This is a genomic window from Streptomyces sp. NPDC046308 (assembly GCF_055588065.1).
This window is the reverse complement of the sequence record NZ_JBVJFB010000005.1, coordinates 368,960-481,438: the sequence shown is the minus strand read 5'-3', so window position 1 is coordinate 481,438 and position 112,479 is coordinate 368,960. Positions and strand designations below refer to the sequence as shown.

Below are 112,479 nucleotides of genomic sequence, written 5' to 3'. Positions count from 1 at the left end.
CTCTGGTGTGGGTGGTGGACTCCCGGCGGCCACTCTCGGTCAGTGAGACCGAGTTCCTGCGCGAACACCGCAAGCGTACCGGGACGGGCGCGGCGCTGTTCGTCGTCAACGCCTTTCTGACCGAGGACACCGAGGCGGGCTGGGGGCGGTTCCTGAGTCGCGCCGACTATTTCCGCGCGCGGATCGCCGCGCTCGACGACGCGGCCGCCGAGGTCGTGTTCGTCTCGGCCCGGGCGGCATCCGGCAGTGCGGACCGCGGGCCGGACTTCGGCCTCGGCGACATACGTCACCACCTGGACGCCCTCGCTCTGCCCACACACCCGCGGGTGCGAGCGGCACGCCTGCACCGAGCCGCCCTGGTGCTCGACAGGCTCGCCGACGAGGCCGCGCAGCGGCGCACCCGGCTGCACCGGGAGATCCGGGCGAGCGAGCGCCACAGGGCCGAGCTGGAGCAGCAGGCAGCGGCGGCACGCGCCGAACGGATGCGGCATGAGACAGCGCGGCTCATCGCGCAGTGCTTCGAGCGGCGCGGGCGCGAGGTGCAGCGGTGCGGCGCCGCGGTCGCCGCCGAAATGGGCGACAGCGGCCCCCTGTCGCGCGACGGACGGTACGCCGCCTCGCTCAATCGGCGCGTCGAGAGTGTCTGCAAGGACCTCGCCGACGACCTCATGACCGCCGTCACGAAGGTGGCGCAGGAGGAGCAGCACCGCCGGCCCGGCGCCGACGTACGGGCCGCGCTCGGCCGCAAGCTCCACCCCGGCACCCTGACCCTCAACGTGCCCGACACCCCGCTCGGCGTGGCCCGCGGGGGGACAGGCGGGGCTCTCGGAGCCGCCCTCGGCACCCTGCTGCTGCCCGGGGTCGGTACGATCCTCGGCGCGCTCGCCGGCTCGTTCACCGGAGCCGTATCAGCCGCCGACGTCGCTGTGAGCCGCGACCGCGAGGGCGCGAAAGCCGACGCCCTGCGCGCAGCCGAGGATGCGGCGCGGGTCCTCGCGGCCGGAAAGCCCGCCGTGAGCCGCCTGTTCACGAAGGCTTGCACCCCGCTGCCGGTGCCCGCGCCCGTCACCGACCCCGGGCCGATGGCCGTGCTCGACGAGCTGCACGACCATCTGCGGGCTCAGACACAGCGGCTCACGGCACCCGATGCGGAGGTGCCCGCACCACGCTCCGGTGGGACGGTCAGGTCGGAGGACGGGAGATGAACGGCGTGGTCGGAGTCATCGGGGTCGACCCGCAGCATCTGCGGACCGCGGTCGTGCTCCGCGAGGGCGACGGGCCCGCTGCCCGGCTGGCCCCGGTCGGGGACGGCGTGCGCCGCTCGGTTCCCAACGCGGCCGACACGGAAGGGCGTTGGGGCAGCCTGGCAGCGGCGCACCGGCTGGTCGGTGTACGGCCCACCGATGCGGACACCGAACTGTACGGGTGGCGGTGCGATGCCTGGTCACCCGAGTTCCGGGCCGGACTCCACCGCCACCTCACCCGCTACCTCGGGGAGGTGCCACCGGTTCCGCTGCACGGCTACCGCACGTGCGTGGCGGTCCCGCCGTCCGGCCCGGGCGAGGCGGATGCGTGCTGGCCGGAGGCCGAACCGGTCGGCCCGACGGATGCGCTGCTGTGCCGCTGGCTCACCGGTGGCCCGGGTGCGCGGGCGGTCGTGGCTGTGGCCGTGGGGGATACGTGGAGCCTCACCGGCGCGTACCGCCTGAAGGACACCGCGGACGGGCCGCATATCACGCGCGTGGGCACCCTGCGACGCGCCGACGGGACCGGTACCTGGCGCAACGCACTGCTGCGGCGCGTGCTCGACCGCTGCCCCCCGGCCGTCCTAGGGCCGCTGATCCTTGCGGTGCTGGACGGCGTCGAGGAGTTCGCGACTGGGCTACGGCTCGGCGACCCTGACCGCCAGGTGAGGTGGGCGGGGCCCCTGGCCGACATCCTCTACACCCCCTTGAAGGTGACACCACGTCAATTCATGGCGGGCGCCGAGACCGGACCCGCCGTAGCAGGTCTCACCCTGGCGGTGCAGAGGGCGGTACGGGACCTCGGCGACGGCTACGCGGAGGCGCCGCTGATCGTGGTCGGCGGCCCGGGTGCCGTGTGGCCGCTTCACGCGGCGCTCTCGCCCCGCCTCGGCACCCTGTGGCAGAGCACGGATCCCGGCCTGGATCTGGCATGCGGGGCGAGCTGGTGGCCGGGCCTGCGGGAATCGTTCCGGGGCGGACCCGACGGGAGCGTGCAGGCTGTGCCGGCGGCCGGCGGGGGAGGGGCGACGAGCGGTGTCGGCGGGCTCGGCGCCCCTGGGGACCCCGGCAGGGCGGAGGGCCTCTCCGGTCGCGATGAACCGGTCGGCCCCGGCAGCCCTGCGGCCACCGCTTCCCCCGGTTCCTCCCCGTACGGCGAGGTCCCGCCCTGGCAACGCCCGTAGAGCGGGGACCGCACCCCTCGTGGATGCGCGCCCTGCCTGCCGCGGCCGCGCCGGTTCGCCGAACCGTTCTGCCCCGGACCCACGCCGCCACGAGCCGACGTGAAGCCCTCCGTACGACACCGACACGGACCCCCGCAGGCCGCGTATCCCGGTACTCACACGCCACTGCTGCCGCACGCGGCATCGCCCGGCCCGCCGCCGCGGCGCCCGCCGAACCGCCCGCCCTGCCCGCCCGTCATCCGCCGGAGGTCCCGATGACCACGCCCCCCGACCCTCCCGCCCTGCCCGCCGTCACCCCCGACGGCGCCATGACGGCCGACGCCCTCGGCCCCACCGAGGCGTTCGACGCGGCCTGGGCCGCCGAAGACCTGCCCGCACTCCTGCTCGCGCTGCTGGAACGCCGCCACCTGACCGCCTTCGAGCCCTCTCGCTGGCATGTCGCCCCCGCCCCCGACGGCGATGCCCGGCTCCTGCTGCACGAGGTGCTGGGCCTAGGCCGCCCCCGTACCCAGGTGCCGCCCGGCCCCGCCATGACCCAGGTCCTGACGGCCTGCCACACCCCGGGCCAGGCAACCGTCTCCGTCCTGTGCGGCGACGGCACAGGCCACCGCCTCTTCTTCGGCGGGCGGCGCACCGCCGGAGCGGGCGGCGGCAGCGCCACCGACTTCCTCGCCGGACAGGCAGGCGCACTGCAGGCGCACTTCCCCGGGCTGCGCCTCGGCCCGGCCCTCCCGCTGCGCGGCACCGGCAGCCCGGACGGAACCGCCCTGTCAGATGTGGCGGCCTTCCTGTACTCCGCGCCCGCGCTCGCCGTCGTCACCGGCATCCCGTCGGCCCGCACCGACGTCGCCGGACGGGCGCTGCAGAGCATGGACAGGCTGGCCGCGGCGCTCGGCGGACGCCGCTACGCCCTGGTGACCGTCGCCGAACCGCTCGGCGCCGACGTGCTCGACGAGACGCTGGACCGCACCCGCCGACTGCGCGGCGACACCCACGCCCACGTGCGACGCACCCTCTCCATCTCCCGGGCCGACGGCGTCTCGGCGTCCCACAGCGCGTCCCACACGGAAGGCGGAGCGCAGGGCGTCCTTGCGGACACGGCCGGATATCTCGCGGTGCTGGGCGCGTTCTGCACCGCGGCAGGCAGTGTCGTCAAGTCCCAGTCGCGGCGCCGCGCAACGGGCCTCGGCGGCGCCGCGATGACGGGACTCAGCCAACTGTCCGCCGTGATGGCAGGGCCGTCCCGCTCGACGACGAGCCAGACCGGTACAAGCCGCACCGTGACACGCGGCGCCACCACGGAGGTCCTCGACGCGAACGCGCAGGCCTGCGAGAACGTGCTCCAGCGCCACCTCGACCGGATGACCGGAGCCAGAGGCGACGGCTGGTGGCGGCTTTCGGTGTACGTGGCCGCCGACGGCGACACCACCCTCGCCGCGGTCACCGGCGCCCTGCGCGGCATCTGCACGGGCCCTGGTACCGAACTCGACCCGATCCGCGTCCTGCGCCCCGACCCGTGGGCCGTCCGCGCCGCCATGACCGGCGCCCGCTCCCTGCACCTGCGCTCCGCCCTGGGCGGACCCGCGCATCCGCTCGGCGCGGCCTTCGACTCCCTCGGCACCTGCGTCACCTCCGCCGAACTGTCCGTCCTGACCGGCCCGCCGCAACGCGAGATCGCCGGGGTGCCGATGCGGGAGACCGCCGAGTTCGCGCTCACCGCACCGCCCGGGCCCGACGATCCCGGCACCGCCGTCCACCTCGGACAGCTGCTCGACCCGCTCGGCCGGCCACTGCAGCCCGTCACCCTCACCGCCGAGGCCCTCAACCGGCACGTCCTCATCGCCGGAATGACCGGCTATGGCAAGACGACCACTGCCAAGAGCATCCTCACCCAGGCCCACACCCGCCTCGACGTGCCCTTCCTGGTCATCGAACCGGTCAAAGCCGAGTACCGCGCCCTGGCCGCCCACCCCGACCTCCGCGGCCGCCTGCGCGTCTACGCGATCGGCACTGACGGGGTCCTCCCGCTGCGCCTCAACCCCCTCGCCCCCGTCGACTCGGTTCCCCTGCTGCGCCACATCGACTTGCTCAAAGCGGTCTTCAACGCGGCCTTCCCGATGTTCGCCGGCATGTCCTACGTCCTGGAGGAAGCGCTCCTTGAGGTGTACGAGGAGCGCGGCTGGAACCTGCACACCTCCCTCAACGACGCCCTCGGCACCAACCCCTCGGCCGAGGACCGCGCCGCCCTCACCCCCCGCCTGCGCGACCTGCACGACAAGATCGAAGAAGTGCTGCAACGCCGCGGGTACGGCCCCGAGGTGCACCAGAACATGGGCGCCGCGCTGCGCTCCCGTATCGGCAGCCTCCTCGTCGGCGCCAAGGGCCTGGCCCTGGACACCCGGCGCAGCCTCGACCCACGCGACCTGTTCGAACGGCCCTGCGTGATCGAACTGCGCAACCTCGGCGACGACGAGGAGAAGGCCTTCGTCATGGCCCTGCTCCTCAGCCTCCTGTACGAACACGCCGAGTCCCGTCAGCATCTGCCCCGCCCCGGCGCGCCGAGCAGCCTGCGTCATCTGACCCTGATCGAGGAGGCGCACCGCCTGCTGCGGGCCGGGCGCAGCGCCGCCAGTGCCGAGTCACCCGACGCCCAGGCCAAGGCCGTCACCCTGTTCACCGACCTGCTCGCCGAGATGCGCGCCTATGGAGAGGGCTTCATCGTCGCCGACCAAATCCCGTCCAAACTCGCCCCCGAGACGCTCAAGAACTCCAACATCAAGATCCTGCACCGGCTCGCAGCCCACGACGACCGCGCGGCCGTCGCCGCCGCCACGAACCTCGACGACGCCCAGAGCCGCCACCTCGCGGCGCTTCCGCCCGGCGAGGCCGTGGTCCACGACGACCGCATGCACGCGGCAGCGCTGACCGCCATCACCGCACAGGCTCCCGGGACGGTGCCCCGCACCGCCCCCGACAGCGCCGCCGACCGCACGTACCTGCACCGCAATGCCGCCTGCGTGAAATGCCCCCGCCCATGCACCTACCGCCCGACCACCCGCCACCTCGCCCCCGCCCACCCCGCACTCCTGACCTTCTTCGAGGCGGTTCTACGGGAGACCGATCCGGAGCAGGCCTGGCGCGCCTGGAATATCTGGCGCGAAGCCTGGCAGACCAGCACCCGAATCCGGGACGAGGAAACCCGTGCGGGCCGCCTCTACTGCACCGCCACCCAGGCCGGCCAGTACTGGCTGCGCACCCGCGAGGACGACCGTGCCCGCGCCGTCGACGGCGCCGTCCGCCTCCCTGCCCCCGACCGTCTCCTCTCCGTGGACCGTGCATCCCGCGCCCTGGCCCGCCTCTGCGCCGCCTGGCTGACCGCCGACACCATCGACGAGACCGCCCGCACGCGCTTCACCGACGCCCACCGATCCCTGCGCACGCTCGTCGCCGACCACCCCGTGAATCCCCACCCCGGCTGCGCCCACTGCCCGGCCCGCTGCCTGTACGAACCCCAGGCGGCCCGGCACCTGCCGGCTTTGGCCGAGAAGCTCGCGGCCCGAGCCACCGCCCCCACCACAGCGTCCCAGCGCGCCCGCGCGTTGGAACGCGCCGTAGCCGAAGACCCGGCCCTGCACCCCGTCTGGACCGCACTCCCCGACCCCGCAGCCCGCCGCGACCTGCTCTACTGCCTGGTCACCCAGTCCGTGTCCCACGAAAACCAGCCGACCCCCGACGATGTCTTGAAAGCCCTGATCGCCGGCCCTGCCGTCCCGGACGCACGAGACTGAGCGCGGATGCGGTCCGGTGTACCGGGTCGGGGCACGTCATGACGTGCCATGGCGCGCCCCCTCGCCCAATGGGCTCACTGATCGAGTACGCGTCGGGGCCGACGGCCGAGGTTCGGTCGTCGGCCCCTGCTCACGACCGAAACGGGCCGCCGGCACGAGCACCTCGGGCTGTCGACGGCGAGCCGACGACCCATGGTCGTGCGCGGTCAGTAGCCGCTGCTGTGCTTTGCCGGGCTCCGCCGCCGCACTTGCAGTCCGCCAGGGGACCTGGGGTGCGGCCGCCTCCGCCGCGAAGAGCGTCCAGCGGTCTCGGTCGTCCCGGTCTCTGAGGGCTCTGAGGGCTCTCAGGGCGTCGGCGTGGTCGAGGACGCGCCGCCGCGCCTCTGGTTGCCGCGAGGGCCCCGGGGCGTCCGGGCGGGTGTGCCGGGCTGCTGCCGTCGGGTCCGTTGCCCAGCGCCCGCGCCGGGGATACGCCCGGCGTCCCCGGGCTCCGTGCCGGGGCGGCCCGGCAGGGCCCGCGACGGGGCTGCCGCCGGGCAGGATGTCGGTCACGTTCGAGCCGGATGCCGAGCGCGTGATCCTGGCGCCATTGCTCGGCCGATCGGACCAGCTCTCGGCCGACCCGGGCGAGGAAGCGGCCCATGTCTGCGAGGCGAGCCGAATTCTCGACCCCGCGGAGCGCGATTCGCGGGACGATGCCACGTTCCCGCAGCCGCGTCCGCAGGTGGTCGTAGTCGTGGCCCTTGTCACCGTGCGGCGTCCTCGCTGATCTATGCCTAAGGGCGAGCTCTCCTCCGAGGCTGCAGCCCGCTGTCGGTCTGTCGCGGAGGCCGGTGTGCCGGGCCCGCGCGCACCGCCGCCAGGACCGCGCGATGACCGCCCGGACCGGCGCCTCGACCAGCCCGTCCCGCGTGAACACGGCATGGGCCCGCCGCAGTTCGCGCGTACGCAGGGCCGGATCGGCGCCGCCCGGCAACGCCACCGACGGATCGCCCATGTCACCCTCCCGTCGTGCCGCGGAACCCGGAGCGCTCCATCGTCGTACCGGCTCCGGGCCCCGGCAAGCCGTACGTCGGCCACACCGCCCGGGCGGCGGGCCGGCCCCGCCGTGCCGCGCGGGAGGTCCGTGACGGAACCTCACCCGGCGGGCGGGACCTCCAGCGCCGAGGCCGGGTCCGGTGCCGACGGGCCCGCCGGCACCCACCGGTCCGCCTCGCGGCGGTACGGCCACCAGCGCCCCTCCCGGCCCAGCCGGAGCTGGCGGCCGCCACCCGCCTCCGTCCAGCGGGCACGCACCCGGCGGAGCACCGGAACCTCCTCGTCCGCCCAGGCCGCGGCCAGGGCCGCCCGGGCGCCGGCCAGCGTCTTCCGGTCCGGCGTCCAGTCGTCCTCCAGCGCCGCCAAACCAGGGGCCGCACCGAAGCCCCAGGCGAGTACGGCCAGTCGCATGTCGGCCCGGCTGCGTCCGGTAGCCGCGGCCAGACGGGAGCGGACCCGGACGTCATCGGCCTCGACCGTGAGGCGTACGGCGTCTTCGGCAAGCGTGAGCGGGGCCGGCGCGGCGCGGTCGGCGTGGTCCGGAGCCAGCGCCTCCGCCAGCAGCCGGTAGGCCTCGCTCGCGGCCGCCTGCGCCAGGAACTCCACCGCGTCCACGTCGATTCCCGGTTCGGCCTCGCCCTCGGTGTCCAGGGTCGGCGGCTGCCCCGGCGCGTCCGGCAGCCGGGGCGGCGGGGGCAGCGGCGGCAGCGGTCCGCGCGCCTCGTACGCCTGCGCCGCGGGCACCCCCGCGTCCGCGGCCGGCCCCCGCGGGGCCTGCGCACCCGCCGTGCTCCGCTCCTCCAGTTCGTCCACCAGCTCCCGCTCGTCCCGGCCGCGCAGGAGCAGCAGCACGAACGGGTCCTCGTCCAGCAGCCGGGCCACCTGGTAGCAGAGCGCGGCCGTGTGCGGGCAGTGGTCCCACTCGCCGCAGTCGCAGCGCGGATCGAGCTCCCCGATGCCGGGCAGCGGGTCCACCCCGGCGGCCGCCGCGTCCTCGGCCAGCTCCGGCGGCACCTCCCGGTCCAGCAGCGCCGCGATGTAGCCCGACTCCGCGGCCGCCAGTCCCAGCAGCCGGTCCCACTGCGCTGCCGTGAACTCCTGCACCAGCACGTCCGTGCGGTGCGCCGAGCCGTCCCGGTCGCGCACCACCGCGGTGAGCCCGCCGGGGCGCACCGTGACCGCGCCCACCGCGCTCGAGCGCGCGTACCGGCGTCCCTGGCGCAGCTGTTGCCCGTCGAGCGCGCTGTCCTCCAGGGCGCGCAGCCAGGCGTGGCCCCACCAGGTGCGGGCGAAGGCACGGCCGGGGGCGGGCGGCAGCGCCGGGAACGTCTTCTCGTGCCGCCCTTGCGGGTCGCGGGTGTTCATCGCTCACTCCCCGTGGGGCGCGCGGAGCGCCACGAGTTCGGCCAGTTCGGCATCGGTCAGTTCGGTCAGCGCGCCCTCGCCGCCCGCCAGGACGGAGTCGGCGAGCGCGCGTTTGCGCTCCAGGAGCCGGGCGATGCGGTCCTCGATGGTGCCCTCGGCGATGATCCGGTGGACCTGGACGGGCTGGGTCTGGCCGATGCGGTAGGCGCGGTCGGTGGCCTGTTCCTCCACGGCCGGGTTCCACCAGCGGTCGAAGTGGATGACGTGGCCGGCCCGGGTGAGGTTCAGGCCCGTGCCCGCCGCCTTCAGGGACAGCAGGAACACGGGGACCTCGCCCGCCTGGAAACGGTCGACGAGCTCCTCCCGGCGCGGCACCGGCGTCCCCCCGTGCAGGAGCTGCGAGGGGATCCCGCGTGCGGCGAGGTGTTTCTCGAGGATCCTGGCCATCGCCACGTACTGGGTGAAGACGAGGACCGAACCGCCCTCCGCCAGGATCGTGTCGAGGAGTTCGTCGAGCAGCTCCAGCTTGCCGGAGCGGGCGTCGGCCGCGGTGCCGGCGCCGGCGGTTCCCCGCTCCCGGTGCTCCCCGGAGCCGTGCTCGCCCAGGAAGTGGGCCGGGTGGTTGCAGATCTGTTTGAGGGAGGTCAGCAGCTTGACCACCAGACCGCGCCGCTCCATCCCGTCCGCCTCGGAGATCGCGGCGAGGGTCTCGCGCACGACGGCCTCGTAGAGCGCCGTCTGTTCGCGGCTGAGGGACACGGTGTGGTCGGTCTCGGTCTTGGGCGGCAGCTCGGGGGCGATGCCGGGGTCGGACTTCTTGCGCCGGAGCAGGAAGGGCCTTACGAGCGCGGACAGGCGGGCCGCCGCCTGCGGGTCGCGGCCGCTCTCGACGGGTTCGGCGTAGCGGGAGCGGAAGGTGCCGAGGCGTCCGAGGAGCCCCGGCGTGGTCCAGTCGAGGACGGCCCACAGCTCGGAGAGGTTGTTCTCGACGGGGGTGCCGGTCAGCGCCACGCGGGCGCGAGCCGGGAGAGTGCGCAAGGCTTTGGCCGTGGAGGAATGCGGGTTCTTCACGTGCTGGGCCTCGTCGGCCACGACCATGCCCCAGGCGGTGCCGGCGAGTACGGGGGCGTCCAGGCGCATCGTGCCGTAGGTGGTGAGCACGAAACCCCCACCGGAACCGGTGGAACCGGTGTCATCGGCGGAACCGGCGGAACCGGCGGAACCGGGGGAGCCGGTCAGGCCCGTGAGGCTGCGGCCGGGACCGTGGAAGCGGCGCACGGGGGTCCCGGGCGCGAACCTCGCGATCTCCCGCTGCCAGTTGCCCAGCAGCGAGGCCGGGCACACCACCAGGGTGGGCCCGGCGGTGGCGGGGTCCTCCCGGTTGCGGTGCAGGTGGAGCGCGATGACGGTGACGGTCTTGCCGAGGCCCATGTCGTCGGCGAGGCAGGCGCCGAGCCCGAGTGAGGTCATCCGGGCCAGCCAGCGCAGGCCGCGCAGCTGGTAGTCGCGCAGGGTGGCCCGCAGCTCGGGCGGTGCGGCGAAGTCGTCGTCGGCCGGCGGGTCGGCGGTGAGCCGCGCACGCAGCCGCTCCAGCGCACCGGTGGCCTCCACGTCGACCCGCTTGCCCCCGAACTCGGCCGACCCGGTGAGTACGGCGGCCAGCGCGTCCGCGGCCGCGACGTCGAGGTCCTGGCGGGCGCGGGCCCGGCGGGCTTCGGCCGGGTCGATCAGGACCCACTGGTCACGCAGCCGGACCAGGGGCCGCTTCGCCTCGGCGAGGTGGTCCAGCTCGGCGCGGGTGAGGTCGCCCTGGTCACCGAGGGCGTGGCGCCAGCTGAAGGAGAGCAGGGACCCGGGGGAGAGCAGGCCGGAGGGGATCCCGGGCCCCACGGGGTGAGCGGAGCCCGCGGGTTGGGGAGAACCGACGGGGTCGGGGGAGCCCACGACGGCGCGGGTGCGCAGGTCGCGGGCGAGTCCGCGCGGCCAGTGCACCTGGACGCCCTCGGCGGCCAGTGCGGCGGCGGCCTCGCCGAGCAGCTCCGTGACCTCGTCGTCGGCGAGCTCGACGGCGTCCGGCACGGCCGCGCCGAGCAGCGGGGTCAACGCGGGCCACAGCCGGGCGGCGCGGCGCAGCGCGCGGAGGGCGTCCATCCGCGCACCGGGAGGGAAGGCGGTCGCGGCGGCCCCGGATCCGGCCCAGACGTCCGTGGCGTCGGCGACCAGGGCGGAGTCGGCCGGGCCGTGCATCTGGAGGACGGCACGGAAGGAGGGCCCGCCGGCCGCGGGGGCTCCGCCGGCCCCGCTCTGGTCGCGGGCCTCGTCGGGGGTATGACCGAGGCTCTGGTCGAGCTCGATCCGCAGGGAGATCCGTACCCCGGCGTCATGGCCGGCGGCCACCTCGGCGGCCCAGTCGCGCAGCTCGGGGTGGAGGCGCGGTGGCCGGGCGGCGAAGGCCGGTCCGCCGGCGGCTTCGGCGGCGGCGGGGGAGCGCGGGAGGGTGTCGGCGACGGCGTCGAGGAAGGCGCGCAGCAGCGGCTCCGGGGTGGGCAGCCGCGGCGGCCCGTCCACGTCCAGCGGGACGCAGTGGGCGCCGGGCGGCATGGCGGCGGCCAGTTCCCGGACCTCGTCGAGGTCGGCCGCCTCCAGCGGGCCGATCCGCCAGGCGTCGTGGCCGGCGGGGCTCAGCCCGGGCAGGAGCCGGCCCCGTGCGGCGAACCGCAGGGCGAGCAGCGCGGCGGCGCCCCAGAACGCCGCGCCGGAGCTGTCGGAGCCGTCGGGGCCGGCTGCCCCCGCGGCGGCCCGGGCGCGCGTGAGCAGGGGCAGGGCCTCGGCGACGGGCAGGACGAGCGCGGTCACGCGGGTTAGGCGCAGGTCGGGGGTGACGACGGTGAGTTCCTCGACGCCGCCGGCCACGGCAGCGGCACCCGCCACGGCAGCGGCACCCGCCTCGGCACTGGCACCCGCCTCGGCTTCGGCATGGGCATCGGCCTCGGCCCCGCCGCGGGCGGCGTCGACGGACTCACCCTCCACCGGCCACAGGGCGATCCGGCCGGTGCGGGCCGGGTCGCCGGGGAGGAAGACGGCGGAGTGGTGGAAGGGGCCGGAGTTATGGGAGCGGCGCACGCATTCCTCAAAGTTGACTACCGGGGGCAAGGCGGCCGAGAGTACCCCACCGCGGCGGCCCGGCGGCGGGGACGGGCCGTGAACCGGACGACTCCGAAGACCGCCCGGGGTCGGGGAACGCGCGGTCGCGGCGGCACGTTGAGGGGGTAGTGGTCGACGGCAGAAGGAGGTGTCCGCAGATGTCCACGAGCGGAAAGGTCGCGGTTGCCGGAGTCGTGGCAGCCATCGTGTTGTTCTGGACGGTGGGGTTCTGGGCCGGTCTGCTGGTCCTGATCGGAGTGCCGGCTGCGGCCTACCTCCTGCTGGACTCCTCCCAGCGTCGTCGTGTGCGCGGTCTGTCCAGGAAGCAGATCGGCCGCTGACGGCGGCCCGGAGAGCATCGGCCCAGGTCACGCGGGCCTGACCGGGCCCCCTTGGCCTGACCGGGCACCCCGTGCCTGACCGGGTACCCCATGGAGAGGCCGGGCTCCGGGTGCGGTGCGGAGCCCGGCAGGTGCGGCCGCGGGGCGGGTCTTTCGGTGTGGCGAGGGGTCGAGGGGTTTCGGCGTGTCCCCGCCGGGCGGCGGGATCAGGCGGCGTCGCTCGCGGTGGCCGGCTCGAGGTCCGCTTCGAGCAGCATCTGGGACGCGTGGTCCACCAGGTGCCGGAGTACCTGCAAGTAGGTCCCGTCGCCGCCCAGTTCGTCCAGGATGCGGTAGGCCTCCGCGCGGAAGCCGTCGATCTCCGCCCGGTAGCGGTCGAGGGCGACGGGCGTCCGCAGGAGGCTCGCGAGTTCCGCCCTGGCCGGAATCGAGTGTGCGGCGGCGGAGCACAGCCCCAGCATGTGCTCGCGGGAAGCGGGCGAGGCGTCCTCCAGCACCGAGGCGAGCAGGTACGTCACCGTGCCGTTGAGCAGGTCCTCGTCACGACCGGACAGGATGTCTTCCTGGTCGTTGAAGATTTGCCACAGGATGCCGAAGACGTAGCCGAATTCACGCCACAGCTCCACCTTCTCCGCCGTCGTGCCCGAGAATATCGCGGCCATTGCCGTGATCATTCCGAAAGGTGCGCCGGATTTGCCGCGATACGTCTCGATCACCGATTTGCGCGAGGCGCTGCAGATGTCCCCGCACATGTCATCGATCTGACCGTCGACGCCAATGATCCACCCGTTCAGGATCTCCGTTATCAGCGCGCTGCGCGCCCCCTCCGGAAGTTCCTGTGACAGGACGATCTGAATGGGGAGCGCGTTACCCGTGATGACGGAGGCGAGCAGCGCCTCGTTCTCGGTGAGCTCGCCGCAGATCGACGTGCCGTTCGCGTCCGCCAGATCATCGAGGTAGCAGGCCGAGGTCCACCACAGGAGGTGCACGGCGGACAGCGGGATGGCCGGCCCGGGATTTCCCGTCTCTATGGCGTGCGTGAGCAGAGGCAGCACCGAGAGGGGATGTCTCAGTTTCCTTTGCTCCAAGAGCTTGGCCACCGTGTTCCGTGTGGTGCCCGCCAGCGGACCGAGCCGCTTCAGGGCGGTTTCGATCTCCGCATCGATGTCTTGTGCGACTTCCCGGTGCAGATCCAGGTACGACATGGAATTCAAGAGCGGCCTCCGTCGTGGAATGGGCTGAAGGGGTGAGGTGCGCACCCTTTGAGCCGCGTGACTGGCCGATTCGATCATTCCGGAGGAAGGGGATCCAGAGCGATTTTCAGTCCGTCTGGCCGATTCTTTTCGGTCATGGGTTGTTGCCGCCGGTGGCGCCGGCCCGCCCGGCGCCGGCGAACTGCCCGGTAATGGCCGTGGATCAAGGCCGACGCCCATGTCGTCCGCCGCGGTCCACCCCGTGGCCCGAACTCGGCCCTGTCCCCCCTCGGATCGGGGGCCGGTTCCCTCCACCTCGTCCGGTCCCACCAGGTGGACATCCGCAGCGCTTCAGGACGGTCGGACCGCGACCCGGTCCAGCGCCGTCAACAGCTCCGGCAGGCCCGGATCCCCCTCGCGGGGGACGGTGAGGACCTCGCTCGGCTCCTCGTCCAGCAGGACGAAGGCGGCGTCGCCGGTCCGTCCCACCAGCGACCAGCCCGGCCCGTCCACCCGCAGGGTGCGCGCCCCCTCGCCGGCGAAGGAGGACCGCACCCGGCCCGGCGGCGGTGGGGTCCGCGTGTACTCCAGGGCCTCCTCCAGTGCCCGGGCGAGCCCGGGGTGCGCGGCGGCCGCCGCCCCGCCGTCCGTGGCCTCGCGCTCGCGCCAGTCCGACCACTCCCGCGCGATCTGATCCGCGCCCATCCGGCGCTGCACCGGCCCCCACGCCTCCGCGGAGGGCGGCGCCAGCGGAACACGCCCCGTGCCGTCCGCACCCTGCTCCGGATCGTGCGGCTCGGGGATCCCGGCCGCCGCGACCGACAGCTCCAGCGGCCAGCCCGCCAGTGAGACCACGATCGACCGCTCGTCGGGGGACAGGTCGTACTCCATCCCGCAGTCCCAGGAGGCGATGGCCGTGGCCACGAGCGAGACGTCGTCCACGACGACCGTCCAGCGCGCGCCCTCCTCGTCCTGGCCGAGCACCAGCCCGTACCCGTCCCCGACCGGGGGCACGCCCAGCAGGGAGCAGGCCTCGGGGAAGTCGTCGCCCAGGATGCTGGGGAACTGCGCGGGCGTCAGCAGTACGGCGGTCAGCACGTACAGGGAGCCGCCACCCTCGTCGTCGGACACCTGGCCTCCTGGTAGCTCTTTCGTCGGCGCACCTTAACCAGCGGGTAACCCGTGCGTCGAGAGCTGGCGGGCGACGATTTCCAAGGCTGCTACCTGCACGTAGAGTTGGGAACCCGCCACAGAAAGGGACACCCGGTGCAGCGTTACGACCGGCTGAGGGAAATCCTCCGTCTCGACCCCGACAAGGACTTCCTCGCCATCTACCGGCTCACCGCCACCTACGAGTTCCCCTGGGACTTCACCCGGGCCCTGGAACTCGCCCTCTTCCGGACATATGCCGTGCCCAGCATCGGCGGTCTGCTGGCCGAGACCGCCGAGTTCATCGACCGGACCCAGAAGCGGTACGACGACACGGCGCTGCTCCTCGACGCGGTCGTCGAGCACGGCTTCGAGAGCGACACCGCGCGCACCGCGATCCGCCGCGTCAACCAGATGCACCGCAGCTACGACATCTCCAACGAGGACATGCGCTACGTCCTGTCCACTTTCGTGGTCATCCCGGCGCGCTGGCTCGACGCCTACGGCTGGCGCACGCTCACCCACCACGAGCGCCGGGCCTGCGCGAACTACTACGCCACCCTCGGTCGCCACCTGGGCATCACGGACATCCCGGACTCCTACGAGGAGTTCGAAGAGGCCTTGGACACCTACGAGGAGGCGCACTTCGGCTGGGACGAGGGAGCCCGCAAGGTCGCCGACTCCACGCTCGACCTGATGGCCTCCTGGTACCCGGCCCCGCTCGCCCCCGCCGTGCGCCGCGCGAGCCTCGCCCTCCTCGACGAGCCGCTGCTCGGCGCCTTCCGGTACGAGGCCCCGCGCCCCCGGATCCGGCGGCTGGTCCACGGCGCCCTGCGGCTGCGCGGGCGTGCGGTGCGCCTGCTGCCGCCGCGCCGGGAGCCGCACTACGCCCGCCAGAACCCGGAGATCAAGGGCTACCCCGACGGCTACGACGTCGGTGAGCTCGGGACGTTCCCGGTGCCGGGCTCGGGCGGCTGCCCCGTTCCCCACCCCCGCCGGCCCGCCGGAGCGGAAGCACAGCCTCCGGCCTGATCCCGGGGGCGTCCGCGGATCCCGGGCGCGGAGGCGACGTAGGAACGCATGTCACGGGTGGCGCACGGCCAGCACCAGGAAGCGGTCGTCCTCGTCGGCGTACGAGGTCATCTCCCAGCCGGAACCCGCCAGCAGCGGGCCGAGGTTGTGCTCGGCCCGCAGGTCCTCGGGGGTCAGCTCGCGGCCGTGGCGCGCGGCGAGGGCCGCTCGCCCGATCGGGTGAAAGAGGGCGAGCCGGCCGCCGGGGCGGACCACCCGGGCGAGCTCGCTCAGGTTCGCCCCGGGGTCGGGCAGGTGGGCGATGAGCCCGGCGGCGAACACCGCGTCCAGCACCCCGTCGCGCAAGGGCAGCCGGGCCACGTCGGCGAGCAGCAGGGCGCCCTCCGCACCCCGCCCGGCCCGCTGCGCGGCGGCCAGCATCTGCGGGGTGAGGTCGGCGCCGAGCACCGTTCCGCCGGGTCCCACGGCGGCCCGCAGCGCGGTCATCGCCCGGCCCGTGCCGCAGCCCGCGTCGAGCACGCGGTCGCCGGTCCGCAGCCCGAACTCGGCCACGGCGGTGGTGAAGGCGGGGCCGTCGCCGGGGAACTTGCGGTCCCAGTCGGCGGCGCGCGCCCCGAAGAACTCCTGCACGTGCGTGTGGTCTTCGCTCATGCGCCCATGATCCCGCACCGGCGTGCGCCCGCGTGCCTGCGGACCGTGCGCAAGGTGGCACGTGGTGTGATCGAAGATGAACGTAGCTCTGTCATATTCCAGCAGTTACAGCGTCTTTCGGAATGCGCCCCCTGTTCGCACTCTCACCCGGACTAGCGTCCGGTGGCCATGGGACACCTGGGACATCTGGACCACGCCGCCTACGGGTGGCTCACACCCGTGCTGTCATACGTGATGGCATCGATCGGCGCCGCCCTCGGCCTGCGCTGCACCGTCCGCGCGCTCGCCGCCACCGGCGCCTCCCGCCGCAACTGGCTCCTCACCGCGGCCTCCGCCATCGGCACCGGCATCTGGACGATGCACTTCGTCGCGATGCTCGGCTTCGAGGTCAACGGCACCGAGATCCACTACAACGTGCCGCTCACCATCCTCAGCCTGCTCGTCGCCATGCTCGTCGTCGGCGCCGGGGTCTTCGCCGTCGGCTACGGCAAGGAGCGCGGCCGCTCGCTCGTCCTGGGCGGTCTCACCACCGGACTGGGCGTCGCCAGCATGCACTACCTGGGCATGGCGGCCCTGCGGCTGCACGGCGAGGTCTCCTACGATCCGCTCACCGTGGCCCTCTCCGTGGTCATCGCCGTGATCGCGGCCACCGCAGCCCTGTGGGCCGCGCTCAACATCAAGTCACCGGTGGCCGTCGCCGTCGCCTCGCTCGTCATGGGCGCCGCGGTCAGCAGCATGCACTACACCGGGATGGCGGCCGTCGCGGTCGGCGTCACCCCCTCGGACGCGGCCCTGCCCGGCGCCACGGCCATGCAGTTCATCTTCCCGCTCGCCGTGGGCCTGGGCTCCTACCTGTTCATCACCGCCGCCTTCGTCGCGCTCTCCCCGACGGCCGACGAAAGGGCCGCGTCCGCTTCGGCCGCCCGGCATCTCGGGGAGCACCCCGTGACCGCCCACTGAGCCGGCCGGGCTCCCGCGCTCCCGCCCCCCTCGCGGCCGCGGGTCCCGGTCCGTGGGCTCCGCCGCCGCTTCACCCGCACCGAACCACCGTCGCCACCGCCACCACTGCTGCCGCCGCCACCGTCGCCGCACGCGCAGGCACCACCCGGAACGAGGAGCCCATGCGAACACCCCGCAGAAGACCGGAAGCAGCGGCGCCGCGGCTGCCCGCGCCCCCGGCACGCGGCCGCCGGGCCCACGCCGGACCGCCCGCCGAGGAAACGGCGGAACACCAGTCCCACCAGCCCCTCCCGGGTGCCCAGGCTGCCCCGCGCGCACGCGGCTTCCGGCCGCGGCTGCGCCCCGCCACCGTCCGCGCGAAGATCGTCTCGCTGCTGATGGTCCCGGTCGTCTCGCTCCTCGCGCTCTGGGCCTTCGCCACCGTCACCACCGCCCAGGACATCGCCCGCCTCAGCCGCGTCCACCAGACCGACGCGGAGATACGCACGCCCGTCGCCGCCGCCGTCACCGAACTCCAGGCCGAGCGGCGGGCCGCCGTCCGGCTCCTCGCCGACCCCGCCGCCGACCCGGGCGCGCTGGACCAGCAGGCCCGCCGCACCGACAGCGCAGTCCGGCGGCTGCGGCTCGGCGACCGCCACACCGTCGCCGACTCCGGCGACTACCGCTCCGACATCGTGGTCCGCCTGGGTGAGTTCGTCGTCGCCGCCGAGGCCCTGGGATCGGCCCGCAAGGACATCACCGACCGCCGCGCCACCCCCGAGGCGGCCTACGAGATCTACACCCGCGTGGTCGACTCCGCCTTCGCCGTGGGCGGGGCGCTGACCGGCGGCGAGGACGCCGAACTCGGCCCCGACGCCCGGGTCCTGCTCGAATTCGCCCGCGCCGGGGAACTCCTGTCGCGGGAGGACGCCCTGCTCGCCCTGCCGGGCCCGCGCAACGCCGAAACGCTTCGGCTGCTGACCGGCGCCATCGAGTCCCGCCGCAGCCTCACCGACTCCGCCGCCCGCGACCTCCCCGCCGACCAGCAGGCCGCATGGGAGGCCGTCGCCAAGAGCGCCGCCTACGCCGACCTCACCGGCGCCGAGGACCGGGCCCTGTCCGCCGGCACCTCCAAGGACAGCCGGGGGGCACCCGCCGGCTGGGAGGCCGCGCACGCCGGCATCGGTGCCTCGATGCGGGAGATCGAGGAGGCCGCGCACGCCACTGCCGCCGACCGCGCCGACCCGTTCGCCGAAGGGGCGCTCAGCCCGGCCGGCGCCGCCGTACTGCTGGGCCTGGCGGCCGTCGCCGCCTCGCTCGTCATCTCCGTACGGATCGGCCGCGCACTGGTCGTGGAACTCGTCTCGCTGCGCAACACCGCCCTGGAGATCGCCCACCGCAAACTCCCGCAGGCGATGGAACGGCTGCGCGCCGGCGAGGACATCGACGTCACCGCCGAGACCCCGCCCGGGCCGCCCGCCGACGACGAGATCACCCAGGTCGGCGAGGCGCTCGGCACCGTCCACCGGGCCGCGCTCAGCGCCGCCGTCGAGCGGGCGGAACTGGCCAGCGGAATCTCCGGCGTCTTCGTCAACCTCGCGCGCCGCAGTCAGGTCCTCGTGCACAAGCAGCTCACCCTGCTCGACTCGATGGAACGGCGCGCCGACGACCCGAACGAGCTCGGCGACCTCTTCCGCCTCGACCACCTCACGACCCGGATGCGCCGGCACGCCGAAAGCCTGATCATCCTGTCGGGCGCGGCCCCGGGCCGTGCCTGGCGGATGCCCGTCCCCCTCACGAACGTCGTACGGGCCGCGGTCTCCGAGATCGAGGAGTACCCGCGCATCGAAGTCCGCCAGCTCGCCGAGGCCGCGGTGGTCGGGGGCGCCGTCGCCGACCTCACCCACCTGCTCGCCGAACTCATCGAGAACGCCGCACAGTTCTCCCCTCCGCACACCAAGGTCCGGGTCAGCGGCGAACCCGTCGGCGCCGGCTACGTCCTGGAGGTCGAGGACCGCGGGCTCGGCATGGGCCGCGAATCCCTCGGCGACGCCAACCGGCGCATCGAGCAGTCCGAGGCGCTCGACCTCTTCGACAGCGACCGGCTCGGTCTCTTCGTGGTCAGCCGCCTCGCCGCCCGCCACGGAGTGAAGGTGCACCTGCGGACGTCGCCGTACGGCGGCACCACCGCGGTGGTGCTGCTGCCGAACTCGATGCTCCAGGGCGCCCTCACCGGCGGCGCGCCCGGCTCCGGCCCCGGCCCCGCTCCCGCTTCCGCACCTGCTCCCGGCTCCGGCCCCGGCCCCGGTCACGAACGGTCGGCCGCGGCGGCGCCGCCGCAGTCGCAGGCGCCGCCCGCCATGGCCGTCGTACGGGAGGACGCGCGCGGCTCGGCGGTACGGGAGGACGCGCGCGACATCCCGGCCCCGGAGCGGACCCCCGCACCCGAGGAGCCGCGCCCGGCCCCGGTGGCCCCGCTGCGGCCGCGCGGTCCCGGCGGCGCGGCGGCCCGTACCCAGGCGTCGACCCCCTCCGCCGCTTCCGCCTCCTCCGCGCCCTCGGGCCCGGCGGGCCCGTCGGCCCACCCCGCCCGGTCGACCTCTACGGCCCCTTGGGTCCCTTCGGCCCCTTCGGCCTCTTCGGCCCCTTCGGCCTCGGTGACGGAGCTGCCGCGGCGGGTGCGCCAGGCCAGCCTCGTCCCGCAGCTCCGTGAGGCCCCCGCCCCGAAGGCCCCGGCCGGGGGCCGCCTCCCCGAGGACCCGCCGGGCCGCAGCCCCGAGCAGGCCCGGGACCGGATGGCGGCGTACCGGGCCGGCTGGGTCCGAGGCGCCGAGGAGAACTCCCCCCACGCAGGCAGCGAAGGAGAACTGTGATGATCGAACACCAGAGGATCGGCCTCGACGGCGTGCACAGGTCCGGCGAACTGGACTGGCTGCTGGACGACATGGTGCGCCGGGTCCGAGAGGTCCGGCACGCCGTGGTCCTCTCCAACGACGGGCTGGCGGTCGGCGCCTCCAGCGCGCTCAGCCGGGAGGACGCCGAGCACCTGGCGGCGGTGGCCTCCGGCTTCCACAGCCTGGCCAAGGGCGCGGGCCGGCACTTCCACGCCGGGGGCGTGCGCCAGACGATGGTCGAGATGGACGAGGGCTTCCTCTTCGTCGCGGCCGCCGGGGACGGCTCCTGCCTCGCCGTGCTCAGCGCCGCCAGTGCCGACATCGGTCTCATCGCCTACGAGATGGCCCGGCTGGTGAAGCGGGTCGGCGAGCACCTCTACACGCCGCCCCGGTTCGCGGCGCGGCCGCCGGCCGCCGGCTGAGGGCGGCGGTCCGGGACATGAACGGCCAGTGGTACGACGCCGAAGCGGGCCCGCTCGTCCGCCCGTACGCCATGACCGGCGGGCGTACGAAGCCGGGACCCCACGGGGTGCGCTTCGACCTGATCGCCCTGGTCGTGGTGGACCCGGAGGGCACGGACGAGGCGGCCGAATCGTTGCTCGGCCCCGAGCACCGGGCGTTGCTCGGACTCTGCCGGTCCGAGACCCAGTCGGTGGCGGAGCTCGCCGCCGACGCCGACCTGCCCGTGGGGGTGGTCCGGGTCCTCCTCGGGGACCTGCTGGAGGGCGGTCACGTCAAGGTGAGCCGGCCGGTACCGCCCGCGCAGCTGCCGGACGAGCGGATTCTGCGTGAAGTCATCGAGGGATTGCGAGCGCTTTGATGGGACAGCAAGACAACGGACCTGCCGGAACGGGCCCGCGCCCGGACGTCGATGTGGACGTGGACGTGGACCTGGATCCCGACCCCGGGGATGACGACGAACTGGCTTCGCTCGCACTGAAGATCCTCGTGGCGGGCGGCTTCGGCGTCGGCAAGACCACGCTGGTGGGTGCGGTGAGCGAGATCCGGCCGCTGCGGACGGAGGAGCTGCTGAGCGAGGCGGGCGAACTGGTCGACGACACCGACGGCGTGGCCCAGAAGACGACGACGACCGTGGCCATGGACTTCGGGCGGATCACCATCCGGTCCGGGCTGTCGCTGTACCTGTTCGGCACCCCCGGGCAGGACCGGTTCTGGTTCCTGTGGGACGAGTTGTCGCAGGGCGCGCTCGGCGCGGTGGTGCTCGCCGACACGCGGCGGCTGGAGGACTGCTTCCCGGCGGTGGACTACTTCGAGCACCGGCGCATCCCCTTCGTGGTGGCCGTCAACTGCTTCACGGACGCACGGCGGTACGGGGCGCACGACGTGTCGCGGGCGCTGGACCTCGACCAGGGGACGCCGGTGGTGCTGTGTGACGCGCGGGACAAGGACTCGGGGAAGGAAGTGCTGATCAGGCTGGTCGAGTACGCCGGGCGGGTGCACACCGCCCGGCTGCTCGACTCGGTGGAGCCGCAGGCCGATTCCGTGTGAGGGGCCCGCGGCCGCGGCTCCGCCGACCGGTCAGTCCGCGATGCCGGCGAGGGCGATCACCTTGTCGATCGGGACCCGCACGAGGAGCTCGCTCGGGACGGCATTGCGGCGACCGAAGGCCTCGGCGCGCTCCTCGCCCATGTAGCGGGCGCCGATGCGCGTCGCCCAGCCGAGCAACTCGTCGGCGTCGTCGGCGTATCCGGTGATCTCGGCGCGGCCCTGGAGCACGACGTACGAGAAGGGCGGCTGGTCGTCGTCCACGCAGAGCGCGACCCGGCCGTCACGGGCCAGGTTGCGCCCCTTGACGGTGTCCTTGCCGGTGTTGAACACGAAGGAATCTCCGTCGAGCACGAACCAGATGGGAGCGATGTGGGGGCTCCCGTCCTCGCGGACGGTGGAGAGCTTTCCGGTGCGGGTGGAGTGGGAGACGAATGCCCGCCATTCCTCTTGAGTCATCTTCTTCGCCATGGAGACATCCTCCTTGCCCGAAAGGCGCTGGTGGGGAAGGCTTGCGACACGAGTTACGAGGGGTGGGGGCGCGGCCGGGTCGGCCACGTCGACGGGGAGGGGCTGGGAATGGCACTGGACAAGCAACTGGACTGGCTGCTGGACGACCTGACGCGCAGGGTCCAGCAGGTGCGGCACGCGGTGGTGCTGTCCAACGACGGCCTGGTGACCGGGGCGAGTGCGGGACTGGCGCGGGAGGACGCCGAGCACCTGGCGGCCGTCGCGGCCGGTCTGCAGAGCCTGGCGAAGGGGTCCGGGCGGCACTTCAGGGCCGGCGAGGTCCGCCAGACGATGATCGAGTACGACGAGGGGGTCCTCTTCGTCATGGCGGCGGGGGCCGGCAGCTGCCTGTGCGTGCTGAGCGCGGCCGAGGCGGACATCGGTCAGGTCGCGTACGAGATGACGCTGCTGGTCAACCGGGTGGGCGAGCACCTGGGCGTCGCGGAACGGCGCATCACCGGCGGCTGATCCGGCGGCTGATTCCGGCGGCTGATTCCGGCGGGGGGTGCGGGCGCTCCGGAGAGTTATCCACAGGCGGCGCGGATGTCGTTGCGCTGGGTTACGGTCTTCACACAGAGTAATCGCTGCTCGTGGGGGAGGACCGTGATGATGCAGATGGGGACCGTGCTGCGGGACGTCGAAGTGGCCGTGCGCGCGGGGCGGGAGGCGGCTGCCGAAGGCGCCGACGGTGACGCCGGAGTACTGGTGGGCGGCGTGCAGGCCGCAGGGGAACTGGGTCTGACCCGAGGCGAGTTCGCCCGGGCGGTCCAGCTGGGGATGGTGCGGTCGGCGCGGCCGACCGCGGGCGGGGCCGCGCGATACGCACGGGCGGAGCTGGACCTGGCCAGGTCGGCCGCGGGCGGAGCGGACGCACTGCGCGAGCGGGTCGAGGCCGTCGCCGGAGCGGAGGCCGGGGCCGGGGTGCTCGGGATCGGCCCGAGCCGGTTCACCCGCCTCGCGCGCTGCGGGCACGTCACCCCGGTGGGCTACCGGATCAACCGGTACCGGGCCGTGGTGTGGCTCTATCTGGCCGCGGAACTAAGGGCGTTCGCGTCGCGTGAGCCCGGGATGCTGCGAGGGACCGCGCCGGAGGCCGACCGGGAGCTGATGGCGGCCAAGGAGGACCTGCGCCCGCGCAGGTGGCGGGGGCGGCACGTCGGGCTGCTGCTGAGACGTACCGCCGACCCCTGGGAGCGCGCCGCCGTACTGGCCTCCGTGCTGCCGGAGGAGGAGCTGCGGGCCGCCGTGCCCGACCCGGGGGAGCGGATCGTCCTGGCCGCGCTCGCACCGCCCCCGCCCTACGGGCATCCGCAGGTGCCGGCGTCCGCCGCGGTGGCGCTGCGGCTGCTGAAGGCGGGGCCGCCGGAGGAGGTCCACTGGTATCGCAGCAGTCTGGACTTCGCCCTGACGGGGGCGCGGGGTCAGTCGAAGTCGACGGGGGAGAGCGGGCCGACGTAGACCCACGCTCCCGCCTCGCGCGAGAAGCTGCTGTGCTCGTGCAGCGAGCCGGTGTGCCGGCCCTCGCGGTAGTGGGCGCGGAACTCCACCGAGCCCTCCGTCTCGAACATCCCGCCGCGCTCGGTGGCGAGGATCTCCAGCCGCTCCCAGCGCTGCCCCGGGTCCAGGTCGAGATGGGCGGGACGGGTCGAGGGGTGCCAGGAGCGCAGCAGGTAGGCGGTGTCGCCGACGGCGAAGGCGCTGAACCGGGAGCGCATCAGGCGCTCGGCGGTGGGTGCCTGCTGGGCACCGGAGTGGAAGCGGCCGCAGCACTCCGGGTACGCGGCGGGCAGCCCGCAGGGGCAGGGAACGGCGGGGGTGGGCATGGGCGTGCTCAGTTCTTCGGGGCGGGCTCGGACGGCCGGGCGGGATCGGCCGGCTTGGCGGGGTACGGACGGAAGAGGCCCTCCTGGACCACGGAGACCAGCAGCCTGCCCTCCACGTCGTAGATGCGGCCCCGGGCGAGACCGCGACCGCCGTGCGCGATGGGCGACTCCTGGTCGTACAGGAACCACTCGTCCGCCCGGAACGGCCGGTGGAACCACATGGCGTGGTCGAGCGAGGCCATGTCGAAACCGCGCATCCCCCAGAGGGGTTCCACGGGGATGCGCACGGCATCGAGGAGGGTCATGTCACTGGCGTAGGTGAGGGCGCAGGTGTGCACGAGCGGGTCGTCGCCCAGCGGGCCGACCGCGCGCATCCACACCGCGCTGCGGGGGTCGGCGCCCTTGAGCTCCTCGGGAGTCCAGCGGAGCCGGTTCACGTACCGGATGTCGAAGGGCTGGCGGCGGGCCATCCGCTCCAGGGCCTCCGGCAGCGCCCCGAGGTGCTCGCGGATCTCGTCCGCGACCTTGGGGAGCGTGTCCGGGTGGGGGACGTGGTGAGGAGGCAGCTGGTGCTCGATGCTGCCCTCCTCCGGATGATGGAAGGAGGCGGTGAGATTGAAGATCGTCTTGCCCTGCTGGACCGCGGTGACCCGGCGCGTGGTGAAGGAACGCCCGTCGCGCACCCGCTCCACCTGGTACACGATCGGCACCCCGGGGATCCCGGGGCGCAAGAAGTACGCGTGCAGCGAGTGGACCGGGCGGTCGCTCTCGACGGTGCGGCCCGCCGCCACCAGCGCCTGGCCGGCGACCTGGCCGCCGAACACGCGCTGGAGGGACTCCTGGGGGCTTGCGCCGCGGAAGATGTTGACCTCGATCTGCTCCAGATCGAGCAGATCGACCAGTCTCTCGGCGGGGTTCGTCATCAGAGGATCTCCACAGTCGGGTCCGGGCGGGTGTCCGGGCGGGCCGGCGGAAGGCCGGAGCGGGTCAGCGGGCGCCGAGCTCGCCGACCGAGGTGACCCGGATGACGGCCCGGCCCTCCTCGTCGGAGGCCGCGAGGTCGACCTCGGCACTGATGCCCCAGCCATGGTCGCCGTTGGGGTCGGCGAAGGTCTGGCGGACGCGCCACAAGCCGTGCGCCGCGTCCTCCTCGATCTGCAGCAGCCTGGGGCCGCGCGCGTCGGGGCCGGTGCCCAGGTCGTCGTACTCGTCCCAGTACCCGTCCATGGCCTCGCCCCAGGCGTCGGCGTCCCAGCCGGACTCGGCGTCCAGCTCGCCCAGCACGTTGACGTGGTCGAGGGCGGCCAGCTCCACCCGGCGGAACATCGCGTTGCGGACCAGGACGCGGAAGGCGCGCGCGTTCGCGGTGACCGGCTTGACCTGGTCGGCCTTCTCCTGGGCCTGCTCCGCCGTCTCCACCTCGGGGTTCGCCAGCTGCTCCCACTCGTCGAGCAGGCTGGAGTCGACCTGGCGGACCAGTTCGCCGAGCCATTCGATCAGGTCCTGGAGGTCCTCGGACTTGAGGTCGTCCGGGATGGTGTGGTCGAGCGCCTTGAAGGCGCTCGCCAGGTAGCGCAGCACGATGCCCTCGGTGCGGGCCAGCTCGTAGAAGGAGGTGAACTCGGTGAAGGTCATCGCGCGTTCGTACATGTCGCGGATGATCGACTTCGGGGAGACGGGGTGGTCGCGCACCCACGGGTGGCTCTTGGCGTACACGTCGTAGGCGTGGAGGAGCAGCTCTTCGAGCGGCTTGGGATAGGTGACCTCCTGGAGCCGCTCCATCCGCTCCTCGTACTCGATGCCGTCGGCCTTCATCTGGCCCACCTGGATACCGCGCTCCTTGTTCTGCTGCGCGGCCAGGATCTGGCGCGGGTCGTCCAGCGTGGACTCCACCACGGACACCATGTCCAGCGCGTAGGAGGGGGACTCGGGGTCCAGCAGGTCGAAGGAGGCCAGCGCGAAGGTGGACAGCGGCTGGTTGAGCGCGAAGTCCTGCTGGAGGTCGACGGTGAGCCGGATGGTGCGGCCCTCGGCGTCCGGGGTGTCGAGCTTCTCGACGACACCGCCGTCCAGCAGCGAGCGGTAGATCGCGATGGCCCGGCGGATGTGCCGGATCTGCGCCTTGCGGGGCTCGTGGTTGTCCTCGAGGAGGTGCCGCATCGCCTTGAAGGCATCGCCCGGCCGGGCGATGACCGAGAGCAGCATGATGTTGGTGACCTTGAAGCGCGAGGTCAGCGGCTCCGGGTCGGCGGCGATGAGCTTCTCGAAGGTGGTGTCCGACCAGGCGACGAAGCCCTCCGGGGCCTTCTTGCGCACCACCTTGCGGCGCTTCTTCGGGTCGTCGCCCGCCTTCGCGAGGGCCTTCTCGTTCTCGATGACGTGCTCGGGCGCCTGCGCGACCACGTAGCCCGCCGTGTCGAAGCCGGCCCGGCCGGCGCGGCCGGCGATCTGGTGGAACTCACGGGCGCGCAGCGTCCGGACCCGGTTGCCGTCGTACTTGGTGAGCGCGGTGAACAGCACCGTACGGATCGGGACGTTGACGCCGACCCCGAGGGTGTCCGTACCGCAGATGACCTTCAGCAGACCGGCCTGGGCGAGCTTCTCCACCAGGCGGCGGTACTTGGGCAGCATGCCGGCGTGGTGCACGCCGATCCCGTGCCGGACGTAGCGGGAGAGGTTCTGGCCGAACTTGGTGGTGAAGCGGAAGTTGCCGATCAGGTCCTGGATCCTGTCCTTCTCCTCGCGGGTGCACATGTTGATGCTCATGAGCGACTGCGCCCGCTCGACCGCCTGGGCCTGGGTGAAGTGCACGATGTAGACCGGAGCCTGCCGGGTCTCCAGCAGCTCGGTGATCGTGTCGGTGATCGGCGTGGTGACGTACTCGTAGGACAGCGGGACGGGCCGGGTCGCGGAGCGCACCACGGTGGTGGGCCGTCCGGTGCGCCGGGTCAGGTCCTCCTCGAACCGCTTCATGTCGCCGAGGGTCGCCGACATCAGGACGAACTGCGCCTGCGGCAGCTCCAGCAGCGGGATCTGCCAGGCCCAGCCGCGGTCCGGCTCGGCATAGAAGTGGAACTCGTCCATCACGACCTGGCCGATGTCGGCGTGCTTGCCGTCGCGCAGGGCGATGGAGGCCAGCACCTCGGCGGTGCAGCAGATCACCGGGGCGTCCGCGTTCACGGAGGCGTCGCCGGTCAGCATGCCGACGTTCTCGGTTCCGAAGAGCTTGCACAGGTCGAAGAACTTCTCCGACACCAGCGCCTTGATCGGGGCGGTGTAGAAGGTGACCTTGTCCTGGGCCAGGGCCGTGAAGTGCGCGCCGGCCGCGACGAGGCTCTTGCCGGAGCCGGTCGGGGTGGACAGGATCACGTTCGCCCCGGAGACGACCTCGATCAGCGCCTCCTCCTGAGCCGGGTACAGGGTGATGCCCTGGTCCTCCGCCCACGAGGAGAAAGCCTCGAAGAGGGCGTCGGGGTCGGCGTTCGGCGGGAGCTGATCAATGAGGGTCACACCCCCCATCTTGCCTGGCTTCCCCCCGGATCAGGGAACCGGCGGACGGGAGGAAGATCACCGACGGTACGCTGTGCCGTCGATGAGGCCCGAACGAAACAGTCGACGGGGCCCGACCACAACACCAGCGGGGCGGGAAACGACCATGATGGGTCCGGCGCACTCACTGTCCGGTGCAGCGGCCTGGCTGGGGGTGGGCGCGGCGACCGCGGCAGCCGGACACCCCATGCCGTGGCCGGTCCTCGTCGTCGGCGCGCTCATCTGCGCCGGGGCGGCCCTGGCCCCCGACCTCGACCACAAGTCGGCGACGATCTCGCGCGCCTTCGGCCCCCTCTCCAAGGGGCTGTGCGAGGTGGTCGACAAGATCTCCTACGCCGTCTACAAGTCCACCCGCTCCAAGAAGGACGCCCGCCGCACCGGCGGCCACCGCACACTGACGCACACGTGGCTCTGGGCCGTCCTGATCGGCGGCGGCGCCTCCGTGCTCGCCGTCACCGCCGACCGCTGGGGCGTGCTGGCCCTGCTCTTCGTGCACCTGGTGCTGGCGGTCGAAGGCCTGCTGTGGCGGGCGGCCCGGATGTCCAGCGACGTCCTGGTCTGGCTGCTCGGCGCGACCAGCGCGTGGATCCTGGCCGGAGTGCTCGACCAGCCCGGCAACGGAGCGAACTGGCTGTTCACCGGACCGGGCCAGGAGTACCTCTGGCTCGGCCTGCCGATCGTGCTCGGCGCCCTGGTCCACGACATCGGCGACGCGCTGACCGTCTCCGGCTGCCCGGTCCTGTGGCCCCTTCCGATCGCCGGCAAGCGCTGGTATCCGGTCGGCCCGCCGAAGATGATGCGCTTCCGCGCCGGCAGCTGGGTGGAGCTCAAGGTCCTCATGCCCGTCTTCGTCCTGCTGGGCGGCTTCGGCGGCGCCTCGGCCCTCGGGTTCATCTAGTCCCCGGTCGGCGCCGGCAACTCCCTAAATCGCTGGCGCGCCTCGGGCGGCGACGGGATGATCCGAAGCGTTCGCGCCGCCCAGTGAGGGAGCTGTGATGACCGTTGTCGCGTCCGAGGCCGCCGGATCCGGGCCGAAGGTCCGCGTGCCGGGCGGAGCGCTGCGCGGCACCCGCGAGGAGGGGGTGGCGGTCTTCCGCGGCATTCCCTTCGCCGAGCCGCCCGTCGGCCCGCTCCGGTTCGCCGCACCGCGGCCCGTACGGGGATGGGACGGCGTACGGCCGGCCGTGTCGTACGGGCCGCCGCCACCGCAGGGCGGCCACTTCGGCATGGACGCGCTGGCCCGGGACGCGGCGGGCGACGACTGGCTCACGGTCAACGTGTGGTCGCCCGAGCCGGACCCGGGCGCGGGGCTGCCGGTGATGGTGTGGATCCAGGGCGGGGCGTACTCGATCGGCACGTCGGGCCTTCCCGAGTACGACGGGGGCCGCCTGGCGCGCGACGGCGGTGTCGTCGTGGTGACGTTCAACTACCGTGTCGGCCTCGAGGGGTTCGGGCAGATCGAAGGGGCGCCCGCCAACCGGGGCCTGCTGGACCAGGTCGCCGCCCTGGAATGGGTGCGCGACAATATCCGCGCCTTCGGCGGTGACCCGGACCGCGTCACGGTCTTCGGCCAGTCGGCGGGCGCCGGATCGGTCGCCGCGCTGTCGGCCATGCCGCGCGCGGCCGGCCTCTTCCGCCGAGCCGTCGCGCAGAGCGTGCAGGGCACCTTCTTCTCGCCGGAGCTCGCCGCCGACATCGCCGCCGCCTGCGCCGCCGAGCTGGGACTGCGCCCCACGCTCATCGACCTGTCCGCGGTGGACCCCGCCCGGCTGTCCGCCGCCGGTGACGCGGTCGGCGCCAAGATGCACCAGTGGGCCCACCGCTGGGGCCCGGTCGCGCACCGGGCGATCCCGTTCTCGCCGGTCGTCGGAGACGAGACCCTGCCGGTCACGCCGTGGCAGGCCCTGGCCCAGGGCGCCGGCCGGGACATCGATCTCCTCGTCGGCCACACCCGCGACGAGACACGCTTGCTCACCGCCCTCGACGGACTGCTCGGCCAGGTCACCGCGGAGCAGGCGGAGACCGCCCTGCACGTCTTCGGCCCCGGCCCGGACGCCGCACGCCGCTACCGCGAGGCCTTTCCGGCCGCCGACCCCGACGCGCTGTACGAGCTCGTCGGATCCGACTGGCTGTTCCGCATGCCGTCCCTCCACCTCGCCCAGGCCCAGACCGCCGCCGGCGGCCGGGCCCACGTCTACGAGCTGACCTGGTCGGCCCCGGGCATGGGCGGCGCCCTCGGCGCCTGCCACGGCCTCGACGTGCCGCTGGTCTTCGGCAACCTGGACCGCGGCCAGCCCGCGGCGCTGATCGGCGAAAGCCCCTTCCCGGAGGCGCAGGAGCTGTCCGCGCGCATGCGGGCCGCCTGGACGGCGTTCGCCGCCCACGGCGACCCCGGCTGGCCCGCGTACGACACCGGGCAGCGCCTCGTGCGGATCTTCGGCACCGGGCCGGACCTCGCCGCCTACCCGGAGGAGGCCTCCCGCCGGATCTGGCAGGACCACACCTTCCCCGCCCTGCCGCTGCTCGGCCCCTAGTCCGCCAGGCCGCCTGGCCGCCGGCCCGCCACGCCACGACCGTTCCTGCTGGTCAGCGGCGTTCCTTGGTCTTTCAGCTGATCGAATGCAGCGCCCATGGTCGGGAAAGCGCATGGTGCGCAAGGGCGTTGGCGGGTTGGGTGGACAGGGTCGGGACGGCGGGGGAAGGAAGCGCATGACACGGATGCTCGAGGGCTGCACACCCTGGCCCGAGGAGTTCGTCGACCGCTATTGGAGGGCCGGGCACTGGCGTGGCAACACGCTCGACAACCTGCTGCGCGACTGGGCCCTGCAGCACGGACCGCGGACCGCCCTCGTGCACCGAGCCACCCGCGTCACCTACGCGAACCTGAACCGGCGCGTGGACCGGATGGCCGCCGGATTCCGGCTGCGCGGCCTGCGCCCCGGGCAGCGGGTCATCGTCCAGCTGCCGAACGTCCCCGAGTTCGTCGTCACCGTCTTCGCGCTGATGCGCGCCGGCGTCCTCCCCGTCCTGTGCCCGGTAGAGCACCGCGCGTCCGAGGTGTCCCCGGTCGCGTGGGTCACCCAGGCCGTCGGCTACGTCGGCCCCTCGACCCACCAGGGCTTCGACCACACGGCGATGGCCGCCGACATCGCGGCCGCAGGCCCCTTCCTGCGGCGGGTGTTCCCCCTGGAGGCGCCGGGCGACTCGTCCCCGTACGGGGGCTTCATGACCGACCCGTCGGGCTGCCACTACTTCCCGCTGGCTTCCCTCGACTCCCCGCCCGACCGGCCGCTCGCGCAGCGCGCCGACCAGGTGGCCTTGTTCATGCTCTCCGGCGGTACCGCCGAGGCGCCCGAGATCGTCGCGCGCACCCACGACGACTACGTCTACCAGGCGCGGGCCGCCGCCGAACTGGTGTCGCTTACCGAGGACGACGTGTACCTCGCCGCGCTGCCCGCCGCGTCCCCCTTCGCCTTCGGCAGCCCCGGCATCGTCGGGACCCTCTCCGTCGGCGGCACCGTCGTGCTGGCCGAGGACGCGGGACCGGCGGAAAGCCTTCCGCTCATCGAACGGGAGCGGGTCACCCTCACCTCGCTGGCGCCCGCCGACGCCCGGCTCTGGCTCGCCGCGCTGCCCACCGCCCGGGCCGACGTGAGCAGTCTGCGTCTCGTGCAGATCGTCGACGGGCCCCTGGACCGGGCCACCGCCGAGCGGCTGGGCCCCGAACTCGGCTGTCGTCTCCAGCAGGTCTTCGGCAAGGCCGAGGGGCCGCTCACCCTCACCCGGCCCGACGATCCGGAGGAGACCGTGCTCACCACGCAGGGCCGCCCGCTCTCGCCCGACGACGAGATCCGCCTCGTCGACGCCGAAGGCGAGGACGTGCCCGACGGTGAGCCCGGCGAACTCCTCGCCCGGGGCCCCTACACCCCGCGGGGCTACTACCGGGCGCCCGGCCGCAACGCACGCTCCTTCACCGCCGACGGCTACCTCCGCACCGGCCACCTCGCGCGGCGCACCCCCGACGGCAGCCTCGTGGTGAGCGGCCGCCTCCAGGACGTCCGGCCGCGGGCCGACCACGCGGAGCCGTCGGACCACGAGGAGCCGTCGGACCACGAGGAGCCGTCCGGCCCGTGACGGGCCGGACGGCCGCGCAGCCGCCGGCCCGGGTCACCCGTGCCAGGACCGCCACAGCGCCGCGTACGCCCCGTCGGCCGCGACCAGCTCGTCGTGCGAGCCGAGTTCGCTGATCCGGCCGGCCTCGACCACCGCGATCACGTCCGCGTCGTGCGCGGTGTGCAGCCGGTGGGCGATGGCGATGACCGTGCGCCCGTCCAGCACCCGCGCGAGCGAGCGCTCCAGGTGCCGCGCCGCCCGCGGGTCCAGCAGGGACGTGGCCTCGTCCAGCACCAGCGTGTGCGGGTCCGCCAGCACCAGCCGGGCCAGTGCGATCTGCTGTGCCTGGGCCGGGGTCAGCGCCGTACCGCCGGAACCGACCTCGGTGTCCAGGCCGGCCTCCAGGGCCCGCGCCCAGCCGTCCGCGTCGACCGCGCCCAGCGCCGCCCACAGTTCGGTGTCCCCGGCGCCCGTCCGCGCGAGGCGGAGGTTGTCGCGCAGCGAGCCCACGAACACGTGGTGCTCCTGGTTGACCAGTGCCACGTGCTCGCGCACCCGCTCGGCGGGCATCCCCGACAGCCGCGCCCCGCCGAGGGTGACCTCGCCGGTCCGGGGCGCGTAGATGCCCGCGAGCAGCCGCCCCAGGGTGGACTTGCCCGCGCCCGAGGGCCCGACGAGCGCCATCCGGGTGCCCGGCGGCACGGACATCGACACCTGGTGCAGGACGTCCACGCCCTCCCGGTAGCCGAAGTGGACCTCCTCGGCCCGGACGTCCCGGCCCTCGGGCGCCACCTTCGCGTCCCCCGCGTCCTGCTCGATCTGCCGTACGCCCACCAGCCGGCCCAGCGAGACCTGGGCGACCTGCAGCTCGTCGTACCAGCGCAGGATCAGGCCGATCGGGTCGACGAGCATCTGCGCCAGCAGTGCCCCCGTGGTCAGCTGCCCCACCGACATCCAGCCCCGCAGCACGCAGTAGCCGCCGATCATCAGCACCGAGCCGAGGATCGTCACGAAGGTGACGTTGATGACGGGGAAGAGCACCGTCCGCAGGAAGAGCGTGTACCGCTCCCACGCCACCCACTGCGAGATCCGCCGCTCCGACAGCGCGATCCGGTCCGGTCCGAGGCGGTGCGCCTCGACCGTGCGGCCCGCGTCCACCGTCTCGGTGAGCACGGCCGCGACCGCCGCGTAGCCGGCCGCTTCCGAGCGGTACGCCGACGGCGCGCGCCGGAAGTACCAGCGGCAGCCGATCACCAGCACCGGCAGCGCCACCAGCGCGGCCAGCGCCAGCGGCGGCGCGGTCACCGCGAGCGCGCCGAACAGCAGCCCGGCCCACACCACGCCGATGGCCAGCTGAGGGACGGCCTCGCGCATGGCGTTCGCCAGCCGGTCGATGTCGGTGGTGATCCGCGACAGCAGGTCACCGGTACCGGCCCGCTCCAGCACACCGGGCGGCAGCCCCACCGACCGGACGAGGAAGTCCTCGCGCAGATCGGCCAGCATCTCCTCGCCCAGCATCGCCCCGCGCAGCCGGACCAGCCGGACGAAGAACGTCTGGACGGCGAGCGCCAGCGCGAACAGCAGCGCCACGCGCCCCAGATGGAGCTCGCGCGCCCCCTGCGCGAGATCGTCCACGACCCGGCCCAGCAGGTACGGGCCGATCATGGAGGCGATCACCGCGACCGCGTTGACCGTCACCAGCAGCACGAAGGCCCGCCGGTGGCGGCGGAACAGGCCGCGCACATAGCCCCGTACGGTCGCCGAACTGCCCACGGGCAGGGTCGTGGCCGACTGGGGGGCCGCCGGATCGTACTCCGGCGGCGCCACGCCGATCATGCGGATTCCTCGATCTCTGTGAGTGCTTCTTCCAGCTCGGTCAGTTCCAGCCGAGCGAGGGGCCGCTGCTGCTCCTCGTCCGTCTCACGGGTGACGACGGCCCGGTACAGCGGCTCGCGGTGCAGCAGTTCGCGGTGCGTGCCGACCGCCGCCACCGTGCCCCCGTCGATGAGCACGACCCGGTCCGCCCGGTCCAGCAGCAGCGGCGAGGACGCCAGTACCACCGTGGTGCGGCCGGTGCGCAGGGTCGCGACCCCGTCCGCGATCCGCGCCTCGGTGTGCGAGTCGACCGCGGAGGTCGGCTCGTCCAGCACCAGTACCTCCGGGTCGGTGACCAGGGACCGCGCCAGCGCGAGACGCTGACGCTGTCCGCCGGACAGTGAGCGGCCGCGCTCGGTGATCCGCGCGTCCATCGGATCGTCGACCCCGTCCGGCGCCGACTGCAGAAGTGCGTCCAGGACGTCCCCGCACTGGGCGGCCGCCAGCGCCGCTCCGGAGTCGACCGCGCCGGAGGCCGGTACGTCGAACAGCTCCCGCAGGGTCCCGGACAGCAGCACCGGATCCTTGTCCTGCACGAGGACCAGCGTGCGCGCGGTGTCCAGCGCGAGCTCGTCCAGCGCGACGCCGCCGAGGAGCACCGACGGACCGTCGCCCGTCGCGTCGTCCTTCCCGTCGCCGTCCATGGGGTGGCCCCCGAGGCGCTCGGCGAGCCGGCCCGCCAGGTCCGGGTCCCCGCACACGACGGCGGTGAACCGGCCCGCGGGGGCCAGCAGCCCGGTCTGCGGGTCGTACAGGTCCCCGCCCGCGGCCGGTGCCTCCACGTCCCCAGTCACGGCCCCGTCCTCGGCGGCGTCCGTACGCGTCAGCGACAGCACCCGGGCGGCCCGCTTGGCGGAAGGGCGCGAGAAGGAGTAGGACATGGCGATCTCCTCGAAGTGCCGCAGGGGGTAGAGCAGCGTCGCCACCGCGCTGAACGCCGCGACGAGTTCACCCACCGCGATGCGCCCGTCCACGACGAGCGTGGCGCCGTACCAGACCACCGTGATCAGCAGCGCGCCCGGGAGCAGCACCTGGATCGCGGAGATCAGCGCCCACATCCGGGCACTGCGCACGGCGGCCTTGCGGACTTCCTGAGAGGCCTCGCGGTACCGGCCGAGGAACAGCTCCTCACCACCGATGCCGCGCAGCACGCGCAGCCCCGCCACGGTGTCGGACGCCAGCTCGGTGGCCTTGCCCGCCTTCTCCCGCTGGACGTCGGCCCGCTTGGTGGCGCGCGGCAGCAGCGGCAGCGAGGCCAGGGCGATCACCGGTACGCCGATGGCCACGACCACGCCCAGCTCGGGTGCGTAGAACAGCAGGCCGACGCAGACGAGGACGACGGCGAAGACGGCCGCGAGGAAGCGGGAGACCGCCTCGACGAACCAGCCGATCTTCTCGACGTCGCCCGTGGACACCGCGACCACCTCGCCCGCCGCGACCCGGCGGGTCAGGGCCGAGCCCAGTTCGGCCGTCTTGCGCGCGAGCAGCTGCTGCACGCGTGCGGCCGCGGTGATCCAGTTGGTGACGGCGGTGCGGTGCAGCATCGCGTCGCCGACCGAGATGGCCACGCCGATCAGCAGGAGCAGCGCGCCGACGAGCAGCAGCCGGTCGGTGTCACGTTCGACGACGGCGTCGACGCCCAGTCCCACGGCGTACGGCAGCCCCGCGATGCCGGAGAAGTGCAGGATTCCCCAGCACAGGCTCTTGAGCTGTCCGCCGAGCTGACCGCGCCCCAGCCACAGGAGGAAACGGGGGCCTGAGCGAGCGTCGGGTACCCCTGGATCCGGATACGGAAGATCGCTGATCTGCATGACGCCCCATGACTGGTCGAGTGGTCCAAACCGTGCAAGGTTCGCCTTCCGGACCGGTCCGGGGCAATCGATTTTCCGTCGGCGGGGGCCTCCCGCGATGAGGTCTGCGGACCCCCGGGCGGCGTCGTGCCTGTCCAGAGGGGTCGCACGCGCCGGCGTTCACGGGCGGGTGGCGTGCTCCAGTTCGATCAGCGCCGAATGGTAACTCCGCCCGGTCGCCCGGTCCATGCCCACCTCGCACATCCGGTTCGCCGACAGGTGTGCGTCGAAGTCCCGCGCCGTCACCTCCGCCGCCTCCCGCGCCGTGGCCGAGGCCGTCAGCTCCGGGTGCAGCATCCCCCGGTCGCCCGCGAAGGCGCAGCAGCCCGCGTCGTCCGGGACCACCACCTCCTCGGCGCAGGCCGCTGCCACCGCCCGCAGGTGCGCCTCGTCGCCCAAGTGCCGCATCGAGCAGGTGGGATGGACCACGGCCGAGGCGACCGTGCGCCGGACCTCCAGGTGCGGCAGCAGTTCCTCCGCGGCCCACACGACCGAGTCGAGGACCCGCAGCTCCGCGTGGAGTGACCGGTTGTCCCGCGTCAGGTACGGGACCACGTCGTGCGCGATGCCCAGCGTGCAGGAGGAGGCGTCGACGACCAGCGGCAGCCGCCCGCCGGCCGTCCAGCCCCAGGCCGCCTCGACGATCCGGTTGGCCATCTCGCGGTTCCCGGCGGCGTAGCCCTTGGAGTGCCAGATGGTCGCGCAGCAGGTCCCCTTCACGTCGCGGGGGATCCAGACGGGTTTGCCGGCGCGCTCCGACACGGCCACCACGGCCTCCGGCAGGGAGGGACCGGGACGGCCGCGGGGGCCGCCGAGGATCCGGTTGACGCAGGCCGGGTAGTACACCGCCGCGGCGCCCACCCGGCGGGTCGCGGGCAGGTTCCGCGGGGCGACGGCGGGGATCTGCGGCAGCCACCGCGGCAGAAGGTCCGGTCGTACGGCCTTCCGCGCGGCCTCCGTGACCGCCTCCAGCGCCCGGTCCCCGATCCGGCGGGAGAGACGGTCGGCGGCGGCCGCCGTCAGCCGGGCGGCGGCCTCGACGGCCCGGAACCGCCGGGCGGCCAGCGCGGCGGCGGCCTCCTCGCGCGCGCTGTGCCGGCGGTGGCGGAATTCCCTCATCAGCGCCCCGGTGTCGATGCCGACCGGGCAGGCCAGTCGGCAGGTGGAGTCGGCCGCGCAGGTGTCCACCGCGTCGTGGCCGTAGGAGCCGAGGAGTACGTCCAGCACGGGGGAGCCGGGCTCCTGGCGCACCATCTCCCGGCGCAGCACGATCCGCTCGCGCGGAGTGGTCGTCAGGTCCCCGCTGGGGCACGTCGGTTCGCAGAAGCCGCACTCGATGCAGGGGTCGGCCACCGCCTCCACCCGCGGAATGGTCTTGAGTCCGCGCAGGTGGGCCCGCGGGTCGCGGTCGAGGAGGACGCGCGGGGCGAGCACCCCGTGCGGGTCGACTACCCGTTTGGTGCGCCACATCAGCCCGGCCGCCCGGGGGCCCCATTCGAGTTCCAGGAAGGGGGCCATGTTGCGCCCGGTGGAGTGCTCGGCCTTCAGGGACCCGTCGAAGCGCTCGACGGTGAGCCGGCAGAAGGCCTCCATGAAGGCCCCGTACCGCTCGACGTCGGCCGGGTCGGCGGCGTCGAAGGCGAGCAGGAAGTGCAGGTTGCCGTGGGCGGCGTGGCCGGCGACGGCGGCGTCGAAGCCGTGCTCCGCCTGGAGGGCGAGGAGTGCCTCGCAGGCTTCGGCCAGCCGGGAGGGCGGAACCGCGAAGTCCTCGGTGATCAGGGTGGTGCCGGGGGCGCGGGCTCCGCCGACGGCGGTGACGAAGGCCTTGCGGACCTTCCAGTAGCCGCCGATGGTCTTCGGGTCGCTCGTGAAGGCGTTGGTGACCGAGGCCACCGGGGCGATCAGGTCGAGTCCGGCGAGGGCGCGCGTGGCCCGGCGTTCGCAGGCTGCCCGGCCGGACTCGTCGGGGGCGCGGAACTCCACGAGCAGGGCGGTCGTGTCCCGGGGCAGGTCCGCCCAGTCGGCGGGAACGCCCGCGACGCTGACCGAGGCGCGCAGGGTGTTGCCGTCCATCAGCTCCACGGCGACGGCGCCCGCCTCGTTGAAGAGGGGCACGGCCGCGGCGGCGGCGGGCAGCGAGGGGAAGAACAGCAGGGCCGAGCAGACCTCGCGGTCGAGGGGGAGGGTGTCGAAGACGACCTCGGAGATGAAGCCGAGGGTGCCCTCCGAGCCGACCATCAGTCCCCGGAGGATCTCGACGGGGGTGTTGCCGTCGAGGTAGGCGTCGAGGCGGTAGCCGGTGGTGTTCTTGATCTCGTACTTGGCGCGGATCCGGGCGAGCAGCGCGGGATCGGCCTCGATCTCCTCCTTGATCTCCATCAGGCCACGGCACAGGGCCGGTTCGGCGCGCGCCAGCTCCTCGTCGGCCAGCGGGTCGGCCGTGTCCACGACGGTGCCGCCGGGCAGCACGACGGTGAGGGAGGAGAGCGTGCGGTAGGAGTTCCGCGTGGTGCCGGCGGTCATGCCGGAGGCGTTGTTGGCGACGACCCCGCCGAGGGTGCAGGCGAGGGCGCTGGCCGGGTCGGGGCCGAGGATCCGGCCGTGCCGGGCGAGGGCGGCGTTGGCCCGCGCCACGGTGGTGCCGGGCCGGATCCGGGCCCGCCGGCCCTCCTCCAGCACCTGGGTCCCGGCCCAGTGGCGGCGTACGTCGACGAGGATGTCCTCGCCCTGGGCCTGGCCGTTGAGCGAGGTCCCGGCGGCCCGGAAGACGACCTCGCGCCCGCGGCCGCGGGCGTACGAGAGCACCGCGGAGACGTCGTCGACGTCCTCCGCGATCACCACGACCCGGGGCACGAACCGGTAGGGGGAGGCGTCGGAGGCGTAGCGGACCAGGTCGGAGATCTTCCACAGGACCTTCCCGGCGCCCAGCAGTGCGGTCAGCTCGCCGCGCAGGGGCTCGGGGGTGCCTGCGGCCCGGTGCGCGGGGACCCGGTCGGGGGAGGGGCCGCTGATGCCGCGCGGGCGCGGGGTGCCCGGTTTCGGTTCCGGCAGCGGCATGTGGGCCCCCTCGCCTCGTCCGGGCCCACGTGTGGCCCATTCAGCAGGTGCGCTCCGCCGGCGCGTCCGACAGGGCGTTCAGCAGACCGCCGAGCACTTCGCGCTGGTCGGCGGTCAACGGAGCCAGGATCTCCTCTGCCGCGTCGGTTCGCGCGTTGCGCAGACGGCGCAGCGTGGCGCGACCGGTGTCGGTGAGCTCGATCCGGATGACGCGCCGGTTGGCGGGGTCGGGCGCACGGCGCACGCACCCGGCCGCCTCCAGGCCGTCGACGAGGGTGGTCACGGCGCGGGGGACGACTTCCAGGCGCGTGGCGAGGTCCGCCATCCGGGGCGGCTGCTCGCCCTCGTAGTGCGAGACGAGGCGCAGCAGCCGACTCTGGGCGGGAGTGATCCCGAGCGGCTCCATGTGGCGCTTCTGGATCCGGTGGAGCCTGCGCGTCAGGCGCAGCAGCTGTTCGGCGAGGAGGCGATCGGTGTCGGAGGCGGAGCTCATGCGGGAACAATATCAGGACCCCGTTCATTGTGAGTATAGGTAACAATGACCTATGCTCCCATGGTGGCGACTGGTGCCGGACCCGGCGCCGAACCGACTCCCCGGAGACCTCGACCGCCGACTCGACCCCTGACTCCCGACCCCCGAGAGGGCGCCCATGCCGCACGACGAACCCAAGTGGATTCCATCGAAAGACCCCCTCGATCCGGCCCGCGCCGCCCCCGCGGAACAGCCGCGGGAGCTGCGCCGCATCGTGGCGCTCTTCCGGCCCTACCGGGGCCGGCTCGCCGTCGTCGGCCTGCTCGTCGGTGCCTCCTCGCTGGTCGGCGTCGCCTCGCCGTTCCTGCTCCGGGAGATCCTCGACGTCGCGATCCCGCAGGGCCGCACCGGGCTGCTCAGCCTGCTCGCCCTCGGCATGATCCTCACCGCCGTCGTCACCAGCGTCTTCGGCGTGCTCCAGACGCTGATCTCCACCACGGTCGGCCAGCGCGTCATGCACGACCTGCGCACCGCCGTCTACGCGCAGCTCCAGCGGATGCCGCTGGCCTTCTTCACCCGGACCCGCACCGGTGAGGTGCAGTCCCGCATCGCCAACGACATCGGCGGCATGCAGGCCACCGTCACCTCCACCGCGACCTCGCTCGTCTCGAACCTGACGGCCGTCATCGCCTCCGTCGTCGCCATGCTGGCGCTCGACTGGCGGCTCACCCTCGTCTCGCTGCTCCTGCTCCCCGTCTTCGTGTGGATCAGCCGGCGGGTCGGCCGCGAGCGCAAGAGGATCACCACGAAGCGGCAGAAGCAGATGGCCGCCATGGCCGCGACGGTCACCGAGTCGCTCTCGGTGAGCGGCATCCTGCTGGGTCGCACCATGGGCCGGTCCGAGTCGCTCACCTCGGCCTTCGCCGAGGAGTCCGAGAAGCTCGTCGGCCTCGAGGTGCGGTCCAGCATGGCCGGCCGCTGGCGGATGTCCACGATCGGCATCGTCATGGCCGCGATGCCCGCACTCATCTACTGGGCCGCCGGCCTGGCCCTCCAGACGGGCGCGCCCTCGCTCTCCGTCGGCACCCTCGTCGCCTTCGTCACCCTCCAGCAGGGCCTCTTCCGGCCCGCCGTGAGCCTGCTGTCGACCGGTGTGCAGATACAGACCTCGCTCGCGCTGTTCGCCCGCATCTTCGAGTACCTCGACCTGCCGGTGGACATCACCGAGCGTGCCGAGCCGGTGCGTCTCGACCGCGCCAAGGGTGAGGTCGTGCTGGAGGACGTGCACTTCGCGTACGACGCCACGAGCGGACCGACCCTCACGGGGATCGACATCACGGTCCCGGCCGGCGGCTCCCTCGCCGTGGTCGGCCCGACGGGATCCGGCAAGAGCACGCTCAGCTACCTCGTCCCCCGGCTCTACGACGTGACCGGCGGACGGGTCACCCTGGACGGCGTGGACGTGCGCGACCTCGACTTCGACTCGCTGGCCCGTTCCATCGGCGTGGTCTCCCAGGAGACCTACCTCTTCCACGCATCGGTCGCGGACAACCTGCGCTTCGCCAAGCCGGACGCCACCGACGAGGAGATCACGGAAGCGGCCCGCGCGGCGCAGATCCACGACCACATCTCGTCGCTGCCCGACGGGTACGACACCCTGGTCGGCGAGCGCGGATACCGGTTCTCCGGAGGCGAGAAGCAGCGGCTGGCCATCGCCCGCACCATCCTGCGCGACCCGCCCGTGCTGATCCTCGACGAGGCCACCAGCGCCCTGGACACCCGTACCGAGCACGCCGTCCAGCAGGCCATCGACCACCTCTCGGCCGGCCGCACCACCATCACCATCGCGCACCGCCTCTCCACCGTGCGCGACGCCGACCAGATCGTGGTCCTGGACGCGGGCCGCATCGCCGAGCGCGGTACGCACGAGGAGCTGCTGAAAGCGGACGGCCGGTACGCCGCCCTGGTCCGCCGGGACCGGGACGCCGCGCTGGCGCCCGAGCCGCCCGAGGGCCTTCAGCTGGCTCCGGTGAAAGTGTGACCGTATGACCGGAACCTGGGCGGGATGCCGGAAATGTAAAGATTTGCGGGTTAGCGTTGCCGCATGCGTCATGAGTATCTGTCGCCGCAGCACCGATCCCGGCTCACCCGCCGGGGCCGGCTGGCGCTCTTCCTCGGCACGCTGCTTGCCGTCGGTGCGGCAGCCCTGATCCTGCTCCTCGGGGAGGGGGAAGCGCCGGAGGAGCCACGCCGGTTGGTGATTCCCGAAGGGTGGCGCGCCGCGCAGGTGTACGCAGCCATCGAGCGCGAGCTGAAGCTACCGCCGGGCTCCGCGAAGTCGGCGGTCGCCACCGCCGGACTGGCCCTGCCCGCGGAGGCGAAGGGCAACCCGGAGGGCTACCTCTTCCCGGCGACCTACCCGGTGACCTCGAAGTCCACCCCGGCCACGCTCCTCGCGCACATGGTGCGAACGGCGAACGAGAAACTCGCCACCAGGGCCGTCGCGGACGGTGGCAAGGTCCACGGCCTGACCCCGTACCAGACGGCCACCCTGGCCAGCATCATCGAGGCCGAGGCGGAGGGCCGGGCCGACATGGGCAGGGTCGCACGGGTGGTGCACAACCGGCTGGCGAAGTCGATGCCGCTGCAGATGGACTCCACCATCAACTACGCGCTGAACCGCAGCACGGTGGACACCAAGCTGAGCGACACCCGCATCGACAGCCCCTTCAACACCTACGAGCGCCAGGGTCTGCCGCCCACGCCGATCGACAGCCCGGGCCTGGAGGCCATGGCGGCCGCGGTCGCGCCGACGCCCGGCGACTGGCTCTTCTTCGTCACCGTGAAGCCGGGGGACACCCGTTTCTCGGCGACCTACGACGAGCACAGGAAGCACGTCGCGGAGTTCAACCGGATCCGCGCCCACGCGGGTCCCCGCGCAGGTCAGGGCACTGCCCCCGGGAAATGATCGCCGTCGCCCCTCCCGGGAGCGGACGCGGGCGGCCGGGTCAGACCGCGGGCGAGCCCACCCGTTCGCGGGTCAGCAGCCGGCGGATCTCGCGGACCGCGGCCCCGCCCGCACGGTTGGCGCCGATGGTCGATGCCGAAGGGCCGTAGCCGACCAGGTGGATCCGCTCGTCGCGCACGGCCCTGGTCCCCTCGACCCGGATGCCGCCGCCCGGCTCGCGCAGGCGCAGCGGGGCCAGGTGGTCGACGGCCGCGCGGAATCCGGTGGCCCACGGGATGACGTCCGCCTCGACGCGGCTCCCGTCCGCCCACACCGCGCCGGTGGTGGTGATGCGCTCGAAGACGGGCCGGCGGTCCAGGACACCCGAGGCCAGTCCGGCGCGGACGGCCTCGTTCAGCGGGAGCCCGGTCACGCTGACCACGCTCCGCGGCGGCAGCCCCCGGCGCACCCGTTCGTCCACCAGGGCCACCGCGGCCCGGCCCTCGGCCTCGCCGAAGCCGCCGTCGCGGAAGACCGGGGGCCGCCGGGTCACCCAGGTGGTCTCCGCCGCCACCTCGGCGATCTCCAGCAGGTGCTGCACGGCCGAGGTGCCGCCGCCCACGACGATCACCCGCGCCCCCGCGAACTCCTGCGGCCCCGGGTAGTTCGCCGTGTGGAGCTGGCGCCCCCGGAAGGTCTCCTGGCCGGGGTAGCGCGGCCAGAACGGCCGGTCCCAGGTCCCGGTGGCGTTGATCAGGGCCCGGGCCGACCAGACGCCGGCCGAGGTCTCGACGCGCAGCCGGCCGCCGTCCCCCTCGCGTACGGCCGAGACGTCCACGGGACGGCGTACGCGCAGGCCGAAACGGTCCTCGTAGGCGGCGAAGTACTCCCCGATCACCTCGGACGAGGGCCGCAGCGGGTCGGCGCCGGCCAGCTCCATGCCGGGCAGGGCGTGCATCCCGTGCACCCTGCCGTAGGTGAGCGAGGGCCAGCGGAACTGCCAGGCCCCGCCGGGGCGCGGCGCGTGGTCCAGGACCACGTGGTCGAGCCCCGCCCGCGTCAGGTGGTAGGCGCTGGACAGGCCCGCCTGCCCGGCGCCGACGACCACCACGTCCGCCACGTTGACCGTGTCCACCGTGTCCGCGTCCCGCATCGCATAGTTCACGGTTCTACCAACCGGCGGGGGCTGCGGGATCTTCCCCGGCCGGCCGGCCGGCCGTCGCCGACCGCCGCCGCCCCGCACTACGGCGCCAGCAGCCCGCGCGCGGCCAGTTCCGGGGTCACCCCCTCGCCGAACCAGTAGGCCTCCTCCAGGTGCGGATAGCCCGACAGGACGAAGTTCTCGATCCCGAGCGCGTGGTACTCCTCGATCCGGTCCGCCACGTCGCCGTGGCTGCCGACCAGCGCCGTGCCGGCCCCGCCGCGGACCAGCCCGACCCCCGCCCACAGGTTCGGCGAGATCTCCAGCCCGTCCCGCGAACCGCCGTGCAGGGCGAGCATCCGCTGCTGGCCCACCGACTCGCTCGCGCCCAGCAGCGACTGCGCCCTGGAGATGTCCGCATCGTCCAGATCGGCCAGCAGCCGGTCCGCCGCGCCCCAGGCCTCCTTCGCGGAATCCCGCGAAATCGTGTGCAGCCGGATGCCGAAGCGGACCGTCCGCCCCCGCTCCTCGGCCAGCGAGCGGATCCAGTCGATCTTCTCCTTCACCTGCTGCGGAGGCTCCCCCCAGGTCAGGTACACGTCGGCGTGCTCGGCGGCGACGGGCCCCGCCGCCGCCGAGGAACCGCCGAAGAAGATCTCCGGCAGCGGGTCCGGGGGCAGCGCCGTCAGCCCGCCGTCGATCCGGTAGTGCTCGCCGTGGAAGTCGTACGGCTCCCCGCGCCAGGCCCCCCGTACGACGGACAGGAACTCGGCGGTCCGCTCGTACCGGCGGTCGTGGTCGAGGTGGTCCCCGAAACGCCGCTGCTCCGCCGAGTCGCCGCCCGTCACCACATTGAGCAGGAGCCGGCCCCGGGTGATCCGCTGGTAGGTCGCGGCCATCTGCGCGGCGAGCGTCGGCGAGATCACGCCGGGCCGGAAGGCCACCAGGAACTTCAGCCGCTCGGTGTGCTGCGAGAGCGCCACGGTGGTCAGCCAGGCGTCCTCGCACCAGGTCCCGGTGGGGGTCAGCACCGCCTCGAAGCCGAGCCGTTCCGCCGCCTTGGCGATCTGCGCGAGGTACTCGATGTCCGGCTCGCGCACCCCGGGCGCGGCCGTGTTGTGGGCGTAGGCGTGCCGGTCGACCAGGGTGCGGCCGTCGCCGCCGGTCGGCAGGAACCAGTGCAGACGGACCGCCATCAGGAGGCCTTCCCGTACGAACGCGGGGCGGTGGTGGAGGGCGGCAGGGTGCCGTTGAAACGGGTGTCGACGAAGTCCTTGAAGACGACCTTGCCGGGGATCAGCTTCAGCTCGGTGAAGGTGTCGGCAATCTTCTGCTCGGAGACCACGGCCGCGTCGTCCACGGCCACCGGGACCCGGGTCCCGTTGCTGCGCTTGACCGCGTCGAAGGCCACCTCGTACGGCAGGCCGGTCTCCTTCGCCCAGACCTTCGCCCACTCCTCCGGGTGCTCGTACACCCAGTTCTGGGCGCGCTGGAGCCGGGACAGGTAGTCGCCGATGGCCTTGCTCTTCGCCGGGTCCTCCAGGGCGGCGGGCGCCGCCACCTGGAACCCGAGGCCGTTGACCGTGCCCTCGCCCGAGACCAGGACGCGGGCACCGGTGCGCAGCACCTGGGAGGTGTACGGGTCCCAGACCGCCCAGGCGTCGACCGCGCCGCTGTTGAAGGCGGCCAGTGCGTCGGCGGGCTGGAGGAAGTTGACGGTGACGTCGGAGGGCTTCAGGCCCGCCTGTTCGAGGGCCGCGATCAGCTGGAAGTGCGCCGAACTGCCCTGCGCGACCGCGATCTTCCTCCCCCGCAGCTCGGCGGGGTTCTGGAGGGCCGAGCCCTTCGGGACGAGGATCGCCTCGCCCGCGGAGGAGCCGTGCGTGGCCGCCACCACGGTGATCTTCGACTTGGCGGCCGCCGCGAAGACGGGCGGGGTGTTGCCCACGCCGCCGATGTCCACGGCCTTGGCGTTGACGGCCTCCAGCAGCGGCGGCCCGGAGGTGAAGGTCGACCACTTGATCGTGTAGTCGAGCTTGTCCAGCTCGCCGGCGGCCCGCAGCAGCGACTCGTTGCCGCCCTTCTGGTCGCCGACGTTGAGCGTGACCGCGGTGCCCTTGCCGTCCTTCCCCTCCTGGCCGGCCGCGCCCGTGTCGGCCGCGGAGTTCCCGCCGCAGGCGGAGAGGACGAGGGACAGCGGAACGAGGGCGGCGAGCAGCGGCAGGGTATGGCGTCTCATGGGGATCTCTTCGTTCTGTTGAGGTTGAAGGGGAGGAAAGGTGGTCAGCCGACGCCGAGTTCGGCGAGCAGTCGGGTGCGCAGCGCCGCGAATCCCGGGTCTCCGACCACGCGCGGCCGCTCCAGCGGGACACGGGTGTCGTGGGAGATCCGGCCCTCGCTCATCACGAGGATCCGATCGGCCAGCAGCACGGCCTCGTCCACGTCGTGCGTGACCAGCAGCACCGCGCAGCCGCGCCGCTGCCACAGCCGGGCCACCAGCTGCTGGGCCTTGATCCGGGTCAGGGCGTCGAGGGCACCGAACGGCTCGTCCAGCAGCAGCAGATCGGGCTCGCGCACCAGCGCCCGGGCGAGCGAGGCCCGCTGCGCCTCGCCGCCCGACAGGGTCTTGGGCCAGGCGTCCGTACGGTGTTCCAGCCCGACCTCGGCCAGGGCCCGTTCGGCGCGCTCGCGGTCCGGCCGCCCGGGCAGGCCGAGCAGGACGTTGCGCCAGACCCGCTTCCAGGGCATCAGGCGGGGCGCCTGGAAGGCCACGGCCCGCCGCTCCGGCACCAGCACCTCGCCCTCGATCTCCCGGTCCAGGCCCGCCAGTACGCGCAGGAGCGTGGACTTGCCGCAGCCGCTGCGGCCGAGCAGTGCGGTGAACTCCCCGGCCCGCAGGGTGAGATCGAGCCCGTCGATGACGGCCCGGCCGTCGAAGGAACGGGTCAGTCCGGCGACCCGGACGGCCGTACCGGGCTCGGCGGCTACTGCCCCGTGAAGGTCGGTCGCCATTGCAGCAGCAGCCTTTCGAGAGTGCGGACGACGAGGTCGGCGGTCAGGCCGAGGAAGGCGTAGACGACGAGGCAGACGACGATCACGTCGGTACGGAAGAACTCGCGCGCCTGGTTCATCAGGAAGCCGATCCCGGCATCGGCGTTGATGGACTCGCCGAAGACCAGGGCCAGCCAGGCGGTGGCGAGCGAGTAGCGCAGCCCGGTCATGAAACCGGGCAGTGCCCCCGGCAGCACCACGTGCCGCACCAGTCCCCATCGGCCGAGCCCCAAGGCGCCGCCCGCCTCGATGAGTTGCTCGTCGACTCCGCGGATCCCCGCGTACACGTTCAGGTAGAGGTGGAAGGCCGTACCGAGGGCGATCAGCGCGATCTTGGGGGCCTCCCCGATGCCCATCCAGATGATGAACAGCGGGATGAGGCCGACCCACGGAACCGTGCGCAGCATCTGCACGCTCGCGTCGATCAGGTCCTCGCCGAGCCGCGAGAGCCCCGACAGCAGCGCGAGGACCGTTCCCGCCGTACCGCCGATCAGCAGCCCGATCGCGACGCGCTGCAGGGACACGGCCATGGCGCCGGGCAGCGTCCCGTCCGCGATCAGGTCCGTTCCGGCGGAGGCGATGGTCGACGGCGGCGCGAGGGTGTCGGCCGGAAGCCAGCCGAGGCTGCTGGCCACTTGCCACAGGGTCAGCAACAGCAGGGGGCCGGCGGTGCGGCGGATCCAGCGCGGCACGGGCCGCCGCCGCGCCGAGGTCGGGACGACGGCGACCAGAGCGGAGGGTGATGCAGATGGTGATTCAGGGGATATGTCGGGCGCGGGCGGCGCATGGCTGATGCTGATGGTCATGGGGGCTCCACGGACGGGGAGGCAAGGAGGCGGGGCGCACGCGGCGGGGCCGTAGCCGCATCCGTGCGCACCGGTACGGGTGCGGCGGGACGGGTCCGGCTACGGAACCGGGAGGATCATCGGCGCCGGCGGGTTCGCGGCATGCGGGAGAAGAGCGCGGAGCGCTCGTGACACTGCGGGGAAAAGGGCGTCAGCAGCCGCGGCGACACGCGGCGGAGGCCACCCGCAGCAGGTCGATGTGACCGCGCGTGGTGAGCATGGCTGAACGCAACATGCGGCGAAACGTAGCCACCCGGCAGGGCGGGGGTCAATGGCGTCTCGCGGGCTGGACTCGCCGTCTCCGATATCGGGACACCGGTGAGCGGTCCCGTCAGTTTCCGCCCGCCCCCGGGCCGGTCCCGCGCAGCGTCGCCAGGACCGGTCCGACCGGCTGCAGGGTGAGGCCGGGGAACACTCCGGTCCGCCGGCTCCCGCTGTCCAGGTGGAACCGCTGCCCCAGCACGGCCAGCACGAGGGCGGCCTCCACCAGCGCGAACCGCGCCCCCAGGCAGGCCCGCGGGCCCCCGCCGAAGGGGAACCAGGCGTGCTCGGGCACCGGATGGGGGGCGTCCGCGTCCCACCGCTCGGGGCGGAAGGCCTCCGGGTCCGGGAACCACCGCGCGTCCCGGTGCACCGACCACGGGCTGGTCCACACCGCGGTTCCCACCGGCACCGCCCGCCCGCCGATGCTCGCGCCCTCCCCGGCCACCGCAGAGATCAGCCAGATCGGCGGATAGATGCGCAGCGCCTCCTTGACCACCTGCCGCGTCCAGGGCAACCGCGCGTAGTCGTCGTACGTCGGCAGCCGCCCGCCGAGCACCCGGTCCAGCTCCTCCGTCAGCCGGGCCCGCGCGTCGGGGGCGCCCGACAACAGCTGCCAGGCCCAGGTCAAGGTGGTCGACGTGGTCTCGTGGCCGCCGATGTAGAGGGTGATCGCCTCGTCCCGCAGCTCCTTGCGGGAGAGCGGGCCGCCCTCCTCGTCGCGGGCCGCGAGCAGTCGGCTCAGCAGGTCGTCCCGCTCCGCGCCGGCGGCCGACGCCGCCTCGTGTTCCCGTATGACGTGCTCGATCTCCCGGTCGAGGACCGCCACGGCCTCCCGCATCCGGCGCCGCCCGGGAGTGCGCACCCACGGCGGCAGGAACAGCGTCAGCCCCCGGAACTCCGCCCCCAGCTCCCGCTGCGCCGTGGCCATCGCCGCGCTGATGGGCGCCTCCCGGCCGGCCGCGTCGCTCCCGAACAGCGTGCGCACCGCGATCCGCTGGGTGAGCCCGGCCATCTCCCGGTGCACGTCGATCCGTTCGCCCTCGCGCCAGCCGCCGGCCAGCGCGTCCGCCCACTCCACCATCGTGGCGGCGTACGAGCGCACCTGGCGCGGCCGCACGGCGGGCTGGACCAGTGCCCGCTTGCGCCGCCAGTCGTCCCCGGTGGCGACGACCACCCCGTCGCCCAGCAACTGGCGGAAGGCCCAGCCCAGTTCCGTCGGCTTGAAGGTGGACTCGACGGCGCCGAGCAGTTCACCGGCGTGCTCGGGCCGGGAGACCAGCACGTTGCGCTGCGGGCCGAGGGCCCAGGGCACCCAGTCTCCGTAGTCGTCGCGCAGGGACTCGAAGAAGGCCAGTGGATCGCGGGCGAAGGCGGGCAGGTTCCCGAGCAGGGGCCACCGGCGGGGGCCGCTGTTGCGGGTGCCCGGGGGCAGGGTCGCGGTCACGCAGGCATGGTGACAGCAGCCTCCGCAGGGCACCAGAGGCGGGACCGCGCCGTTCGCCGGCCCTCGGCGCGCTCGACCGAACCCTCAGGCCGTCGGGCGCGCCGTCAGCCAGTCGTGCGCCGCGTCCGCGGTGAACTGCGCCTGCCCGCCCCGGAAGAGGAGTCCCGCCGAGGCGAAGGACGGGTCGTCCGCGATGTCCGTCGCGTACGGGACCACGACGCAGCCCATGCCCGCGGCGTGGGCGGCCAGCGCCCCCGGCGCCGCGTCCTCGACGACCACGCAGTCGGCGGGCCGCGCGCCCAGCCGGCGGGCCGCCTCCAGGAACACGTCCGGAGCGGGCTTGCCGTGCGCGACCTCCTCGGCGGAGACGACCGTGGTCAGCAGCGCGTCCAGCCCGGTGCCGGCCAGGACGGCGTCGATCGCCTCGAGCGAGGAACCGGAGGCCACCGCCATCGGCACCCCTTCGGCGTACAGCCGCTCGACGAACTTCCGCATCTGCGGGAAGACCTCGGTCCGGGTGCGGGCGAGCTCCAGATAGGCCGCGTTCTGCTCGGCGAGCAGCTGCTCGACCGGTGCCGGGATCCCGTACCGCTCCTTGAGGATCTCCAGCGTCTCCAGGGTGCCGATGCCGATGAAACGGGAGTGCTGTTCCCACGTGAAATCGGGGATTCCGTGCCGCTCCAAGGTGCGGCGCCCGGACTCGTAGTAGTTCGGTTCGCTGTCCACGAGGGTGCCGTCGAGATCGAATATGACGGAAATCATCCGGTATGCCCGTCCTGCCGCTTATGTCCTGTCGTAGTCATCCTGTCAGGTCTTGCGGGCGTTCCTCCCCACCGATTCGACCAGCGGCAGCAGCCGGTGCGGGACCCGCTCGCGCAGGGCCACCTCCGTCCGCGTGCGGACCACACCGGGCAGCTGGATCAGCCGCTGGATCACGTCCTCCAGGTGCGCGTTGTCGCGGGCCGCCACCCGGGTCAACAGGTCCCCGCCGCCGGTGATCGAGAAGGCCTCGATGATCTCCGGTACGGCGGCGAGCGCGTCCCCCACGTCGTCCAGATGTCCCTGGGTGACCTCGATGTGGACGAAGGCCAGCACCGGGTGGCCCAGCGCGGCGGGGGAGAGCACCGGCCCGGTCCCCGTGATCACGCCCGTGCGCTCCAGCCGGTCCAGCCGGGCCTGCAGGGTCCCGCGCGCGACGCCGAGGATCCGGGCGTACTCGCGAACGCTGGTGCGCGGCTGCTCGATCAGCAGACGCAGGATTCGGGTGTCGAGCTCGTCCACCGCCATGCCGCGACTGTACCAATGGCCCAGTTCAGCGCGATCGTTACCGGCCGGCGGCGGGCCCGGTGTGCAGCGGGGGCTGCCCCCGGTAGGCCAGGCCGATCACCAGCACCGCGGCGGCGGTCGGCAGCAGGAGCCAGCCCACCGTGCAGCCGGCCCGGATGACCAGCGCCCCGAGGACCCCGCCGGTGAACATGGCGAGGACGGACAGGCCGCGCAGTTTCCAGCCCGCCGTCCCGAATCCGTAGACGGCGTCGCGGCCCATGGCGGAGCCGCCGAGGAAAGCGGTCATGGACCGGGTGACCAGCGTCGTCGGCACTCCCGGCACGTTCGCCCGCATGATCGTGGTGTTGCGCAGGCCCATCGCCAGCGCCAGGACCGCCGTCACCGCCAGGTGCCGCGGGGTCGGCGATCCGTACCGGGGCACCAGCCCCCAGGCGGCGGCCGCGGCGGCCAGGATCAGTGCGGCCTCGACGATGAGGCCCAGGACGAACCAGCGCCGCCCGCGGGCCTCCGTCACCGCCTCCAGGTGGGAGCCGCAGATCACCCCGAGGACGAACGCGGCCAGCGAGATCCCGGCGGGCAGGGTCGGCAGATCGGGCGCCTGCGCGACGCCGAAGGCCAGGAACAGCACGTTGCCGGTCTGCATCGCCGTGAAGGCCGGCCCGAGCGCGAGCAGGCTCACCGCCTCGACCACCCCGGTCACCGCGGTCAGGGCGACCATCAGCGCCGGCATGCGCGGCGGGAGCTGCGAACCGGCCGTCCGCGCGGCCTTCCGCTTCTCGTCCATGACGCCCGACAGTGACACGCCCGCCCGGATCCGTCGGCGTCGACATGCCGGAAGGCATAGGGTCCGAGGCGTGAGCGACCTGTTGCTGGTGAGGCACGGAGAAACATCCTGGAGCGCCGACGGACGGCACACCGGACGCACCGACGTGCCGCTGAACGCGGGCGGCGTCGAGGAGGCCATCTCACTGGCCCCCTACTTCCGGGACCGGCACCCGGCCCTGGTGCTGACCAGCCCGCTGCACCGGGCCGTCGCCACCGCCGAACTCGCCGGACTCACCGACGCGGCCACCGACCCCGACCTGTACGAGTGGGACTACGGCGGCTACGAGGGCATCACCACCCGGGAGATCCGGCGGACCACCCCGGACTGGTCCCTGTGGACCGACGGCGTCCCGCCCGGCGACGCGGCGCACCCCGGCGAGAGCCCCGCCCAGGTGGGCGCCCGCGCGGACCGCGCCCTCGCCCGGGTCGCCCCCGTACTCGGCGCGGACGGCGGCGACGTCGTGTTGGTCGCGCACGGCCACTTCCTGCGCGTCCTCACCGCCCGCTACCTGGGCCTGGAACCGGCGGCCGGCCGGCTCTTCCTGCTGCGCACCGGCACGGTCAGCGTGCTCTCCACGGAACACGGGCTCCCGGTGATCGCGGGCTGGAACGTCCGCCCCTGACCGGCCCGTCCCGCCTCGCGCGGTCGCGGCGGGTGCGTGACCATTCGTACATGGGTCAGGACCGAACGGACGTCGAACACGAGCCGGAGCACGGGGAAGAGGGACTCAAGGCCAACGCGATCGGCTTCCTCGACGCGCTCGTCATCGGCCTCAACTCCACCTCGCCCGCCTACTCCCTGGCCGCCGTGCTCGGGCCGATCGTGGCCCTGGTCGGGATCTACGCGCCGGGCGTGATGCTGGCCTCCTTCGTGCCGATGCTGCTCATCGCCGCCGCCTTCTACTACCTGAACAAGGTGGACCAGGACTGCGGGACGACCTTCTCGTGGGTCACCCGGGCCATGGGCCCCTGGGCCGGCTGGCTCGGCGGCTGGGCGATCGCCATGACGGGCGTGCTGGTCATCGGCTCGCTGGCGGACGTCGCCGTCAACTTCGGCCTGCTCGCCCTCGGCCTCGACGACTGGGCCGCCAACCCCTGGATCCGGCAGTCCCTCACCGTCGCCGTGATCCTGGCCATGACCGCCGTCTGCGTCATCGGCACCGAGCTCTCGGCCCACCTCCAGGACGTCCTCATCCTCGCCCAGGTCTTCTTCCTGCTGGCCTTCGCGGTCGTCGCCCTCTACCGCATCTACGCCGGCACCAGCACCCTCGAGGAGATCGAGCCGTCCCTCGGCTGGCTCAACCCCTTCGGCGCGGGCGGCGCCGCCCTCACCGGCGGACTGCTGCTCGGCGTGTTCATGTACTGGGGCTGGGAGTCCGCGGTCAACCTCACCGAGGAGGTCGAGAACTCCGCCACCGCCCCCGGCAAGGCCGGAATCTGGTCGACGGTCATCCTCCTGGTCACCTACCTGTCCGTCTGCTTCGCGGTCGTCGGCTACGCGGGCACCACCTTCCTCGCCGAGAACGCGGCCGAGGAGGAGGCCATCTTCGCCGTGCTCGCCCACGAGGTCATGGGCGGCTGGGACTGGGTGGTGCTCCTCGCCGTCTGCACCTCCGCGCTCGCCTCCACACAGACCACGATCATCCCGGCCTCCCGCACCGCCCTGTCCATGGCCCGCCGGCACGCGCTGCCGCACCCGCTCGCGCACATCCACCACCGGTTCCGGACCCCGGACGTGAGCACCTGGTGGGTGGCCGGCATCGCCATCGGCTGGTACCTCGTCGTCAACCAGATCAGCGAGAACGCGCTCCTGGACTCCCTCACCGCACTGTCCCTGCTGATCGCCTTCTACTACGCGCTCACCGGCCTCGCCTGCGCCATCTACTACCGTCGCCACCTCACCGAGAACGCACACAACCTCCTGCTCATCGGCGTCGGCCCGGTGGTCGGCGCCGGCCTCCTGTTCTGGCTGCTGGTGGAGTCCATCGGAGACATGTCCGACCCGGAGAACTCGGCGAGCGGCGTCTCCTGGTTCGGCCTCGGCCCGCCGCTGGTCATCGGGATCGCGATCGCCGTCGCCGGCGTGCTCGTCATGTGCTTCTGGCGGGTACGGGACGGCCGGTTCTGGCAGGAGCGGCGGGGCGTGGTCGACCCGGCGCTCGTCCACACCGGGAAGCGCTGAGGAGTCCCGATGTCCGTGGTCCTTGGTTACGACGAGTCGCCCGGCGCCGAACGGGCCCTGCACGTGGCGCTGGAGGTGGCCACCGCCTTCGGCGAGCCGCTCGTCCTCGTCTACGGCGCGGCCGCGCCGGGCTCCACCGGCGAGGAGTACCGCGCCCACCGGGAGGCCGTCCGCCAAGTGGGCCGCAGCGCCCTCGCCCGCGCCGTCGAGGAGGCCGACGCCGCCGGGGTCCCCTCGACGGTCGAGGTCGTCGACGAGAAGCCGGCCCAGGCCCTCCTGGACGCCGCCGAACGCCACCACGCCCGCGTCATCATCGTCGGCAGCTGGGGCGACAGCCCGATCCGCGGCGCCCTGCTCGGTTCCACCCCGCACAAGCTCCTGCACCTGTCACCGGTGCCCGTCCTGTGCGTGCCGACCGAAGGCGGCCTGGCGCAGTGAGCCCGGGCGGGTCCCCACCGCACGGGAAAGCCAGTCCGTTGGCCTCCTGATGGCCGACGATCCCCGCCGGTAACTGTGCCAATGGTCCAGGCTCCGGGGCCCCGCTTGAGCCATTGCCCCTGCGGATGCTTATCTGTGTCGTATCCATGTACTTGCGGCGCTGCGCAGCGCCGGACGGCAACGAGGCCGGTTCCGGAGCGCGGCGCCTTCGCCGTGCCCGTCCACCGCCCACCACCCCCGGGCGGCTCCGGGCCGGCGCGCACCACTCGAGGGGGGCGGCACACCGCCGTGAAGAGGATGTTCGTGGCTCCGGATCCGGGGCGTCTGAGACTCAGGAACGCGGCCCGCGCGGTGATCGGCGTCGCCGCCGCCGTCGCCCTCGCCGAACTGTGCGGTCTCTCCCTGAGCGCCTCCATCACCGGGGGACTGGCGGCCCTGCTCGCCCTCTTCACCGTCACCGACGCGACCGTGCGCCGCCAGGCCGTCACCACCGCCCTGCTGCCCGCCGCCGGATTCCCGGTCCTCGCCCTCGCCACCGCCCTGCACGGGCTGACACCCGCCCGCGACGCGGCCTTCGTGCTCGTCGTCTTCTGCGGGGTCTACGCCCGCCGCTGGGGCCCGCGCGGACACGCCCTCGGGATCTTCGCGTTCATGAACTTCTTCATCACGCAGTTCCTGCACGCCGTCCCCGCCCAGCTCCCGGAACTGTTCGCCGCCGTGGGCCTCGCCCTGGTCGCCGCCGGCGCCGTACGGTTCCTGCTCTGGCCCATCGAGCGGCGCACCCCGCCGCCCGCCGCCCCCGCACCGCTGCCCGGCCGCGGCCTCGCCCGGCCCACCACCCGCCAGGCCTTCCAGGCCACCGCCGCGTGCGCCGTCGCCCTCGCCATCGGCCAGGTGCTCTCCGAGGACCGCTGGTACTGGGCCGTCGGCACCGCCTGGTGGATCTTCGTCAACACCGCCTCGCGCGGCGAGACCCTCGTGCGGGGCTTCCGCCGGGTGCTCGGCACCGTCATCGGCGTGGCCGCCGGCGTACTGATCGCCATCCCGCTGAACGGCGCGCCCGCGCCCACCGCCCTCCTGGTCGCCGCCTGCGTCTTCGCGATCTTCTACACGGCCGCCGTCTCCTACAGCTGGATGATCCTCGCGGTCACCCTCATGGCGGGACTGCTGTACGGCCTGCTGGGCGTGCTGGACCCCGGCCTGCTCGTGCTGCGCCTGGAGGAGACGGCCGTCGGCGCGGTGTGCGCGGCGCTGGCCGTGGTCCTCGTGCTGCCGGTCACCACCCACGCCACGAACGACGCCTGGATCCAGCGCGCCCTGCACTGCGTACACGCGGCCACCGCCCAAGCCGCCGCCCGCCTGGCCGGCTCCCCGACGGCGGACCCGGCGCCCCACGCCGCCGAGCTGGAGACCCTGCTGGCGAGGGTCCGGATGGCGCTCGCTCCGCTGGTCCACCCGCTCAGCCCGTTCCGCGCGCGCAAGGCCCGCGCCGGCCAGGTCATCGCGCTCCTGGACGACTGCGCGCGCGAGGTGCGCGGCCTGGTCGCCGTCGCCGCCGACCCGGACGCGAGCCACGACGCCCGCCTCGCCACGGCCTGCTGGCGCGTCGAGGCCGCCGTGGAGGCGCTGACCGCCGGGGAGCGGGGCGCGAGCGGGCCTGCCCCGGCCCGCGAGAGCGTGGCGCACACCACCGCCTCCGGGCCCGCGCTCGCCCACCTGCACGGCCTGGAGCGGGCTCTCGCCGAACTCGCCGCCCCGCTGGGCAGCGACCCGCGGGCGCCGTTCGTCGTCAGCGCCTGACCAGGCCCTGCGCCGAGAGCGCCAGCCCCGCCGGCAGCCGGCCGGCGGAGTGCACCACGCCGAGGGTCTGGGTGGCCCGGGTCAGCGCCACGTACAGGTCGCTGGGCTGGAAGTCGGCCGGCTCCACCACGACCACCGTGTCGAACTCCAGCCCCTTGGCCTGGCGCGGATCCAGCAGGACGACCTCCCGGGTCAGATCCGGCTCCGCGCCCTCCCGCACCCCCGGCAGTACGGCGGCCAGCGCGGCGTGCAGCGCCCGCGGGGCGATCACCGCGAGCCGCCCCTGCGCCGGCCGCTCCCGCTCCACGGCCTCCGCGACCGCCCGCGCCGGGTCCCCGGCCTCCCGCGCCCACGGCCGCACCCCCGTCGTGCGTACCGAGCGCGGCGGTTCGAAGCCGGGATCGCGCTCCCGCAGCACGGCCGCCGCCACCTCCATGATCTCGGCCGGGGTGCGGTAGTTCACCCCCAGCCGGACCAGCTCCCAGCGCTCGCCCACGTACGGGGAGAGGATCCGCTCCCAGGAGCCGCAGCCCGCCTCGTCGGCGGTCTGCGCGGGATCGCCGACCAGCGTCATCGACCGGGTGGGGCAGCGCCGCATCAACAGCCGCCACGCCATCTCCGACAGCTCCTGCGCCTCGTCCACGATCACATGGCCGAAGGCCCACGTGCGGTCGGCGGCCGCCCGCTCGGCGGCGCTGCGGTGGTCGGCCTCCTCCTGGCGCTCGGCCATCCGCTCGGCGTCGATGATGTCGTGGGCCGCGAGGTACTCGTTCTCCTCGTCCTCGAACTCGTACGACTGGGAACCCTCGGACAGGTCCAGCACCCCCTGCGCGTACGCGATGCGCTGCTGCCGTTCCCGTTCCTCGGCGGCGCGCCGGGCGCTGTCGTCCTCCCCCAGCAGCTCGGCCGCCTCGTCCAGCAGTGGTACGTCGGCCGGGGTCCAGTCCGGGCGTGCCGAGGGCGCGCGCCGGATCAGCCCGGCCTCGTGCGCGGACACGTGCGTGGGATCCGCCAGGAAGTCGGCGACCAGCTGCTCGGGGGTGAGGGAGGGCCACAGCGAGTCGATCGCCGCGTGCACGGCGGGGCTCATCGCGATCTCCTTGCCGAGCTGGGCCACGTCGTCCGGGCCGAGCAGGTTCGGCCCGCCGTACGGATCGGCGCCCAGCCGGTCGGCGAGCTGCGCGGTGAGCGCGTCGATGATCCGGAAGGCGAAGGCGGGGCGCGCCTGGTTGTGCGGCAGCCCGGTGGCCCGGGCCCGGTCCCGTGCCTCGTACGCCATGGTGCGGTCCAGCAGCAGGGTCCCGTAGTCGTCGTGGTCGATCTCCAGCGCGGGCTCGGGGACCGTGGCGTACTCCTCCCCGGTGCCCGCCGGCACGGTCTCCGGCAGGCCCTGCCGATCGGCCACGACCAGGGCGAGGACCTCCGCCATCGCGGCCCGGCCCTTCACCGCGGCGGCCCCGGGGCGGTCGGTGCCGGTGGCGTGCACGCCCGGGAAGAGCTCTCCCGGAGTGGCGAGCAGCACCCCCGTCTCGCCGAGGGCCGGGAGCACCTCGCCGATGTACCCGAGGAAGGCCGGCCCCGGTCCGACGATCAGCACCCCGCGCTTGGCGAGCAGTTCCCGGTGGGCGTACAGCAGGTACGCGGCGCGGTGCAGCGCGACCGCGGTCTTCCCGGTGCCGGGGCCGCCCTCCACGACGAGCACCCCGCGGTGCGGGGAACGGATGATCCGGTCCTGCTCGGCCTGGATCGTGCGCACGATGTCGTGCATGCGGCCGGTCCGGGCGGCGTCGAGCGCGGCGAGCAGCACGGCGTCCGCGTCCGCGCCCTCGTGGCCGGTGCGTTCCGCGTCGGTGAGGTCGAGGATCTCGTCGTGCAGGGCGGTGATCTCGCGCCCCCGGCTGCTGATGTGCCGGCGCCGGCGTAGCCCCATGGGGGTGTGGCCGGTGGCGAGGTAGAAGGGGCGGGCCACCTCCGCGCGCCAGTCCAGCACCAGCGGCGTGCGGTCCGCGTCGTCCGCGCGGATCCCGATCCGGCCGATGTGGTGGTCCCTGCCGTCGGAGAACTCCAGACGGCCGAAACACAGGCCGTTCTCACCCGCATTCAGCGCGGAAAGCAGGCCGGACTGCTCGGCGACGAGGACATCGCGCTCGAGGCGCGCCTGAAACCCGTTCCCCACGTCGTGCAATGCCCCTTCGACCGCACGTTCGGCCTGGTCGCGCAGGTCGTCGAGGCGCCGATAGAGATCGGTGACGAATTGCTGCTCTTTTCGGAATTCCTCGGTTGACAATTGCACTCCCACCGCGATACAGTGTCCTCGTAAGGTTCTTTGTGGCTTCTCTTTCCGTGAAGTCACGAACCAATCAATATACTCTCTCGCATCCCTCGGCAGCGAATTCGGCCGGGGGATTTTTTGCGTACGGTGGACCCCATGACCACCGCACACGGCTCCGCCGACGGAATCGTCTACCGCCTCGCCCGCCCCGAGGACGCGGGTGCCATCGAGGCCCTGGACAGCTCTTTCACCACCGCCACGGTCTTCGAGGTGGCCGCCGCCGAGGACGGCTTCGGCTTCCGGCTCCGCGAGGTTCCGGTGGACCCGCCCGTGCACAAGGTGTTCCCGCCCGAGGAGCACGACGAGCAGGGCTTCGGCGGCGCCGCGGGCCGGGACGCGGACGCGCGCACCTACGTGGCCCTCGAGGGCGGCGAGGTGTGCGGCTTCGCGGCCGTCGGCTACGCCGCGTGGAACCGGCGCCTCACGATCGAGGACATCGAGGTCGCGCCCGGCCGCCGGGGCCGCGGCATCGGCCGCGCGCTCATGGAGTGCGCGGCGGACTACGCCCGTGAACGGGGCGCTGAGCACCTGTGGTTGGAGGTCAGTTCGGTCAACGCCCCCGCCGTGCACGCCTACCGGCGGATGGGCTTCGGATTCTGCGGCCTCGACACCACGCTCTACGACGGCACCCCGGCCGTCGGCGAGCGGGCGCTCTACATGAGCCGGCCCTGCCGCTGAACCCGCGCGTGCGCCGGATCGTACGCCCCAACCCGCCCCGTCCGCAGGCCGATCGGTGAAGATCACTCAGAGGAGTGTTCCGGTCGCTCTGGCCGCACACCGCTGACCTGCGGCATGTACAACGGGTAATTGTTTACTGCACATTCATCCGGCACGTACAGGGTGGATCTGGTCGGACAGGGGGTAACGGCCCGGAATGGAAATTCTTCAACAGCGCTCCACCACCGCTCAGGTGTGGGAAGCGGCCGAGGAGTTCATCCGACTCTTCCACCGGGAGACCAAGGGCGCGGGCGATCCGCGCGCCCGGCTCGCCGCCGTCAGGGCCGAACTGGCCGCGACCGGCACCTACGTGCACACCCCCGAGGAGCTGGCCCACGGGGCGCGCGTGGCCTGGCGCAACAGCAACCGCTGCATAGGCAGGCTCTACTGGAACTCGCTTCGGGTCCGCGACCGCCGCGGGCTCACCGCCTCCGACGACATCGCCGCCGAGTGCTTCGACCACCTGCGCGAGGCGACCAACGGCGGCAGGATCAGACCCACCATCACGGTCTTCGCCCCGGACGCCCCCGGCCGGCCCGGCCCGCTGATCTGGAGCGAGCAGCTCATTCGCTACGCCGGGTACGGCGACCACCCCTCCATAACCGTCGGGGACGCCCGCAACGCCCCGCTCACCGAGGCCCTGCTCCAGCTCGGCTGGGCCGGCGGCTCCGGCAGCCCCTTCGACCTCCTTCCGCTGGTGGTCCAGGGCGTCGACGACAAACCCCGCTGGTTCGACACCCCCGCGGACGCCGTCCTCGAGGTGCCGATCGAGCACCCCGACGGCGACTTCTGGGCGGACTGGGGGCTGCGCTGGCACGCCGTACCCGCCATCTCGAACATGTGCCTGGAGATCGGCGGCATCCACTACCCGGCCGCGCCCTTCAACGGCTGGTACATGGGCACCGAGATCGGCGCGCGCAACCTCGCCGACACCGACCGGTACAACCTCCTGCCGGCCGTTGCCCGCCGCCTCGGACTGGACACCTCCAGCGAGCGCTCCCTCTGGAAGGACCGCGCGCTCGTCGAGCTCAACCGGGCGGTCCTGCACTCCTTCGACCGCGCGGGCGTCGCCATCGCCGACCACCACTCCGAGTCCCGGCGGTTCCTGTCCCACATGGAGCGGGAGGAGCGCAAGGGGCGCGAGGTGGGCGCGGACTGGTCCTGGATCGTGCCGCCGATCTCGGGCTCCGCCACCCCGGTCTTCCACCGCACCTACGAGGACAGCCCGAGCAGCACCGCGTACGTGCACCACCCCGGCGCGCGAGAACGGGCCCAGGGGCGGGATTTGGTCTAGACCTTCTGTTACCGTCGGCTCCGAACGGATCCGAGAGCGGTGAGAGGGGCCTCGTGTGGGCGGCGCTGACAGTATCGACCATCGCGGCGAACACCGGGCCTACATCGGCTCGTTCACCTCGGGGGGCGGCCGCGGTGTCACCACCGCGGCCGTGGATCCGGTGACCGGAGCGCTGGCCACGCTCTCGGTCGCCGCCACCGACGACCCCTCGTACCTCGCGCTCGCCCGGGACACCGGTGTGCTCTACGCGGTGAACGAGACCGACGAGGGCGCGGTGACCGCCTTCCGGACGACCGCCGACGGCCTCGCCCCGCTCGGCGCCGCCTTCCGCGTCGGCGGCTCCGGTCCCACCCACCTCAGCGTCGGCGGGGGCCGGCTGCACATCGCCAACTACACGTCCGGCAGCGTCAGCAGCCTCCCGCTCGCCGCCGACGGCAGTCCTGCCGGGCCCGCCCACGTCCTGCCGCACGAGGGGAGCGGCCCCGACGCCGACCGCCAGGAGCGGCCGCACGCCCACCAGGTGCTGCCCGACCCGAGCGGCCGCTGGGTGCTCAGCGTGGACCTCGGCACCGACTCGGTGCGCATCTGCGCGCCGGATGCGGCCACCGGCGAGCTGCGCCTCCACGCCGAGACCGCGCTGCGCGCCGGGACCGGCCCCCGCCACCTCGTCTTCCACCCGGAGGGCGCCGTGGTCTACGTCCTGCACGAGCTGGAGCCGCAGGTGACCGTCTGCCGCTGGAACGGGGCGTCCGGGCAACTGGAACCGGTCCGGGAGGTTCCGGTCGCCCCCACGGGCCCCTCAGGGGCCGTGCGGGCCTATCCCTCGGCGATCGTCGCCTCGCCCGACGGGCGGTTCGTCTGGGTGGCCGTCCGCGGTGCCGACGTCATCGCCACCTTCTCCCTGGCCGACGGCCCCGAGGAGCCGCGGCCCACCGGCGCCGTGGACTGCGGCGGCGACTGGCCGCGCGATCTCGCCGTCGACCCCTCGGGGCGCCGGCTCTACGCGGCCAACGAGCGCTCGGGCGACGTCACGTGGTTCGACGTGGACCCGCTGACCGGCCTGCCGCACCGCGCCGGCTCACTGGCCGTACCCGCGGCCACTTGCGTGGTCCTCGGCGGACCGGCGTACGGGTCCCCGTAGGGGCCTTCGGACAGGGCGGCCGCACGGACCGTCCGTACGGGGCCACGGGAAAGGCCCCCGGCGAGCCCTGGAGGCCAGGGTCGGCGGGGGCCTTCTCCGTCACGGACGGACGGGTCAGTGGGCAGCGGCGCCCTGGGCGATCCCGAGGGCCGCGGAGTACTGGGCGACGGCCAGCTTGCCGAGCGCCGGGTAGGCCCCGAGCACCTCGGCGGTGGCGCAGTCGGCCTCCTTGCAGGCGGTGTCCAGCAGTCCGTCGGCCGCCTCCGGGCCGATCAGGTACGGGGCGAGCGCGAGCTGTGTGGAGCCCTCGCCGCGCAGCTGCTCGGCGACGGCGGCCACCGAGCCCTCCTGGTCCAGCGCGGCCGCCTTCACGGGCACGGCGAGCCGGGCGGCGAGCAGCATGCCCGTGATCCCGGCGGCCTGCACGGCCTCCTCGCCACCGGTGGTGGCCAGGACGATGCCGTCGGCGGCGGTGGTCACGGTGAAGAGCCGGGCGCGGTCGGCACGGGCCAGGCCGGCCTCGGACAGCCGCACGTGCAGGCCCTCGGCGAGCAGCGGGTGCGGGCCGAGCACGTCGGCCAGCTCGGCGGCGGCCGAGGAGTCCATCAGTGCCTGGCGGATCCGGCGGAGCAGGTCCGCGTCCGGGCCGGCGAGCAGCGGTACGACCACGGCGTCCGGGCCGGTCGGCGCGGGCACCTCGTGGCCGGCGGCGCGGGCGAACTCCGCGCGCGCGGCACGCTCGGTCGCGACGGCGGTCAGCACGCCGGACAGGGACGGGAACTCGGAGGCGTCGTCACCGTCGAGGAAGCCGATGCGGGCGTCGAGGCCCGGCAGCTCGGAGCGGCCGATGCTGATGATCTCTTCCGCCAGCTGCCGCGAGGCGGCCGAGGGAGCACCGGGCACGGCGAGCACCAGCGCGGGCGCGCCCTCGGGCGCCGCCGCGGGCTCGGGCCGGCGGTGCCGTCCGGTCTGGCGGGGTCGCGGCATTCGTACGGGCAGGCCATTTGCGGGCCCAGTGGGGGAGCTCATGGCGCCGCATGCTACTGGCTTATCGGAACAAGGTGTTCGGGCAGGGCCTTCTCGGGAGGCATCTGTCCGCATTTATCCGATGAAGGGCAGATACCGTCAACTGACCGACGGGAGGCGCCCGGCCACCCCATTGGACCAGTAGAGTGACACAGCGTGGCACCACGACCTTTGAATGAACTCGTCGAAGCAGGCTGGGCGAAGGCCCTGGAGCCCGTGTCCGGACGCATCGCGGCCATGGGGAACTTCCTCCGCGGCGAGATCGCCGCGGGCCGGACCTACCTGCCGGCCGGCGCGAACGTACTGCGCGCCTTCCAGCAGCCCTTCGACGACGTCCGCGTCCTGATCGTCGGACAGGACCCCTACCCCACGCCGGGGATGGCCATCGGCCTGAGCTTCGCCGTCGCGCCGGACGTGCGCCGGCTGCCGGGCAGCCTGGAGAACATCTTCCGCGAGATGAACTCCGACCTGGGGCTTCCCCGGCCGTCCAACGGGGACCTCACCCCGTGGACCCGCCAGGGCGTGCTGCTGCTGAACCGGGCCCTGACGACGGCGCCCGGAAAGCCGGCCGCGCACCGCGGCAAGGGCTGGGAGGAAGTGACCGAGCAGGCGATCCGGGCCCTCGCCGCCCGGGGCACGCCCCTCGTGTCGATCCTGTGGGGCCGCGACGCGCGCAACCTGCGGCCGCTGCTCGGGGACCTGCCCGCCGTCGAGTCGGCGCACCCCTCGCCGATGTCGGCGGACCGCGGTTTCTTCGGCTCGCGCCCCTTCAGCCGGGCGAACGACCTGCTCGCGCGCCAGGGCACGCAGCCCGTCGACTGGCGGCTGCCCTAGGGGGTTTTGCGTCCGGCCCGCTCCATTCGGCGCTGCCCGGCCCCGTCCGCATCCGTTCCGGGCGTGAACGGGGAAGGATGGGCGAAGGGGACCGTCCGGCTCCCGCCGGCCGCGGTCCCGGCACGGAACGATCGGAGCACAGCCCGTGAGCACGCATCCCCGGAACCCGAGCCCCACCCCGGCCACCGCCCCGGTCCCGGCCACCGGACTGCGGTGCCTGGTCACCGGCGCGGGCGGCTACATCGGCGGCCGGCTCGTCCCCGAGCTGCTCGACGCCGGACACCGCGTGCGCTGCCTGGCCCGCACCCCGGCCCACCTCAGGGACCACCCGTGGGCCGGCCGGGCCGAGGTGGTCCGCGGTGACGTCACCGACGCGGAGAGCCTGCGTCCCGCCCTGCGCGACGTGGACGTCGCCTACTACCTGGTGCACTCCCTGGGGGCCGGGCACGACTTCGAGGAGACCGACCGGCGCGCGGCCACGACCTTCGCCACCGAGGCCCGCGCCGCCGGGGTCGGTCGCATCGTCTACCTCGGCGGCCTCACCCCGCGTGGCGTGCCCGAAGCGGAACTCTCCCCGCACCTGCGCTCCCGCGCCGAGGTCGGCCGGATCCTGCTCGACTCCGGCGTGCCCACGACCGTACTGCGCGCGGCCGTCGTCATCGGCTCCGGATCGGCCTCGTTCGAGATGCTCCGCTACCTCACCGAACGGCTCCCCGTGATGGTGACGCCGAGCTGGGTCGGCACCCGGGTCCAGCCCATCGCCGTACGGGACGTGCTGCGCTACCTCGTCGGCAGCGCCCGGATGCCGCGGGACGTCAGCCGGGCCTTCGACATCGGCGGCCCCGACCTGCTCACCTACCGGGACATGATGATGCGCTACGCGGCCGTCGCCGGACTGCCCCGACGGCTCATCCTGCCCGTCCCCATGCTCACCCCACGCCTGTCCAGCCACTGGATCGGCCTGGTCACGCCCGTACCGGCGGCCCTCGCGCGGCCGCTCGCCGAATCGCTGAAGTACGAGGTCGTCTGCGCGGAGGACGACATCCGGCAGTACGTGCCCGACGCGCCGGGAACGCCCGTCCCCTTCGACCGCGCCCTCACGCTCGCCCTGGAACGGGTCAAGGAGGCACGCGTCACGACCCGCTGGTCCAACGCCTCGCTCCCCGGTGCCCCGAGCGACCCACTGCCCACCGACCCCGACTGGGCGGGCGGCAGCCTCTACACCGACGAGCGCGAGCAGTCCGTCCCGGCGACCCCGCACCAGCTGTGGCGGGTCATCGAGGGAGTGGGCGGGACGAACGGCTGGTACTCCTTCCCGCTCGCCTGGGCGGTGCGGGGCCAGCTCGACCGGCTCGTCGGCGGGGTGGGGCTGCGCCGGGGCCGGCGCGACGCCGACCGGCTCAGGGTCGGCGACACGCTCGACTTCTGGCGGGTCGAGGAGATCGAGCGGGGGCGCCTGCTGCGGCTGCGCGCGGAGATGCGGCTCCCCGGACTCGCCTGGCTGGAGATGCGCGTCGACCGCGACGCCGAGGGCGGCACGCTCTACCGCCAGCGGGCCCTCTTCCACCCGCGCGGCCTGGCGGGACAGCTGTACTGGTGGAGCGTGGCGCCGTTCCACGCAGTCGTCTTCGGCGGAATGGCCCGAAACATCGCGCGCACCGCCGAGAAGACGGCGGACGCACCCGCACGGGAGAGCGCCGTGAGCACAGTGGGGCCCGTGGTGCATCCGGGAGGCGACGACGGCCGGAAGTGAAGGCGGCAAGTCCGCACGCAGCCCACCCGCCGTCGCCGCGCGCGCCCGCAGGGTGGCCGATCGCCGGGAGTGGCGTCATGAACTCCGTCGTCCTTTTCACCTCCGACCTCCGCCTGCACGACCACCCGACCCTGTGCGCCGCCCTGGCCGCCGGGCACGACGTGGTGCCGTTGTTCGTCCGGGACCCGGCCGTGGACCGCTCGGGCTTCGCGGCGCCCAACCGGCTCGCCTTCCTCGCCGACTGCCTGGCCGACCTCGACGCCGGCCTGCGCGACCGCGGCGGCCGGCTCGTCGTACGCACCGGGGACACGGTCGCCGAGCTGCACGCCGTGGCGCGGCAGGCCGATGCGGACGAGGTGCACATGGCGGCCGGGTGCTCCCGCTTCGCGCGCGATCGCGAGGCACGGCTGAGGCGCGCCCTGGAGTCCGACGGGCGCCGCCTCTACGTCCACGACGGGGTGACCACGGCCGTGCCGCCCGGCGCCGTCACCCCGCAGGGATCCGACCACTTCGCCGTCTTCACCCCGTACTTCAGGCGCTGGGCCGCCGAGCCGCTGCGTACGCCCCTCGCCGCCCCCCGGGCCGTCCCGGTGGTCCGCGGGGTGCGCTCCGAGGCGCTGCCGTCACGGGCCTCCGTGACGGACGTGTCCGAGGGGCTCCCCGCAGGTGGGGAGCGGGAGGGCCGCCGCCGGCTCGGCAGCTGGCTGTCCCGGCTCGCCGACACCTACGAGGAACGCCATGACGACCTCGCGGGTGACGCTACCTCCCACCTGTCCGCGTACCTCCACTTCGGCGCCGTGTCGGCCACCGAGGCCGTCCACCGGGCTCGCGCCCGCGGCGGCACGGGCGCGAGCGCCTTCGTACGGCAGCTGTGCTGGCGGGACTTCCACCACCAGGTGCTAGCCGCCCGGCCGGAGACGGCCACCGCGGACTACCGGCCGCGGCAGGACCACTGGCGGCGGGGCGCCGAGGCGGAGGCGGACCTCAGGGCCTGGCGGGAGGGGCGGACCGGCTACCCGGTGGTCGACGCCGCCATGCGGCAGCTGGCCCACGAGGGCTGGATGCACAACCGGGGACGCCTGATCGCGGCCTCCTTCCTCACCAAGACGCTGTACGTCGACTGGCGCGAGGGCGCCCGCCACTTCCTGGACCTCCTCGTGGACGGCGACGTGGCGAACAACCAGCTCAACTGGCAGTGGGTGGCCGGGACGGGGACCGACACCCGGCCCAATCGGGTCCTCAACCCCGTCCTCCAGGGCCGGAAGTACGACCCCCACGGGGCCTACGTCCGCCGCTGGGTCCCCGAACTCGCGGGCGTGCCCGCCGGGACGATCCACGAGCCGTGGAAACTCATCGGCCTGGAACGGGCCGCCTGCGACTACCCCGACCCGATCGTGTCCCTCGCCGACGGTCTGGCCCGCTTCCGCCACGCCCGGGGCCGGGACTGACCCACCGGGCCGTCGTCCTGCGCCCGAAGCGCAGGACGATGCAAGAACGATGCGAGTTGAGGCGCCTGCCTCCCGCGTCGGAGCCTGAGGAGCGGGAGCGGCCCGGCTCCCGGCAACGGCGAGGAGGCGGAGTCGTCATGGGCGCAGCAGCCGGCACGATGGAGGTCCTCCCGGGCCCGCTCCGGGGCGTGGTCTCGGCCGGGGGCTCGACCGGGGGCTCGGGCCCGCTCCGGGGCCTGCTCTCGCACGAGGAGGCCGGACTCTCGGACGAGGAGGTCGGCCGCGGGATCGGGCGGGGCGACGCGGACTGCTTCGCCCTGGCCCACCGGCGGTGGGCCCGCCTCGTGCACCACCTGGCCGCCCGCACCCTCGGCGACGCCAGGGAGGCCGAGGACGTCACCCAGCAGGTCTTCCTCGCGGCGTGGTCCGGCCGCGCCGGCTACCGCCCCGAGCGCGGGCCCGTCCCCGCCTGGCTGGTCGGCATCGCCCGCCGGAAGATCGCCGACGCGCTCACCGCCCGGACCCGCCGGCTCGCCCTGGCCACCGCGGCCGGGGAGGCCCAGGCACCGGCCGCCCCGGCGCCCGACGGGTGCGAGCGGGCGCTCGACCGCCTCCTCGTCACCCGTGAACTCGCGCGGCTGCCGCGGGTCCAGCGCGAGGTCCTGGCCCTCGCCTTCTACGCCGACCTGACCCAGGTCCAGATCGCCCACCGCACCGGCCTGCCCCTGGGCACGGTCAAGAGCCATGCCCGGCGCGGGCTCCAGCGGCTGCGCCGGGCCCTAGAAGGTGTCGTAGAGCCGGGAGACCAGGTCAAGCGCCTCCCGCAGACCACCGGGGCGCAGGGTGCCGGGTCCGGGGGCGCGACCCGCCCAGCCCGGGCCGGCGAGCACCATCACGGGGTGCGTCCGCGCCCCCTTGACCCCGAAGGCGCTCGCGGCGACGTACCGGGCCAGCGCGTGGTCGGCGGTGGAGCGGGCCTGGGACCAGAGCACCACGGCGGCCGGTCCCGTGCGCCGCACGGCCGCGTCCAGCGTCTCGGCGGGGACGGCCGCGCCGAACATCCGGGCGGGCAGGCCGCGTTCGGCGAGCCCCGCCGCCAGCGCCTCCAGGGGCAGGGTGTGCTGTTCGGCCGGAACGCAGGCCAGTAGCACCGGGGGAGCGCCGGTCCGCCGTACGGGGGCGGGCGCCACGCGCCGCAGGGCGGTGGAGACGTGCCAGGACAGCAGGTGCTCCACCTCGACGTAACGGTCGCCGGAGGACTGCCACTTGCGTCCCACGGCGTGCAGGGTCGGCACCATCACCTCCTCCCAGACGGTGACGAGCCCGTGGCCCGCCATGAGGTCGCCCAGCAGCGAGTCCAGGGCCGGGCCGTCGAGGCGTACGGCGGCGCGGGCCAGCCCGCGGCTCTCCCGGACCACGTCCCGCTCGTCCGGCCCGCCCCGCACGGCGCCGGAACGCACGAGCCCGTGGGCCGCCCCCGGCGGGAGTGGCGGCCCGGTCCGGCCGGCCGGACGCGCCCCCGGCCCCAGGTCCGCGACCGCGCCGGAGCGCCCGCCCCGGGCAGCCCTGGCCGCCCGCGCCGCCTCGGCGGGCGGCACCCCGGAGGCGGTGAGCCGGCACATCTCCTCCAGCATCGCGATGTCCCCGGGGGTCCAGCGGCGGTGCCGCCCGTCCTGGCGCGCCGCGGGGCCGATGCCGTACCGCTGGTCCCAGGACCGCAGCGTGGTCGGCGACACGCCCAGGTGGCGTGCCACCGCGCCCGTGGTGATGCCAAGCGTCGTCTCGGACATGCGTCCACCATACGACGCACGAACGATGCGGGGAGCCTGTCACCCGCCGATGGTCGCCGCCCGCACGCACAGCACGTCCGGCAGGTGCTCGGCCAGCAGCTGCCAGCTGTCGCCGTCGTCGTGGCTGGCGTACAGCTCGCCGTTGCGGTTGCCGAAGTAGATGCCCGCGGGGTCCGCGTCGTCCGTGCACAGGGCGTCCCGCAGGACCGTGCCGTAGTGGTCCCCGGAGGGCAGCCCCTTCGAGAGCGGCTCCCAGCTCTCGCCCGCGTCCCGGGTGCGGAAGACCCGGCACCGGTGCTCGGCCGGGACCCGGTCGGAGTCGGCGTTGAGCGGGAAGACGTAGGCGGTGTCCGGCCGGTGCGGATGGGCGGCCACCGCGAAGCCGAAGTCGGAGGGGAGCCCGCCGCCGATGTCGGTCCACCGGGCCCCGGCGTCGTCGCTGCGGTAGACGCCCCAGTGGTTCTGCAGGTAGAGCCGGTCCGTGTCCCCGGCGTCCCGGGCAATCTTGTGCACGCACTGGCCGTACTCGGGGTGCGGATCCGGCAGGAACACCGCGGAGACCCCGTCGTTGGAGGGGGTCCAGCTGGCCCCGCCGTCCTTCGTCCGGAACACGCCGGCGGTGGAGACGGCCACCGTCACCGCGTCCGGGTCGCGGGGATGGGTGATCACCGTGTGCAGGCCCTCGCCGCCGCCGCCGGGGACCCAGTCGCCACGGCTCGGGTGCTCCCACAGCGGGCGGACGAGCTCGAAGGACTCGCCCCGGTCCGTCGAGCGGAACAGCGCGGCCGGCTCCGTCCCCGCGTACACCACGTCCGGTGCCTCGGGCCCCGCCGGCTGGAGCTGCCAGACCCGCTCCAGCGAGGCGCCCGTGTCCTTGGGGAACTTCACGGCGGCCGTGGCGGGTTCGCGCCAGGTGGCCCCGAGGTCGTCGGAGCTGAAGACGGACGGCCCCCAGTGCGTGCTGTCCCCGGCGACCAGCAGCCGGGGCGCCGGCCCCCGCCGGTCGACGGCGACCGCGTAGACGGCCTGGGCGTTGAAGTGCGGCCCGCCGAACTCCCACGGCCCCTCCCCTCGCCGGCGACCGATGAAGAGTCCCTTCCGGGTTCCCACGAGCAGCAGCACATCGGGCATGGCCGGTACCTCCGGACCTCGTCGTCCTTGCGGGGCGTTTCCTCATGAAGCGTCTTTCCGGCCAGTCTGCACCCACCCTCTGACAGCGGCCCGGCAGACGACACTGACCCCCTCCATAACTGATTGATACCGATCATTTACTCTCCGGAAATCGTTGCTACTTGAACGTCGGCGTTTGGAATGGGTTGACTTCAGGTCACTGCACTGCTGCTGTCGCCGCACGCGAGAGGACCCACGTGGCCACCGAGCACCTGTCACCGCTCGACCTCGCCTTCTGGCGGATCGAATCCGCCGCCCACCCCATGCACCTCGGCGCCCTCGCCGTCTTCTCGGCCGCAGGGCCCGGCGGCGGCGAAGACGGCGGCCCCGGAGCCGCCGAGCGTGCCGCCGTACTGCTCGCCGCCCGCTGCGCCACCGTGCCGGGCCTGCGCCGCCGGATCCGCGACGTGCTGCTGCCGGTCGGCGCGGCCGCCTGGTCGCCGGACCCCGGCTTCGACCCGGCGCGGCACGTCTTCCTCGTCCGCACCGACGAGGCGGACCCGCACGCCGCCGCCGGCCCGCTGATGGCCCGGCCGCTGGACCGGGAGTTGCCGCCCTGGGAGGCCCACGTGCTGTCGGGACCGGACCCGGCCTCCTTCGCGGTGCTCTTCAAGTTCCACCACGCCCTCGCCGACGGCCTGGGCGCGCTGGCCCTGGCGGCCGCGCTCTTCGACGAGGGCCCGGCCCCGGCCCCGGCCCCGCGGCCCCCCGCGCGCCCGGTCCCCGAGCAGCGGGCCGGCTCGGCCCTGCGCCGGCTCCCCGGGACCCTGGCCGCCCGGGTCCAGGACGTCGGTCAGGCCCTGGAGATCGGGGCCGCCGTGGCCCGCGCCGGGCTGCCGCTCGGCGTCCCCGCCGCCCTCACCGCGGACCCGGCCGGTCCGGGGAACCGGGCCGTCGCGGGCCTCGCCCTCGACCTGGACGAGGTCAACCTGGTCCGCAAGGCCGCCGGCGGCACCGTCAACGACGTGCTGATCTCCGTGGTCGCCGGGGCGCTGCGGCGCTGGCTGGAGGAGCGGGGCGATCCCGCGCCGACCGGGCCCGGCCCGCGCGCGCTGATTCCCGTGTCCCGCCGGGGCCGGCCCGGTGCCGGCGGCGGGAACCGGCTCTCCGGCTACCTGCTGCGGCTACCGCTGGCCGAGCGCGACCCGCTGCTGCGCCTGGACCGGGTGCGTGCGGCGATGGACCGCAACAAGGACGCCGGGCCCGCGCGCGGCGCCGGGGCCGTCGCCCTGCTCGCCGACCACGTCCACCCGCTGGGCCACCGGCTCGGCGGCCCGCTGGTGGCGCAGGCCGCCCGGCTGCTCTTCGACATCCTGGTCACCAGCGTCCCGCTGCCCGGATTCACCTTCAGCCTCGGCGGCAGCCGGGTCCGCGAGGTCTACCCGCTCGCCCCGCTGGCCTGCGGCCAGTCGCTGGCCGTCGCGGTGTCGACGTACAAGGGGACCGTCCACTACGGCCTGGTCGCCGACGCGGCGGCCGTCCCGGACCTGGGCGCCCTGGCGGGGGCCCTGCGCGCGGAGCTCGACGCGCTTGTACGAGAGGTCTCGTAGTACGAGATATTTCGTAGTACGGTGAGTCTCGAACTCAGCCGCCGATCCCCGGCGCGCCCGGTGACCTCTGGAGCCCTGATGAGTGCTGCCCCCGCCGCCCCTGCCGCTTTCACCGCCCTGTTCACCCCGTACGACCTTCGCTCGGTCACCGTCCCGAACCGCGTGTGGATGGCGGCGATGTGCCAGTACAGCGCCGAGGTGTCCGGCCCGAACGCGGGCGTGGCGAACGACTGGCACTTCGCGCACTACGCCGCCCGCGCCGTCGGCGGCACCGGCCTGATCATCCAGGAGGCCACCGCAGTCTCCCCGGAAGGCCGGATCACCCCCTACGACCTCGGCATCTGGAACGACACCCAGGTCGAGGCGCTGCGCCGGATCACCTCCTTCCTCAAGGCCCAGGGCGCCGTCCCCGGCATCCAGATCGCTCATGCTGGCCGCAAGGCCTCCACCGACCGCACCTGGAAGGGCGGCGGCGCGGTCGGGCCCGAGGCGCACGGCTGGCAGCCCGTCGCCCCGAGCGCCGTCCCCTTCGGCGAGGGCAGCCCCGTGCCGCACGAGCTGACGGTCGACGAGATCGCCGGGATCACCGCCCAGTTCGCGGCCGCCACCGAGCGCGCGCTCGCGGCGGGCTACGAGGTCGTCGAGATCCACGGCGCCCACGGCTACCTCATCGGGGAGTTCCTCTCCCCGCACAGCAACAAGCGCACCGACGCCTACGGCGGCTCCTTCGAGAACCGGACCCGCTTCGCCCTCGAAGTCGTGGACGCCGTACGGGCCGTGTGGCCCGAGGAGCTCCCGCTGCTCTTCCGGATCTCCGCCACCGACTGGCTGGAGGAGGACGGCTGGACCGCCGACGAGACGGTAAGGCTGGCCCGGCTGCTCCAGGAGCACGGCGTGGACCTCCTCGACGTCTCCACCGGCGGCCTCGCCCCCGGCGTGTCGATCCCGGTCGGCCCGGGCTACCAGGTGCCCTTCGCCGCCCGGGTCAAGGAGGAGACGACCCTCCCCGTCGCCGCCGTCGGCCTGATCACCGAACCGGAGCAGGCCGAGAAGATCCTGGCCAACGGCGAGGCCGACGCGGTCCTGCTGGCCCGGGAGCTGCTGCGCGACCCGTACTGGGCCCGCCGCGCGGCCGCCGAGCTCGGCGCGGAGATCCGTACGCCCGAGCCGTACCACCGCTCCTGGTGACGGCGGTGCGGCTCCGGCGCCCGGCCACGGCGGAGCCGCACCCCCGTACCCGCCGATTTCCGCGAGTGCCCCGACTCCTTCGACGACTCTCGTACGATGGGGGCCCGCAGCAAGCCGAGTGAGTGGAGCAGGGACATGACGGAACGGGACGCCGGCCGCATCCTCGCCCACCCCGAAACGGCCGAGATCCGGCTGGAGGGCGTGCTGCACGCGCTCTCCGACCCCGTGCGGCTCTCCATCGTCCTGGACCTGGCCGCCTCGGCTGCGGACCTGGCCTGCTCGTACTTCGACCTGCCGGTCACCAAGTCCACGACCACCCACCACTTCCGCGTCCTGCGGGAGAGCGGCGTTGTGCGCCAGACCTACCGCGGCACCACCAAGCTCAACGCCCTGCGCCGCGACGACCTGGAGGCCCTCTTCCCCGGCCTCCTGGACAGCGTCCTCACGGCGGCCGAGGCCGAGTCGGCACGGCTCACCGGCTAGGTGGTGTTCTCGGCGGTCGTCGTCCGGACCACATACCTAGACCGAGGCGTCCCAGCGGTGGAGCAGCGCGCCGTCCGGGCCGAAGACGTCCATGCGGTAGCCGTGCGGCAGCGTGACGCCCTCGCTGAGCGTCAGGTACGCGGTGATGGACGCCGCCTGCCGCTTGAACCGGGCCTCGTCCGTGTCCGGGCTGTGGGTGTGGACGACGAGCAGGGGCGATGACCCGTCCGGCCCGGGCACCCGCTCGATGCCGTACACGTCGGCGTCGCCGCCCGCCCGCCGGTAGCGCTCGGCGAGGGCCGCGGCGTCCGGGGGAGCGGCCGTACTCGTCACGGTGGGGCCCGGTGCGGGTGCGCCCACCGGGTCGGCGCCCTCGTCCGAACACCCCGACAGGACGGCGCAGGCCGCCAAGGTCACCGCAACCACGAGTCTTCTTCCGCGCATCACCGCAGCACTCTAGTGCGCGCCGCCCCTACACCGACCCCGCGGCGCCCAACAGTCCCGCCCAGTCGGGGATCTTGACGGAGCGCCTGCCCAGGGAACGGCCCAGATCGGACTCGGCCGTCTCGATGGCCTGCCAGCCCGGCCACTCCACCGGGTGCAGACCCGCCACCCGCAGGGCGTCCAGCGGGTCCCCGGGCAGCTCCCGCCGGGCCAGCACCGCCGCGTCCTGGAGCAGCGAGGACACGGTCTCCTTCGCGCACGGCCGGTTCGTGCCGATCACCCCGGTCGGGCCGCGTTTGATCCAGCCCGCCACGTACTCGCCGACCGAGGCCCGGCCCCCGCGGAGCACCCGGCCCGCCGCGTGCGGGACCGTCCCCTTGGCGGGGTCGAACGGCAACCCGGCCAGCGGGACGCCCTTGTACCCCACCGAACGCAGCACCAACTGCGCCTCGATGTCCTCGTGGACGCCCGTCCCGGTCACCCCGCCGAGCCCGTCGGGGGCGGTCCGCTCGAAGCGCATGCCGGTGACCCGCCCGTCGGGCCCGCCGAGGATCGCCACCGGACGCAGGTAGAACCGCAGCGCGATGCGGCGCGGTTCCCCGCCCGGATCCGCCTGCGCCCAGCCGCGCAGCACCTCCAGGTTCCGCCGCGCCACCGCCGGCAGCGCCGCGGCCGCGGCCGGATCGGTGTACACGGGGTCGAGCGCCAGCTCGGCGGGGTCCGCCCGGGCGTCCACCCCCGGCAGGGTGCCCAGCTCGCGCAGCTCCTTGGTGGTGAACTTGCCCTGCGAGGGCCCGCGCCGGGCCACCATCGACACCCTGCGCACCCCGCTGTCCGCGAGCGCGCCGAGCGCCGGCTGCGGCATGTCCGTCGGCGCCAGTTCCGCCGTGCCGCGGGCCAGGATCCGGGTCACGTCCACCGCGACGTTGCCCGCCCCGACCACCACCGCCGAATCCACGCCGGGCAGGTCGAAGACCTCGTCGACGGCGTCGGGGTGGCCGCTGTACCAGGCCACGAAGGCGGTCGCGGAGTGCACCCCCGCCAGCTCCTCGCCGGGGATCCCCAGCAGCCGGTCCCGCGCCGCGCCCACGCAGTACACCACCGCGTGGTACAGCTCCAGAAGCCGCTCCGTGGACAGCTCCGCCCCGCCGACCTCGACGTTCCCGAGGAAGCGGATCCGCTCGTCCTCGAGCACGGTGCGCAGGCTGCCCTGCAGCGACTTGATCTTCTCGTGGTCCGGGGCGACCCCGTACCGTACGAGCCCGTACGGGGCGGGCAGCCGGTCCAGTACGTCGACCCGCACCCCGGGCACCTCGCGCTGCTGGACCAGCGTCTGGGCCGCGTAGACCCCGCTGGGGCCCGATCCGACGACGGCGACACGAAGCACGGCGGAGCTCCTCCCGCAGGTGGTCCCAGCATGACACCGGCCTCCTGCGCCGTCAGCCCATCGCGCGCATCCGGTGGATCTCGGCGCTCTGCGTGGCCACCACCTCGGTGGCCATCTCCTCGACCGCCACGTTGTTGCCGGCGGTCAGCACCTCGCCGGCCATCTTCAGGGCGCCCTCGTGGTGGGCGGTCATCAGCGTCAGGAAGAGCCGGTCGAAAGCGGCGCCCCGCGCCCCGGTCAGCTCCTTCAGCTGTTGCTCCGTCGCCATGCCCGGCATGGCGGCGTGGTCGTGGTCGTGGCCGCCGGAGCCCCCGGGCGGGGCCGGATGGACGGTCAGCCACTTCTCCATCGCCCCGATTTCGGGCCCCTGGGCGGCCGAGATCCGTTCCGCCAGCCGTCTGACCCCGTCCGCCGCGGCCCGCTCCGGGGCGAGTGCGCTCATCGTCAGCGCCTGCCGGTGGTGTTCGATCATCCGCTGCACGTAGGCGCGGTCGGCGGCGTTGGGGCTGTCGTCGGGCTTCGCCTTCGCGGCCTGCTCGGGGGTGAGCGTGCGCGCCTTCTCGCCGGGCCGGCCCGGGGCGACGACCACGGCTCCCGCGTCCGCGGCCCGGTCCGCTCTCTCGTCCTCGCTCTGGCAGCCGGTGAGCGTCAGCAAGAGGCCGGCGGTCGCCACCGCCGCGGTGGAGCGGCGGATCAGCGTGGTCAGCGCCTCGCGGCCCCGGGGGGCTTTTGCCATGTCCATGAAGGGAAGATACTGCCGGGGTCCTGGTTCCGTTCCCCCGTGGGCGGGACCGATCGGACTCCCATGGGAGGGCACAGTGACCTCACTGCACACCAGGAGCGTGCGAAACAGGAGGGTGGGGGTGGCCGCCGCGGCGGCCGGGCTCCTCACCACGCTCCTGGCGGCCGGACCGGCGTCGGCCACCCCGGACCCGGGCGACCTGACCCCCGGCAGCGGCAGCCGGCAGAGCGCGAACTCCGTCGAAGGCAGGGAACCGGCTCCGGGCGACATCCCCGGCCAGGACGAGATCGTGCACAGCCGCAACGTCAAGCACCTGGCCAACATCCCCAGCACCGACCCCGCGAACATCAACTCCGACCTGGCCTTCCAGGGCAGGTACGCCTACGCGGGCAGCTACAGCGGCTTCACCATCTACGACATAGCCGATCCGAAGGCACCGAAGACCGTCACCCAGGTGCTCTGCCCGGGTGGCCAGAACGACGTCTCCGTCCTCGGGGACCTGCTCTTCCTCTCCACCGACTCCTCGCGCAGCGACGACTCCTGCAACAGCGTCTCGCAGCCCGCGACGGAGAAGTCCTCGTGGGAGGGCATCAAGATCTTCGACATCAAGGACAAGAAGAACCCCAAGTACATCAAGTCCGTCGAGACCGCCTGCGGTTCCCACACCCACACCCTGGTGCCGGGTGACAAGGACATCTACCTCTACGTCGCCTCCTACTCCCCGAACGACGCCTTCCCCGACTGCCGGCCGCCGCACGACGGCATCTCCGTGGTGAAGGTCCCGAAGAAGGCGCCGACGGAGGCCGCGGTCGTCGCCTTCCCGATCCTCTTCCCCGACGGCGGCAACCCGGGCGGCCCCACCAACCCGGGCGTCTCCAAGACCACCGGCTGCCACGACATCACCGTCCTGCCCTCGAAGAAGCTCGCCGCCGGTGCCTGCATGGGCGACGGCATCCTCTTCGACATCAGCAGGCCCGAGCAGCCGAAGGTCATCGACCGGGTGCAGGACAACGTGAACTTCGCGTTCTGGCACTCGGCGACCTTCAACGAGAGGGCCGACAAGGTGGTGTTCACCGACGAGCTGGGCGGAGGTGGCGGGGCCACCTGCAACGAGGCCACCGGACCGAACCGCGGGGCCGACGGCATCTACGACATCACCGGCCGCGGCGACCAGCGCAAGCTCGTCTTCCGCGGCTACTTCAAGATCCCGCGCCACCAGGCCGACACCGAGAACTGCGTGGCGCACAACGGCTCGCTGGTCCCGGTCGGCGGCGGCCGCGACATCATGGTGCAGGCCTGGTACCAGGGCGGCGTGTCCGTATGGGAGTTCACCGACTCCGCCCGGCCCAGGGAGATCGCCTACTTCGAACGCGGACCGCTGACGACGGACCGGCTCGGAGTGGGCGGGTCCTGGTCGGCGTACTACTACAACGGGCACATCTACTCGAACGACATCGCCAAGGGCCTCGACGTGCTGCGGCTCGACGACTGGCGCACCGACAGCGCCAAGTGGGTCCGGATGGACCGGCTCAACGTGCAGAGCCAGCCCGAATACCACTGACGCACCACCGACGCCCAGATCGTCAGGGGTGTGAGGGAGACGTTCCGCCGGGCGGCCCGCCGTCCGGCGGAACGCCGAGCTCCCAGTCCAGCCCGTAGCGCTGGAACAGCTCGGCCCGCAGCCGGGCCTGCGGCATCGGCGCGCCCGGCAGCAGGATCGCCACGACCGCCCCCATCAGCAGGGCCCGCAGCAGCGGGTAGTCCGTGTCCACGTCCGTCGAGCCGTAACGGGCGACGGTGTCCCGCAGCAGCTCCGCCAGCCGCTGCTGCTCCGGACACTGCACGAAGCCCTCGGCGGCGAGGATCCCCGCCATGTGGGTCCGCATCAGCAGCGGCTCGTCGCGGGCCAGCCCGAGGATCGCGTCGATGGCGCGCGCGAGCCGCTCCCGCCCGTCGTCGCTCCGGGGCTCCCGCTCCAGCGCCGCGTGCAGGGTGCGGTGCATCAGCCGGTGCACCGCGGACTGGAGCAACTGCCGTTTGCCGGGGAAGTAGTACGAGACCAGGCCACGGGCGGCGCCCGCCCGGTCGGCGATGGCGCCGAGGGTCGTCGCCTCGTAGCCGCGCTCGGCGACGAGCTCGACCGTGGACTGGAGCAGCCGCTCCCGGGAACGTCTGCGCAATTCTTCATTGACCGATGCGCTGCGCGGGACCATGCTTACTCCTGCGTTGACTGGCTCAGAGCCAATATACTCAGCGCACGGGGTCGCCTGCTCTGGGTGAAACGGGGGATCGCCCAGGGCAGGTACCCCGCACCCGTCACCGGTCCACCGCGCCGTACCCGCGCCGGCGGCCGGACCCGGTCGTGGCGAGGGCCACCACGACCACGCCGAGCAGCCACCCCGCCAGCACGTCGGACGGCCAGTGCACCCCGAGATGGACGCGGGTGAAGCCGACCCCGAGCACCGAGACCGCGGCCACCGCCCAGGCGGCGGCCGGCGCCCACACCGGGATCGGACGGGCGAGAGGCGGGCGCGGCGGGCGGGAGCCCGGCCGGGGGAGCAGCCACAGGAGCATCCCGCACACCACCGTCGCCGTCATGGCGTGCCCGGACGGGTAGGCGGAGTAGTGCGCCGAGTCCACCGGATCAGGCCACACCGGGCGCTCCCGGCCCACCAGCGCCTTCAGCCCCTGCTGCATCGCCGCGGCCACCACGACGGCCAGCGCCACCCGAAGGGCCCGTTCCCGGTCGCCGCGCCACCACAGCAGGGCACAGGCGACGGCGGCGAGTGCCCGCATGGTCCAGGGGTCCCACACCCAGTCGGAGAGCACCCGCATGACGTGCGTGACCCCGGGGTGGGCGACGGCGTGGGCGTGCAGGTCCCCGGAGACCCGGCCGTCGAAGGAGCACAGCGGCCGCCACCGCGCCACCACCAGCACCGTCAGGACCGACGCGAGCAGCGCGGCGACGACGCCCGCCCACCGTAGGGGGTTGTTCCGCATGAGGGGATCCTCGCACCGGCGCACGGACCGACGGGCCGCGGCACGGGCGCACCACGCGGCCACACCGAGCAGCCGCACCACACGGGCGCGCTACGCCAGCGCGCTCAGCCCCGGCACGAAGGCCACCAGCAGGGGGATCGCCGGGACCAGCGTGGCCAGCGCCGTCAGGCGCAGCCGGCGGCCCGCCGACAGCCGGGGCGTGGCCGCGAGCAACCGCCGCACCCGCTGCGGGACGTGCGCCTCCTGGGTGGCGGCCCCGAACACCCCCCGGTCCTCGTTGAGTCCGACCAGCGCCAGCGCGATCGTCAGCCGGCCGAACCGCCGCGAGGCCACGTCGTCGGCGGCCATCTCCACCAGCCGGTGCATCTCCGCCTCGAACGCCGCGAAGACCGGCACCTGCGGGAAGCCCCGGGCCAGCGCCCGCGAACAGTGCAGCAGCCAGTCGTGCCGGGCCGCCGCGTGCCCCTGCTCGTGCGCCATGACGGCGTCCAGCTGGCTGCCCTTCAGCCGGCCCAGCGCCGCCGTGGTCACCACCAGCTGCGGGGCCGCTCCCGGCAGCCACCAGGCGTCCGGCCGCGAGCCCTCCAGGACGACGAGCCGCGCACCCGAGGGGTCCTCCCCGGGCAGCAGCGGAGCCCGCACGAGCAGTTCGCTGCCCTGCGCGCGCCGCCGGGCCCGCGCCCGCAGCACCTCACCGGTCAGCATCGCCCCGGTCCACAGCGCACCGCCCGCCAGCGCGAGCGCGGTGACCGCGGCCCAGGGCCCGCCGGACGCGCCCAGGGCGTACGCGTCGACCACCCCGTGCGGGGCGGCGGCGAACAGCCGGCCCCGGACCGCCTGCCAGGCGGCCGCCGCGCTCAGCAGCATCGACAGTCCGAAGCACAGCAGCACCGCACCGACCACGCACTGCCATGCCCACAGCGCCACGACGGGTTCTCGCTCGGGCCAGCGGGCCCGGGCCAGCAGACGGGGGGCGAGCACCGCGGTCAGGGCGCCGAGCACCAGGAGAACGGCGGGGACCATCATGTCCGCCAGCCTATGAGCGCGGGAGTACCCGCGGGTACGGCCGCGGGGGATTGGTGACGCAGGACACGTCCGCGAACCCCGTCACATCGTCAGCAGCATCGCCAACATGCCGATGCCCATGGCCAGTCGGCAGGCGCGGATCAGCTCGCCCGGTCCGGCCCGGCCCACGGCGACCTGCTGCCCGGCCGGTGCGCCCGCGGTGAGCAGCCGGGCGCCGCCGAGCACCACGTACCCGCAGTAGTAGAGGAGGAGCGCCCCGGTCAGCAGTGGCAGCCCGGCCCCCTGCCCGTGCCCGTGGCCGCCCCCGGAGCCCGCCGTCAGGGTCATGTAGACCATCGTCAGGGAGCCCACCAGGTGGTGCGTGTGGTGCGCCCCGCCCCGCAGCAGCCACAGGGCGTGCAGGGCCGCGCCGCAGAACACCACCGCCAGGAGGGGAGCCCGCCACCCGTCGCCGTGCGCGAGGGGCACCGCCATCAGCGCCATGCCGAACCCCATCACCGCCTCAGCGGCGGCCGCGCCGCCCGAAGCGCGCACCCGCCCGAGGCAGTACGCACCGCTCACCGCGCACAACAGGACGAGCAGCCAGGCGGAGACGGACACGGACACGGAAACCGACACGGAGTCGGAAACGGAGGTGGCGGAACCGTGCACGGCGGAACCTCCCGGTTCGTCGGCGTCACGGGGAGAGATGCCCCTCTCACACGGCGCTCACGCGGACCCGGGTTACGCTCTCCCTGCCGCACCAGGCATGTCATATGCCACCGCATCGAACGGAGCGCCCGATGTCGACCGCCCAGTCCGCCGCCCTCAGCTTCCGAAGCGCCGTGGAGGCGGACATCCCGGAACTGGTGGTGCTCGTCGAGTCCGCGTACCGCGGAGACGCCAGCAGGGCCGGCTGGACCACCGAGGCCGACTACCTCGACGGCCAGCGCACCGACCCCGACGGGGTCCGCGCGGTCATCGAAAGCCCCGACAGCGTCCTGCTCGTCGTCGAGCGCACGGGCGAGCTCGTCGCCTGCTGCCAGCTCGAACACCGCGGCGACCACGCCTACTTCGGCATGTTCGCCGTCCGCCCCGGGCTCCAGGGCGCCGGCCTCGGCAAGGAGATCCTGGCCGAGGCCGAGCGCCGCGCCCGCGAGACGTGGGGGGCGAAGGAGATGCGGATGACGGTGGTGAACGTACGGGAGGAGCTCATCGCCTACTACGTGCGCCGCGGCTACCTGCGCACCGGCGAGCTGAGCCCCTTCCCCTACGGTGACGAGCGCTTCGGCGTCCCGCGCCGGGACGACCTCGCCTTCGAGCTGCTGGTCAAGGCGCTCTGACGCCTCCTCGGGGAGGCCGGACGTCAGGCGGTGAACCGGCCCGTGCTGCGGATCTCCGGGAGGTCCGTGGCCGCGCCGTTCAGCCCGAGCGCCCGCGCCAGCCGCAGCTGATCCAGGGTGTTGACCGCCCGGGCGGTCACCCGCAGCCCGGCCGCGTGCGCCGACTCCACCGTCTCCAGGGACAGCACGTGGATGTCCGCGGCGATCGCCGTGGCTCCCGCGGCCAGCGCCCGGTCCACGATCCCCCCGGTGCCGCCGCCGGCGGCCGCGTACAGCGTGGCCCGTACGCCGGGCACGAGCCGGGTCACCTCGGCGAGCACCGCCTCGTCTGCCGAGGCCACCTCCACCCGGCCGGTCAGGTCGCGGCGCAGGATCAGCTCCGCCAGCACGCCGGCCGTGGCCCGGTCCCGTACGGACACCTGCAGCGGCACCCGGACCGCGTCCAGGACCTCCTCCAGGACCGGCACGCGCTCGCCCTGACCGGCGTCCAGTTCGCGCAGCTCGGCCAGGGTCAGATCGGCGACGGCCCCGGAGCCGTCGGTGGTCCGGTCCACGTCGGGGTCGTGCACGGCGACGAGGGCGCCGTCCTTGCTCAGCCGGAGGTCCAGGGCGATGACGTCCATGCCGGAACGTTCCGCTCGAACGAACGACCGCAAGGTGTTCTCCGGTTCGACACCCATGACCCCGCGGTGACCGATGGTGAGGAAAGTCAAGGTTCTCTCGCTTCCGTCGACGGCGGCTCCCCGCGCGGTCGCGGTGTCCGTACCGGCCGCGCGCGATGAGGTCGCATGCTAGTGCGCCGAGGGTGCGAAGGGACCGTGCGTGCACGGCTCCGAAAGGGCGTTCAGGCCGCTTCCCGCCAGGGTTGTGCGCCCCCCCGGCGGCCGGTTCCGGGCCCACCGCGTCACCCGGGCGTGGGCGCGTCCCCGTCACCTTGACGACCTGCGGCATCGGCCTCCGGGACGGGCCCGGGGTCTGACCGTACGCCGCCTGCCGCCCCGGCCTCCGAGAGCCCCGCCAGGTCGCCGAGCAACGCCTCGGCCAGCTCCAGTTCGGCGAGGTGCTGCCGCTCGCTCCAGCGCAGCGCGAGGGCGGGGAAGGCCCACTCCGGTACGCCGCTCGCCTCCTCCATGGCCTCCCGTACGGCGGCCAGCTCCTCCCGGGTGCGCTCCATGTGCTTGCCGACCATCGCGCGCAGTCGCTCCGGTTCGGCCAGGTGGCCGAGCCAGACCCGCAGCAGCAGCCCGTGCTTGAGCACCGGCGGTCCCGCCTCGGCGGTGTCGGCGGCCCAGCCCGCCAGCGCCGCGCGGCCCGCTTCGGTGATGGCGTACCGCCGCTTGGCCCGTGCCTCCTCGGGCCCCGAGCCGGCGGAGGCCGCGTAGCCCAGTTCCTCCAGACGGCGCAGTTCCGCGTAGATCTGGCTGATGGCCGGCGACCAGTAGAAGAAGCGCAGGGAGGAGTCCGCCCACTTCTTCACTTCGTAGCCGGTCCGCTCGCCGGGGAAGGAGAGCAGGCCGAGCACGGCCCACGCGGTCGGCGGAAGCTCCTGCCGCTTGGCTTCCTGCCTATTAGTCATATTCCTCATTGAAGTGAGACCGGGCACGCGACGCAAGCCTGGGGGCACACAGTGAGATTCTCCGTGATCTTCGAAGCGCGGCTTGGCCCTGCGGCAGTGGGGCGAAAAGGGCATTCCGCATGTCCGAGGTGTGTGACGTCGCCCTCCCTGGCGCGCCCCGGCTTCGCCGTCCTCCGATCGGCCGGAGGGTGAAAACAGGCCGGGAGGCCTTGGTGCGACTGGGCGGAGTGGTCGATTCCGTCGCGACGAACGGGAAGACTTCCGGTGAAGGAGGGGGTCTCGCAGGATAATTTCCCGAACCGCCTCTTGAACGGAAGAGCCTCGCACGCATACGCTGCCTTGACGTGAGGTTCTCCTGTGGAGGAAGTGACATGACGGAAACTCTTGTGCCGGGTACCGGCGGCGCCGTGATAACCGCCGAGACGCGGGTGGTCGACCACCCGGCGTGGCCCGAGCTCAAGGCCGCCGTGGAGGAGATCCGCCCGTGGCAGGCCAAGGACGGGTCCATCGACTTCGAGGCCGAGGGCGCCCCCGCCCGGCACACCGCCGAGGCCGCGGTCGGGCGCGTGATCCGCGCCGTCGAGACGCTCTCCCCGCTCCTGCCGCACGCCACCGCGTACCACGAGGCGCTCGTCGCCGACCTGCGCAAGTGGGCCGCCTCCGACTTCCAGGTGCCCGACTTCCTCGACTCGCTGCTGGCCTTCCACCCGGCCGCCGAGCGCGCCGACGGGCTCCAGCACCTCGTCGTCTTCCCGATGTACACGCAGAACGGCAACCCGGACCGCAATCTGGAGGCCGTCGCGCTGAAGATGGTGTGGCCCGAGTGGCTCGCCGAGCTGGAGCGCACCCGGTACGACAACCCGCTCTTCCTCGGCATCACCTTCGAGGACTTCACCGCGGGCTACGACACCCACTCCGCCGTGCTCTTCCCGGAGACCATCGCCGTGCGCGAGGCCCCCGAGCGCTTCACCTGGGGCGGCATCTTCTGTGACCGCGAGGCCGCGCGCTTCCGCAAGGTCACCTCGGCCGCCGTCGACATCCTCGGCGTCGAGCTGCCCGCCGACATCGCCGCCATGGTCACCGACCAGGAGCGCTGCGAGAAGGCCTTCGTCCTGTGGGACATGGTCCACGACCGCACCCACAGCCACGGCGACCTGCCGTTCGACCCCTTCATGATCAAGCAGCGCCAGCCGTTCTGGATGTACGGCCTGGAAGAGCTGCGCTGCGATCTCACCGCCTTCAAGGAGGCCGTGAAGCTGGAGTCCGAGGGCAACGAGCACGGCCGTGACGTGCAGTACGCCGTCCTCTTCGACCGGATGTTCCGCTTCCCGGTCTCCGGCGACCGCAACCGCAACTACGACGGTCTCGGCGGCCAGCTGCTCTTCGCGTACCTCCACAAGCACGACGTCGTGCGCTGGACGGACAACAAGCTGAAGATCGACTGGATGCGTGCCCCGCAGGTCACCAACCAGCTGTGCGCCGAGATCGAGGACCTCTACCGGGCCGGCATCGACCGCCCGAAGCTGGTGCACTGGTTCAAGGCGTACGAGCTGGTCTCCACCTACCTCGCCCCGCACCCGGGCTCCAAGTGGGCCAAGGGCCCCGACGCGCTCGACATGACGCAGCCGCCGCGCAAGCTCGTCGACGACGTGCTTCCGGACGAGTTTCCGCTCAGCATGTTCTTCGAGGCACTTGCCAAGAAGCTCAAGGGCACCATCGCCTCGACCAAGGGCATCACCGCTCTGAACTCAGAGAACGCCGAGCGGGTCAACGCGTGAGCACTCGCCCACAGGAGGCTGCACAGATGAACGGCTCCGGGAACGGCAACGGAAAGCTGAACGGAGCGGTGGTGGCGGTGGCCGGGGCCGGCGGGCCCGCCGGCCGCGCCACCCTGCTCCGCCTCGCCGAGGCGGGTGCCGTGGTCGTCGCGTCCGACGCCGACCCGGCGCGGCTCGCGGAGGCCGTGGACGCGGCACGCTACGCCCACGGCGGTGCCACCATCACCGGTGACACCGTGGACCTGCTCGACCTGGCCGCCACCCGGGCCTGGGCCGAGCAGATCGAGAAGGAGTTCGGCCGGGTCGACGGGCTGGTCCACCTCGTCGGTGGCTGGCGCGGCAGCAAGACCTTCACCGACGTGGACCTCGCGGACTGGGCCTTCCTGGAGAAGCTCCTCATCCGCACCGTCCAGCACACCTCGCTGGCCTTCCACGACGGCCTGCTGCGCAGCGACCGCGGCCGCTACGTCCTGGTCAGCCAGTCCGGCGCGCACAAGCCGGTCGCCAACAACGCCGCGTACAACGCGGGCAAGGCGGCGGCCGAGGCCTGGACCCTGGCCATGGCGGACTCCTTCCGCAAGGTGGGGGGTGACGACGGTCCGGGCGCGGCAGCTGCGATCCTGGTCATCAAGGCACTGGTGCACGACGCGATGCGCGCCGAGCGTCCCAATGCGAAGTTCGCGGGCTTCACCGACGTGAAGGAGCTGGCCGAGGCCATCGCCGGCGTCTGGGAGCGGCCCGCCACCGATGTGAACGGACAGCGTCTGTGGCTCACTCCGCAACCGTGAGAACCGATGCCGGCAAGACCGACGCCCGGCGCCACCACGATCCGGCGGTCCGCGGTTTCGCGAGCGACAACTACGCGGGGGTGCACCCCGAGGTGCTCGCCGCCGTCGCCCTGGCGAACGGCGGCCACCAGGTCTCGTACGGCGAGGACGAGTACACCGAACACCTGCAGAAGATCTTCCGCAGCCACTTCGGTCCGTACGCGGAGGCCTTCCCGGTCTTCAACGGCACGGGGGCCAACGTCGTCGCCCTGCAGGCCATGACGGACCGGTGGGGCGCGGTGATCTGCGCCAAGACCGCCCACATCAACGTGGACGAGGGCGGCGCGCCGGAGCGGATGGCGGGCATCAAGCTGCTCGCCGTCCCTACTCCGGACGGCAAGCTCACCCCCGAGCTGATCGACCAGGAGGCCTGGGGCTTCGAGGACGAGCACCGGGCGATGCCGCAGGTCGTCTCCATCACGCAGAACACCGAGCTCGGCACCGTCTACACGCCGGACGAGATCCGTGCCATCTGCGAGCACGCGCACGGCCTGGGCATGAAGGTGCACCTCGACGGTGCCCGGATAGCCAACGCCGCGGCCTCGCTGGACGTGCCGATGCGCACCTTCACGAACACCGTCGGCGTGGACGTGCTGTCGTACGGCGGCACCAAGAACGGCATGATGTTCGGCGAGGCCGTGGTCGTGCTCAACCCGGACGCGGTCCGGCAGATGAAGCACATCCGCAAGATGTCGATGCAGCTCGCGTCCAAGATGCGGTTCGTGTCGGTCCAGCTGGAGGCGCTGCTCGCCAAGGACCTGTGGCTGCGCAACGCCCGGCACGCCAACGCGATGGCGCAGCGGCTGGCCGCCGGCGTGCGCGAGACGGACGGCGTGGAGATCCTCTACCCCGTGCAGGCGAACGCGGTGTTCGCGCGGCTGCCGCACGAGGTGTCGCGGCGGCTGCAGAAGCGTTACCGCTTCTACTTCTGGGACGAGGCCGCGGGTGACGTCCGCTGGATGTGCGGTTTCGACACCCAGGAAGAGGACGTGGACGGCTTCCTGCAGGCCCTGAAGGAAGAGATGGCGCGCTAGCAGGCGCCGAGCGTGCGCCTGTCGCGAACTGCATAGATATGCCCCCGACCGTAAATCTATTGATCTACGGTCGGGGGTCTGCCTATGCTCCGGGGCATGCGGCTGATCCAGCAGAACCCTGACATTCACGCCTACTTGGCGTCCGACGAAGCAGTCGACCATTGGCACCCCCTCGTGCAGGAGACCGCCGAGGCCCTCTGGTCCGCCACCGGCGACGCATACTCATACGCCAAGGCGGCCTTCGAGTTCGTCCGTGACGAGATCCCCCACTCGGCCGACTCCGGGGACCTGCGGGTGTCCTGGCGCGCCTCCGACGTCCTCGCCACGCGCAACGGCATCTGCTTCGCGAAGTCCCATGCCCTCGCCGCCCTGCTGCGCGCGCAGGGCATCCCGGCGGCCCTCTGCTACCAGCGGTTGACCGAGGACGACGGATCGCACCCGGTCGTCCACGGCCTGGTGGCCGTCCGCCTGCCGGGCGGCACCCGGTGGTCGCGGCTGGACCCGCGCGGCAACAAGCCGGGCGTGGACGCGCGGTTCAGCCTGGAGAGCGAGCGGCTGGCCTTCCCCGTCCGGCCGGAGCTCGGCGAGATCGACTACCCAGGGCTGTACGCCGCCCCGCACCCGGCGGCGCTGGGCGCCCTCCAGGGGTCCGCCGACCGGCCGGAGTTGTGGACGGCTCTTTGACGGGCGGTCAACAGGAAACGCGGTACGGCGACGGCCTCCGCGACCCGGCCGGGGTCCCGGAGGCCGTCGCCGTACGGGGAGTGCGCCCGGGGGTCAGCCCGCTTCGCGGACCTGGGCCGGGGTCGGGGCGGTGCCGCCCAGGTGGGCCGGCAGCCACCAGGAGTCCTCGGGGCCGCTGGGCTTGGCCGGGTAGGCGCGCTGGGCGGCGTCCAGCAGCTCCTGGACGCGCTCGCGCAGCCGACGCGTGATGGCGCCGGCGTACTGGTCGGCGGGGGCCTCCATCGGCTCGCCCACGCGCATCGTCACCGGGATGTGGCTGCGCTTGAGGTTCTTCGGGCGGCCCTTGGTCCACAGCCGCTGGGTGCCCCAGAGCGCCACCGGGATCAGCGGGACCCCGGCCTCCTGCGCCATCCGCGCCGCGCCCGACTTGAAGCTCTTGAGCGTGAACGACTGGGAGATCGTGGCCTCCGGGAAGACCCCGATGATCTCGCCGGACCGCAGCGAGTCAAGGGCGTGTTCGTAGGCGGTCTCACCCTGCTTGCGGTCGACGGGGATGTGCTTCATCGCGCGCATCAGCGGGCCGGACACCTTGTGCCGGAACACCGACTCCTTCGCCATGAAGCGCACCAGGCGCTTCTGCGGCCGCGCCGTCAGGCCGGCGAAGATGAAGTCGAGGTATCCGATGTGGTTCGACACCAGGACCGCGCCGCCCTCGCGGGGGATGTTCTCGGTGCCCTTCATGTCGATCCGGATGTCGAGGGCACGGAAGAGTCCGTGCGCGGCGCCGATCACGGGAGGGTAGACGAGCTCAGCCATGGTGGGGGGAGACCCCGCTTTCTGCCTGGGGAGGTGCTCCCGGCCGGAAGTTACGGAAGCGTAGGTACGCGACCATGGGATCGTGCCCCATACGAGGGCTGCTGGCCAGCCCAGAGGCCCGTGCCCGGGGAGATTCTCATCACGCCGGGAATTCCGTACGTCTCCGGGATGCTCCGATCCACGTACGAGCGTACGAGCATTGTGTACGCGGACGAAGACGGCGACGGGAGCGCGGGTGCTCGGGCGGGAAGACGGACCGGACCTCGGACCGGGCGGTGCGCGGGTCCGGCTGGGGGCCGCGGAGCTGGGCGCGGAGCCGGGGGAGCGGGCCAGCCTGGTGCAGTTCTCCAGCGCGTTCTGTCAGCCCTGCCGGGCCACGCGGCGGATCCTCGCCGAGGTCGCGGCGATGGTCGACGGGGTCGCGCACATCGAGATCGACGCCGAGGAGCGGCTGGACCTGGTGCGTGCCCTCGGGATCGAGAAGACCCCGACGGTGCTGGTCCTGGACGCGGCGGGCCGGATCGTCCGGCGGGCGGCCGGGATGCCGCGCAAGGTGGACGTGATCGCGGCGCTGGGGGCCGCCGTATGACGGGCGGTGTGCGGCCCGGCCCGGCGGCCGGACCGGGTGCCGCGGCACCGGGCGCGCCGGTGCGCGCGCCCGCACGCAGCGTGACGCGCCTGACATCTGCCCGATCCCGCTTGACTGTGTCCACGGGAGATCGCCAGGCTGGCGGCATGCGGTATGAACTCCTGCTCTACGGACGGGTCCACGTGGACCTCGTCCGCCACGCGAGCGCGCGCTGTCGGAAGAGCTGAACGCCCCCGGCCCCCGATCTCCGACAGCGCCCGCGTGTCCCGCGGCAGAAGGCAGAACCCTGATGACTGCTCCGACGGTCCCGACGGTCCAGACCGCTCCGTCCCCCCGCACTCCCCGCTCCACCGGTTCCCCCGGTACCCCTCGTTCCGCCGGTTCCCCGGATTCCTCGCGTCCGTCCCGTTCCGGTGACGGCCGTCCCGGCTCGCCCGACCTCCTGCGCTCGGTCTTCCGGCAGCACGCCGCCGGAGTCGCCGTGATCACCGCCCGGGACGGCGCGCGGCCGGTGGGCTTCACCGCGACCTCGCTCAACTCGGTCTCCGCCGACCCGCCGCTGCTGTCCTTCACGATCGGCACGGGGGCCTCCAGCTGGCCCGGGGTGCGCGACAGCGAGTACCTCGGCGTCCACATACTCGGCGAGCACCAACGGGAGCTGGCCGGGCTGTTCGCCCGGAGCGGAGCCGACCGTTTCGGCGAGGCCACCGGCTGGGAGCCGGGGCCGCACGGGGTCCCGGTGCTCGACGGCGTACTGGCCTGGCTGGTCTGCCGGGTGGTGGCACGGGTGCCCGCGGGCGAACATCGTGTGATCATCGCTGAGGCGGTCGTGGGGGACCCCGCGGGCGAGGGCCGCCCGCTGCTGTACCACCAGGGGCGCTTCAACGCGTTGCGCGACTGAATCGTCCCTGCTTGGGCGGGTCGGGCGGCGTTGGGCAGATCACAGTTCACCAACCTTGCGACTTGGCGACACCCACTGTGTACTGACGAGTAACATTCCCTTCGGAGCGCGGGCCGCCCCGACCGGGATCCGCCCGACAAGGCGCCTATGCTGCCTGCATAAGGCGGTACCAGAAAAGACGATGCGGTAGGAGAGCCGGCGTGAGCCTGAGGATCGTTGTCTGTGTGAAGTACGTGCCCGACGCCACTGGCGACCGGCAGTTCACCGAGGACTTGACCGTCAACCGTGACGACGTCGACGGCCTGCTGTCGGAGCTCGACGAGTACGCCGTCGAGCAGGCGCTGCAGATCGCCGAAGAGGCCGACGACGCCGAGATCACCGTTCTGACGGTGGGCCCCGAGGACGCCAAGGACGCGCTGCGCAAGGCGCTGTCGATGGGCGCCGACAAGGCCATCCACGTCGAGGACGACGACCTGCACGGCTCCGACGTCATGGGCACCTCGCTGGTGCTCGCCAAGGCCATCGAGAAGGCCGGCTACGACCTGGTCATCACCGGCATGGCGTCGACCGACGGCACCATGGGCGTGCTCCCGGCGATCCTGGCCGAGCGCCTGGGCGTCCCGCAGGTCACCCTGCTCTCCGAGGTCAAGGTCGAGGACGGCACCGTGACCGGCCGCCGCGACGGCGACACCGCGAGCGAGCAGCTGGAGGCCTCCCTCCCCGCGCTCGTCTCGGTGACGGACCAGTCGGGCGAGGCCCGCTACCCCTCCTTCAAGGGCATCATGGCCGCCAAGAAGAAGCCGGTGGAGTCCTGGGACCTGGAGGAGCTGGAGATCGAGGCCGACGAGGTCGGTCTGGAAGGCTCCTGGACCGTGGTCGACGCCGCGGCGCAGCGCCCGGCCCGCACCGCCGGCACGATCGTCAAGGACGAGGGCGAGGGCGGCAAGCAGCTGGCCGAGTTCCTGGCCGGCCAGAAGTTCATCTAAGAGCTTCGGCCAACCCCTCCATAGCCCCCAGACACTTCGCAATCGCAGGAGAGCAGTCCCATGGCTGAAGTTCTCGTCTACGTCGACCACGTGGACGGCGCCGTCCGCAAGCCCACCCTCGAGCTGCTGACGCTGGCCCGCCGCATCGGCGAGCCCGTCGCCGTCGCCCTGGGCGCCGGTGCCGACGCCACCGCCGCGGTGCTCGCCGAGCACGGCGCGGTCAAGGTCCTCACCGCCGACGCCCCCGAGTTCACCGAGTACCTCGTCGTACCGAAGGTGGACGCGCTCCAGGCCGCCTACGAGGCCGTCTCCCCGGCCGCCGTGCTCGTCCCGTCCTCCGCCGAGGGCAAGGAGATCGCCGCGCGTCTCGCCGTCCGCATCGGCTCCGGCATCATCACCGACGCCATCGACCTGGAGGCGGGTGACGAGGGTCCGGTCGCGACGCAGTCCGCCTTCGCCGCGTCGTTCACCACCAAGTCCCGCGTCTCCAAGGGCACCCCGGTCATCACCGTGAAGCCGAACTCGGCCCCGGTCGAGGCCGCCCCGGCCGCCGGCGCCGTCGAGGCGCTCGCCGTCACCTTCGGCGCCCTGGCCACCGGCACCAAGGTCACCGCCCGCACCGCACGCGAGTCGACCGGCCGCCCCGAGCTGACCGAGGCCGCGATCGTCGTCTCCGGCGGCCGTGGCGTCAACGGCGCCGAGAACTTCCACATCATCGAGGAGCTCGCGGACTCCCTCGGCGCGGCCGTCGGCGCCTCGCGTGCCGCCGTCGACGCCGGCTGGTACCCGCACTCCAACCAGGTCGGCCAGACCGGCAAGTCGGTCTCCCCGCAGCTGTACATCGCCTCCGGCATCTCGGGCGCGATCCAGCACCGGGCCGGCATGCAGACCTCGAAGACCATCGTCGCCATCAACAAGGACGCCGAGGCCCCGATCTTCGACCTCGTCGACTACGGCGTGGTCGGCGACCTCTTCGCGGTCGTCCCGCAGCTGACCGGCGAGATCCAGGCGCGCAAGGGCTGACCTGCGCTTCTCTTCGTAGCTTCGCTTCTTCGGGGCCGTGTGGTGTTTCTCACCGCACGGCCCCGAGTCGTTCGTCCCACGCGTCGGAGGGACCATTGACGGAGCGGAACCGCGTGACTAAATTCTGCTATGCGGATCTAAGCTTCCGTGAAGCGGAAAAGAGGAGAGTGCACGATGGGTCAGCAGGAGAAGGTGGCGACGAGCCTCGCAGGCGCGGTCAGCGAGGGCATCAGCGCCTCCCTCGCGCCGGTGGACGCGGAACTCGCGCGCCACTACCCGGGCGACCCCGGCACCCGTCAGCCCATCCACACGGTCTACGTCCCCGGTGACGTCTTCGCCGCGGACACCATCCGCTCCTGGGGCGACCAGGCCCTCGCCGCGCTCGACGAGCACGCCCCGGACGCCGCCACCTTCGCCAAGGTACTCGGCATCTCCGACGAACTGGCCGTACCGGTCTACGACCGCGTCCGCGCCAAGCTGGCCCGCGAGCCCATCGAGGACCTCCGCGTCGACTTCGAGGACGGCTTCGGCGTCCGCTCCGACGAGGAGGAGGACCAGGCCGCGGCCCGCGCCGCCCGCCTGATCTCCGAGGCGTACTCCAACGGCACCAACGCCCCGTACATGGGCATCCGCATGAAGTGCATGGAGTCCAACGTCCGCGACCGCGGCATCCGCACCACCGACATCTTCCTGTCCGGCCTGCTCGCCCACGGCGGCCTCCCGGACAACCTGGTCCTGACCCTGCCCAAGGTCACGTACGCCGAGCAGGTCACCGCCTTCGTCAAGCTGCTGGAGGCCTTCGAGACCGCCCGCGGCCTGCGCCCGGGCCGGATCGGCTTCGAGATCCAGATCGAGACCAGCCAGTCGATCCTGGCCTCCGACGGCACCGCCACCGTCGCCCGCATGATCGAGGCCTCCAAGGGCCGCGCCACCGGCCTGCACTACGGCACCTTCGACTACAGCGCCTGCGTCGGCGTCTCCGCCGCCTACCAGGCCAGCGACCACCCCGCCGCCGACCACGCGAAGGCGATCATGCAGGTCGCCGCGGCCGGCACCGGCGTACGCGTCTCCGACGGATCGACGAACGTGCTGCCCATCGGCACCACCGACAAGGTCCACGAGGGCTGGAAGCTGCACTACGGCCTGACCCGGCGCGCCCTGGCCCGCGCCTACTACCAGGGCTGGGACATGCACCCGGCGCACCTGCCGACCCGCTACGCGGCCGTCTTCACCTTCTACCGCGAGGGCCTGGAGACTGCCGCCGCGCGCCTGAAGGCGTACGTCGCCAAGATCGAGGGCGACGTGATGGACGAGCCCGCCACGGCCAAGGCCCTCGCCGGCTACCTGGTCCGCGGCCTCGACTGCGGCGCGGTCGGCGCCGAGGAGGTCACCGCCCTCACCGGCCTCACCCGCGCGGAACTGGACGCCTTCGCGATCCCCCGCCGCTCCGCCACCCTGACGGCCACCGCCTGACCACCCCGCCAACCCCCACGGCCCGGCCCCGGCTTCACCGGGCCCGGGCCGCCGGTGCGTAGGGGTCGGGCAGCACCCACCGGCGCACGGTGCCGTCGTCGCCGGCGGTGGCGAGCACACTCCCGTCAGGGGAGAAGGCCACTCCCAGGACGGCGCCGGAGCGTCCCGTCAGGGGCAGCCCCACCGCGGACTCGGCGGTGTGGGCGTCCCACAGTTGCGCGGTACCGTCCGACGCCGCTCCGGCGAGGAGCCTGCCGTCGGGGGAGAAGGCCATGGCGTGTCGAGGCCCAGCAGCCGCTTGCCCCGGAACGCATCGCTCTGCGTGGCCACGGGCGGCCGCAGTGCGGTCCGGGACTTCGGCGCACGGGCCTCCAGCTTCCGGTAGGAGGGATTGCCGCGTTCGATGCGGAGCTGACGCAAGTCACCCGCGAGGCGGCGCAGTTCCTCCTCGAAGTTTCCGTCCGAACCCACCTGTGCCCCCTGACCGTGCGGGAACGGTCCCGCCCGTCCGCTGGAATCGGGCCATGAGCAGACCGCAGAACCCGACGGACCCCGAGCCGTTCCTGTCCCTGCACACCGCCGTCGTGCTGATCGCCGCGACCTAATCGGCCTCACCGCCGGCGGCCTGACCTTCCTGGGCGGCTCCGGCGCCGCGCTACCGCCACCGGTGGGGCCGTTCCCGTGCTGCGGAGCCTCATCCGGTGAAGGGCGGGAGTTCGCCCGAGCCGCGGGGGATGAGGTGGGTGGGGAGTTCGGTGCGGGTCGTGGGGAGGGTGGCTCCGGACAGGCGCTGGAAGAGGCGGTCCGTGGCCACGCGGCCGAGCGTGGCCGGGTCCTGGGCCACGACCGTGATGCCGGGGCGGAGGAGGTCGGCCAGTTCGAAGTCGTCGAAGCCGACCAGGGCCACCGGGTGTTCGCGGGCCGCGAGGACGCGTACCACCGTGACCGTCACGCGGTTGTTGCCCGCGAAGACGGCGGTCACCGGGTCCTGGCCCGCGAGCATCGACCTCGTCGCCGCCGTCACCCGGTCCGGGTTCGTCGAGCCGAGGGAGACCCAGGAATCGGCCACGGGCAGGCCGGCGTCGGCCATGGCGGCGCGATAGCCGCGCAGGCGTTCCGCCGCCGTGTGGATGCGGGGGTGGTCGCCGATGAAGCCGATCCGGCGGTGGCCGCCCGCGATCAGGTGGGCGACGCCGTCGCGGGCGCCGCCGAAGCTGTCCGACAGGACGACGTCCGCGTCGATCCGCCCGGCCGGGCGGTCCACGAACACCGTGGCCACACCGGCCCGCATCTCCGGCTCCAGGTAGCGGTGGTCGTCGCCGGCCGGGATCACGATCAGGCCGTCCACCCGCCGGGCGCACAGGGCGAGCGCCAACTCCCGCTCCCGGTCCGGGTCCTCGGCGCTGGAGCCGTTGATGAGCAGTGCGCCGTGCGCGCGGGCCACCTCCTCCACGGCCCGGTTCAGCGGACCGTAGAAGGGGTCGGCGAGGTCCTCCAGGATCAGGCCCACGGTGGCGGTACGCCCCTTGCGCAGGACGCGCGCGCTGTCGTTGCGGCGGAACCCCAGCGCGTCGATGGCCTCTTGGACCCGCTTCTCCGTCTCGGGGGTGACGCCCGGCTCGCCGTTGACCACCCGCGACACCGTCTTCAGGCCGACGCCCGCCTGGGCCGCCACGTTCTTCATGGTCGGCCGGTTGCCGTAGCGGGGATCGAACGGGCGGCGGTTGTGGGGCACGGTCGTGAATCCTCCGGAGTCTCGGGCGGGGGCTGTGACCTTGAGGATAAGCACTCGGCCGATAGTGAGGTTTCCGTGGCAGGGTGGTGCGGGCAAGCCACTGGGGGCTCCGGACGAGCCATGGGGAGAGGGGTAGACGTGATTGTCTGGATCAACGGCACATTCAGCGCGGGAAAGACCAGCACGGCCCGCGAACTGGCCGCAATCCTGCCGGACAGCACCCTGTTCGACCCGGAGTTCATCGGCGACGCGCTGCGCGTGCTGCTGCCGGCCAAACGGCTGGCCGAGGTCACCGACTACCAGGACCTGCCCAGTTGGCGGCGGCTGGTGGTGGACACGGCGGCGGCGATGCTCGCGGAGCTGGGCGGGGTGCTCGTCGTACCGATGACACTGCTGCGCCAGGAGTACCGGGACGAGATCTTCGGCGGGCTGGCGGCGCGCCGAATACCGGTACGGCACGTGCTGCTCGCCCCTGCGGAAACGATCCTTCGCGAGCGGATCGCGACCCGGGAGGAGCCGGGCGACCCCGACCAGGTCGACCTCCGCGTCCGCCAGTGGGCCTACGACCACATCCCCGTCTACCAGCAGGCCCTCGACTGGCTCACCGGCGACGCGCACGTCATCGACAACAGCAGCCTGACCCCGCGCGAGACGGCGCAGCGGATCGCCGAGGCCGTCCGCTCGGAGACCGCCCCGGTCTGCGACATCGTGCAGACCCCGGAACCCACGCGGGAGACCGTGGCGGCCGGGGTGCTGCTCTTCGACGAGCAGGACCGGGTCCTGCTGGTGGATCCGACGTACAAGGCCGGCTGGGAGTTCCCGGGCGGCGTCGTCGAAGCGGGCGAGGCCCCTGCCCGCGCCGGCGTACGGGAGGTCGCGGAGGAACTGGGCCTCGTACTGGACCGGGCGCCCGGCCTGCTCGTGGTCGACTGGGAGGCCCCCCAGCCGCCCGGGTACGGGGGGCTGCGCCTGCTCTTCGACGGCGGCCGCCTCTCGCCGGAGGCGACGGCGAGGCTCCGGCTGCCCGGCCCCGAACTGCGGGCCTGGCGCTTCGTCACGGAGGCCGAGGCCGCCGACCTCCTCCCGCAGCACCGCCACGAACGCCTGCGCTGGGCCCTGCGCGCCCGGGAACGCGGCCGCCCCCTCTACCTGGAGGCCGGCACTCCGGTCGGCTGAGCCCGGTGTCCGGCCGTCCGGTGCCGGGCGGACGGTGCCTCCGTACGGTGCCGGGCGGACGGCGCCCGTCCACCCGGCGCCCGTGCACCCGGCGAAACCGAGCCGTCAGGCGGGAGTTCCGGCGGCCGCCTTGATCAGCGCGGCCGCCGTGTCCGCCGTCAGCGGATCGCCGTGGCCGAAGCAGGCGATCGACGGCGAGAGCCCGGCCAGACGGTGGAAGGAGTCGATCGCCCGGGCCCGGTCCACGTTGAAGACGCCCAGCATCAGCGGGCCGACGGCGGCGACGCAGTCACCGGTGAACAGCACCCCGTGCTGCGGGAGGTGGATGCCGATGCTGCCGTCCGTGTGCCCCGGGGCGTGGACGACGTACGCCCCGTCCCCGAAGCCCAGCGCGTCCCCGTCCTCCACCTCGTGGTCGACCCGGGTGGGCGGGGCCTCGGGCACGGTCAGCCCGTGCGCGTACAGCGGTATCTCCCAGTCCAGCAGCACCGGTTCGGGAACCGGCTGCTCGCCCCGGATCACCGGCGCGTCCAGGCGGTGTGCGAGCACCCGCGCGCCCCAGCGGGCGGCTAGCTCACCGGCCGCGCCGACGTGGTCCCGGTGGCAGTGGGTGAGGACGATCCGCTCCAGCCGCTCCGGGAGCAGGCCGAGGGAACGTATCGCCCCCTCGATCTCGCCGGCCGAGCCGGCGTGGCCCGCGTCGATCAGGGTGAGGGCTTCGCCGTCCTGCCAGAGGTACGCCTGGCCGATGGGGAAGCGCAGCATGTGGAGCCGGTCCGGAACTACCTCTACAAGATCCATGAGGCGACCGTACGCACGGCCGCCCGGCCCCGACAGGCGACTTCACCGGGAGCGAAGTACGCCCAGAGCGCACTGCGCCCCGGGCGTACACGCACTCGTACGGGGTCAGACGCGCTTGGACTCCGCGTAGTTGACGAGGAAGAGGGCCTCCGCCACCGACAGGCGCTCCAGCTCCTCCGGCGACACGCTCTCGTTGACCGCGTGGATCTGCGCCTCCGGCTCGCTCAGCCCGATCAGCAGCATCTCCGCCCCCGGGTACAGGGACGTCAGCGTGTTGCACAGCGGGATCGACCCGCCCATGCCGCTGATCTGCATCTCCTGGCCGGGGTACGCCGCCTCCAGCGCGGACCGCATCGACGCGTACGCCGGGCTGTCGGTGTCGGCCTGGAACGGCTGGCCCTGGCCGACCACCTCGAGTTCGAGACGCGCCTTCCACGGCGTGTGCGCCTCCAGGTGGGCCTGAAGCAGCTTGATGGCCTCCGCGGTGTCCACGCCCGGCGGCACGCGCAGGCTGATCAGGGCGCCGGCGCTCGCGTGCACCGAAGGCGTCGCCCCGACCACCGGCGGGCAGTCGATGCCGAGCACGGTCACGGCCGGGCGGGCCCACAGCCGGTCCGCGACCGAGCCCTCGCCGATCAGCTCGACCCCGTCGAGGACCTTCGCGTCGGCACGGAAGTCCGCCTCCGGGTACTGCAGGCCGTCCCACACCGCGTCCGAGGCGAGCCCGTCCACGGTCGTCGAACCGTCCGCCGCGCGCAGCGAGTCCAGTACGCGGATCAGCGCGGCCAGCGCGTCCGGGGCGGCACCGCCGAACATGCCGGAGTGCAGGTTGCCGCCCAGCGTGTCGATCTTCACCTTGAGCAGGCACATGCCGCGCAGCGTGGCCGTCACCGTCGGCAGGCCGAGCCGGAAGTTGCCCGCGTCGCCGATGACGATGGTGTCGGCGGTCAGCAGCTCCGGGTGCGCCTCGGCGTACTGCTGGAGGCCGCCGGTGCCCTGCTCCTCGGAGCCCTCGACGATCACCTTCACGGACACCGGGACACCGCCGTTGGCCTTCAGCGCGCGCAGCGCCAGCAGGTGCATGATGAACCCGCCCTTGCAGTCGGCCGAACCGCGGCCGTACCAGCGTCCGTCGCGCTCGGTCAGCTCGAAGGCGGGGGAGATCCAGGCCGCGTCGTCCAGCGGCGGCTGGACGTCGTAGTGCGCGTACAGCAGCACGGTCGGCGCGCCCTCGGGGCCGGGCAGGTAGCCGTAGACGGACTGGGTGCCGTCGGGGGTGTCGAGCAGCGCCACGTCCTGGAAGCCCTCGACGCGCAGGGCGTCGGCCACCCAGTTCGCGGCGGCCTCGCTCTCGCTCTTGGGGAACTGTGCCCAGTCCGCGACCGACTGGAAGGCCACCAGCTCGGTCAGCTCCTGCTTGGCGCGGGGCATCAACGAGGCGATGGTCTCGGCGATCGGATTCTGGGACATGGGCACGCTCCTTTTGGGTGCGACGTTGTTCTCCGTGTACGCCGCCCGCAGCCGCGGGGTGTGCGTATGCCGGGTACGGCGAAAAAGACAGTTCCGATCCTCGCACAGCGGGGCGGCGCGTCGTCTCGCCGTAGGATTTCCCCGGCATCGGAGCAACCGGGTGATCAGGAGCAGCAACACATCGTGAGCAGCGACGACGACGTACGCGACGCAGGGCCCGGCGCAGGCGAGGGCGCGGGCCGGGGTGAAGCCCGGGGCGAGGGCCGGGGCGAGGGTGCAGACGCAGGAGTGGACGCGGGGGAGGCCGGCCAGGGGGCGGTCGACGAGGCCGTCGGTGAGGCGGCGGGGGAGAGCGGCGGGACCGGCGAAGTGTGGGACGTGGTCGTGGTCGGGGCCGGACCGGCCGGGTCCTCGGCGGCGTACGCGGCGGCCACGGCCGGGCGGCGCGTCCTGCTGCTGGAGAAGGCCGAACTGCCCCGCTACAAGACCTGTGGTGGCGGCATCATCGGCCCCTCGCGCGACGCCCTGCCCCCGGGCTTCGTCCTGCCCCTCAAGGACCGCATCCACGCCGTCACCTTTTCGATGGACGGGAAGCTGACCCGCACCCGGCGCTCGAAGCAGATGCTGTTCGGGCTCGTCAACCGGCCCGAGTTCGACGCCGGCCTGGTCGCCGCCGCCGAGAAGGCCGGCGCCACCGTCCGTACGGGCACTGCCGTGGCCCGCGTCGAGCAGCACGGGACCGCCGTGCCCGACCGGCGCACCGTCGCCGTGGTGCTCGCCGACGGGGAGACCGTCCTGGCCCGCGCGGTGGTCGGCGCCGACGGCAGCGCGAGCCGGATCGGCGCGCACGTCGGCGTCGAGCTGGATCAGGTGGACCTCGGCCTGGAGGCGGAGATCCCGGTGCCCGCGACGGTCGCGGAGGACTGGAAGGGACGGGTGCTGATCGACTGGGGTCCGCTGCCCGGCAGTTACGGCTGGGTCTTCCCCAAGGGCGACACCCTCACCGTCGGGGTGATCTCGGCCAAGGGCGAGGGCGCCGCGACCAAGCGCTACCTCGACGACTTCATCGCCCGGCTCGGGCTCGCCGGCTTCGAACCGGCCGTCTCCTCCGGGCACCTCACGCGGTGCCGCAAGCCCGATTCGCCGCTCTCGCGCGGCCGGGTCCTGGTGGCGGGCGACGCGGCGGGGCTGCTGGAGCCGTGGACCCGGGAGGGCATCTCCTTCGCGCTGCGCTCGGGGCGGCTGGCGGGGGAGTGGGCGGTGAAGATCTCCGAGGCGCAGGACGCGGTGGACGCGCGCCGGCAGGCCCTCAACTACGCCTTCGCGGTGAAGGCCGGGCTGGGCGTGGAGATGGGAGTCGGCAAGCGGATGCTGACCGTCTTCGAGGCCCGGCCGCGGATGCTGCACGCGGCGATCACCGGCTTCCGTCCGGCGTGGCGGGCCTTCGCCCGCATCACCCGGGGTTCGACGACCCTCGCCGACCTGGTGCGTACGTACCCGCTGGCCCGCAGGGCGCTGCACATGCTGGACGCGAGGCAGGCTGCGGCTGCGGCTGCGGCGAAGGCGGCGGCTGTCGGCAACGGCGGCCGGGGCCCGGACGAGGCCTGAGGCCAGGGGCCGGGGCGTGAGGCCAGGGGCCGGGGCGTGGCCATGGGTGCGGGCGGTGTCAGGGCGGTGCGGGGCCGCTGGGCCCGCGCTGGTGGGGCGGCGTGGACCTGACCGGTCGAGCGGCCGGAACAGTTCCTCGCGGCCCTCGAACGCGGCGAGAGGTGGGTCGGTGTGGCGGTGATCGCGCCGACGCTCGACCACCCCGGCCCCGCGGCCGTGCTGCCCGTGGCCGCCCGGGCGCTGGAGTCGGCGGGCCGGGAGGCCCGGCGGCAGGGAGCGGTCGCCGTGGCGCACGCCGGGCGGCTCCACCGCACGGGACCGGCGCTGTCTCGAACTGCTGCGCCGCGCCGTAGCCCTCGCGGCGATGAGGCCGACGACGACCCGGGCCGCACCGAGAGCTGCCGCTCCGGCTGTGGCGGAACCGCCGGAGAAAACGGCTGGTCGAGCGGCCGCGCCGGCCGTTCGGCTGAGCGGGCACGGCCGTCGCCCCCCGTACGAGGCGGCCGTCGCCGTGGCCGCGCGCGTCGCTGTGGCCGGGCGCGGGGTGCGGTGGTCGTGACGGGCGCGGCGGCCGGCCGGGTCCGCCGGGGCCGCCGGCGGCCGGGGCCGCCCGGTCCGCCCCGTCAGTGTGACACCGTGATCCGGAAGACCGGGTGGTCGGCGGCGGCCGCCTGGAGTTCCGCGTCGGAGGACTTCGCGGAGACGCCCTGGAAGAACCGGTCGACCTCCCAGCCCCACTTCTCCAGGTAGGTGCGCAGGACGGCGGCCTGCTGGACCGGGTCGGTCAGCTCGGTGGCGGTGAACGTACGCACCTTGCGCCCCACGCGCAGCTCGCCGCCGCCCGCGACCCGCATGTTGCGGACCCACTGGGAGTGGCCGCGCGCCGAGACCAGGTACTGGGCGCCCTCGTACATGTGCGGGTTGACCGGGATCCGCTGCATCTTGCCGGACTTGCGCCCGCGCACCGACATCTCGGCGCTGCCGGCCAGGCTGATGCCGAAGCGGGCCAGCTTGCCGAGGAAGGAGTTGAAGCGGGTGGCGAGCGGGCCGGCCTGGACGTAGTACGGCGTGGACGCGTTCATGGTGACCTCCGGGGTCGGTTCCGCGGTTGAGAGAGCACTGCTCTCTCTTGGGCTCAGTGTGCACGGATCGGTGCACCAAAGCAAGAGCAGTGCTCTCGAAATGGAGCGGTGGCCCACTTTCTGGGCAGTGCTCCGGACGCGTGGCAGACTGGCCCGCATGAACACCGTGCGAGGGGCCAGGGAACGGGCCCGCATCGAGGTCACCGCCGCCATCAAGGACGAGGCGCGCCGCATGCTCGCGGCCGACGGCGCCGCCAAGCTCTCCCTGCGCGCCGTGGCCCGCGAGCTGGGCATGGTCTCGTCCGCCCTCTACCGCTACTTCCCGAGCCGTGACGAGCTGCTCACCGCGCTGATCATCGACGCGTACGACAGCATCGGCGCCGCCGCCGAGGAGGCCGACGCCCACGCCCTCGCCGCCGGCTCACCGCCCCGGGCCCGCTGGAGCGCCGTCTGCGGGGCGGTCCGCTCCTGGGCGCTGGAGCACCCGCACGAGTACGCGCTCATCTACGGTTCCCCGGTCCCCGGCTACAGCGCCCCCATGGACACCGTCGGTCCCGCCTCCCGGGTCGGCAACGCCTTCATCGGCATCCTGCGCGCCGCCCACGAAGGACGCGGCCTCGCCCTCCCGCCACTACCGGCCGCCCTGCGCCCCGAGGCGGACCGGATGACCGCCGACTTCGCCGAGGGCCTGCCCCCGCAGGTCACGGCCGCCCTGGTCGCCGCCTGGGCCCAACTGGTCGGCCTCGTCTCCTTCGAGCTGTTCGGCCAGTTCAACCGCGTCGTCGAGGACCGCGCCGCCTTCTTCGCGCACGCCGCCGACCAACTGGCGCACGGGGTCGGCCTGCCCGCCGTGTGACAGGAGGGGGACAGGGGGAGGCCGGTGATGCCGGGGCGGACGGCGAGGGTGGGGAGCGGGGCACGGCCCGTTCCGGAGATTCACATGATGAGGCGATGACTCGCTCTTCTGTTCCTCACACCAATGCGGGCGGTTCAGCCTTGAACGATGGGCCGCCCGTCTAGTGTTCCTGAGGTCGCCCCCCTGCCGCCGCCGGAGGAACGTTCATGCCTCGCGCCGTCAAGGCCTTGTATGCCGTCCTGGCCACGCTCTTACTGGCCGCGCCGGCGCCGGCCGTCACCGCGTCGGCGCGCGACGCGCCCGTGGTCACGGCCGACTCCCCGACGCCCACCCCGCCCCCCATGCCCCGGATGCCCGGCGTACGGGGCCTGGACATCGGCGTTCCCGCGTACGTCTCGGCGAACGACCGCATGCTGACCGACCTCACCGCCACCGCTCCGGCCGCCTCGGTGGTCGTGCTGAACCCGGGCAACGGCGACGCCCCGTTCGACGCCCCCTGGCGGGCCCGCGCCGACGCCCTGCGCAACCGCACCACCTCCACCGGCGAGAAGACCAAGGTGCTCGGCTACGTCCACACCGACCACGGCAAGCGCGACATCGCCGCCGTCAAGGCCTCCGTCGACAACTACCTCCGGACCTCCGACCGCCGCCTCCACGTCGACGGCATCTTCTTCGACGTGGTCAGCCGCGACTGCGGCCCCGCCAACGCCACCCGCGACCACTACGCGGAACTGCGCCGGTACGTCCAGGACACCATGAGCGCCGTCGACCCGGCCGTACCCGACCTCGTCGTCAACAACCCCGGCACCGCCATAGCCGACTGCTACCTGGAACCGGGCCGCCGCACCGCGGACGTCTTCGTCACGTTCGAGGACACGTACGCCGCGTACACCGGCGCCGGCTGGCTCGGCGGCAACGTCTTCGACCCGCTCGCCGGCTACCGCCCCGGGGCCGAACTCGACCCGAGCGGAACGGCGTTCTGGCACCTGGTCCACGACGTCCCCGACACCGAAGCCATGCGCGCCACCCTGCGCACCGCCTTCGACCGCGGCGCGGGCTACGCCTACGCCACCAGCACGCTCATGCCCAACCCCTGGAACACGGGCCCGACATGGAAGTACCGCGCCCAGACCACCTACGCCGCCACCCTCGGCTAAGAGCTGTCCCGTAACTGGACGGCGTCCCCTGTCCGACCCGGATCGGACCGTGTCAGTGGCTGGTGACAGGATCGAGGGGTGCTGATCAAGGGATACGACGTCGGCCCGTTGGTGCCGGGCGAGTCACTGCTGCTCCACTCGGGCTTCTGGTCGAACTACCTCTTGGCGATGTGCAGCGACGGGGGGTGTGCCGAGCGCCCGGTTCCGGAGTGGTTCGGTGAGGACGGCGCCGATGTCGATGCCCTGTCCGAGGTCCTCTTCGATCCCGAACACTGGCCCGTGTTCAGGATGCCAGCACAAGACGGACCCGGAGCCGTGGTGATCTACCGAAACCTGGACGGCGACTACGGCACCGACTACCTCCTCACCCATCCAGACAGAAGCTACGCCGAGCAGATCGCCAGCTGGGACGGAGATTTCTCGGGCACTGGGCTGACGTGGCATGAAGTGATCCGGATCGCTGACAACCCGTTCCTTGCGGACGAAGGCGTCCAGGACGAGGCCACCCGCTTCCTGCTTCTGCTTCCCCTCCTCACCGACCCGGACGTGCCGGAAACAGCATCGGCAAGGCTTATCGCGGCCCTGACCGCAGTCGGCGCGCCGCAAGAGACGGCCTCCCTCACGGCGGAGCACCTGCTGGCGCACCTTACGAGGAGATCCCGACATGACCCTGCGTGGGCGTCTCCGTTGAGCGGCGGCTGAGAGGTGGACCAAAACCGCTGATCACACCATGGAAGATCTTGGTATGGCTGGTGTGATCACGGCGTCGGAATCTTCCTGGATAGCCCCGTTCTCCGGGCTGAGTCCTCGCACCTTCGGGAAGCTGGTAACCGTTCTGCGACGCCAGGGTGCGGCCGCCATTCGGAAAGGCCGGCCGTGGAGCCTTCCGCTGGAGGACCGCGCACTGCTGGTCGCGGCCTACTGGCGCACGAACCTGACCATGCGACAGCTCGCTCCGCTGTTCGGGGTGTCCAAGTCGGCAGCGGACCGCATCATCGACCACCTCGGGCCGCTGCTCGCACTCCAACCCCGCAAACGGTTCGCCAAGGACACCGTGCTGATCGTGGACGGCACCCTGGTCCCCACCCGGGACCACACCATCGCCGAGCGGTCGAAGAACTACCGATACTCCACGAACCACCAGGTCGTCATCGACGCCGACACCCGCCTGGTCGTCGTGGTCGGCCGGCCGCTTGCCGGGAACCGCAACGACTGCAAGGCCTGGGAGGAATCCGGCGCCAAGGCCGCCGTCGGCAAGACCCTCACGATCGCCGACGGCGGCTACCCGGGCACCGGGCTCGTCATCCCGCACCGCCGACAGCGCGGTCAGACCGAACTCCCGGACTGGAAAGAAGACCACAACAGGTCCCACAAACAGGTCCGGGCCCGCGTCGAGCACGTCTTCGCCCGCATGAAGACCTGGAAGATCCTCCGCGACTGCCGCCTCAGGGGCGACGGCGTCCACCACGCCATGCTCGGCATCGCCCGGATGCACAACCTTGCCCTCGCCGGATAGACCAGCGGGCCACACCGCAACCAAACGATGCCCGGGACGACTTGGAGATCATTTACGGGACAGCCCTTAGCACGGACGCGGTAACAGGCCGGACCTCGGAGAAGGTAAGCGCCTCTTATGCGGGCCCAGTCCATGATGCCCATGGCGTGAGCACTCGGATCAAGTACGACCCTAACCTCAACCCGCCCTTCGTCATCCTCACGTCGATGCCGGAATAATGGAGCGAATGATGCACGACCTCACTGCGGAAGGCTGGGCAGACGGACTCGGGCTGTACGAGGACCGCTGGGCCTTTGCGACCGTTGCTCCCCGCGATCACGCGGAGTGGTGGTTCGACGTTGCAGCGATAATGCGCGGTGAAACCGCTGATCCCCGGGGGTGGGCGTCACTCGATCCCTACGAGGAGGAGGTCGACCGCGAGGTCGAGACGTTCGCCTGGATCGAGCCCCCCACCCATCCGGCCGACGTGGCTCGGTTCCGGCATTCCGTCGATGAGCTGCCACGCTCCTCGGCCACGTCACTGCTGGTCCTTCTTGCCATCGTCGGCATGGACGCGGCGAAGACATGGGATTTCAACGAGCGGCGACCGGAAATGGAACGCCGTGCTCAGTTGCTGCTCTCTCGGTTTCCTGTCGGCACCCGTTTCTACTCCAACATCGGCTGGGACGGCGAGGCACCGAATTTTTACGAGCAGCCGGTCAACGCGACCAGTCCATTCAGCCGGAGCCGCTGGGACGCTGGGCTGCTCGCGGTCAACGACACCGAAGTCGCCCTGATCTGGACGTTCGAATCATTCTGACCTTCCCGACCCAACGGCCGGCCCTGCCGCTCGTGGCTTCGCGGGCGCCCTCGACGCCCGGCCGGCAGGAGAATGCGTCGAAGGCGGGTCTTCCGTGGGTTCGCGCATTCTGAAGGGTGGTCGCGGCCAACGCATGGTGTCAGCAGTGCAGTTTGCCGGAACGCAGGCGGTGGGGTCAGAGCTTGTAGGCTGCGGCGAGTCCTGGAGAGGGCGGTCGAGAGCCGTAGAAGTCTGCCGTCGGGAGAGGGCCAGCCTGCGTCGCCCCAGGTCGATCTCAGTGACGACGACCGTCATTGTCGCCTACTCGGACGACCGTCTCTGAAACCTCGACAGGCGTCCAGGTGAGCTCTTGCCGATGGGCCAGTCCCGCGATGTCGGGGGTGACCTGGACGAAGACGCCGAACGGGACCAGCTTGGTGACCCGCCCCTGACGGCCGCCGTGGGCTACTTCTGCCGCGACCTCCCCGGGGAGACGAGCGAGTCCAGGCGAAACGCACTGAGTGGCGGGCGCGAAGAAAGCCGGCCCCGGACAGCGGGTACAAGCCGGTGATGATTGCAGACCCCACCACCGGCCGGACCGGCTCTCTGACAGACCGAAACTCCGGTGAGCTCCTTTGGTACGAGCTGGAGGAGCACTTCGGTCTGGATCCCGTCGGCCATCGGACCGACGCGATGGCGGACCGGCTGGTCGCCTGGTGGGCCGCGGTGGGTCCGGCCGCCCGGTGAGCTGGTGGCCCCGGGGTCAGCGGCCGTCGTTCTCCGGGCGGCGGGCGAAGCGCCACAGGACGTGGGTGATCCGGAGGACGAAGACCGTGCCCGCCGCGATTTTGCCGGCCACCGCCAAGGCGTGGCCGGCCGCGGGGGAGAGGGAGAACGCCGGCGCGGGCCCGTACACCGCGCCGAAGGTGAGGGCGGCCGCGAAGCAGGCGCTGACGAGGGCGTAGCCGATCTCGATCGTGATCGCGTCCCGGTCCGCCTGCGTACGGTGCTCCATGCGTGCAGTGTCACAGTGCGTACGGCCCGTCACAAGGGGGCCCGCGCCGGGCCGCTCCCGCCGCCCGGTTCAGATTCCGGCCGTCTCGCTCCACAGCCGGGCCAGCGCCACGTCGCCCGTCACGCCCGGACCCGCCAGCGGGAGCCGGTTCCACAGGGCCGCGTAAAGCCAGGCCGCCTCCTCCGTCAGTTCGCAGTCGGCCGCCTCGCCCGTGTCACCCGGCACCGTCCGGGCCGGCTCCGGCGACAGGTGCACGGTCCACACCGCACCCGTGTCGGCGGCCCGGACCCGCACCACCCGGGGCTCCGGGGTGCGGACCCGGCTGCGCGGCCGGGCGTGGAAGCCGGTCAGCAGCTCGTCCACCCCGTCCTCCGCGAACTCCGGCTCCACCGCCGAGAACGCCACACCCCGCGCGGCCTCCGCGTCCATCCGGTGCACGGTCGTCTCGTGGGCCTGCCGCCGCGCCCAGAACGCCAGCGGCGACGGCGGGGCCGTCGGGAGGAAGGTCCAGCACTGCACGTCGGCCGGAGCCTCGGTCAGGGTGCGCACCAGGTCCGCGTGGCCCTCCCGGAACCACGCCAGCAGCTCCCCGTCGACCAGTTCCGGCGCGTCGGGGAAGCCCACCGGCTCCCGCCGCCGCTCCGCCACGTACCCGGCGGCCCAGCGGTGCACCGACCCGGTGTGGCGCAGCAGATCGGTGACGCGCCATCCCGGACAGGTGGGGACCGGGGCGTCCGTACCGGCCTGTTCGGCCACGTCGGCGAGCAGCTCGCCCTCTCGTGCGAGGGTCTTCACAAGTTCGGTGATCTCCATACCGGGAGTCTTATCAGCCCGCCCGCGACAATGGGGACATGGATGGGGAACTCTTCCCGCGCGAGCGGACCCTGATCGCCCCCGGCGCCGTGCACGTGCCCGACTGGCTCGGGGCCGGGCAGCAGGGCGAGTTGCTGGCGGCCTGCCGCGCCTGGGCCCGTCCGCCGGCCGGCCTGCGCACCGTACGGACCCCCGGCGGCGGGGTGATGACCGCCCGGCAGGTGTGCCTCGGGCTGCACTGGTACCCGTACGGGTACGCCCGCACCGTCGTCGACGGGGACGGGGCGCCGGTCAAGCCGATGCCGGGGTGGCTGGCCGAGCTGGGGCGGCAGGCGGTGGCCGCCGCGTACGCAGACGCGTCGGATCCGCCCGACCCCGCCGAGGCCTACGACATCGCGCTGATCAACTTCTACGACGGCGACTCCCGCATGGGCATGCACCGCGACGCCGAGGAGAAGTCCGCGGCTCCGGTGGTCTCGCTCAGCCTCGGCGACACCTGCGTCTTCCGCTTCGGGAACACCGCCTCGCGCGGGCGACCGTACCGGGACGTGGAGCTGCGCAGCGGGGACCTCTTCGTCTTCGGCGGCGCGAGCCGGCTGGCCTACCACGGAGTGCCGAAGGTCCTGCCGGGCACCGGCCCGCGGGACCTCGGGCTGACCGGGCGGCTGAACATCACACTGCGGGTCGGCGGGCTGGGCTGAGCGGCGGCGTCCGGCACCCCCCGATCATGCGAGGATCGATGCCATGAACGGCAACGGGGCCCCGCGGCGGGTGGGGGATGTGACCACGCCATCCGCGTCCACGAGCGCCACGCGGACCAGACTGGAACGCGGTCGCGGCGCGCTCGGGCCGGCGCTGGAGCTCGTCCACACCGGCCGCGCCCCGACCCGCGCGGTCCTGACGGCCGAGCTCGGGGTCACCCGCGCCACCGCCGGAGCCGTCGCCGCCGAGTTGGAGGCGCTCGGGCTGATCCGGGTGGACTCCCGCCCCGGCGGGGCCGGCGGAGCCCAGGGCCGCCCCTCACACCGCCTCTCCGTGGCCGAGGACGGCCCGGTGGCGCTCGCGGCCCAGGTGCACTCGGACGGCTTCCGGGCGGCCCTCGTCGGCCTGGGCGGCCGCATCGTGGCCACCGCCCCCGGCAAGGTCACCGTCTCCGCCGACCCGGCCCAGGTGCTCGGCGCGGTCGTGGAGGCCGGGGCCGAACTGCTCGCGGAAAGCGGCCGCCGGTGCGTCGGCGCGGGGCTCGCGGTCCCCTCGGCCGTCGCGGAGCCGGAGGGCACCGCGCTGAACCCGCTGCACCTGGCCTGGCCGGCCGGTTCTCCCGTACGGGCCATCTTCGCGGAGTGCGTGAAGGCGGCCGGCATCGACGGCCCGGCCCTGACCGGGAACGACGTCAACCTCGCGGCCCTGGCCGAGCACCGGCACGGCGCGGGCCGCAGCGCCCAGCACCTGCTGTGCGTGGCCACCGGGCACCGGGGCGTCGGCGGCGCGCTGGTGCTGGACGGTCGCCTGCACAGCGGCAGTTCGGGCCTGGCCCTGGAGGTCGGTCACCTCACCGTGAACCCCGAGGGACGGGCCTGCCACTGCGGCGGCCGCGGCTGCCTGGACGTCGAGGCGGATCCGCTGGCCTTCCTCACCGCGGCGGGCCGCAGCCCCGGCCCCGAGGTGTCGCTGCTCCAGCAGGCCCGCGACCTGCTGCGCGACGAACCCGCGGAGCCGGCGGTACGGGCCGCCACGGAGGAACTGATCGACCGGCTCGGGCTCGGTCTCGCCGGCCTGGTGAACATCCTGAACCCGGACCGGATCATCCTGGGCGGCCTGCACCGGGAACTGCTGCACGCCGACCCGGAGCGGCTGCGCGCCGTGGTCGCCGACCGCAGCCTGTGGGGGCGCAGCGGCGGCGTACCGATCCTGCCGTGCACCCTGGACCACAACAGCCTGGTCGGCGCTGCGGAGCTGGCGTGGCAGCCGGTACTCGACGACCCGCTGGGCGCCCTGGCCTAGGCCGATCTGGCCGATCAAGCCGGCGGAGGGCGGGCTGGGGCGGTGCGGGCGTCGCGGGCCGGGCTAGCCCGGCCCGGCGCCCACCGGCGATGCCACCGGCACGCCCGTGCCGACCGCGCTCGGGTCGAGGACTCCCGGGTCGACGGAGACGAGCACCGTCCGCGCGGGTTCCCGTACGGGCCTGGTCTCGATCCGTACCGGCTGCGGGGGCGCCGCCGGGGCGGGGGCCGCCGCCAGCGAGAACCACACGACCTTGCCCGGCCCGTCGGGCTGGTGCCGTGCGCCCCAGGACTCGCTGAGCGCCGCCACCAGGGCGAGGCCGCGACCGCAGGTCTCCAGCGCCCCGGCCGGCGTCTCGTGGAGCACCGGGAGCCGCGGATCGCTGTCGATCACCGAGACGGTGAGGCGCCCGAGGCGGAGTTCGATCTCGACGACGCAGGTCTTGTCCGGCTGCGCGTGGCGGTGGACGTTCGTGAGCAGTTCCGTCACGCCGAGCGCAGCCCGGTCTATGAGCGGATCGAGCTGCCAGTGGCGCAGCTGTGCAGAAACGATTCTGCGGATTTGGCCGATCCGCGACGGCAAGGCCTGCAGTTCGACGACGCAGTGCCTGCGGGAATGACTGATCACGGCTGCGACTCCCCGACATGAGTGTTACGGGTGCTGCACCCTCGGTAATGCTCCACCAGGGTCACCCACGGTGCCGCGCAGTGCAACCGAACGCGATCGAAAGCAATCTGCATGGAACCCCAAAGCGAACGTTTGTGCAGGTGAGCGAGGTACATTGCGAAAGCAGGGGGCGAAGTACACCCATGAAGGAGCGCGGCGCATGAGCACCACCGGCACCACCGGCACCACCGGCAGCACCGGTACGACGGCGACCACCATCGACGTCGACCGCAGCGACGCGGACTACCGCGCCTGGCTGAAGGAAGCCGTCCGAAAGGTCCAGGCCGACGCGAACCGCTCCGCGGACACCCACCTCCTGCGCTTCCCGCTCCCCGAGGAGTGGGGCATCGACCTCTACCTCAAGGACGAGTCCACGCACCCGACGGGCTCCCTCAAGCACCGCCTCGCGCGCTCGCTGTTCCTGTACGCGCTCTGCAACGGCTGGATCCGCCCCGGACGCCCGGTGATCGAGGCCTCGTCCGGCTCCACCGCCGTCTCCGAGGCGTACTTCGCCAAGCTGATCGGCGTGCCGTTCATCGCCGTCATGCCGCGCACCACCAGCGCGGAGAAGTGCAGGCTCATCGAATTCCACGGCGGTGCCTGCCACTTCGTGGACGACTCGATGAAAATGTACGAGGAGTCGGCGCGGCTCGCGGCCCGTACGGGCGGCCACTACATGGACCAGTTCACGTACGCCGAGCGGGCCACCGACTGGCGCGGCAACAACAACATCGCGGAGTCGATGTACCAGCAGCTCAAGCTGGAACGTTTCCCCGAGCCCGCCTGGATCGTGGCGACCGCCGGCACCGGCGGCACGTCGGCGACCATCGCGCGCTACGTGCACTACATGCAGCACGACACCCGCGTCTGCGTCCCGGACCCGGAGAACTCCTGCTTCTTCGACGGCTGGACCGACAACGACCCGAACGCGAGCAGTGATTGCGGCTCCCGCATCGAGGGCATCGGTCGGCCGCGGATGGAACCGAGCTTCGTGCCCGGCGCCATCGACCGCATGATGAAGGTCCCGGACGCGGCGAGCGTCGCCGCCTGCCGCGCGCTGGAGACGGCCATAGGGCGCAAGGCGGGCGGCTCGACCGGCACCGGCGTGTGGAGCGCCCTGAAGATCATCTCGGAGATGGTGGCGGAGGGCCGTACCGGCAGCGTCGTCACCCTCCTGTGCGACCCGGGCGACCGCTACCTGGACAAGTACTACTCCGACGAGTGGCTGGCGGCCCAGGGGCTCGACATCGCCCCGTACGCGAAGACCATCGACACCCTGCTGACGACCGGGGTCTGGCGCGAGCCGGCGGCCTGACCCGTCGGGCGCCGGTCCCGCCGGTCCCGCCTGTGGCGCGACGGTGACCGAGGTGCGGGCCGTCCCCGCCAGCTCGAGCGGGCACAGCGGGTGCCGGGAGGAAGCCAGCGGCGACCGGGGCGTCGGCACCCTCGAGGTCGTCCCAAGGCCGGCCGAGGCGCCGGCCGTCGTCCCGCCGCCGCCCGTGACCGCGGGGCGGACGGCGTCGGGCGTGCTGCTGGTCCTGGTGTCGATCGGTACGTTCATCGGCGGCGCGCTGGGCGGGCACTGGTTCGCCGACGCGCCCGCGGCCGAAGCGGACCACGGGTCGATGACGCTCCCGGGCGGTGCCACGTGGGCGGCCACCGCGCCCGCGCCCGAGGCCGAGCTGCTGTTCCTGGGCTGGGTCTCGGTGTTCGCCCTGCTCGGGGCGGCCCTGCTGATCGCCTCGTTCGTGCGGACCCAACGGGCGTTCCGGGCCCGGATCTCGGCCGGCCGGGACGCCGCCGAGGAGGTCTGGTCCCGCGGCTGGTGCTGCGCGCGGTGCGCGGTGGTCCATCTCGGCGCGGGGCAGACGATGACCCTGCAGGAGTTCCGCAGGGCCGTCTGGGGTGCGGGGGGCTACGGAGAGCCGGCCGAAGTGCACCGCGCGAGCGGCCCGCGGGCGGATTCGGCGGCTACTGATCCGCCGCGCGCCGGGCGGTGAGCCGCGCGTCCAGAGTGCGGACGGCCGTGCGGAATGAGTGGCCCAGGCCCGGCCGGGCGGCGGTCAGGCCGAGTCGGAACGGAGCCGGGCCGTCCGCGGCGAAGGTCCAGCGGACGTGCGTGCCCGAGCCGGCCGGTGTCAGCCGCCACTCCTCCAACAGGGCCTGAACGCCGGGGGCGTTGGTCGTGTCGACCCGGTACGCGTAGCGCTGCCCGGGATCCGCGGCCATGATCGTCTCCTGGAAGCGCACGCCGCCCATCAGCCTGACCTCGCGGCCCGCGCCGCCGTGCGTGGGCCGGGCCAGGGTGACCGCCTTGAACCAGCGCGGCCAGCCCGCCACTTCCTCGGCGAGCGCCTGGTACACGGCCTCGGGCGGCGCCGCCGCCTCGGTGGCGAAGACCAGCCGGATCGGTGCCTCTTCGATGAAGTCCAGCCCCACCGGACGGAGTCGGCGAGCCATGGCGGTACCCCCTGGGACGAGGTTCGGGATCTGCGTGGGCGTCACCATAGCGGGGCGGTCCGGAGATGTCCGCTGCCGATCTCGAACGGATTCCCGGCGGGGCCGGATTCCCGGCGGGCCCGGACTCCCGGCCGGGCCGGACTCCCCGCCGGACTCCCACTCCGGTTCCCGGCCCCGGCCTCGCCCCAGGCCCGCCCCGGCCTCGTGCCGGCTCCGCCTCGGCTCTGCCCCGGCCTCGTGCCGGTCCCGCCCCGGCCTCGTGCCGACCCCCCGGCCTCGTGCCGGCCCCGCCCGCCCCGGCCTCGCCCCGGCCCCGTGCCGGCCCCGTGCCGGCCTCGCCCCGGCCCCGCCCGGCCTCGCCCCGGCCTCGTGCCGGCTCCGCCCCGGCCCTGCCCCGGCCTCGTGCCGGTCCCGCCCCGGCCCCGCCCGACCCCACCCGCCCGGCCCCGCCCCCGCCTCGTGCCGGTCCTCCCGGCCCCGCCCCGGCCCGCCCCGGCCTCGCCCCCGCCTCGTGCCGGCCCCCCGGCCCCGTGCCGATCCCAATGCATTCGCCCGCGTGGGGTTCCCCCGTGCGGGGCCTGTGCACGGGCGGCGGCGCGCGGGATGCTGGACCCGCGCCGATCCCGCCCCGCGAGCGGAGGCTCCTGTGCCCGACCGTCCCATCCCGGACCCTCCCCTCGCCCTCGAACTCCTCGTCCACGGAGTCGCCGGCGCCGCCCCCGGCGAGCTGCTCGGCGACCCGCGCACCGTCCGCGTCACCGGCGACTCCACCGCCGCCGTCTTCCGCCGCACCGAGGACGCCGACGCCGAAGCGCACCCCGAGCGGTACGCCGGACGGCCCGTCCCCGAGGCCTACTGCTGGTCCCGGCTCACCTCGGGCAACGGCGCCCGCGCCCTGTGGCTGCTGCTCCTGCCGTTCATGGTGGCCAACCTCGCCCACTGGGCCCGGCCGGCCACGCCCGCCGCCGACCCCGCGCCGCGCGCCGTGCGCACGTACGGGGTGCTCGTACGGATCCTCGCGCTCAGCCTGACCGTGCTGCTGATCGCCGCCGCCTGCGAGATGGCGCTCGACCTCTTCGCCTGGCAGTGCGCGGGCTCCGGCACCTGTACCGCATCCCGTTCCCGGCTCGCCTTCCTCGCGCCCGGAGGCGGCTGGTGGGCGCAGCCGGGGCGCCGCCTCGCCCTCGGAGCGCTGGTCCCCGCCGCGCTGACCGGGCTGCTCTGGTTCCTCTCGAACCGCACCTGGAGCGCCTACGAGTCCCAGCCGCCGCCCGCCGGCTCCGCCGACCCGGACGCCGCCTCCGGGACGGCGCCCGCGCTCGGCCGCCCGGGATTCTGGTACGGCCGCCGGATCGTGGCCCGGCTGCGCGCCGCGCACACCGCCGCCGGGCTGCTCACCGTGGCGGTGGCCGTCGCCGTCCCCACCGCCCGCTACGACCGGCGGGCCGCCGCCCCCGTACTCGAAGCGCTCGGCTGGGTCATCCTGGCGCTGCTCGCCACCGGGGCCGTCACCGTGGCCTGGGTCGTCTGCCGGCGCGGCCGCTCCGAGGACCGGGCCGACCACCGGCTCGACCGGGCCGCCGTCACGCTGCTGCCCCGCGCCGCCCTCGCCCTCCTCGCCGCCGTCCTCCTCCACGCCTGCTGGTCGCGCCCCGGCTGGGCCTCCACCGGGCGGCTCCCCGGGGACTTCGCCTTCGGGGTGCTCATGCTGGGGCAGGGCTGCTGCGTGCTCGCCCTCGCCGCCGTCGCCCGGTCCCTGCACCGGCGGGCCCCCGACCCGGCGGCCGCCCTGCACGGTCTCGGCGGACCCGCAGTCGCCATGCTCGGCTGCGCGCTCGGCGGGGTCATGTCCGGCGGGGTCGCCCAGCGCGTCGCCGACTGGCTGGACGGCGGGGGCACGCCCGGGATGGCGGGCGGCCCGCTGCCCGGGCCGCCGGTGCTGCTGTCGTGGCAGGCCGCCGTGTTACCGCCCATGCTCCTCGTCCTGGCCCTGCTCGGCGTCTGGTGCGCGGTGCGCGGAGCCCGTGCCCGGGTCCGGCTCGCCGCGACCGTGGCCGCCGAATACCC

At 73.4% G+C, this 112,479-nt stretch carries 103 protein-coding genes and 1 pseudogene (2 of these 104 only partly in view); 57 read left to right on the top strand and 47 right to left on the bottom strand.

The window, feature by feature from the left end:
• The 4 genes from ACZ6JT_RS22925 to ACZ6JT_RS22910 all read left to right on the top strand — a co-directional run.
• Positions 1–1,205 carry the 3' portion of a dynamin family protein gene (locus ACZ6JT_RS22925; protein WP_469212353.1) on the top strand. It extends 532 nt beyond the left edge of the window, so 1,205 of the gene's 1,737 nt are visible here — the last part of the coding sequence; its start codon lies beyond the left edge, outside the window; its stop codon occupies positions 1,203–1,205.
• Positions 1,202–2,428, top strand: coding sequence for a hypothetical protein (locus ACZ6JT_RS22920; protein ID WP_469212351.1), 1,227 nt, complete (start codon positions 1,202–1,204; stop codon positions 2,426–2,428). Before ACZ6JT_RS22925 ends, ACZ6JT_RS22920 begins: the two co-directional genes overlap by 4 nt.
• 254 nt (positions 2,429–2,682) lie before the next feature.
• Positions 2,683–6,216: a helicase HerA domain-containing protein gene (locus ACZ6JT_RS22915; RefSeq protein ID WP_469212349.1), complete on the top strand. Its 3,534-nt coding sequence runs from the start codon at positions 2,683–2,685 to the stop codon at positions 6,214–6,216.
• A 541-nt stretch (positions 6,217–6,757) separates the two neighbouring features.
• Positions 6,758–6,985 (top strand): hypothetical protein, encoded by a 228-nt coding sequence (locus ACZ6JT_RS22910; protein WP_469212348.1) that lies wholly within the window; start codon positions 6,758–6,760, stop codon positions 6,983–6,985.
• A 368-nt stretch (positions 6,986–7,353) separates the two neighbouring features.
• Here the strand turns inward: ACZ6JT_RS22910 and ACZ6JT_RS22905 are convergent, their stop codons facing one another.
• Positions 7,354–8,619: an SWIM zinc finger family protein gene (locus tag ACZ6JT_RS22905; RefSeq protein ID WP_469212345.1), complete on the bottom strand. Its 1,266-nt coding sequence runs from the start codon at positions 8,617–8,619 to the stop codon at positions 7,354–7,356.
• Positions 8,620–8,622: 3 nt separating this feature from the next.
• A complete protein-coding gene (locus tag ACZ6JT_RS22900; protein ID WP_469212343.1) occupies positions 8,623–11,742 on the bottom strand; it encodes a DEAD/DEAH box helicase in 3,120 nt (1,039 codons plus the stop codon).
• Positions 11,743–11,921: 179 nt separating this feature from the next.
• On the opposite strand from ACZ6JT_RS22900, the gene ACZ6JT_RS22895 reads away from it, so the two are divergent.
• Complete coding sequence (locus ACZ6JT_RS22895; RefSeq protein ID WP_469212342.1) at positions 11,922–12,104, top strand: hypothetical protein; 183 nt, start codon at positions 11,922–11,924, stop codon at positions 12,102–12,104.
• Between the two features lie 206 nt (positions 12,105–12,310).
• Here ACZ6JT_RS22895 and ACZ6JT_RS22890 read toward each other — a convergent pair whose 3' ends face one another.
• Together ACZ6JT_RS22890 and ACZ6JT_RS22885 are read right to left on the bottom strand one after the other, a co-directional pair.
• Positions 12,311–13,309, bottom strand: coding sequence for a polyprenyl synthetase family protein (locus tag ACZ6JT_RS22890; RefSeq protein ID WP_469212340.1), 999 nt, complete (start codon positions 13,307–13,309; stop codon positions 12,311–12,313).
• 339 nt (positions 13,310–13,648) lie between these two features.
• A complete protein-coding gene (locus tag ACZ6JT_RS22885; RefSeq protein WP_469212338.1) occupies positions 13,649–14,428 on the bottom strand; it encodes a hypothetical protein in 780 nt (259 codons plus the stop codon).
• 135 nt (positions 14,429–14,563) lie between these two features.
• Between ACZ6JT_RS22885 and ACZ6JT_RS22880 the strand changes: the two genes are divergently transcribed.
• On the top strand, positions 14,564–15,478 hold the full coding sequence (locus ACZ6JT_RS22880) for an oxygenase MpaB family protein (protein ID WP_469212336.1): 915 nt from the start codon (positions 14,564–14,566) through the stop codon (positions 15,476–15,478).
• Between the two features lie 51 nt (positions 15,479–15,529).
• Here the strand turns inward: ACZ6JT_RS22880 and ACZ6JT_RS22875 are convergent, their stop codons facing one another.
• On the bottom strand, positions 15,530–16,129 hold the full coding sequence (locus ACZ6JT_RS22875) for a class I SAM-dependent methyltransferase (RefSeq protein WP_469212334.1): 600 nt from the start codon (positions 16,127–16,129) through the stop codon (positions 15,530–15,532).
• A 177-nt stretch (positions 16,130–16,306) separates the two neighbouring features.
• Here ACZ6JT_RS22875 and ACZ6JT_RS22870 point away from each other — a divergent pair, with 177 nt between their 5' ends.
• The 5 genes from ACZ6JT_RS22870 to ACZ6JT_RS22850 all read left to right on the top strand — a co-directional run bounded on the left by ACZ6JT_RS22870 (position 16,307) and on the right by ACZ6JT_RS22850 (position 21,471).
• Positions 16,307–17,089, top strand: a complete 783-nt coding sequence (locus ACZ6JT_RS22870; protein ID WP_469212573.1) for an MHYT domain-containing protein — start codon at positions 16,307–16,309, stop codon at positions 17,087–17,089.
• 161 nt (positions 17,090–17,250) lie between these two features.
• Complete coding sequence (locus ACZ6JT_RS22865; protein WP_469212332.1) at positions 17,251–19,941, top strand: sensor histidine kinase; 2,691 nt, start codon at positions 17,251–17,253, stop codon at positions 19,939–19,941.
• Positions 19,941–20,384 carry a roadblock/LC7 domain-containing protein gene (locus ACZ6JT_RS22860; RefSeq protein WP_469212331.1) on the top strand — a complete coding sequence of 148 codons (444 nt, stop codon included), beginning with the start codon at positions 19,941–19,943 and terminating at the stop codon, positions 20,382–20,384. The genes ACZ6JT_RS22865 and ACZ6JT_RS22860 overlap by 1 nt, the downstream gene beginning before the upstream one ends.
• 17 nt (positions 20,385–20,401) lie before the next feature.
• Complete coding sequence (locus ACZ6JT_RS22855; RefSeq protein ID WP_365481238.1) at positions 20,402–20,782, top strand: DUF742 domain-containing protein; 381 nt, start codon at positions 20,402–20,404, stop codon at positions 20,780–20,782.
• On the top strand, positions 20,782–21,471 hold the full coding sequence (locus ACZ6JT_RS22850; RefSeq protein WP_469212329.1) for a GTP-binding protein: 690 nt from the start codon (positions 20,782–20,784) through the stop codon (positions 21,469–21,471). Before ACZ6JT_RS22855 ends, ACZ6JT_RS22850 begins: the two co-directional genes overlap by 1 nt.
• A 30-nt stretch (positions 21,472–21,501) precedes the next feature.
• Here ACZ6JT_RS22850 and ACZ6JT_RS22845 read toward each other — a convergent pair whose 3' ends face one another.
• Complete coding sequence (locus ACZ6JT_RS22845; protein ID WP_469212327.1) at positions 21,502–21,939, bottom strand: PPOX class F420-dependent oxidoreductase; 438 nt, start codon at positions 21,937–21,939, stop codon at positions 21,502–21,504.
• 108 nt (positions 21,940–22,047) lie between these two features.
• Here ACZ6JT_RS22845 and ACZ6JT_RS22840 point away from each other — a divergent pair, with 108 nt between their 5' ends.
• Positions 22,048–22,446, top strand: a complete 399-nt coding sequence (locus ACZ6JT_RS22840; protein WP_030709095.1) for a roadblock/LC7 domain-containing protein — start codon at positions 22,048–22,050, stop codon at positions 22,444–22,446.
• 138 nt (positions 22,447–22,584) lie between these two features.
• Positions 22,585–23,436 carry a DUF6397 family protein gene (locus ACZ6JT_RS22835; protein ID WP_469212326.1) on the top strand — a complete coding sequence of 284 codons (852 nt, stop codon included), beginning with the start codon at positions 22,585–22,587 and terminating at the stop codon, positions 23,434–23,436.
• Here the strand turns inward: ACZ6JT_RS22835 and ACZ6JT_RS22830 are convergent.
• The 3 genes from ACZ6JT_RS22830 to ACZ6JT_RS22820 form a co-directional block, all read right to left on the bottom strand.
• The gene (locus ACZ6JT_RS22830) at positions 23,400–23,801 is read right to left on the bottom strand and encodes a YchJ family protein (protein WP_365481232.1); all 402 of its coding nucleotides are present in this window, start codon (positions 23,799–23,801) and stop codon (positions 23,400–23,402) included. The two genes, ACZ6JT_RS22835 and ACZ6JT_RS22830, sit on opposite strands and share 37 nt — an antisense overlap.
• Before the next feature lie 8 nt (positions 23,802–23,809).
• Positions 23,810–24,724, bottom strand: coding sequence for an acyl-CoA thioesterase (locus ACZ6JT_RS22825; RefSeq protein ID WP_469212324.1), 915 nt, complete (start codon positions 24,722–24,724; stop codon positions 23,810–23,812).
• 64 nt (positions 24,725–24,788) lie between these two features.
• Positions 24,789–27,311 (bottom strand): DEAD/DEAH box helicase, encoded by a 2,523-nt coding sequence (locus tag ACZ6JT_RS22820; protein WP_469212323.1) that lies wholly within the window; start codon positions 27,309–27,311, stop codon positions 24,789–24,791.
• Between the two features lie 145 nt (positions 27,312–27,456).
• Between ACZ6JT_RS22820 and ACZ6JT_RS22815 the strand changes: the two genes are divergently transcribed.
• The 3 genes from ACZ6JT_RS22815 (at position 27,457) to ACZ6JT_RS22805 (ending at position 31,484) form a co-directional block, all read left to right on the top strand.
• Positions 27,457–28,248, top strand: a complete 792-nt coding sequence (locus tag ACZ6JT_RS22815) for a metal-dependent hydrolase (protein WP_469212321.1) — start codon at positions 27,457–27,459, stop codon at positions 28,246–28,248.
• A gap of 97 nt (positions 28,249–28,345) precedes the next feature.
• Positions 28,346–29,884 (top strand): carboxylesterase/lipase family protein, encoded by a 1,539-nt coding sequence (locus ACZ6JT_RS22810; RefSeq protein WP_469212319.1) that lies wholly within the window; start codon positions 28,346–28,348, stop codon positions 29,882–29,884.
• 175 nt (positions 29,885–30,059) lie between these two features.
• Entirely contained in the window at positions 30,060–31,484 is a 1,425-nt protein-coding gene (locus ACZ6JT_RS22805; RefSeq protein ID WP_469212317.1) for a (2,3-dihydroxybenzoyl)adenylate synthase, read from the top strand.
• 33 nt (positions 31,485–31,517) lie between these two features.
• Here the strand turns inward: ACZ6JT_RS22805 and ACZ6JT_RS22800 are convergent, their stop codons facing one another.
• From ACZ6JT_RS22800 to ACZ6JT_RS22785, 4 genes are all read right to left on the bottom strand, one after another.
• A complete protein-coding gene (locus ACZ6JT_RS22800) occupies positions 31,518–33,299 on the bottom strand; it encodes an ABC transporter ATP-binding protein (RefSeq protein ID WP_469212315.1) in 1,782 nt (593 codons plus the stop codon).
• Positions 33,296–35,149 carry an ABC transporter ATP-binding protein gene (locus ACZ6JT_RS22795; RefSeq protein WP_469212313.1) on the bottom strand — a complete coding sequence of 618 codons (1,854 nt, stop codon included), beginning with the start codon at positions 35,147–35,149 and terminating at the stop codon, positions 33,296–33,298. The genes ACZ6JT_RS22800 and ACZ6JT_RS22795 overlap by 4 nt, the downstream gene beginning before the upstream one ends.
• 159 nt (positions 35,150–35,308) lie before the next feature.
• Positions 35,309–38,245, bottom strand: a complete 2,937-nt coding sequence (locus ACZ6JT_RS22790; RefSeq protein ID WP_469212312.1) for an FAD-binding and (Fe-S)-binding domain-containing protein — start codon at positions 38,243–38,245, stop codon at positions 35,309–35,311.
• Between the two features lie 40 nt (positions 38,246–38,285).
• Positions 38,286–38,738: a MarR family winged helix-turn-helix transcriptional regulator gene (locus ACZ6JT_RS22785; RefSeq protein ID WP_469212310.1), complete on the bottom strand. Its 453-nt coding sequence runs from the start codon at positions 38,736–38,738 to the stop codon at positions 38,286–38,288.
• Positions 38,739–38,895: 157 nt separating this feature from the next.
• On the opposite strand from ACZ6JT_RS22785, the gene ACZ6JT_RS22780 reads away from it, so the two are divergent.
• Positions 38,896–40,758, top strand: a complete 1,863-nt coding sequence (locus ACZ6JT_RS22780) for an ABC transporter ATP-binding protein (protein ID WP_469212308.1) — start codon at positions 38,896–38,898, stop codon at positions 40,756–40,758.
• Positions 40,759–40,821: 63 nt separating this feature from the next.
• Positions 40,822–41,685: an endolytic transglycosylase MltG gene (mltG, locus tag ACZ6JT_RS22775; protein ID WP_469212307.1), complete on the top strand. Its 864-nt coding sequence runs from the start codon at positions 40,822–40,824 to the stop codon at positions 41,683–41,685.
• A 40-nt stretch (positions 41,686–41,725) separates the two neighbouring features.
• On the opposite strand, the gene ACZ6JT_RS22770 is transcribed toward mltG, so the two are convergent.
• The 10 genes from ACZ6JT_RS22770 to ACZ6JT_RS22725 all read right to left on the bottom strand — a co-directional run bounded on the left by ACZ6JT_RS22770 (position 41,726) and on the right by ACZ6JT_RS22725 (position 50,480).
• Entirely contained in the window at positions 41,726–42,817 is a 1,092-nt protein-coding gene (locus ACZ6JT_RS22770; RefSeq protein WP_469212572.1) for an FAD-dependent oxidoreductase, read from the bottom strand.
• An 89-nt stretch (positions 42,818–42,906) separates the two neighbouring features.
• Positions 42,907–44,001, bottom strand: coding sequence for an LLM class flavin-dependent oxidoreductase (locus ACZ6JT_RS22765; RefSeq protein WP_469212305.1), 1,095 nt, complete (start codon positions 43,999–44,001; stop codon positions 42,907–42,909).
• The gene (locus tag ACZ6JT_RS22760) at positions 44,001–45,044 is read right to left on the bottom strand and encodes an ABC transporter substrate-binding protein (RefSeq protein ID WP_469212303.1); all 1,044 of its coding nucleotides are present in this window, start codon (positions 45,042–45,044) and stop codon (positions 44,001–44,003) included. The genes ACZ6JT_RS22765 and ACZ6JT_RS22760 overlap by 1 nt, the downstream gene beginning before the upstream one ends.
• A gap of 44 nt (positions 45,045–45,088) precedes the next feature.
• Positions 45,089–45,817: an ABC transporter ATP-binding protein gene (locus tag ACZ6JT_RS22755; protein WP_469212301.1), complete on the bottom strand. Its 729-nt coding sequence runs from the start codon at positions 45,815–45,817 to the stop codon at positions 45,089–45,091.
• Entirely contained in the window at positions 45,790–46,656 is an 867-nt protein-coding gene (locus ACZ6JT_RS22750; RefSeq protein WP_469212570.1) for an ABC transporter permease, read from the bottom strand. The genes ACZ6JT_RS22755 and ACZ6JT_RS22750 overlap by 28 nt, the downstream gene beginning before the upstream one ends.
• Before the next feature lie 196 nt (positions 46,657–46,852).
• A complete protein-coding gene (locus ACZ6JT_RS22745; protein WP_351286961.1) occupies positions 46,853–46,921 on the bottom strand; it encodes a putative leader peptide in 69 nt (22 codons plus the stop codon).
• A gap of 111 nt (positions 46,922–47,032) precedes the next feature.
• Entirely contained in the window at positions 47,033–48,409 is a 1,377-nt protein-coding gene (locus tag ACZ6JT_RS22740) for a cytochrome P450 (RefSeq protein ID WP_469212299.1), read from the bottom strand.
• 84 nt (positions 48,410–48,493) lie between these two features.
• The gene (locus ACZ6JT_RS22735; RefSeq protein ID WP_469212297.1) at positions 48,494–49,171 is read right to left on the bottom strand and encodes an HAD family hydrolase; all 678 of its coding nucleotides are present in this window, start codon (positions 49,169–49,171) and stop codon (positions 48,494–48,496) included.
• Positions 49,172–49,216: 45 nt separating this feature from the next.
• Positions 49,217–49,696: an Lrp/AsnC family transcriptional regulator gene (locus tag ACZ6JT_RS22730; RefSeq protein WP_030709058.1), complete on the bottom strand. Its 480-nt coding sequence runs from the start codon at positions 49,694–49,696 to the stop codon at positions 49,217–49,219.
• A gap of 37 nt (positions 49,697–49,733) precedes the next feature.
• Complete coding sequence (locus tag ACZ6JT_RS22725; RefSeq protein WP_469212295.1) at positions 49,734–50,480, bottom strand: YoaK family protein; 747 nt, start codon at positions 50,478–50,480, stop codon at positions 49,734–49,736.
• A 70-nt stretch (positions 50,481–50,550) separates the two neighbouring features.
• Between ACZ6JT_RS22725 and ACZ6JT_RS22720 the strand changes: the two genes are divergently transcribed.
• The 4 genes from ACZ6JT_RS22720 (at position 50,551) to ACZ6JT_RS22705 (ending at position 54,941) form a co-directional block, all read left to right on the top strand.
• Positions 50,551–51,144: a histidine phosphatase family protein gene (locus ACZ6JT_RS22720; protein ID WP_469212293.1), complete on the top strand. Its 594-nt coding sequence runs from the start codon at positions 50,551–50,553 to the stop codon at positions 51,142–51,144.
• A gap of 50 nt (positions 51,145–51,194) precedes the next feature.
• Positions 51,195–52,703, top strand: coding sequence for an APC family permease (locus tag ACZ6JT_RS22715; RefSeq protein ID WP_469212292.1), 1,509 nt, complete (start codon positions 51,195–51,197; stop codon positions 52,701–52,703).
• A gap of 9 nt (positions 52,704–52,712) precedes the next feature.
• A complete protein-coding gene (locus tag ACZ6JT_RS22710; RefSeq protein WP_469212291.1) occupies positions 52,713–53,141 on the top strand; it encodes a universal stress protein in 429 nt (142 codons plus the stop codon).
• 297 nt (positions 53,142–53,438) lie between these two features.
• A complete protein-coding gene (locus tag ACZ6JT_RS22705; protein ID WP_469212568.1) occupies positions 53,439–54,941 on the top strand; it encodes an FUSC family protein in 1,503 nt (500 codons plus the stop codon).
• On the opposite strand, the gene ACZ6JT_RS22700 is transcribed toward ACZ6JT_RS22705, so the two are convergent.
• The gene (locus ACZ6JT_RS22700; protein ID WP_469212288.1) at positions 54,931–57,228 is read right to left on the bottom strand and encodes a HelD family protein; all 2,298 of its coding nucleotides are present in this window, start codon (positions 57,226–57,228) and stop codon (positions 54,931–54,933) included. The two genes, ACZ6JT_RS22705 and ACZ6JT_RS22700, sit on opposite strands and share 11 nt — an antisense overlap.
• A 141-nt stretch (positions 57,229–57,369) precedes the next feature.
• Here ACZ6JT_RS22700 and ACZ6JT_RS22695 point away from each other — a divergent pair, with 141 nt between their 5' ends.
• The 3 genes from ACZ6JT_RS22695 (at position 57,370) to ACZ6JT_RS22685 (ending at position 60,425) form a co-directional block, all read left to right on the top strand.
• Positions 57,370–57,951: a GNAT family N-acetyltransferase gene (locus ACZ6JT_RS22695; RefSeq protein WP_469212286.1), complete on the top strand. Its 582-nt coding sequence runs from the start codon at positions 57,370–57,372 to the stop codon at positions 57,949–57,951.
• Positions 57,952–58,147: 196 nt separating this feature from the next.
• Complete coding sequence (locus tag ACZ6JT_RS22690; protein WP_469212284.1) at positions 58,148–59,284, top strand: nitric oxide synthase oxygenase; 1,137 nt, start codon at positions 58,148–58,150, stop codon at positions 59,282–59,284.
• A 55-nt stretch (positions 59,285–59,339) separates the two neighbouring features.
• The gene (locus ACZ6JT_RS22685; RefSeq protein WP_469212283.1) at positions 59,340–60,425 is read left to right on the top strand and encodes a lactonase family protein; all 1,086 of its coding nucleotides are present in this window, start codon (positions 59,340–59,342) and stop codon (positions 60,423–60,425) included.
• A gap of 114 nt (positions 60,426–60,539) precedes the next feature.
• Here the strand turns inward: ACZ6JT_RS22685 and ACZ6JT_RS22680 are convergent, their stop codons facing one another.
• Complete coding sequence (locus ACZ6JT_RS22680; protein ID WP_365473342.1) at positions 60,540–61,454, bottom strand: sirohydrochlorin chelatase; 915 nt, start codon at positions 61,452–61,454, stop codon at positions 60,540–60,542.
• Positions 61,455–61,607: 153 nt separating this feature from the next.
• Between ACZ6JT_RS22680 and ACZ6JT_RS22675 the strand changes: the two genes are divergently transcribed.
• The 4 genes and pseudogenes from ACZ6JT_RS22675 to ACZ6JT_RS22660 form a co-directional block, all read left to right on the top strand.
• The gene (locus ACZ6JT_RS22675) at positions 61,608–62,285 is read left to right on the top strand and encodes a uracil-DNA glycosylase (protein WP_469212280.1); all 678 of its coding nucleotides are present in this window, start codon (positions 61,608–61,610) and stop codon (positions 62,283–62,285) included.
• A 145-nt stretch (positions 62,286–62,430) separates the two neighbouring features.
• Positions 62,431–64,038, top strand: coding sequence for an SDR family oxidoreductase (locus tag ACZ6JT_RS22670; protein ID WP_469212278.1), 1,608 nt, complete (start codon positions 62,431–62,433; stop codon positions 64,036–64,038).
• A gap of 77 nt (positions 64,039–64,115) precedes the next feature.
• On the top strand, positions 64,116–65,486 hold the full coding sequence (locus ACZ6JT_RS22665) for a cryptochrome/photolyase family protein (protein ID WP_469212276.1): 1,371 nt from the start codon (positions 64,116–64,118) through the stop codon (positions 65,484–65,486).
• Between the two features lie 158 nt (positions 65,487–65,644).
• A pseudogene (locus tag ACZ6JT_RS22660) lies at positions 65,645–66,271 on the top strand (sigma-70 family RNA polymerase sigma factor); the annotation flags it as partial.
• Here the strand turns inward: ACZ6JT_RS22660 and ACZ6JT_RS22655 are convergent.
• Both ACZ6JT_RS22655 and ACZ6JT_RS22650 read right to left on the bottom strand, forming a co-directional pair.
• A complete protein-coding gene (locus ACZ6JT_RS22655; protein WP_469212274.1) occupies positions 66,266–67,276 on the bottom strand; it encodes a MerR family transcriptional regulator in 1,011 nt (336 codons plus the stop codon). The pseudogene ACZ6JT_RS22660 and the gene ACZ6JT_RS22655 overlap by 6 nt on opposite strands.
• A gap of 39 nt (positions 67,277–67,315) precedes the next feature.
• Positions 67,316–68,407 (bottom strand): WD40/YVTN/BNR-like repeat-containing protein, encoded by a 1,092-nt coding sequence (locus ACZ6JT_RS22650; protein WP_469212273.1) that lies wholly within the window; start codon positions 68,405–68,407, stop codon positions 67,316–67,318.
• A gap of 236 nt (positions 68,408–68,643) precedes the next feature.
• Here ACZ6JT_RS22650 and ACZ6JT_RS22645 point away from each other — a divergent pair, with 236 nt between their 5' ends.
• The 3 genes from ACZ6JT_RS22645 (at position 68,644) to ACZ6JT_RS22635 (ending at position 71,667) form a co-directional block, all read left to right on the top strand.
• Positions 68,644–69,996: a wax ester/triacylglycerol synthase family O-acyltransferase gene (locus ACZ6JT_RS22645; protein ID WP_469212271.1), complete on the top strand. Its 1,353-nt coding sequence runs from the start codon at positions 68,644–68,646 to the stop codon at positions 69,994–69,996.
• A gap of 78 nt (positions 69,997–70,074) precedes the next feature.
• The gene (locus ACZ6JT_RS22640; RefSeq protein WP_469212270.1) at positions 70,075–71,184 is read left to right on the top strand and encodes an NADH:flavin oxidoreductase/NADH oxidase; all 1,110 of its coding nucleotides are present in this window, start codon (positions 70,075–70,077) and stop codon (positions 71,182–71,184) included.
• A gap of 135 nt (positions 71,185–71,319) precedes the next feature.
• Positions 71,320–71,667, top strand: coding sequence for an ArsR/SmtB family transcription factor (locus ACZ6JT_RS22635; protein ID WP_376616936.1), 348 nt, complete (start codon positions 71,320–71,322; stop codon positions 71,665–71,667).
• Positions 71,668–71,703: 36 nt separating this feature from the next.
• Here the strand turns inward: ACZ6JT_RS22635 and ACZ6JT_RS22630 are convergent, their stop codons facing one another.
• Genes ACZ6JT_RS22630 through ACZ6JT_RS22620 form a run of 3 tightly spaced genes read right to left on the bottom strand, consistent with a single transcriptional unit; the run spans position 71,704 to position 74,240 of the window.
• On the bottom strand, positions 71,704–72,093 hold the full coding sequence (locus ACZ6JT_RS22630; protein WP_469212269.1) for a hypothetical protein: 390 nt from the start codon (positions 72,091–72,093) through the stop codon (positions 71,704–71,706).
• Positions 72,094–72,139: 46 nt separating this feature from the next.
• Positions 72,140–73,498, bottom strand: coding sequence for an FAD-dependent oxidoreductase (locus tag ACZ6JT_RS22625; RefSeq protein WP_469212267.1), 1,359 nt, complete (start codon positions 73,496–73,498; stop codon positions 72,140–72,142).
• A 52-nt stretch (positions 73,499–73,550) separates the two neighbouring features.
• Entirely contained in the window at positions 73,551–74,240 is a 690-nt protein-coding gene (locus tag ACZ6JT_RS22620) for a DUF305 domain-containing protein (RefSeq protein WP_469212266.1), read from the bottom strand.
• 76 nt (positions 74,241–74,316) lie between these two features.
• Between ACZ6JT_RS22620 and ACZ6JT_RS22615 the strand changes: the two genes are divergently transcribed.
• The gene (locus ACZ6JT_RS22615; protein WP_469212265.1) at positions 74,317–75,801 is read left to right on the top strand and encodes an LVIVD repeat-containing protein; all 1,485 of its coding nucleotides are present in this window, start codon (positions 74,317–74,319) and stop codon (positions 75,799–75,801) included.
• Between the two features lie 22 nt (positions 75,802–75,823).
• Here ACZ6JT_RS22615 and ACZ6JT_RS22610 read toward each other — a convergent pair whose 3' ends face one another.
• The 4 genes from ACZ6JT_RS22610 to ACZ6JT_RS22595 form a co-directional block, all read right to left on the bottom strand.
• Complete coding sequence (locus ACZ6JT_RS22610; protein ID WP_469212264.1) at positions 75,824–76,453, bottom strand: TetR/AcrR family transcriptional regulator; 630 nt, start codon at positions 76,451–76,453, stop codon at positions 75,824–75,826.
• 103 nt (positions 76,454–76,556) lie between these two features.
• On the bottom strand, positions 76,557–77,240 hold the full coding sequence (locus tag ACZ6JT_RS22605) for a phosphatase PAP2 family protein (RefSeq protein ID WP_469212262.1): 684 nt from the start codon (positions 77,238–77,240) through the stop codon (positions 76,557–76,559).
• A 90-nt stretch (positions 77,241–77,330) separates the two neighbouring features.
• Positions 77,331–78,266 carry a M56 family metallopeptidase gene (locus tag ACZ6JT_RS22600; protein ID WP_469212260.1) on the bottom strand — a complete coding sequence of 312 codons (936 nt, stop codon included), beginning with the start codon at positions 78,264–78,266 and terminating at the stop codon, positions 77,331–77,333.
• A gap of 81 nt (positions 78,267–78,347) precedes the next feature.
• Positions 78,348–78,917 carry a DUF5134 domain-containing protein gene (locus ACZ6JT_RS22595; RefSeq protein WP_469212259.1) on the bottom strand — a complete coding sequence of 190 codons (570 nt, stop codon included), beginning with the start codon at positions 78,915–78,917 and terminating at the stop codon, positions 78,348–78,350.
• A 131-nt stretch (positions 78,918–79,048) separates the two neighbouring features.
• Here ACZ6JT_RS22595 and ACZ6JT_RS22590 point away from each other — a divergent pair, with 131 nt between their 5' ends.
• Positions 79,049–79,588, top strand: coding sequence for a GNAT family N-acetyltransferase (locus tag ACZ6JT_RS22590; protein WP_376616917.1), 540 nt, complete (start codon positions 79,049–79,051; stop codon positions 79,586–79,588).
• A 23-nt stretch (positions 79,589–79,611) separates the two neighbouring features.
• On the opposite strand, the gene ACZ6JT_RS22585 is transcribed toward ACZ6JT_RS22590, so the two are convergent.
• Positions 79,612–80,301 carry a glycerophosphodiester phosphodiesterase gene (locus ACZ6JT_RS22585; protein ID WP_469212255.1) on the bottom strand — a complete coding sequence of 230 codons (690 nt, stop codon included), beginning with the start codon at positions 80,299–80,301 and terminating at the stop codon, positions 79,612–79,614.
• Positions 80,302–80,492: 191 nt separating this feature from the next.
• On the bottom strand, positions 80,493–81,164 hold the full coding sequence (locus ACZ6JT_RS22580; protein ID WP_469212254.1) for a PadR family transcriptional regulator: 672 nt from the start codon (positions 81,162–81,164) through the stop codon (positions 80,493–80,495).
• A gap of 371 nt (positions 81,165–81,535) precedes the next feature.
• Between ACZ6JT_RS22580 and ACZ6JT_RS22575 the strand changes: the two genes are divergently transcribed.
• The 4 genes from ACZ6JT_RS22575 to ACZ6JT_RS22560 all read left to right on the top strand — a co-directional run bounded on the left by ACZ6JT_RS22575 (position 81,536) and on the right by ACZ6JT_RS22560 (position 85,487).
• On the top strand, positions 81,536–82,942 hold the full coding sequence (locus ACZ6JT_RS22575) for a DUF6421 family protein (protein ID WP_469212253.1): 1,407 nt from the start codon (positions 81,536–81,538) through the stop codon (positions 82,940–82,942).
• 26 nt (positions 82,943–82,968) lie between these two features.
• Entirely contained in the window at positions 82,969–83,730 is a 762-nt protein-coding gene (locus ACZ6JT_RS22570) for an SDR family NAD(P)-dependent oxidoreductase (RefSeq protein WP_469212251.1), read from the top strand.
• The gene (locus ACZ6JT_RS22565) at positions 83,709–84,803 is read left to right on the top strand and encodes a threonine aldolase family protein (RefSeq protein ID WP_376616905.1); all 1,095 of its coding nucleotides are present in this window, start codon (positions 83,709–83,711) and stop codon (positions 84,801–84,803) included. The genes ACZ6JT_RS22570 and ACZ6JT_RS22565 overlap by 22 nt, the downstream gene beginning before the upstream one ends.
• Positions 84,804–84,899: 96 nt before the next feature.
• Positions 84,900–85,487: a transglutaminase-like domain-containing protein gene (locus ACZ6JT_RS22560; RefSeq protein WP_469212249.1), complete on the top strand. Its 588-nt coding sequence runs from the start codon at positions 84,900–84,902 to the stop codon at positions 85,485–85,487.
• Between the two features lie 93 nt (positions 85,488–85,580).
• On the opposite strand, the gene ACZ6JT_RS22555 is transcribed toward ACZ6JT_RS22560, so the two are convergent.
• A complete protein-coding gene (locus tag ACZ6JT_RS22555) occupies positions 85,581–86,303 on the bottom strand; it encodes a lysophospholipid acyltransferase family protein (RefSeq protein WP_469212247.1) in 723 nt (240 codons plus the stop codon).
• Between the two features lie 235 nt (positions 86,304–86,538).
• Between ACZ6JT_RS22555 and ACZ6JT_RS22550 the strand changes: the two genes are divergently transcribed.
• The 5 genes from ACZ6JT_RS22550 (at position 86,539) to ACZ6JT_RS22530 (ending at position 91,275) form a co-directional block, all read left to right on the top strand.
• Positions 86,539–86,892 carry a thioredoxin family protein gene (locus ACZ6JT_RS22550; protein ID WP_469212244.1) on the top strand — a complete coding sequence of 118 codons (354 nt, stop codon included), beginning with the start codon at positions 86,539–86,541 and terminating at the stop codon, positions 86,890–86,892.
• A 289-nt stretch (positions 86,893–87,181) separates the two neighbouring features.
• Entirely contained in the window at positions 87,182–87,793 is a 612-nt protein-coding gene (locus ACZ6JT_RS22545) for a flavin reductase family protein (RefSeq protein WP_469212242.1), read from the top strand.
• Between the two features lie 200 nt (positions 87,794–87,993).
• Positions 87,994–88,779 (top strand): electron transfer flavoprotein subunit beta/FixA family protein, encoded by a 786-nt coding sequence (locus ACZ6JT_RS22540; RefSeq protein ID WP_030708987.1) that lies wholly within the window; start codon positions 87,994–87,996, stop codon positions 88,777–88,779.
• Between the two features lie 60 nt (positions 88,780–88,839).
• Entirely contained in the window at positions 88,840–89,802 is a 963-nt protein-coding gene (locus ACZ6JT_RS22535) for an electron transfer flavoprotein subunit alpha/FixB family protein (RefSeq protein ID WP_030708985.1), read from the top strand.
• Between the two features lie 174 nt (positions 89,803–89,976).
• Positions 89,977–91,275 (top strand): DUF6986 family protein, encoded by a 1,299-nt coding sequence (locus ACZ6JT_RS22530; protein WP_469212241.1) that lies wholly within the window; start codon positions 89,977–89,979, stop codon positions 91,273–91,275.
• Positions 91,276–91,309: 34 nt separating this feature from the next.
• Here ACZ6JT_RS22530 and ACZ6JT_RS22525 read toward each other — a convergent pair whose 3' ends face one another.
• Positions 91,310–91,549 carry a WD40 repeat domain-containing protein gene (locus tag ACZ6JT_RS22525; protein WP_469212239.1) on the bottom strand — a complete coding sequence of 80 codons (240 nt, stop codon included), beginning with the start codon at positions 91,547–91,549 and terminating at the stop codon, positions 91,310–91,312.
• Between the two features lie 199 nt (positions 91,550–91,748).
• On the opposite strand from ACZ6JT_RS22525, the gene ACZ6JT_RS22520 reads away from it, so the two are divergent.
• On the top strand, positions 91,749–91,880 hold the full coding sequence (locus tag ACZ6JT_RS22520; RefSeq protein WP_469212237.1) for a hypothetical protein: 132 nt from the start codon (positions 91,749–91,751) through the stop codon (positions 91,878–91,880).
• A gap of 89 nt (positions 91,881–91,969) precedes the next feature.
• On the opposite strand, the gene ACZ6JT_RS22515 is transcribed toward ACZ6JT_RS22520, so the two are convergent.
• A complete protein-coding gene (locus ACZ6JT_RS22515) occupies positions 91,970–92,959 on the bottom strand; it encodes a LacI family DNA-binding transcriptional regulator (RefSeq protein WP_469212566.1) in 990 nt (329 codons plus the stop codon).
• 171 nt (positions 92,960–93,130) lie between these two features.
• Between ACZ6JT_RS22515 and ACZ6JT_RS22510 the strand changes: the two genes are divergently transcribed.
• A complete protein-coding gene (locus ACZ6JT_RS22510) occupies positions 93,131–94,186 on the top strand; it encodes an NUDIX hydrolase (RefSeq protein WP_469212235.1) in 1,056 nt (351 codons plus the stop codon).
• Between the two features lie 105 nt (positions 94,187–94,291).
• Here the strand turns inward: ACZ6JT_RS22510 and ACZ6JT_RS22505 are convergent, their stop codons facing one another.
• Together ACZ6JT_RS22505 and ACZ6JT_RS22500 are read right to left on the bottom strand one after the other, a co-directional pair.
• The gene (locus tag ACZ6JT_RS22505) at positions 94,292–94,987 is read right to left on the bottom strand and encodes an MBL fold metallo-hydrolase (RefSeq protein WP_469212233.1); all 696 of its coding nucleotides are present in this window, start codon (positions 94,985–94,987) and stop codon (positions 94,292–94,294) included.
• A gap of 105 nt (positions 94,988–95,092) precedes the next feature.
• Positions 95,093–96,457, bottom strand: coding sequence for a M20/M25/M40 family metallo-hydrolase (locus ACZ6JT_RS22500; RefSeq protein ID WP_469212231.1), 1,365 nt, complete (start codon positions 96,455–96,457; stop codon positions 95,093–95,095).
• Positions 96,458–96,640: 183 nt separating this feature from the next.
• Here ACZ6JT_RS22500 and ACZ6JT_RS22495 point away from each other — a divergent pair, with 183 nt between their 5' ends.
• Positions 96,641–98,065 carry a geranylgeranyl reductase family protein gene (locus ACZ6JT_RS22495; protein WP_469212229.1) on the top strand — a complete coding sequence of 475 codons (1,425 nt, stop codon included), beginning with the start codon at positions 96,641–96,643 and terminating at the stop codon, positions 98,063–98,065.
• 623 nt (positions 98,066–98,688) lie between these two features.
• Here the strand turns inward: ACZ6JT_RS22495 and ACZ6JT_RS22490 are convergent.
• Complete coding sequence (locus ACZ6JT_RS22490; RefSeq protein ID WP_469212227.1) at positions 98,689–99,147, bottom strand: nitroreductase/quinone reductase family protein; 459 nt, start codon at positions 99,145–99,147, stop codon at positions 98,689–98,691.
• 157 nt (positions 99,148–99,304) lie between these two features.
• Between ACZ6JT_RS22490 and ACZ6JT_RS22485 the strand changes: the two genes are divergently transcribed.
• The 5 genes from ACZ6JT_RS22485 to ACZ6JT_RS22465 all read left to right on the top strand — a co-directional run bounded on the left by ACZ6JT_RS22485 (position 99,305) and on the right by ACZ6JT_RS22465 (position 103,475).
• Positions 99,305–100,003, top strand: coding sequence for a TetR/AcrR family transcriptional regulator (locus ACZ6JT_RS22485; RefSeq protein WP_469212225.1), 699 nt, complete (start codon positions 99,305–99,307; stop codon positions 100,001–100,003).
• A gap of 206 nt (positions 100,004–100,209) precedes the next feature.
• Positions 100,210–101,160: a spherulation-specific family 4 protein gene (locus ACZ6JT_RS22480; protein WP_469212222.1), complete on the top strand. Its 951-nt coding sequence runs from the start codon at positions 100,210–100,212 to the stop codon at positions 101,158–101,160.
• 78 nt (positions 101,161–101,238) lie between these two features.
• A complete protein-coding gene (locus ACZ6JT_RS22475; RefSeq protein WP_469212220.1) occupies positions 101,239–101,862 on the top strand; it encodes a hypothetical protein in 624 nt (207 codons plus the stop codon).
• Between the two features lie 43 nt (positions 101,863–101,905).
• Complete coding sequence (locus ACZ6JT_RS22470; RefSeq protein ID WP_469212219.1) at positions 101,906–102,676, top strand: transposase; 771 nt, start codon at positions 101,906–101,908, stop codon at positions 102,674–102,676.
• Positions 102,677–102,902: 226 nt separating this feature from the next.
• Positions 102,903–103,475: a hypothetical protein gene (locus ACZ6JT_RS22465; protein ID WP_469212217.1), complete on the top strand. Its 573-nt coding sequence runs from the start codon at positions 102,903–102,905 to the stop codon at positions 103,473–103,475.
• Positions 103,476–103,749: 274 nt separating this feature from the next.
• Here the strand turns inward: ACZ6JT_RS22465 and ACZ6JT_RS22460 are convergent, their stop codons facing one another.
• On the bottom strand, positions 103,750–103,848 hold the full coding sequence (locus tag ACZ6JT_RS22460; protein ID WP_469212565.1) for a hypothetical protein: 99 nt from the start codon (positions 103,846–103,848) through the stop codon (positions 103,750–103,752).
• A gap of 176 nt (positions 103,849–104,024) precedes the next feature.
• On the opposite strand from ACZ6JT_RS22460, the gene ACZ6JT_RS22455 reads away from it, so the two are divergent.
• The gene (locus tag ACZ6JT_RS22455) at positions 104,025–104,201 is read left to right on the top strand and encodes a hypothetical protein (RefSeq protein ID WP_469212215.1); all 177 of its coding nucleotides are present in this window, start codon (positions 104,025–104,027) and stop codon (positions 104,199–104,201) included.
• Between the two features lie 16 nt (positions 104,202–104,217).
• Here the strand turns inward: ACZ6JT_RS22455 and ACZ6JT_RS22450 are convergent, their stop codons facing one another.
• Positions 104,218–104,469: a DUF6332 family protein gene (locus ACZ6JT_RS22450; protein WP_365473446.1), complete on the bottom strand. Its 252-nt coding sequence runs from the start codon at positions 104,467–104,469 to the stop codon at positions 104,218–104,220.
• Between the two features lie 69 nt (positions 104,470–104,538).
• Positions 104,539–105,282: a maleylpyruvate isomerase family mycothiol-dependent enzyme gene (locus ACZ6JT_RS22445; protein WP_469212212.1), complete on the bottom strand. Its 744-nt coding sequence runs from the start codon at positions 105,280–105,282 to the stop codon at positions 104,539–104,541.
• A gap of 38 nt (positions 105,283–105,320) precedes the next feature.
• Between ACZ6JT_RS22445 and ACZ6JT_RS22440 the strand changes: the two genes are divergently transcribed.
• Both ACZ6JT_RS22440 and ACZ6JT_RS22435 read left to right on the top strand, forming a co-directional pair.
• Positions 105,321–105,983: an alpha-ketoglutarate-dependent dioxygenase AlkB family protein gene (locus ACZ6JT_RS22440; protein WP_469212210.1), complete on the top strand. Its 663-nt coding sequence runs from the start codon at positions 105,321–105,323 to the stop codon at positions 105,981–105,983.
• A gap of 43 nt (positions 105,984–106,026) precedes the next feature.
• Complete coding sequence (locus ACZ6JT_RS22435; protein WP_469212209.1) at positions 106,027–107,286, top strand: ROK family protein; 1,260 nt, start codon at positions 106,027–106,029, stop codon at positions 107,284–107,286.
• A gap of 63 nt (positions 107,287–107,349) precedes the next feature.
• On the opposite strand, the gene ACZ6JT_RS22430 is transcribed toward ACZ6JT_RS22435, so the two are convergent.
• Complete coding sequence (locus ACZ6JT_RS22430; protein WP_469212207.1) at positions 107,350–107,913, bottom strand: ATP-binding protein; 564 nt, start codon at positions 107,911–107,913, stop codon at positions 107,350–107,352.
• A gap of 199 nt (positions 107,914–108,112) precedes the next feature.
• On the opposite strand from ACZ6JT_RS22430, the gene cds1 reads away from it, so the two are divergent.
• Together cds1 and ACZ6JT_RS22420 are read left to right on the top strand one after the other, a co-directional pair.
• Entirely contained in the window at positions 108,113–109,267 is a 1,155-nt protein-coding gene (gene cds1, locus ACZ6JT_RS22425; RefSeq protein WP_469212205.1) for an L-cysteine desulfhydrase Cds1, read from the top strand.
• Between the two features lie 43 nt (positions 109,268–109,310).
• Positions 109,311–109,952: a hypothetical protein gene (locus tag ACZ6JT_RS22420; RefSeq protein ID WP_469212203.1), complete on the top strand. Its 642-nt coding sequence runs from the start codon at positions 109,311–109,313 to the stop codon at positions 109,950–109,952.
• On the opposite strand, the gene ACZ6JT_RS22415 is transcribed toward ACZ6JT_RS22420, so the two are convergent.
• Positions 109,924–110,412, bottom strand: coding sequence for an SRPBCC family protein (locus tag ACZ6JT_RS22415; RefSeq protein WP_469212201.1), 489 nt, complete (start codon positions 110,410–110,412; stop codon positions 109,924–109,926). The two genes, ACZ6JT_RS22420 and ACZ6JT_RS22415, sit on opposite strands and share 29 nt — an antisense overlap.
• Positions 110,413–111,058: 646 nt before the next feature.
• On the opposite strand from ACZ6JT_RS22415, the gene ACZ6JT_RS22410 reads away from it, so the two are divergent.
• Positions 111,059–112,479, top strand: the 5' portion of a protein-coding gene (locus ACZ6JT_RS22410; protein WP_469212199.1) for a hypothetical protein. It continues 970 nt past the right edge of the window; the window shows 1,421 of its 2,391 coding nt (coding positions 1–1,421); it begins with the start codon at positions 111,059–111,061; the stop codon falls past the right edge of the window.

Coding starts and splice junctions, on each gene's coding strand:
- ACZ6JT_RS22800 (WP_469212315.1), bottom strand. CDS start 33,299: ATGATCGGCGTGGCGCCGCCGGAGTACGATCCGGCGGCCCCCCAGTCG.
- ACZ6JT_RS22840 (WP_030709095.1), top strand. CDS start 22,048: ATGGCACTGGACAAGCAACTGGACTGGCTGCTGGACGACCTGACGCGC.
- ACZ6JT_RS22915 (WP_469212349.1), top strand. CDS start 2,683: ATGACCACGCCCCCCGACCCTCCCGCCCTGCCCGCCGTCACCCCCGAC.
- ACZ6JT_RS22610 (WP_469212264.1), bottom strand. CDS start 76,453: ATGGTCCCGCGCAGCGCATCGGTCAATGAAGAATTGCGCAGACGTTCC.
- ACZ6JT_RS22560 (WP_469212249.1), top strand. CDS start 84,900: ATGCGGCTGATCCAGCAGAACCCTGACATTCACGCCTACTTGGCGTCC.
- ACZ6JT_RS22795 (WP_469212313.1), bottom strand. CDS start 35,149: ATGCAGATCAGCGATCTTCCGTATCCGGATCCAGGGGTACCCGACGCT.
- ACZ6JT_RS22450 (WP_365473446.1), bottom strand. CDS start 104,469: ATGGAGCACCGTACGCAGGCGGACCGGGACGCGATCACGATCGAGATC.
- ACZ6JT_RS22570 (WP_469212251.1), top strand. CDS start 82,969: ATGAACGGCTCCGGGAACGGCAACGGAAAGCTGAACGGAGCGGTGGTG.
- ACZ6JT_RS22790 (WP_469212312.1), bottom strand. CDS start 38,245: ATGCCGCTGCCGGAACCGAAACCGGGCACCCCGCGCCCGCGCGGCATC.
- ACZ6JT_RS22815 (WP_469212321.1), top strand. CDS start 27,457: ATGATGGGTCCGGCGCACTCACTGTCCGGTGCAGCGGCCTGGCTGGGG.
- ACZ6JT_RS22465 (WP_469212217.1), top strand. CDS start 102,903: ATGATGCACGACCTCACTGCGGAAGGCTGGGCAGACGGACTCGGGCTG.
- ACZ6JT_RS22875 (WP_469212334.1), bottom strand. CDS start 16,129: ATGAGCGAAGACCACACGCACGTGCAGGAGTTCTTCGGGGCGCGCGCC.
- ACZ6JT_RS22835 (WP_469212326.1), top strand. CDS start 22,585: ATGATGCAGATGGGGACCGTGCTGCGGGACGTCGAAGTGGCCGTGCGC.
- ACZ6JT_RS22830 (WP_365481232.1), bottom strand. CDS start 23,801: ATGCCCACCCCCGCCGTTCCCTGCCCCTGCGGGCTGCCCGCCGCGTAC.
- ACZ6JT_RS22455 (WP_469212215.1), top strand. CDS start 104,025: ATGATTGCAGACCCCACCACCGGCCGGACCGGCTCTCTGACAGACCGA.
- ACZ6JT_RS22705 (WP_469212568.1), top strand. CDS start 53,439: ATGTTCGTGGCTCCGGATCCGGGGCGTCTGAGACTCAGGAACGCGGCC.
- ACZ6JT_RS22805 (WP_469212317.1), top strand. CDS start 30,060: ATGACACGGATGCTCGAGGGCTGCACACCCTGGCCCGAGGAGTTCGTC.
- ACZ6JT_RS22865 (WP_469212332.1), top strand. CDS start 17,251: ATGCGAACACCCCGCAGAAGACCGGAAGCAGCGGCGCCGCGGCTGCCC.
- ACZ6JT_RS22510 (WP_469212235.1), top strand. CDS start 93,131: ATGGGGAGAGGGGTAGACGTGATTGTCTGGATCAACGGCACATTCAGC.
- ACZ6JT_RS22515 (WP_469212566.1), bottom strand. CDS start 92,959: ATGAAGAACGTGGCGGCCCAGGCGGGCGTCGGCCTGAAGACGGTGTCG.
- ACZ6JT_RS22535 (WP_030708985.1), top strand. CDS start 88,840: ATGGCTGAAGTTCTCGTCTACGTCGACCACGTGGACGGCGCCGTCCGC.
- ACZ6JT_RS22890 (WP_469212340.1), bottom strand. CDS start 13,309: ATGTCGTACCTGGATCTGCACCGGGAAGTCGCACAAGACATCGATGCG.
- ACZ6JT_RS22910 (WP_469212348.1), top strand. CDS start 6,758: ATGTCGGTCACGTTCGAGCCGGATGCCGAGCGCGTGATCCTGGCGCCA.
- ACZ6JT_RS22505 (WP_469212233.1), bottom strand. CDS start 94,987: ATGGATCTTGTAGAGGTAGTTCCGGACCGGCTCCACATGCTGCGCTTC.
- ACZ6JT_RS22690 (WP_469212284.1), top strand. CDS start 58,148: ATGGAAATTCTTCAACAGCGCTCCACCACCGCTCAGGTGTGGGAAGCG.
- ACZ6JT_RS22640 (WP_469212270.1), top strand. CDS start 70,075: ATGAGTGCTGCCCCCGCCGCCCCTGCCGCTTTCACCGCCCTGTTCACC.
- ACZ6JT_RS22715 (WP_469212292.1), top strand. CDS start 51,195: ATGGGTCAGGACCGAACGGACGTCGAACACGAGCCGGAGCACGGGGAA.
- ACZ6JT_RS22555 (WP_469212247.1), bottom strand. CDS start 86,303: ATGGCTGAGCTCGTCTACCCTCCCGTGATCGGCGCCGCGCACGGACTC.
- ACZ6JT_RS22665 (WP_469212276.1), top strand. CDS start 64,116: ATGAACTCCGTCGTCCTTTTCACCTCCGACCTCCGCCTGCACGACCAC.
- ACZ6JT_RS22725 (WP_469212295.1), bottom strand. CDS start 50,480: ATGGACGAGAAGCGGAAGGCCGCGCGGACGGCCGGTTCGCAGCTCCCG.
- ACZ6JT_RS22850 (WP_469212329.1), top strand. CDS start 20,782: ATGGGACAGCAAGACAACGGACCTGCCGGAACGGGCCCGCGCCCGGAC.
- ACZ6JT_RS22810 (WP_469212319.1), top strand. CDS start 28,346: ATGACCGTTGTCGCGTCCGAGGCCGCCGGATCCGGGCCGAAGGTCCGC.
- ACZ6JT_RS22785 (WP_469212310.1), bottom strand. CDS start 38,738: ATGAGCTCCGCCTCCGACACCGATCGCCTCCTCGCCGAACAGCTGCTG.
- ACZ6JT_RS22580 (WP_469212254.1), bottom strand. CDS start 81,164: ATGACTAATAGGCAGGAAGCCAAGCGGCAGGAGCTTCCGCCGACCGCG.
- ACZ6JT_RS22695 (WP_469212286.1), top strand. CDS start 57,370: ATGACCACCGCACACGGCTCCGCCGACGGAATCGTCTACCGCCTCGCC.
- ACZ6JT_RS22650 (WP_469212273.1), bottom strand. CDS start 68,407: ATGCCCGATGTGCTGCTGCTCGTGGGAACCCGGAAGGGACTCTTCATC.
- ACZ6JT_RS22855 (WP_365481238.1), top strand. CDS start 20,402: ATGAACGGCCAGTGGTACGACGCCGAAGCGGGCCCGCTCGTCCGCCCG.
- ACZ6JT_RS22680 (WP_365473342.1), bottom strand. CDS start 61,454: ATGAGCTCCCCCACTGGGCCCGCAAATGGCCTGCCCGTACGAATGCCG.
- ACZ6JT_RS22545 (WP_469212242.1), top strand. CDS start 87,182: ATGACTGCTCCGACGGTCCCGACGGTCCAGACCGCTCCGTCCCCCCGC.
- ACZ6JT_RS22605 (WP_469212262.1), bottom strand. CDS start 77,240: ATGCGGAACAACCCCCTACGGTGGGCGGGCGTCGTCGCCGCGCTGCTC.
- ACZ6JT_RS22480 (WP_469212222.1), top strand. CDS start 100,210: ATGCCTCGCGCCGTCAAGGCCTTGTATGCCGTCCTGGCCACGCTCTTA.
- cds1 (WP_469212205.1), top strand. CDS start 108,113: ATGAGCACCACCGGCACCACCGGCACCACCGGCAGCACCGGTACGACG.
- ACZ6JT_RS22500 (WP_469212231.1), bottom strand. CDS start 96,457: ATGTCCCAGAATCCGATCGCCGAGACCATCGCCTCGTTGATGCCCCGC.
- ACZ6JT_RS22485 (WP_469212225.1), top strand. CDS start 99,305: ATGAACACCGTGCGAGGGGCCAGGGAACGGGCCCGCATCGAGGTCACC.
- ACZ6JT_RS22435 (WP_469212209.1), top strand. CDS start 106,027: ATGAACGGCAACGGGGCCCCGCGGCGGGTGGGGGATGTGACCACGCCA.
- ACZ6JT_RS22860 (WP_469212331.1), top strand. CDS start 19,941: ATGATCGAACACCAGAGGATCGGCCTCGACGGCGTGCACAGGTCCGGC.
- mltG (WP_469212307.1), top strand. CDS start 40,822: ATGCGTCATGAGTATCTGTCGCCGCAGCACCGATCCCGGCTCACCCGC.
- ACZ6JT_RS22905 (WP_469212345.1), bottom strand. CDS start 8,619: ATGAACACCCGCGACCCGCAAGGGCGGCACGAGAAGACGTTCCCGGCG.
- ACZ6JT_RS22470 (WP_469212219.1), top strand. CDS start 101,906: ATGGCTGGTGTGATCACGGCGTCGGAATCTTCCTGGATAGCCCCGTTC.
- ACZ6JT_RS22655 (WP_469212274.1), bottom strand. CDS start 67,276: ATGTCCGAGACGACGCTTGGCATCACCACGGGCGCGGTGGCACGCCAC.
- ACZ6JT_RS22600 (WP_469212260.1), bottom strand. CDS start 78,266: ATGATGGTCCCCGCCGTTCTCCTGGTGCTCGGCGCCCTGACCGCGGTG.
- ACZ6JT_RS22445 (WP_469212212.1), bottom strand. CDS start 105,282: ATGGAGATCACCGAACTTGTGAAGACCCTCGCACGAGAGGGCGAGCTG.
- ACZ6JT_RS22525 (WP_469212239.1), bottom strand. CDS start 91,549: ATGGCCTTCTCCCCCGACGGCAGGCTCCTCGCCGGAGCGGCGTCGGAC.
- ACZ6JT_RS22920 (WP_469212351.1), top strand. CDS start 1,202: ATGAACGGCGTGGTCGGAGTCATCGGGGTCGACCCGCAGCATCTGCGG.
- ACZ6JT_RS22530 (WP_469212241.1), top strand. CDS start 89,977: ATGGGTCAGCAGGAGAAGGTGGCGACGAGCCTCGCAGGCGCGGTCAGC.
- ACZ6JT_RS22635 (WP_376616936.1), top strand. CDS start 71,320: ATGACGGAACGGGACGCCGGCCGCATCCTCGCCCACCCCGAAACGGCC.
- ACZ6JT_RS22620 (WP_469212266.1), bottom strand. CDS start 74,240: ATGGACATGGCAAAAGCCCCCCGGGGCCGCGAGGCGCTGACCACGCTG.
- ACZ6JT_RS22895 (WP_469212342.1), top strand. CDS start 11,922: ATGTCCACGAGCGGAAAGGTCGCGGTTGCCGGAGTCGTGGCAGCCATC.
- ACZ6JT_RS22755 (WP_469212301.1), bottom strand. CDS start 45,817: ATGGCGACCGACCTTCACGGGGCAGTAGCCGCCGAGCCCGGTACGGCC.
- ACZ6JT_RS22770 (WP_469212572.1), bottom strand. CDS start 42,817: ATGCGGGACGCGGACACGGTGGACACGGTCAACGTGGCGGACGTGGTG.
- ACZ6JT_RS22825 (WP_469212324.1), bottom strand. CDS start 24,724: ATGACGAACCCCGCCGAGAGACTGGTCGATCTGCTCGATCTGGAGCAG.
- ACZ6JT_RS22590 (WP_376616917.1), top strand. CDS start 79,049: ATGTCGACCGCCCAGTCCGCCGCCCTCAGCTTCCGAAGCGCCGTGGAG.
- ACZ6JT_RS22490 (WP_469212227.1), bottom strand. CDS start 99,147: ATGAACGCGTCCACGCCGTACTACGTCCAGGCCGGCCCGCTCGCCACC.
- ACZ6JT_RS22760 (WP_469212303.1), bottom strand. CDS start 45,044: ATGAGACGCCATACCCTGCCGCTGCTCGCCGCCCTCGTTCCGCTGTCC.
- ACZ6JT_RS22415 (WP_469212201.1), bottom strand. CDS start 110,412: ATGGCTCGCCGACTCCGTCCGGTGGGGCTGGACTTCATCGAAGAGGCA.
- ACZ6JT_RS22845 (WP_469212327.1), bottom strand. CDS start 21,939: ATGGCGAAGAAGATGACTCAAGAGGAATGGCGGGCATTCGTCTCCCAC.
- ACZ6JT_RS22780 (WP_469212308.1), top strand. CDS start 38,896: ATGCCGCACGACGAACCCAAGTGGATTCCATCGAAAGACCCCCTCGAT.
- ACZ6JT_RS22765 (WP_469212305.1), bottom strand. CDS start 44,001: ATGGCGGTCCGTCTGCACTGGTTCCTGCCGACCGGCGGCGACGGCCGC.
- ACZ6JT_RS22735 (WP_469212297.1), bottom strand. CDS start 49,171: ATGATTTCCGTCATATTCGATCTCGACGGCACCCTCGTGGACAGCGAA.
- ACZ6JT_RS22575 (WP_469212253.1), top strand. CDS start 81,536: ATGACGGAAACTCTTGTGCCGGGTACCGGCGGCGCCGTGATAACCGCC.
- ACZ6JT_RS22730 (WP_030709058.1), bottom strand. CDS start 49,696: ATGGCGGTGGACGAGCTCGACACCCGAATCCTGCGTCTGCTGATCGAG.
- ACZ6JT_RS22710 (WP_469212291.1), top strand. CDS start 52,713: ATGTCCGTGGTCCTTGGTTACGACGAGTCGCCCGGCGCCGAACGGGCC.
- ACZ6JT_RS22440 (WP_469212210.1), top strand. CDS start 105,321: ATGGATGGGGAACTCTTCCCGCGCGAGCGGACCCTGATCGCCCCCGGC.